Source organism: bacterium (genome assembly GCA_024742285.1).
Lineage (GTDB): Bacteria > Myxococcota_A > UBA9160 > UBA9160 > UBA4427 > UBA4427.
Genome location: JANSYR010000011.1, coordinates 1 through 115,343 on the forward strand (window position 1 = coordinate 1; position 115,343 = coordinate 115,343).

95 protein-coding genes, 2 tRNA genes and 1 pseudogene (1 of these 98 running past the window's edge) are annotated in these 115,343 nt (G+C 67.0%); 56 read left to right on the top strand and 42 right to left on the bottom strand.

Annotation, left to right across the window (positions count from 1 at the left end):
- The first annotated feature begins 331 nt into the window (after positions 1 to 331).
- Positions 332 to 1,030 (top strand): endonuclease/exonuclease/phosphatase family protein, encoded by a 699-nt coding sequence (locus NXI30_18855; protein ID MCR9096291.1) that lies wholly within the window; start codon positions 332 to 334, stop codon positions 1,028 to 1,030.
- Positions 1,031 to 1,515: 485 nt separating this feature from the next.
- On the opposite strand, the gene NXI30_18860 is transcribed toward NXI30_18855, so the two are convergent.
- Entirely contained in the window at positions 1,516 to 1,872 is a 357-nt protein-coding gene (locus NXI30_18860) for a hypothetical protein (GenBank protein ID MCR9096292.1), read from the bottom strand.
- A 353-nt stretch (positions 1,873 to 2,225) separates the two neighbouring features.
- On the opposite strand from NXI30_18860, the gene NXI30_18865 reads away from it, so the two are divergent.
- A complete protein-coding gene (locus NXI30_18865) occupies positions 2,226 to 3,452 on the top strand; it encodes an integrase family protein (GenBank protein ID MCR9096293.1) in 1,227 nt (408 codons plus the stop codon).
- Here the strand turns inward: NXI30_18865 and NXI30_18870 are convergent.
- Positions 3,449 to 4,039 carry a hypothetical protein gene (locus NXI30_18870; GenBank protein MCR9096294.1) on the bottom strand — a complete coding sequence of 197 codons (591 nt, stop codon included), beginning with the start codon at positions 4,037 to 4,039 and terminating at the stop codon, positions 3,449 to 3,451. The genes NXI30_18865 and NXI30_18870 overlap by 4 nt on opposite strands.
- A 166-nt stretch (positions 4,040 to 4,205) precedes the next feature.
- Here NXI30_18870 and NXI30_18875 point away from each other — a divergent pair, with 166 nt between their 5' ends.
- The 5 genes from NXI30_18875 (at position 4,206) to NXI30_18895 (ending at position 14,086) form a co-directional block, all read left to right on the top strand.
- Positions 4,206 to 4,640 (top strand): hypothetical protein, encoded by a 435-nt coding sequence (locus tag NXI30_18875; protein ID MCR9096295.1) that lies wholly within the window; start codon positions 4,206 to 4,208, stop codon positions 4,638 to 4,640.
- A gap of 36 nt (positions 4,641 to 4,676) precedes the next feature.
- On the top strand, positions 4,677 to 4,958 hold the full coding sequence (locus NXI30_18880; GenBank protein MCR9096296.1) for a helix-turn-helix domain-containing protein: 282 nt from the start codon (positions 4,677 to 4,679) through the stop codon (positions 4,956 to 4,958).
- Positions 4,959 to 5,255: 297 nt separating this feature from the next.
- On the top strand, positions 5,256 to 8,135 hold the full coding sequence (locus NXI30_18885; GenBank protein MCR9096297.1) for a hypothetical protein: 2,880 nt from the start codon (positions 5,256 to 5,258) through the stop codon (positions 8,133 to 8,135).
- Between the two features lie 666 nt (positions 8,136 to 8,801).
- Positions 8,802 to 11,342 (top strand): hypothetical protein, encoded by a 2,541-nt coding sequence (locus tag NXI30_18890; protein ID MCR9096298.1) that lies wholly within the window; start codon positions 8,802 to 8,804, stop codon positions 11,340 to 11,342.
- Between the two features lie 233 nt (positions 11,343 to 11,575).
- Positions 11,576 to 14,086 (top strand): carboxypeptidase-like regulatory domain-containing protein, encoded by a 2,511-nt coding sequence (locus tag NXI30_18895; protein MCR9096299.1) that lies wholly within the window; start codon positions 11,576 to 11,578, stop codon positions 14,084 to 14,086.
- A 559-nt stretch (positions 14,087 to 14,645) separates the two neighbouring features.
- Here NXI30_18895 and NXI30_18900 read toward each other — a convergent pair.
- Entirely contained in the window at positions 14,646 to 14,885 is a 240-nt protein-coding gene (locus NXI30_18900) for a hypothetical protein (GenBank protein ID MCR9096300.1), read from the bottom strand.
- A 5-nt stretch (positions 14,886 to 14,890) separates the two neighbouring features.
- The gene (locus NXI30_18905) at positions 14,891 to 15,280 is read right to left on the bottom strand and encodes a hypothetical protein (protein MCR9096301.1); all 390 of its coding nucleotides are present in this window, start codon (positions 15,278 to 15,280) and stop codon (positions 14,891 to 14,893) included.
- Between the two features lie 113 nt (positions 15,281 to 15,393).
- On the opposite strand from NXI30_18905, the gene NXI30_18910 reads away from it, so the two are divergent.
- From NXI30_18910 to NXI30_18930, 5 genes are all read left to right on the top strand, one after another.
- Entirely contained in the window at positions 15,394 to 15,615 is a 222-nt protein-coding gene (locus tag NXI30_18910) for a helix-turn-helix domain-containing protein (GenBank protein ID MCR9096302.1), read from the top strand.
- A 383-nt stretch (positions 15,616 to 15,998) separates the two neighbouring features.
- Positions 15,999 to 17,165 carry a DNA methyltransferase gene (locus tag NXI30_18915; protein ID MCR9096303.1) on the top strand — a complete coding sequence of 389 codons (1,167 nt, stop codon included), beginning with the start codon at positions 15,999 to 16,001 and terminating at the stop codon, positions 17,163 to 17,165.
- A 132-nt stretch (positions 17,166 to 17,297) separates the two neighbouring features.
- On the top strand, positions 17,298 to 17,927 hold the full coding sequence (locus NXI30_18920) for a hypothetical protein (GenBank protein MCR9096304.1): 630 nt from the start codon (positions 17,298 to 17,300) through the stop codon (positions 17,925 to 17,927).
- The gene (locus NXI30_18925; protein MCR9096305.1) at positions 17,927 to 20,368 is read left to right on the top strand and encodes a hypothetical protein; all 2,442 of its coding nucleotides are present in this window, start codon (positions 17,927 to 17,929) and stop codon (positions 20,366 to 20,368) included. The genes NXI30_18920 and NXI30_18925 overlap by 1 nt, the downstream gene beginning before the upstream one ends.
- A gap of 85 nt (positions 20,369 to 20,453) precedes the next feature.
- On the top strand, positions 20,454 to 21,488 hold the full coding sequence (locus NXI30_18930) for a hypothetical protein (protein ID MCR9096306.1): 1,035 nt from the start codon (positions 20,454 to 20,456) through the stop codon (positions 21,486 to 21,488).
- A gap of 28 nt (positions 21,489 to 21,516) precedes the next feature.
- Here NXI30_18930 and NXI30_18935 read toward each other — a convergent pair whose 3' ends face one another.
- Positions 21,517 to 21,702 carry a hypothetical protein gene (locus NXI30_18935; protein MCR9096307.1) on the bottom strand — a complete coding sequence of 62 codons (186 nt, stop codon included), beginning with the start codon at positions 21,700 to 21,702 and terminating at the stop codon, positions 21,517 to 21,519.
- A gap of 401 nt (positions 21,703 to 22,103) precedes the next feature.
- Positions 22,104 to 22,712, bottom strand: a complete 609-nt coding sequence (locus NXI30_18940) for a hypothetical protein (protein MCR9096308.1) — start codon at positions 22,710 to 22,712, stop codon at positions 22,104 to 22,106.
- Between the two features lie 325 nt (positions 22,713 to 23,037).
- On the opposite strand from NXI30_18940, the gene NXI30_18945 reads away from it, so the two are divergent.
- Positions 23,038 to 23,113: transfer RNA gene (locus NXI30_18945), tRNA-Lys, on the top strand.
- 339 nt (positions 23,114 to 23,452) lie between these two features.
- Positions 23,453 to 23,803: a ParD-like family protein gene (locus NXI30_18950; GenBank protein ID MCR9096309.1), complete on the top strand. Its 351-nt coding sequence runs from the start codon at positions 23,453 to 23,455 to the stop codon at positions 23,801 to 23,803.
- A gap of 19 nt (positions 23,804 to 23,822) precedes the next feature.
- Here NXI30_18950 and NXI30_18955 read toward each other — a convergent pair whose 3' ends face one another.
- From NXI30_18955 to NXI30_18970, 4 genes are all read right to left on the bottom strand, one after another.
- Positions 23,823 to 24,443 (bottom strand): zeta toxin family protein, encoded by a 621-nt coding sequence (locus NXI30_18955; GenBank protein ID MCR9096310.1) that lies wholly within the window; start codon positions 24,441 to 24,443, stop codon positions 23,823 to 23,825.
- A 121-nt stretch (positions 24,444 to 24,564) separates the two neighbouring features.
- Entirely contained in the window at positions 24,565 to 25,200 is a 636-nt protein-coding gene (locus tag NXI30_18960; protein MCR9096311.1) for a restriction endonuclease, read from the bottom strand.
- Between the two features lie 44 nt (positions 25,201 to 25,244).
- Positions 25,245 to 26,324, bottom strand: coding sequence for a dihydrodipicolinate reductase (locus tag NXI30_18965; protein MCR9096312.1), 1,080 nt, complete (start codon positions 26,322 to 26,324; stop codon positions 25,245 to 25,247).
- 42 nt (positions 26,325 to 26,366) lie between these two features.
- A complete protein-coding gene (locus tag NXI30_18970) occupies positions 26,367 to 28,292 on the bottom strand; it encodes an NAD(P)/FAD-dependent oxidoreductase (GenBank protein MCR9096313.1) in 1,926 nt (641 codons plus the stop codon).
- A gap of 136 nt (positions 28,293 to 28,428) precedes the next feature.
- Here NXI30_18970 and NXI30_18975 point away from each other — a divergent pair, with 136 nt between their 5' ends.
- The gene (locus NXI30_18975) at positions 28,429 to 28,794 is read left to right on the top strand and encodes a VOC family protein (protein ID MCR9096314.1); all 366 of its coding nucleotides are present in this window, start codon (positions 28,429 to 28,431) and stop codon (positions 28,792 to 28,794) included.
- Positions 28,795 to 28,819: 25 nt separating this feature from the next.
- On the opposite strand, the gene NXI30_18980 is transcribed toward NXI30_18975, so the two are convergent.
- The gene (locus NXI30_18980; protein MCR9096315.1) at positions 28,820 to 29,644 is read right to left on the bottom strand and encodes a phytanoyl-CoA dioxygenase family protein; all 825 of its coding nucleotides are present in this window, start codon (positions 29,642 to 29,644) and stop codon (positions 28,820 to 28,822) included.
- 79 nt (positions 29,645 to 29,723) lie between these two features.
- On the opposite strand from NXI30_18980, the gene NXI30_18985 reads away from it, so the two are divergent.
- A complete protein-coding gene (locus NXI30_18985; GenBank protein MCR9096316.1) occupies positions 29,724 to 30,566 on the top strand; it encodes an NUDIX domain-containing protein in 843 nt (280 codons plus the stop codon).
- 10 nt (positions 30,567 to 30,576) lie between these two features.
- Here NXI30_18985 and NXI30_18990 read toward each other — a convergent pair whose 3' ends face one another.
- Positions 30,577 to 31,443, bottom strand: coding sequence for an SDR family oxidoreductase (locus NXI30_18990; GenBank protein MCR9096317.1), 867 nt, complete (start codon positions 31,441 to 31,443; stop codon positions 30,577 to 30,579).
- A gap of 31 nt (positions 31,444 to 31,474) precedes the next feature.
- Positions 31,475 to 31,921, bottom strand: coding sequence for a peroxiredoxin (locus tag NXI30_18995; GenBank protein MCR9096318.1), 447 nt, complete (start codon positions 31,919 to 31,921; stop codon positions 31,475 to 31,477).
- A gap of 152 nt (positions 31,922 to 32,073) precedes the next feature.
- Here NXI30_18995 and NXI30_19000 point away from each other — a divergent pair, with 152 nt between their 5' ends.
- Positions 32,074 to 33,153: a hypothetical protein gene (locus tag NXI30_19000; protein ID MCR9096319.1), complete on the top strand. Its 1,080-nt coding sequence runs from the start codon at positions 32,074 to 32,076 to the stop codon at positions 33,151 to 33,153.
- Positions 33,150 to 33,782: a DJ-1/PfpI family protein gene (locus tag NXI30_19005; GenBank protein ID MCR9096320.1), complete on the top strand. Its 633-nt coding sequence runs from the start codon at positions 33,150 to 33,152 to the stop codon at positions 33,780 to 33,782. Before NXI30_19000 ends, NXI30_19005 begins: the two co-directional genes overlap by 4 nt.
- Before the next feature lie 92 nt (positions 33,783 to 33,874).
- Here NXI30_19005 and NXI30_19010 read toward each other — a convergent pair whose 3' ends face one another.
- The 3 genes from NXI30_19010 to NXI30_19020 all read right to left on the bottom strand — a co-directional run bounded on the left by NXI30_19010 (position 33,875) and on the right by NXI30_19020 (position 35,440).
- Positions 33,875 to 34,276 carry a phage holin family protein gene (locus NXI30_19010; GenBank protein ID MCR9096321.1) on the bottom strand — a complete coding sequence of 134 codons (402 nt, stop codon included), beginning with the start codon at positions 34,274 to 34,276 and terminating at the stop codon, positions 33,875 to 33,877.
- 109 nt (positions 34,277 to 34,385) lie between these two features.
- Positions 34,386 to 34,793, bottom strand: a complete 408-nt coding sequence (locus NXI30_19015) for a gamma-glutamylcyclotransferase (GenBank protein ID MCR9096322.1) — start codon at positions 34,791 to 34,793, stop codon at positions 34,386 to 34,388.
- 29 nt (positions 34,794 to 34,822) lie between these two features.
- Positions 34,823 to 35,440 carry an START domain-containing protein gene (locus NXI30_19020; GenBank protein ID MCR9096323.1) on the bottom strand — a complete coding sequence of 206 codons (618 nt, stop codon included), beginning with the start codon at positions 35,438 to 35,440 and terminating at the stop codon, positions 34,823 to 34,825.
- Between the two features lie 125 nt (positions 35,441 to 35,565).
- Here NXI30_19020 and NXI30_19025 point away from each other — a divergent pair, with 125 nt between their 5' ends.
- The gene (locus NXI30_19025) at positions 35,566 to 36,402 is read left to right on the top strand and encodes an SDR family oxidoreductase (GenBank protein ID MCR9096324.1); all 837 of its coding nucleotides are present in this window, start codon (positions 35,566 to 35,568) and stop codon (positions 36,400 to 36,402) included.
- A 17-nt stretch (positions 36,403 to 36,419) separates the two neighbouring features.
- Here NXI30_19025 and NXI30_19030 read toward each other — a convergent pair whose 3' ends face one another.
- The gene (locus tag NXI30_19030; GenBank protein ID MCR9096325.1) at positions 36,420 to 37,319 is read right to left on the bottom strand and encodes a 3-keto-5-aminohexanoate cleavage protein; all 900 of its coding nucleotides are present in this window, start codon (positions 37,317 to 37,319) and stop codon (positions 36,420 to 36,422) included.
- Positions 37,320 to 37,478: 159 nt separating this feature from the next.
- On the opposite strand from NXI30_19030, the gene NXI30_19035 reads away from it, so the two are divergent.
- Entirely contained in the window at positions 37,479 to 39,347 is a 1,869-nt protein-coding gene (locus tag NXI30_19035; protein ID MCR9096326.1) for a hypothetical protein, read from the top strand.
- A 78-nt stretch (positions 39,348 to 39,425) separates the two neighbouring features.
- Here NXI30_19035 and NXI30_19040 read toward each other — a convergent pair whose 3' ends face one another.
- On the bottom strand, positions 39,426 to 40,277 hold the full coding sequence (locus tag NXI30_19040; GenBank protein ID MCR9096327.1) for a hypothetical protein: 852 nt from the start codon (positions 40,275 to 40,277) through the stop codon (positions 39,426 to 39,428).
- Between the two features lie 145 nt (positions 40,278 to 40,422).
- Here NXI30_19040 and NXI30_19045 point away from each other — a divergent pair, with 145 nt between their 5' ends.
- On the top strand, positions 40,423 to 41,517 hold the full coding sequence (locus NXI30_19045) for an MBL fold metallo-hydrolase (GenBank protein ID MCR9096328.1): 1,095 nt from the start codon (positions 40,423 to 40,425) through the stop codon (positions 41,515 to 41,517).
- Positions 41,518 to 41,574: 57 nt separating this feature from the next.
- Here the strand turns inward: NXI30_19045 and NXI30_19050 are convergent, their stop codons facing one another.
- A complete protein-coding gene (locus tag NXI30_19050; protein ID MCR9096329.1) occupies positions 41,575 to 43,083 on the bottom strand; it encodes a PQQ-dependent sugar dehydrogenase in 1,509 nt (502 codons plus the stop codon).
- A 204-nt stretch (positions 43,084 to 43,287) separates the two neighbouring features.
- Here NXI30_19050 and rplX point away from each other — a divergent pair, with 204 nt between their 5' ends.
- The 3 genes from rplX (at position 43,288) to NXI30_19065 (ending at position 44,381) form a co-directional block, all read left to right on the top strand.
- A complete protein-coding gene (gene rplX / locus NXI30_19055) occupies positions 43,288 to 43,620 on the top strand; it encodes a 50S ribosomal protein L24 (GenBank protein MCR9096330.1) in 333 nt (110 codons plus the stop codon).
- Between the two features lie 44 nt (positions 43,621 to 43,664).
- Complete coding sequence (gene rpmG / locus NXI30_19060; GenBank protein MCR9096331.1) at positions 43,665 to 43,835, top strand: 50S ribosomal protein L33; 171 nt, start codon at positions 43,665 to 43,667, stop codon at positions 43,833 to 43,835.
- A 210-nt stretch (positions 43,836 to 44,045) separates the two neighbouring features.
- The gene (locus NXI30_19065) at positions 44,046 to 44,381 is read left to right on the top strand and encodes a 4Fe-4S binding protein (GenBank protein MCR9096332.1); all 336 of its coding nucleotides are present in this window, start codon (positions 44,046 to 44,048) and stop codon (positions 44,379 to 44,381) included.
- Between the two features lie 207 nt (positions 44,382 to 44,588).
- Here the strand turns inward: NXI30_19065 and NXI30_19070 are convergent, their stop codons facing one another.
- The 6 genes and pseudogenes from NXI30_19070 to NXI30_19095 all read right to left on the bottom strand — a co-directional run bounded on the left by NXI30_19070 (position 44,589) and on the right by NXI30_19095 (position 51,679).
- Entirely contained in the window at positions 44,589 to 45,137 is a 549-nt protein-coding gene (locus NXI30_19070; protein MCR9096333.1) for a hypothetical protein, read from the bottom strand.
- Positions 45,134 to 45,970, bottom strand: a complete 837-nt coding sequence (gene aroE / locus NXI30_19075; protein ID MCR9096334.1) for a shikimate dehydrogenase — start codon at positions 45,968 to 45,970, stop codon at positions 45,134 to 45,136. The genes NXI30_19070 and aroE overlap by 4 nt, the downstream gene beginning before the upstream one ends.
- A gap of 16 nt (positions 45,971 to 45,986) precedes the next feature.
- Positions 45,987 to 46,823, bottom strand: a complete 837-nt coding sequence (locus NXI30_19080) for a uracil-DNA glycosylase (protein ID MCR9096335.1) — start codon at positions 46,821 to 46,823, stop codon at positions 45,987 to 45,989.
- Between the two features lie 3 nt (positions 46,824 to 46,826).
- Positions 46,827 to 49,085 (bottom strand): redoxin domain-containing protein, encoded by a 2,259-nt coding sequence (locus NXI30_19085; GenBank protein ID MCR9096336.1) that lies wholly within the window; start codon positions 49,083 to 49,085, stop codon positions 46,827 to 46,829.
- Between the two features lie 67 nt (positions 49,086 to 49,152).
- Complete coding sequence (locus tag NXI30_19090) at positions 49,153 to 49,686, bottom strand: DnaJ domain-containing protein (protein ID MCR9096337.1); 534 nt, start codon at positions 49,684 to 49,686, stop codon at positions 49,153 to 49,155.
- A gap of 445 nt (positions 49,687 to 50,131) precedes the next feature.
- Positions 50,132 to 51,679, bottom strand: a pseudogene (locus tag NXI30_19095) (Hsp70 family protein).
- A 334-nt stretch (positions 51,680 to 52,013) separates the two neighbouring features.
- Between NXI30_19095 and NXI30_19100 the strand changes: the two are divergent.
- From NXI30_19100 to ruvB, 4 genes are all read left to right on the top strand, one after another.
- A complete protein-coding gene (locus tag NXI30_19100) occupies positions 52,014 to 52,763 on the top strand; it encodes a YebC/PmpR family DNA-binding transcriptional regulator (protein MCR9096338.1) in 750 nt (249 codons plus the stop codon).
- An 80-nt stretch (positions 52,764 to 52,843) separates the two neighbouring features.
- Entirely contained in the window at positions 52,844 to 53,386 is a 543-nt protein-coding gene (ruvC, locus tag NXI30_19105) for a crossover junction endodeoxyribonuclease RuvC (protein MCR9096339.1), read from the top strand.
- Positions 53,383 to 53,997 (top strand): Holliday junction branch migration protein RuvA, encoded by a 615-nt coding sequence (gene ruvA / locus NXI30_19110; GenBank protein ID MCR9096340.1) that lies wholly within the window; start codon positions 53,383 to 53,385, stop codon positions 53,995 to 53,997. Before ruvC ends, ruvA begins: the two co-directional genes overlap by 4 nt.
- A 28-nt stretch (positions 53,998 to 54,025) precedes the next feature.
- On the top strand, positions 54,026 to 55,033 hold the full coding sequence (ruvB, locus tag NXI30_19115; protein MCR9096341.1) for a Holliday junction branch migration DNA helicase RuvB: 1,008 nt from the start codon (positions 54,026 to 54,028) through the stop codon (positions 55,031 to 55,033).
- Here ruvB and NXI30_19120 read toward each other — a convergent pair.
- On the bottom strand, positions 55,030 to 56,661 hold the full coding sequence (locus tag NXI30_19120; GenBank protein MCR9096342.1) for a VCBS repeat-containing protein: 1,632 nt from the start codon (positions 56,659 to 56,661) through the stop codon (positions 55,030 to 55,032). The two genes, ruvB and NXI30_19120, sit on opposite strands and share 4 nt — an antisense overlap.
- 178 nt (positions 56,662 to 56,839) lie before the next feature.
- Between NXI30_19120 and NXI30_19125 the strand changes: the two genes are divergently transcribed.
- Together NXI30_19125 and lpxC are read left to right on the top strand one after the other, a co-directional pair.
- Positions 56,840 to 59,476, top strand: a complete 2,637-nt coding sequence (locus NXI30_19125) for a protein kinase (protein ID MCR9096343.1) — start codon at positions 56,840 to 56,842, stop codon at positions 59,474 to 59,476.
- Positions 59,477 to 59,541: 65 nt separating this feature from the next.
- Entirely contained in the window at positions 59,542 to 60,378 is an 837-nt protein-coding gene (lpxC, locus tag NXI30_19130) for a UDP-3-O-acyl-N-acetylglucosamine deacetylase (protein ID MCR9096344.1), read from the top strand.
- A gap of 84 nt (positions 60,379 to 60,462) precedes the next feature.
- Here the strand turns inward: lpxC and NXI30_19135 are convergent, their stop codons facing one another.
- Complete coding sequence (locus NXI30_19135) at positions 60,463 to 60,813, bottom strand: PilZ domain-containing protein (protein MCR9096345.1); 351 nt, start codon at positions 60,811 to 60,813, stop codon at positions 60,463 to 60,465.
- A gap of 18 nt (positions 60,814 to 60,831) precedes the next feature.
- On the bottom strand, positions 60,832 to 68,715 hold the full coding sequence (locus tag NXI30_19140; GenBank protein ID MCR9096346.1) for a tetratricopeptide repeat protein: 7,884 nt from the start codon (positions 68,713 to 68,715) through the stop codon (positions 60,832 to 60,834).
- A 130-nt stretch (positions 68,716 to 68,845) separates the two neighbouring features.
- Between NXI30_19140 and NXI30_19145 the strand changes: the two genes are divergently transcribed.
- From NXI30_19145 to NXI30_19210, 14 genes are all read left to right on the top strand, one after another.
- On the top strand, positions 68,846 to 69,349 hold the full coding sequence (locus NXI30_19145) for a GNAT family N-acetyltransferase (GenBank protein ID MCR9096347.1): 504 nt from the start codon (positions 68,846 to 68,848) through the stop codon (positions 69,347 to 69,349).
- Positions 69,346 to 70,212 carry a dihydroorotate dehydrogenase electron transfer subunit gene (locus tag NXI30_19150; protein ID MCR9096348.1) on the top strand — a complete coding sequence of 289 codons (867 nt, stop codon included), beginning with the start codon at positions 69,346 to 69,348 and terminating at the stop codon, positions 70,210 to 70,212. The genes NXI30_19145 and NXI30_19150 overlap by 4 nt, the downstream gene beginning before the upstream one ends.
- A 2-nt stretch (positions 70,213 to 70,214) precedes the next feature.
- The gene (locus NXI30_19155) at positions 70,215 to 71,132 is read left to right on the top strand and encodes a dihydroorotate dehydrogenase (GenBank protein MCR9096349.1); all 918 of its coding nucleotides are present in this window, start codon (positions 70,215 to 70,217) and stop codon (positions 71,130 to 71,132) included.
- 355 nt (positions 71,133 to 71,487) lie between these two features.
- On the top strand, positions 71,488 to 72,081 hold the full coding sequence (locus NXI30_19160) for a ribosome maturation factor RimP (GenBank protein MCR9096350.1): 594 nt from the start codon (positions 71,488 to 71,490) through the stop codon (positions 72,079 to 72,081).
- Entirely contained in the window at positions 72,078 to 73,469 is a 1,392-nt protein-coding gene (nusA, locus tag NXI30_19165; GenBank protein MCR9096351.1) for a transcription termination factor NusA, read from the top strand. Before NXI30_19160 ends, nusA begins: the two co-directional genes overlap by 4 nt.
- Positions 73,470 to 73,631: 162 nt before the next feature.
- A complete protein-coding gene (infB, locus tag NXI30_19170) occupies positions 73,632 to 76,127 on the top strand; it encodes a translation initiation factor IF-2 (GenBank protein MCR9096352.1) in 2,496 nt (831 codons plus the stop codon).
- Positions 76,128 to 76,330: 203 nt separating this feature from the next.
- On the top strand, positions 76,331 to 76,711 hold the full coding sequence (locus tag NXI30_19175) for a DUF503 domain-containing protein (protein MCR9096353.1): 381 nt from the start codon (positions 76,331 to 76,333) through the stop codon (positions 76,709 to 76,711).
- Positions 76,712 to 76,716: 5 nt separating this feature from the next.
- Positions 76,717 to 77,094 carry a 30S ribosome-binding factor RbfA gene (gene rbfA, locus NXI30_19180; GenBank protein MCR9096354.1) on the top strand — a complete coding sequence of 126 codons (378 nt, stop codon included), beginning with the start codon at positions 76,717 to 76,719 and terminating at the stop codon, positions 77,092 to 77,094.
- A 9-nt stretch (positions 77,095 to 77,103) separates the two neighbouring features.
- Positions 77,104 to 78,039 carry a tRNA pseudouridine(55) synthase TruB gene (truB, locus tag NXI30_19185; protein MCR9096355.1) on the top strand — a complete coding sequence of 312 codons (936 nt, stop codon included), beginning with the start codon at positions 77,104 to 77,106 and terminating at the stop codon, positions 78,037 to 78,039.
- A gap of 126 nt (positions 78,040 to 78,165) precedes the next feature.
- Entirely contained in the window at positions 78,166 to 79,125 is a 960-nt protein-coding gene (locus NXI30_19190; GenBank protein ID MCR9096356.1) for a hypothetical protein, read from the top strand.
- A gap of 183 nt (positions 79,126 to 79,308) precedes the next feature.
- On the top strand, positions 79,309 to 79,629 hold the full coding sequence (gene rpsO, locus NXI30_19195) for a 30S ribosomal protein S15 (protein ID MCR9096357.1): 321 nt from the start codon (positions 79,309 to 79,311) through the stop codon (positions 79,627 to 79,629).
- A 322-nt stretch (positions 79,630 to 79,951) separates the two neighbouring features.
- Positions 79,952 to 82,147 carry a polyribonucleotide nucleotidyltransferase gene (pnp, locus tag NXI30_19200; protein MCR9096358.1) on the top strand — a complete coding sequence of 732 codons (2,196 nt, stop codon included), beginning with the start codon at positions 79,952 to 79,954 and terminating at the stop codon, positions 82,145 to 82,147.
- Between the two features lie 161 nt (positions 82,148 to 82,308).
- The gene (gene dut / locus NXI30_19205) at positions 82,309 to 82,797 is read left to right on the top strand and encodes a dUTP diphosphatase (GenBank protein MCR9096359.1); all 489 of its coding nucleotides are present in this window, start codon (positions 82,309 to 82,311) and stop codon (positions 82,795 to 82,797) included.
- A 35-nt stretch (positions 82,798 to 82,832) separates the two neighbouring features.
- Positions 82,833 to 83,843: a phosphatidate cytidylyltransferase gene (locus tag NXI30_19210; protein ID MCR9096360.1), complete on the top strand. Its 1,011-nt coding sequence runs from the start codon at positions 82,833 to 82,835 to the stop codon at positions 83,841 to 83,843.
- Positions 83,844 to 83,878: 35 nt separating this feature from the next.
- Here the strand turns inward: NXI30_19210 and NXI30_19215 are convergent, their stop codons facing one another.
- Positions 83,879 to 84,322 (bottom strand): darcynin, encoded by a 444-nt coding sequence (locus NXI30_19215; protein MCR9096361.1) that lies wholly within the window; start codon positions 84,320 to 84,322, stop codon positions 83,879 to 83,881.
- 204 nt (positions 84,323 to 84,526) lie between these two features.
- On the opposite strand from NXI30_19215, the gene NXI30_19220 reads away from it, so the two are divergent.
- The 3 genes from NXI30_19220 (at position 84,527) to NXI30_19230 (ending at position 87,249) form a co-directional block, all read left to right on the top strand.
- Entirely contained in the window at positions 84,527 to 85,141 is a 615-nt protein-coding gene (locus tag NXI30_19220) for a TetR/AcrR family transcriptional regulator (protein ID MCR9096362.1), read from the top strand.
- Positions 85,142 to 85,277: 136 nt separating this feature from the next.
- The gene (locus NXI30_19225; protein ID MCR9096363.1) at positions 85,278 to 86,780 is read left to right on the top strand and encodes a DUF3336 domain-containing protein; all 1,503 of its coding nucleotides are present in this window, start codon (positions 85,278 to 85,280) and stop codon (positions 86,778 to 86,780) included.
- A gap of 163 nt (positions 86,781 to 86,943) precedes the next feature.
- Complete coding sequence (locus NXI30_19230; GenBank protein MCR9096364.1) at positions 86,944 to 87,249, top strand: hypothetical protein; 306 nt, start codon at positions 86,944 to 86,946, stop codon at positions 87,247 to 87,249.
- Between the two features lie 36 nt (positions 87,250 to 87,285).
- Here the strand turns inward: NXI30_19230 and NXI30_19235 are convergent, their stop codons facing one another.
- Positions 87,286 to 88,263: a phosphoribosylaminoimidazolesuccinocarboxamide synthase gene (locus tag NXI30_19235; GenBank protein ID MCR9096365.1), complete on the bottom strand. Its 978-nt coding sequence runs from the start codon at positions 88,261 to 88,263 to the stop codon at positions 87,286 to 87,288.
- A 259-nt stretch (positions 88,264 to 88,522) separates the two neighbouring features.
- On the opposite strand from NXI30_19235, the gene purF reads away from it, so the two are divergent.
- Positions 88,523 to 90,064: an amidophosphoribosyltransferase gene (gene purF, locus NXI30_19240; protein ID MCR9096366.1), complete on the top strand. Its 1,542-nt coding sequence runs from the start codon at positions 88,523 to 88,525 to the stop codon at positions 90,062 to 90,064.
- Between the two features lie 267 nt (positions 90,065 to 90,331).
- Positions 90,332 to 91,639, top strand: coding sequence for a PilZ domain-containing protein (locus tag NXI30_19245; protein ID MCR9096367.1), 1,308 nt, complete (start codon positions 90,332 to 90,334; stop codon positions 91,637 to 91,639).
- Between the two features lie 86 nt (positions 91,640 to 91,725).
- On the opposite strand, the gene NXI30_19250 is transcribed toward NXI30_19245, so the two are convergent.
- Together NXI30_19250 and nadB are read right to left on the bottom strand one after the other, a co-directional pair.
- Complete coding sequence (locus tag NXI30_19250; GenBank protein ID MCR9096368.1) at positions 91,726 to 92,745, bottom strand: serine protease; 1,020 nt, start codon at positions 92,743 to 92,745, stop codon at positions 91,726 to 91,728.
- Positions 92,746 to 92,813: 68 nt separating this feature from the next.
- The gene (gene nadB, locus NXI30_19255; GenBank protein ID MCR9096369.1) at positions 92,814 to 94,499 is read right to left on the bottom strand and encodes an L-aspartate oxidase; all 1,686 of its coding nucleotides are present in this window, start codon (positions 94,497 to 94,499) and stop codon (positions 92,814 to 92,816) included.
- Positions 94,500 to 94,715: 216 nt separating this feature from the next.
- On the opposite strand from nadB, the gene NXI30_19260 reads away from it, so the two are divergent.
- The 4 genes from NXI30_19260 (at position 94,716) to NXI30_19275 (ending at position 98,033) form a co-directional block, all read left to right on the top strand.
- Positions 94,716 to 95,447, top strand: a complete 732-nt coding sequence (locus NXI30_19260; protein MCR9096370.1) for a lytic transglycosylase domain-containing protein — start codon at positions 94,716 to 94,718, stop codon at positions 95,445 to 95,447.
- Between the two features lie 103 nt (positions 95,448 to 95,550).
- Entirely contained in the window at positions 95,551 to 96,249 is a 699-nt protein-coding gene (gene pgsA, locus NXI30_19265; protein MCR9096371.1) for a CDP-diacylglycerol--glycerol-3-phosphate 3-phosphatidyltransferase, read from the top strand.
- A 206-nt stretch (positions 96,250 to 96,455) separates the two neighbouring features.
- On the top strand, positions 96,456 to 97,769 hold the full coding sequence (locus NXI30_19270; protein MCR9096372.1) for a nucleotide sugar dehydrogenase: 1,314 nt from the start codon (positions 96,456 to 96,458) through the stop codon (positions 97,767 to 97,769).
- A 188-nt stretch (positions 97,770 to 97,957) separates the two neighbouring features.
- Positions 97,958 to 98,033 (top strand) — tRNA-Gly (locus tag NXI30_19275).
- A 1,520-nt stretch (positions 98,034 to 99,553) separates the two neighbouring features.
- Here the strand turns inward: NXI30_19275 and NXI30_19280 are convergent.
- From NXI30_19280 to NXI30_19310, 7 genes are all read right to left on the bottom strand, one after another.
- On the bottom strand, positions 99,554 to 101,716 hold the full coding sequence (locus NXI30_19280) for a hypothetical protein (GenBank protein ID MCR9096373.1): 2,163 nt from the start codon (positions 101,714 to 101,716) through the stop codon (positions 99,554 to 99,556).
- Positions 101,717 to 102,150: 434 nt separating this feature from the next.
- Complete coding sequence (locus NXI30_19285; GenBank protein MCR9096374.1) at positions 102,151 to 102,327, bottom strand: hypothetical protein; 177 nt, start codon at positions 102,325 to 102,327, stop codon at positions 102,151 to 102,153.
- A gap of 65 nt (positions 102,328 to 102,392) precedes the next feature.
- Positions 102,393 to 103,358, bottom strand: a complete 966-nt coding sequence (locus NXI30_19290) for a hypothetical protein (protein MCR9096375.1) — start codon at positions 103,356 to 103,358, stop codon at positions 102,393 to 102,395.
- A 22-nt stretch (positions 103,359 to 103,380) separates the two neighbouring features.
- Positions 103,381 to 103,956, bottom strand: coding sequence for a hypothetical protein (locus NXI30_19295; GenBank protein ID MCR9096376.1), 576 nt, complete (start codon positions 103,954 to 103,956; stop codon positions 103,381 to 103,383).
- Between the two features lie 137 nt (positions 103,957 to 104,093).
- Positions 104,094 to 105,167, bottom strand: coding sequence for a hypothetical protein (locus NXI30_19300; protein ID MCR9096377.1), 1,074 nt, complete (start codon positions 105,165 to 105,167; stop codon positions 104,094 to 104,096).
- Between the two features lie 631 nt (positions 105,168 to 105,798).
- Positions 105,799 to 106,677, bottom strand: coding sequence for a hypothetical protein (locus NXI30_19305; GenBank protein ID MCR9096378.1), 879 nt, complete (start codon positions 106,675 to 106,677; stop codon positions 105,799 to 105,801).
- Positions 106,678 to 106,948: 271 nt separating this feature from the next.
- The gene (locus NXI30_19310; protein ID MCR9096379.1) at positions 106,949 to 107,512 is read right to left on the bottom strand and encodes a hypothetical protein; all 564 of its coding nucleotides are present in this window, start codon (positions 107,510 to 107,512) and stop codon (positions 106,949 to 106,951) included.
- Positions 107,513 to 107,579: 67 nt separating this feature from the next.
- On the opposite strand from NXI30_19310, the gene NXI30_19315 reads away from it, so the two are divergent.
- Both NXI30_19315 and NXI30_19320 read left to right on the top strand, forming a co-directional pair.
- Entirely contained in the window at positions 107,580 to 108,443 is an 864-nt protein-coding gene (locus NXI30_19315) for a hypothetical protein (GenBank protein MCR9096380.1), read from the top strand.
- Positions 108,444 to 108,580: 137 nt separating this feature from the next.
- On the top strand, positions 108,581 to 109,015 hold the full coding sequence (locus NXI30_19320; GenBank protein MCR9096381.1) for a hypothetical protein: 435 nt from the start codon (positions 108,581 to 108,583) through the stop codon (positions 109,013 to 109,015).
- A 63-nt stretch (positions 109,016 to 109,078) separates the two neighbouring features.
- Here the strand turns inward: NXI30_19320 and NXI30_19325 are convergent, their stop codons facing one another.
- The 3 genes from NXI30_19325 to NXI30_19335 form a co-directional block, all read right to left on the bottom strand.
- Positions 109,079 to 110,824 (bottom strand): hypothetical protein, encoded by a 1,746-nt coding sequence (locus NXI30_19325; protein ID MCR9096382.1) that lies wholly within the window; start codon positions 110,822 to 110,824, stop codon positions 109,079 to 109,081.
- Positions 110,825 to 112,198: 1,374 nt separating this feature from the next.
- Positions 112,199 to 112,678, bottom strand: coding sequence for a hypothetical protein (locus NXI30_19330; protein ID MCR9096383.1), 480 nt, complete (start codon positions 112,676 to 112,678; stop codon positions 112,199 to 112,201).
- 107 nt (positions 112,679 to 112,785) lie between these two features.
- A complete protein-coding gene (locus NXI30_19335; GenBank protein ID MCR9096384.1) occupies positions 112,786 to 113,430 on the bottom strand; it encodes a hypothetical protein in 645 nt (214 codons plus the stop codon).
- A gap of 658 nt (positions 113,431 to 114,088) precedes the next feature.
- On the opposite strand from NXI30_19335, the gene NXI30_19340 reads away from it, so the two are divergent.
- On the top strand, positions 114,089 to 115,343 hold the 5' portion of the coding sequence (locus NXI30_19340) for a site-specific integrase (GenBank protein MCR9096385.1). Its footprint extends 26 nt past the window's final position; 1,255 of the gene's 1,281 nt are visible here — the first part of the coding sequence; the start codon lies at positions 114,089 to 114,091; its stop codon lies off the right edge, out of view.

Consider the following 115,343-nt stretch of genomic DNA (forward strand, 5'->3'; position numbering starts at 1 on the left):
CCGGTCCTCAGCCATGCGTGCCGAAAGCTTGCGGCCCTGGGTCAAGCACTACAATCATGAGCGACCCCATCGCTCGCTCGGCAAGAAGACGCCTATGCAGCGGCTCAGGGAATACCGTCAACAAGCTGCTTAGGTCCCACATCTAGCCCAGGCGGAACGAGGCCGGGTCGTGCGGGTGCGTTGCCGGTTTTCTGCCCCCGATCGGGTCTCGTCGGGAACTTCCAGTCGTGGCGGTTGATCCAAGCTCCGAGCCCGCCGATAGGCGGGAGGCTGCTGCTCGAGCGTCCCGCGTCGCGGGGAGGCCGGCCAGGGCGGCGCGGAGGGAATGGGCTTGAGCAAGGCGATCCGGATCTTCTCGGGGAATCTCTGGTGGGGGCGCGCGGACAGCGACGCCCTCGTCGGGATGATTCGCCGCTACGAGATCGACGTCTTCTGTGCGCAGGAGCTCGGCTGGGAGAACGCCGAGGCCATCGCCGACGAGCTCCCCTTCGGCGGGCTCGAGCCCACCGACGGCTTCCAGGGCATGGGCATCGCCCTGCGCCAGGAAGCCGAGTACGAGCGGATCCCCCTCGACTTTCGTCCGGCCCGCCATGTCGTGCTCGATCCGGGCGTCTGGAACGGGCTCGCGCGTCCAATCTCGCTGATCAACGTCCACTTCCAGGCCCCGCACTCGGCGCGACCCTTCCCGCCGTCGCGGGTGCGCGCACGGCAGGCGGCCGGCCTCGAGACCTTCCTCGACGCGAACCCGAGCGACGCACGCCTCATGGTCGGCGACTACAACGCCACCCCGGTCTGGCCGCTCTATCGCCGCCTCGCCCGGCGCTTCACGGATGGCGCGATCCAGTGCGCCCAGCGAGAAGGCCGCGACGTCCAAAGCACCTGGGGCCCGAAGCCCGAGAGCCCGCGCTATCTGCGGATCGACCACGCGATGGTCCGCGGCCTCCGCGTCGACAACTTCCGCGTCGTCGACATCGCGGGCAGCGACCACTCGGGGCTGCTCTTCGATATCTCGCCGGATCAGCTCGGCTAAGCCTTCGCCTGCGGGCGCTCGGCGAGTCCTTCTCCTTCGCCTGCGGGCGCTCGGCGAGTGATCGTTCGCCTGCGGGCGCTCGGCAAGTGATCGTTCGCCTGGGTGCGATTGGCGAGTCGTTCGCCGGCGAGCGCTCGGCGAGTCCTTCTCTTTCGCCTGCACCTGCGAGCGGGCGGCGAGCGGGCTCCGTCAGAGGCGTCGTCGACCTGCACCGACCCGATCGGTTTCGCCCTCCGATCGGGCCGGTGAGATCGAGCGTCCCGCGGAATCCGCCGCGCCCCGAGTCTCGCCAGGGGGACCGGCGAAGCTCAGAACGGATGTCCGCAATCCGCGTCCGAAAGCGCGTTCGGGCTGGAACGGACTGAGCACGTGCGTTCCTTCGTGCTCAGTTCGCTCCACGTTGCCCGTGATGCGCCACGCACCTACGCGCTGGGCGTCGCCCAACGAGCAGAATGGGTGGCCTTCAAGCGCACACGCTCAAGGCCTCAAAAAGGAAGGGACCAGTCCGACGAAGGCGTGCCCGCCGCTCCACGCTTCGCGCGGCCGCGACCCTGGCTCTGGACCTTGCGCACCGTCCGGCGAGAGCGGCCCCAGTTCGCGGGGGCCGGCGCCGACCAGGCATCGACCTGGACGCTTCGGGCGCGACGGATCGGGCGCGCCGCGCCCGAAGGCGTGCAGCCCGGAGAGTTCGTCAGCGTCGGAACCGAGAAGGAAGCGACCGGGATCTCGCTCACGTCGGCGGGGGCGTAGAGCTCGTCCTCCGAGAGGTCGCCGGCGAAGCGGTCCAGGTTGCGGTCGAAGTCATTCAGGTCGAGGTCGAGGGGCTTGATCGGTTCGCTCACGGGTCGTTCTCCTGGGGTTCTCGGGGTCCCGGGACCGTAGGCGAAAGTCGGGCGAAAAGCAATCAAAAGGCGAAAGTCGAGGCGAAACTATTGATCGGGTGTGCCTTCGTCGAGACGCTGAGGGCGGTCTGGTCGACGGCAGAGGGGTGGGGTGGTATCCAACGCCCGGGCCCGTAGCTCAGTTGGTAGAGCAGGAGACTTTTAACTTCTCCACGGCCGGTAGCCCGGGGTGGCTCCCGGGAAAATCCTAAATCAAATCAGCAGCTTGGCCGACGACGAGGTATGACTCGGTATGCCCAGGGAGCGTCAGGAACCTGTTCCTGAACCTCCTCTCGGGCAGAGGAGACCACCTCGTGCCGCGCGTCCGCCTGACACAGCAGAAGGTCAAGGCCACCGAGCCGACCGACCGGCCTCAGTTCATCGCGGACGCTGGCCAGCCTGGTCTCTACCTCCGAGTCGGCAAGCGGCGCGCTGACGGCTCTTGTGTGCGCAGCTGGGTCTTCCAGCGAGACGAGCGGCGCACGGGCAAGACCCGCCGAACGACGATCGGCAGGTGGCCTGCGTGGGATCTGGCCTCCGCCCGAGAGCGCGCCCGCGAGCTGACGCGAAAGATGGATCTGGGCGAGTCGATCAGGCCAAAACCGCCCAAGGAGCAGCCGACGCTCGAACAGGCGGTTCGGCTGCACCAGGAATCCATGCGCCACCGGGGCTGCGCCGAAGGCTCGATCAGGATGCTGGAGGTCGAGCTGCGGCGACACGTGAAGCCATGGCTCGGTCGGCCGCTCGACGAGCTCGCGCCCGGCGAGGTTCGCGCCCGCCACATGCAGCTCAGCCGGGCCTCCGGTCCCTACCTCGCCAACCGCATCATGAAGCATCTCCGGGCTTGCTACCGCACCGCTCGGAAATCGCACCGGGACCTGCCCGCGGACCTCCCCACGGATGCCGTCGAGTGGAATCGGGAGGAGCGGCGCGACAACCCGGTCCCGTGGGACGAGCTCCCGGATTTCGCCCGGGCGCTTGACCGCTACGAGAACCCGATCCGCCGCGACTACATGCTCTTCCTGCTCCACACGGCGTTGCGCAAGTCGGACGCAGCGCGCGTGAGGTGGGAGGAGGTCGACTGGGAGGCGGGCACGCTGTTCCGGCCGGAGCCCAAAGGGGGGCGCAAGAAGGCGTTTACGTTGCCGCTCTCTCGCACGGCGCTCGAGATCCTTGAAAGGCGTCGGCAGGATCGGCTCTCGGAAGAGTGGGCTTTCCCGGCCGTGCGGCGAGGCAACGGCGCGGCCAACGCTTGCGGTCCCCTGCGCGAGTATCGAGAGTCGGAGATCGAGGTTCCGAGTCCTCACCGATTGCGCCGCACCTGGGCGACGGCTGCGGCAGAGCTGAACGTGAACTTCGTGACGATCCAGCTGATCCTGAATCACGCCCGCCCGAAGGACAACGTGACGTTCGGCTACGTCAGCCCGTCGCTCGAGAGCATGCGGGCCGAGTGCAACCGAGTCTCGCAGTTCCTTTCGGAGCGGATGAAGGGGGAGGGGGATCGGGACGAGGACGAAGGGGCCGAGGGAGACGACGGCTAGTCCGCCATCTCGGCCTCCGCCTCCGTGCGCGTCTCCGCAATCCATTGGCGGATCCGTCGTTCCATGATCGTCTTCACGCGCTCCGGAGAAAGTCCGATCTCTGGCAGCGTGAGAATGCTGAGCGCGAATCGGCTGAACTCGTTCTCACCCGAAATCGGCCCCTTGAACTTGTCGAAGTGGACGGTCAGCTGATCGTCGCTCCGGTGTCTCGCCCAGAACTGCGTAACCGACTTGCCGGCGAGAATCTCCTGCCACTTGATCGTGGCGTTCTGCTTCGGCTCCGCCATCACCGCGAAGAGGTAGTCGATCGCCTCGTCTGCCTCCTTCAGCGACTCCAGCAGCCGCACCTCGGCGCAGATCCAGTCTCCATAGATTACGTGGATTCCCCTTCCGAACGCCGCCGTGCGTTCCGCGAGCTCCCGGTATTTCTTTTGGAGCGCTCTTGCCTGCCTCCTGCGTGGGTTCGACAAGCGTTTCTCACCTGTGTGGTAGCGGAATAGGTCGCGGAGCATCAACACCTCGCGCCGTACATCACTAACCGGCAAGTCGAAGATTTCCGAAATTTTTTCGACGCTGTTCTCCGCCATTCCCCGGCAAGCATCGGCCTGTCGTGGTCCCAGACTTAGCGCCCGCGAGGGGGAATGATTGCGTTCACTCTGAGCGGATTGCTTCCCGACCGATTGCCCTTGTCCCGTCCACTTCACCAGCAGAGCCGGCCACGTTGGTCGGCACGAGAGGTAAGAGGAGGCCAAGATGGCCAATCGCGAGAGCACGAATACGACGATCGAAGACAAGACTTCAGACACCACTGGCGTACCCGCCGCCGCGATGCGTAGTGCGGTCTGGGAAGACGACGAGGCCTGGAACGTTTCGGCGGGGCTGATGGAGGATGGGCACTACCAGGCGGCCTGGGATGTTGCGCACGGACTTGTTCGCCGGAATCCGGGATTTCTTCCGGCGTACTTGATCATCGTTCGGTACTTCGTCGAGGCGGACAACTGTGACTTCGCCGATCACGCAAGAATCGCCCACAACATTCACGCCACCTTGCGGTCAGCGATGACCCATATCGACGACGGAGTCGAAACGGTGGTCCTGATGGAAAACGGAGTACCAGGCCGAACCCTCAACGTTCGAGACGAGCTGATCGCGCTGGCCAAGCAGTACGGCGTCCTCTCGCCGACGTAGTGCGGATGTCGATCACCTTACTGGATTGCCCAAGTCATGTTCGACGAAGCCCTCGAACACCTTGCTAAGCGCGTGGCCGAGCTGGTTGTGGAGCGCCTGCCCAGGGAGACCTCTGGGCGGGTGCCTCCCGACCCGCTGGAGATGCTCACGACCGGCGAGGTCGCGACTCTGCTGAAGGTGCATCAAGTGTCCCTGAAGCAGTGGCGGGGTCGGCGCGGGACCGGGCCGCCTTACGTCCGCATCGGTCGATCCATTCGGTACCGCCGTAGAGATGTTGAAGCTTGGATGGAAGAGATCAAGGACGAACGCCGAGAATAGTGCGTGGTCGGCGAATGCCGACAGCTTGGTCAGAGTCATACGGAACGCTGGACGTCTCGTATTGCCGATCCCTAACGGTGAGTAACGATTGCACTCACTGGCTCGCGTCGACGCAATGTCGACAGAAATCAACATCAAAGAGAATCAGGTGGGCGTGCAATGCGCGCACCGACGGGTCGCAGTAGCCACGCCCAGGGTGGGTGATCGACGATGGCGGTCCGGGCTTCGGAATATCGAGCGGAGCAGAAAGGCAATCCGAGATGCTGAAGCATCGACCAGTCCGGAGAGAACGCTGTTATGGCTTCCGAAATGACGAACGGCCGCGGGGGAGCGCCCGCGACCGCTCAAGATGGCGTCCGAAATGACGCTGCGAACGATACCCCTTCGTCTCCCACTAACAACCTTCCTGAAGAGATTGAGAAGGACCACCTCCGTGTCGAGCTGACTGACCTGTTGCAGGCGCAGGTAGACGACGAAGCGCCCGACCCGGCCCTGGTGCTGGTGGTCAAATATCGCGAGGCACCTGCCGGTTCGAAACGCACCCTTGGGTGCCGTAGATTTACGACTGCGGACGACGCGGTCGATTGGGTGCGCGAGCGTCACGCCGCGGCGGACTCATCGAATCCGCCGAGCTTTTATGCCGTCGCCAATGGTACCGGCTCCGAACCCAGAGTCTGGAACGCCGACAAGAGTAAGCGCGTGGTGTCGAAGGGCAGTGTCGGCAATCCGCCGGTGCAGGATCCGCGTCACGGCGAGATTCTCCGCCTGACGTGGATACTCATCGACATTGACCCTCTCGGAAATGAGGCCATGTCGCCCGCGTTGCGCAAGCTGGCCCGTCAGGCGATTCGTGACCTTCATTTGCCCCTGTGGCACGTGCTCGACTCTGGCCGCGGCGTCCAGGCGATGCTCCGACTCACAGAGCCGGCGCCGAATACGGTTTCGAACTTCCAGATGTACACGCGGGTAGGCAAGGCCATCCAGGCCCGCTTGAAGTCACTGCTCGAAGGCGCGCCCGTCGAGGTCGACTCGGTCCACAACGCCAACCGGCAGAGCCGGCTTGCGGGCACTATGAACTGGAAGACAAAGCGCTGGGCGACCTTCCTCGAGCGCCCTTGCAAGACCGCGGGCCTGCTGACCGAGTTGGCTGAGAAGTTCAGCATTCAGTCGTCGGAGCACGGCAGCAAGACGGTCGGGACTCGAGAAACGGGAAAAATCCTCTTCGACGAGAGGATTCAGGAGCTTCAGCTTGCGGGCGATTGGGAACCTAACGACTGGCAGCTTGAGCTAATCGAGCGGGTCAGAGATTCGGGCCCACCCGATCTGGACAGGCTCACCGAGAATGGCCGCAATTGGGTCGAACTCCACGAGTGGACCCAGGAGAAGGGAGCGATCGACAGGTCGCGGGAGGCCGAGTGGGTGGCCCAGCAATTGCTGGAGATGTGTGAGCCCATCGAGGGGATCATGGCTGCGCTCGAGGACAGCCCGCACTGCAACGAGCAGTCGGACCCCGAGCGGGCGCGCTGGCGCTGCCTCGGTGCCGCCGTACGGGCGTGCAGATGGGGGATCGGCGACGAGGAGCCAGGTGGGGAGGAACCTGCAGGGACGCCAGAGCGGAACCCGGCCGTCGATTCGGCTCCCGGCTCCATCCAGCTAAACGACTACGCCACCCATCTCGTAGTCGAGGCGCTGGAGAAGGTGCTCGCAGCGCGCGGGAACATCTATCGCCGGGGTGCCGAGCTCGCTCGCGTTCGCGAGTTGGAGGAGGCCGAGGCCGAATCCGACCGCTCGGGTGCGCAGCGCATCTACAGACACGCTGGCGTCTCCGAGATCGCGGTTGCAAACCCCGACTATCTCATGATCGAGCTTTCGCGTACCGGGACGAAGTTCTGGATGGCGACCAAGGAAGGTCCGAAGAAAGTCCCGGCAGCCAGGACTCGGCCGTATTGCGGCACTCTTGCCGCACTGGCGGACGAGACGAGGTTCCCGATTCTCCGGGGCGTCTCTACGACTCCGTCGCTGGATCGCGACGAGCCGGGATACGATCCTGAGACGGGGCTATTCCTTGCATACCCGGCGGACATGTATCCGTCGGTGGGGATGGAGCCGGGGAAGGACGCTGCCGCGGCGGCGCTCGAGCGCCTCGCGCATCCGCTCCGGGAGTTTCCCTTCGTCACGGAGGCCGACCGGTCGGTGGCGCTCGCGGCGACGCTCCTGGCGGTCGTGCGTGGCGAGCTGGGACCCTGTCCGCTCCATGGCTTCTCGGCGCCATCGCCGGGAAGCGGCAAGACACTCCTCACATCAATGGTCGGGGTGATCGGAGCAGGCGTGGAGCCCTCGGCGATCACCTTCACGCCCGACGCCGACGAGATGGAAAAGCGCCTGTCTTCGCTCTTGCGCACCGGTGATCAGGTGATTCTCATCGACAACGTGACGCACGCCATGCACGGGGCCTTCCTCTGCATGATGTTCACGATGGATCAGGTCCAGGCGCGAATCCTCGGCAAGTCAGAGCGGATGCTGCTACCGAGCCGCGTGACCGTGCTCGCGACGGGGAACAACTTGAGGTTCCAAGGCGACATGGTGCGTCGCCAGGTGACCTGCACGATCGACCCGCGTATTGAGAACCCGGAGAATCGATCTTTCTCCTTCAATCCTCTGATCGAGGTCAAGGAGCGGCGGGCTGAGGCCGTCGCGGACGTTCTGACCGTCCTGCGGGCCTACCGCGCGGCCGGGGGACCAGCGTCCGTCCGACCGCTAGGGTCCTTCGAGGACTACGACTTGATCCGGGGGGCGCTGGTCTGGCTCGACCGGACGGATCCCGTGGAGACGATGCCGAACGCGAAGGCCGACGACCCCGAGCTCGAGGAGCGCGGGCTGCTCTTTCGGGTACTGCTGGCTTTCGCTGAGGGGCGAGTCGGGGGTGCGCCGGACCGGCGTTTTCTGCTGCGTGACCTCGACGACAGCGCTCGTGCTGCGATCGACAACTGGTTCGGGAAGGGAGGAATCTCGCTCCGGAGGCTGGGCAATATCTTGAAGCATCACCGCGACCGACCTTTCGGCGGGGTCGTGCTGCGCTCCGAGACGAATCGGTCCAAGGAGACCCGCTGGTGGTTCGAGGTGGACGACATCGCGCGGCGGGCGCGGTGGTGGCGCGGCGAGGTTCCGAACTTCTAGAGCGGGGGGGGAGGCGATGCCCGGGGGGGGGGGAGGCAAGTTCCGGGTTTCCGGGTCTACCGGGTCCGTCCGCCTTCGCTCGTTCCCACGAGCCCCAAAAAAGTCGAGGGGGCAAGAAGAACTTGAATTTGAGAGCCTCGAACTTGCTCGGGGTGCACTAAGACCCGGTAGACCCGGAGACCCGGGAAATCCCCCCACGGGGCTACGCGCGGCTTCCCGCTGTGCGCCCCGACGAATCTGCACCCACACGGCTAGGCCCTATGCGCGGTGCGCCCGCGCGAGCCGCGCCGCTCGAGGCGTCCTCGCAGGCTACACCGACCCTGCCGCGCTCGGCGCACCGCCTGCCTGCCGGCCGGCCGCCCCGACCCCGATGGCATCCTCTGCGGCCTCGGAGGCCCCTGCGTGCCGCGCTCGCCTCCCTCCGGAACTCCATCGCCCATCGCGCGGCCACGGAATCTGCTGGTCCCACCTCGGCTTACTTGCGCCCCCGGCCAGCCAGCGGGGCCCAGGCGCCAAGGCTTGCTGCTGAGCGTTTCTCAGCGGGGCCGTAACAATATTCGACCCGCACCCGTCTACCCGATTCGCACGAAACCAGACGGCGCGCGCGATTCTCCATCTAAGCGTGCGGCGACTCCGAAGAGACCGCGACGGGAGGGCTGCTCGGTCATGAGTTCGAAACACCTCGCGCGCGTCGCCGCGTTCTTGCTCGGGTCAGCCTGTATCTCGTTGGTCGCCTCGTCGTGTTCAAGCGATGGCGTCGCGTCGATCGAGTCCCGCGACCCGGGGATGATCGACCCGCAGCCTGATCTGGTAGGCCCACCTCGCTGGGCATCCCCGGGCGAACGCCGACGTGAAGCTGAGTCAGATACCGATACGCTCAACCCCCGACTAAGCGCGTTTCGGAAAGAATCGCCGCTGAAGTACGGGTATCCGGGAAGCCCTCGGCTCGCGCGCTTTCTCTTCTACTTCACCGAGACGCCCGGGACGAGCGTCGAAGAGAGCGTCGCGGAGACCTTCAATCTTCCGGCGGAAGCGGCCCGCCTCGCGGTTCGGGCCACATTCGCGCAGACGGCCGCCTGGAAAGATTCCGTGCTCGAAGGATCTGTCAGCACACACTACGCCGAAGCGGAGCGGCACTACTGGGAGGCGATCGAGCTCGCTCCCCGCGAGTGGGTTCTCTATGAGTCGCTCGGAAAGCTCTACTCCGCGAGCCCCCAGCGCTGCGACATGGACGGCATCGAGCGCCTTGGCGAACGGTGGGGCGACCGCCGTGAAGCGCTGCTGCGACTCGCGCCGATCGTGATTGGCAGCGATGAGTGCGAAGACCTCTACCATGCTCTGCTGCCCGACTACCCCGAGGATATTCAGGTACTCGGACTCCTCGCGCGCCGATTCGACAGCAATTGGCACGCGGCAGCCTTCGGAATTGCCGTCCGTCAGGTCGCGCTCGAGCTGGCCTCGGAGCACGCCACCTCAGCTGCGCTACGGCTCACGATCGATCGAGGGCTGATTCACGCATTGCTCAGCTCGGGGCAAGGCAGCGAGGCGCTCGCGTTGTGGGAGAGCCGCTCTGAGGACGATCGGAACCGGATGCTCGGGTCGCCGAATGCGTTCGAGCGAGTGTTTCCTAGCGGCTTTCGTGGGATAGACGGGCGGATCGACGAGGCATTGGCTCTCGAGCTTGCCGCGGCCTATTTGGTCGCGGGACGGACTGATCGCGCACTTTCACTGATGCCGTCGCCGCCGAAGCTTCCGTCTCCGTCCGCCGACAAGAGCCTCTTGTACCGTCACAGCACCCCACACGCCTGCTACCGCCTCCTTGCGGTTGCCCTCGGCGAGCAGGTTGACGATTCGTTCGAATTCCTACTCGAGCTGGCTGGCGGCGGAGAGATGTTCAGCGACACCGTCGAGACCTGCCATCACAACGACACCTGGATTCAGCTCAGCCGACAGATCGCGAGAGAGGCCGGCTACCCACGCTTCGAAGCCGCGTTCAAGGAAGACGAGGTCAACCCGTTTGAGACGTCCTCATTCGAGTACTTCGAGCAGCACGACAAGAAATTCCTAAGCGGGGCGTCAACGCGGCTTCGCGAGCACTACAACGGAATACGAAGCAGGTTCGAGATCGCGGATGCGCCAGACCGATCTGCGGATCTCCCGGCTCAGACACAGCGAGCAGTCGACGCACGCTTCGAATCGCCGTTCACTGAGAGTTCCGCTTCCGACGCTGCGTCGACGAATCGACCATCGACACCGCTATTGCAATGGATTGCGAACGCGGCGCGTTCCGATACGAATTCGTCTGGCGACGTTGTCCGCACTGATCGCCGCGGCGATCTCGTAGCTCGCGTGCATCTCAATCAAGACGTCGACCCGATGGGCGAAGTCGGAGGCGGGGGGTATTGGCTCAGCTTCTCACCAGACGGAGGCAAGCGCTGGACCCGGAGATTCTACACGGGGCTCCGCGCTCACTTTCCGTATGTCGTGGAATCCGAGAGTGAGATACCGATTCTCGCAGGAGAGATGGTGCAGCTCGCCGTCGAGATCGAGGAGATCGATACATCGACGATCAGCTTCCCGCCGATCGGCCTTGGCTCAAAGCGACGGGAGGCGGGGCGCCTACTCACCGTTTCGCTGGAGGCTCTTGCCAAAGACAGCGACACTGATGGCCTCACGGACCTTCTCGAGAGAGCCCTTCTTCTTGATCCGGCCAGCTCGGACTCCGACGGGGACGGTCTTCCCGACGCTTTCGACGCGCTGCCCCGGACGCCGTATCGATTGGAGGCCGACTCTGCGCGAGCTGATGCGCTCAAGGCGGCAATCCCCCATCTCTTCGGGTCCGGGCTTCACGCGCGTGTGGTCGCTCCGGTTAGCGCTGCTGACTTCGACGACGCTCACATCGAGCGAGCCCTAGGCTCTCCCGTTGGGGAGGGATCCGAGAGGACTCTCTTCGTCGTAGGCGACAACGTCGACTTCTCGGCGATTTCAGTCGCCGCGCGCGTAGTCGTACTGTCTCCAGAGGAGTCAGCTGCAATCGACGAGCACACAGGCGTCTTCTATCCGATATCGATCGGGCTGTTCATTCTCGATCACGACGAACGCCGCGGTTACCTCGGATGGGGCGGAGGGTGGACAGGTGGCGCGCTCGGCTTCAAGCGGATATTCGGGCGCTGGACCGTGGAGGTTCTCTCACATTGGATGACCTGACCTCTGGGCCTAGGTACGGCAACTTGTACCCGGTTGGCTGGGCGCCGCTCGGCGTTTTCGCTGCGCCGAATAGCGCTCCGTAGTCGGGAGGCGAAGACTCGATGGTTCACGGGCTGAGATTGAGAGCAACCGCCTTCTCTCCCGCGATGCTCGTCTCGTTGTCCTTGAGTCTCCTACTGGCCGTGCTGGGCGCGTGCTCTCGCTCGACCCCGGGTGATTCCACCAATCGCTGGGTGGTCGCGCCCGAAGGTTTGCCCCACGTCGAGAGGGTCGTCCTGCGAGGCCGGCTTCTGGACTCTGAAGGCGAGGCGATTGCCGGCGCCGCGATCCGGTACGTACCAGATGCCGCCACGCTCAAGGCCGTCGTGGGCGCGCTACCCGAACGAGACGGCGAGTTTGCGGTTGCCTTCCCCGGCTTCTCGATCGACGAAGCTCCAGCGGTCGTGACGGGACCCGACGGACGATTCGAGCTCCAGACGTGGCGATCGATGGACCGCAGTGAGGAGAACTGGAATTCGAACCTCGTGTGGCCGGCCGGCGGTCTCGTGGTGACCGCGCCGGGGTACGCGGTGCGGCTTCTCACGCACCATTGGACAGATCCGCCCGAGAGGGACTTTGGCGAGGTTCTACTCATGGCCGAGTTGGCGGTTGACGGCGTCGTCGTGGACGAGAGCGGCCGGCCCATTGCTGGCGCACGTATCCGAGTAGAGCATTCCGGCACTTGGGACGAGGTGTGGCGCACCTTTGATATTGCGGACGTGTACCGGCTCGGGCTCACGGACAAGACCCAGACTGACCCCGATGGACGTTTCCGGCTCGGCGGTTTGAGCACCGGAGGTCATCACTTCTCGATCAAGCGCGACGGATTCGGGACGGCGGTGTCCTGGATCGCGGGAGCGAGCGGGATGACTGTCGGCGTGGGCGAGGTCCCATTGACTAGGGTCGAGGGGATCTGCGGCGTCGTACGCGATGAGGGCGGAGCCGCGGTGCCGGGAGCCAGCATCTGGCTTGCGGACGCCTATTTCGACCGTGGGATCACGCCGGGTTTTCTGGCTGGTCCTCCGCTTCGAGAGGGCGAATCGGGTTGGACTGATCCGCTCGTCCGGGCTCTGCGCGATCGAAAGGTACCGGGGGCCACTTCGGACCGAAACGGGGAGTTCTGCGCCTTCGGACCCGGCGGCCCGTCGTATGACCTCTACGCGGTCGCCGATGGGTTTGAGCTCTCACGGGTCGAGGACGTTGGCGACGGCCGGCGTGACGTGGGCGTCGCGCTCGCAACGAGGACGACGCCCGTCGCGCCGGATCCCCTGGCATGGCCTAGGCAGGATGAAGGAGTCGCCGAGCTTCAAGTTGCGGTCAGAGACGCGCACGGACACCCCGTGCCAGGGGCGGCGGTCTTTGGCGCTCGGTGGTCTTTCGAAGAGGGCGAGCCGATTGGGGAGACGAACGGCGACGGCATGCTGCTCACTAAAGTGTCACCAGCGAAGACGACGGTCGTTTACGCGCGACGCGGTACGCGGTGGAGTACCCGGGCGATGATCGACTGGCGATCCCAGTCACGCCTGGAAGCGGCGCTGACTGTGGTCGAGACCGGTGGAATCGAGGGCCTCGCGCTCGACGAGAACGGCCATGCGGATCCGTACGCGTGGCTTTCGCTCACTCCGCTGGACATCCCGAATGATCTGCATCCCGATCGGCCGGACGAGCGGGCGGACGCTGAGGGGCGGTTCAAGTTCTCTGAGCTTCTCCCAGGACGGTACGAGGTCACCTCTCATTTCCGCTTCGAGGGATGGCAGGGCACCGAGGTCGTAGTAGCGGCCGGCCGGTCGGCCGAAGCCGTCGTCACGACCGAACGCTCATCACCAAGACTACGTGGCCTTGTCACGTCGGGAGGTCGCCCCGTTGTTTGGGCGAAGATCGAGGGCCGCATCAACGATCCCGAGCGGTTCGGGTACTACATGTCGTACTCGCTTCGCGACGGAAAGTACGACGCCTGGGTGGACCGAGTCGGAGACTATGACCTGGCGGTCGAGACAACGGGCGGCGGTCGTTCGAAGCCCATCCGCGTATCGATCGGCGAGGGCGAGGTTGCAACGGCCGATTTTCGTCTGCCGACCGGCGGGATCGGTGGCACAGTCGTCACGCGCGTGGATGGTTCGCCGGTCGGTGGGATCATCGTCGCGCTATTCGACAAGGGAAACGACTTCGTCGCGCGCGCGAGCGACTTCACTGATGCTGAAGGGCGATTCACATTCTCCGAACTCGACGACGGCGAGTACGTCGTGCGGACAACGAGGGTGGTTTCGTATTGGCCGGACTACGCGGGACAGAGCTTCTCGCTGTCATCGATGTCTGTTGCCGTTCACGATGGTGCGATAGCGGAGATCACGTTCCGAGAGGAAGCTTCGGCGTCTATCGTTGGATCCGTCCGCACGTCCAGCGGCATGCCCGCGCGGGACGGGACCGAGATCTGCGCCGTTCGCATCGACGTCGATCCGCCGGAGCCTCCGGTTCCGGACGACTGTGTTGCACGGTCCTACAGCCGCTCTGGCAGATTCGTCATTGAGGCGCTGAATCGCGCCACACACCGGGTGGCCGCGGAGGCCGCAAGTCCGAGCGTTGTTCGGGAGCGCGGAGTCGTCGTCGATCTTTCGGCACACGGTCGTGCTGACGCTGATGTGGTCGTCCGGGGTGCAAGGCGGCCAAGAGATCCCGCCACTGAGACGGCTCCGGGCGCCCAGTGACGGTCGGGAGGCGCGGAGGGTAGGGCTTGACCTATCCCCGACGGCGATCGTTCCGCCGCTTGAGGACTCTGAGGTGAGCGATCCTCGCCTTCGCGTGCGGAGTCTCGCCCATTGGGACGGACTTCGGCGGATCTTGACACTCTGATGCAGGTCCCTGCCCACCGGCCTCCACTCGCCATCGCGCTGTCTCGGTCTTTCGTGCGTCCCTGGGCACTTGCGTCCGTGGAACACCAGCTCCTGACGCTGCTCGGCACTGTCAACAGATAGAGAACTAGCATGTACCTGCCCCGCGAGGGGCAACGAAGCCACAGCAGCAGCCGAGGGTGGTCAGGCTCGTCGAGCCCCCGCGACCATCGGGGATATAGGCCATGATGTCCGCAGCCTTCGCCCGCACATGCCCGCGCCAAGGCCACATCGCGGCGACGCGAGGGCTCTGCGCTCATGCGTCAGTGGCGGCGCCGATGCGAGAGCAGCGCCCAGAGACGCGCTCGGTACCGAGCCGAGCCCCTCGAACCGGGACACGTATACCCCATGAATTTTCGGGCGCGAAGCGACTGGGCTAGCCGGAGGCGCCGGCTTTTCGGGCCTTCCATGGCACGCGCGTCGACGCCTTGCTTCCGCAGGTCGGACACCGCCAGCCGCCGGCCTTGATGGCACTGCCTGCCCAGATCACGAGCCACAGGCCTGCGGTCAGGACTGTCAGGATCAGGTGCAGGATGTGATTCGTGCCCGCGCGGCGCACCATGACGCGCTTCTCGCAGTAGCCGCAGTAGCCGCCGGTCTCGTCGTAGCTGGCCACCCCACCTACCTCCGATGAGCCTGGCTGCGCGAAGGGCGGGCCACGCGCCCGGCGACCTCCCAGCAGAGGGTGCGCGCGACGACGTACGGGTACTGCGTCATGGTCAACTTGGCCTGGACCAACGCGGCCCATCGGCCCTGTGCGCTTTCTATGGCGGCTCTGACTGCGTCGCGCTCGCTCGCTCGTGGCGTCACCGGGATCAGGCCGAAGACTGCGGTCTCGCACTTCTCCCCGGAGACCTCAGGACCCATTTCCCAGCCGACCAGCGATCTCTCCGACTGAATCGCTTCCGCGATCGATTGGCCTGGCGCAATCTTGGCAATCTCCATGGGACCGGTAACGCAGCCCAGAGTCACGAATCCAACAGCTGCGGCGACTGTTGCGCGGATCTTCACGACTAAACCCTCCCAATGAGCGCGAATCGCGCCCTGTCAGCGTCGAGGGAATGATCGGATTTGCAGACAACTGTCTGTAGTACAATTGTCGGCGGCCCGGAACGCTTTGAGCAATGTCCTCAGGGCGGCTACAGAAGCGATTTGGCGTGGTGATTAGGCGGCGACGAGAGGTCGCTGGACTCAGCCAAGAGGGGCTCGCAGACGCGGCGGGGCTCCACCGCACGTACATCAGCCTGCTGGAGCGCGGGCAGCGGAATCCCTCGCTGGAGGTGATCGCGGCGCTGGCGGAGGGGCTCGAAACCACGATGGCGTCGCTGGTGAGCGAGGTGGAGTAGGGCGCATCAGTTGTACCGGCTGAGGCGGTGGAGGACGTGATTCCTCGGAAGGCGCCAGCTCTCGTGGACCATGAGAGGCAAAGCTACCTCGGCAGGAGCCGGTTCTCGGCTGCCTTGTCGGGGCGCCCATCTGGGGCCGCTGTGACCGACGTCGTCATACCCCGCTGGTAGATGTTGGAACCAGATGGGGACGGGGCACTCTCCGTGTCAGCGGACCGGCTGTGCGCCCTTGGATCGAAGCAGCTCTCCCGGGGAGCCGGCTCACGAGATACGGCGTTCTATTTGTCGCAACTCTCACGCTAAGTGCTTGCCATTGCGTAGAAAATCTATCGCGGGTAGGATACGCAAACCCCCCGTAGAGCAATCGTGAGCAAGGCCCAGTCATGCAGCTTGAGGCGGGAACGGTCGCCAGCCTTCGACGTGCGCTCGGCACTACTGCCTACACCTCCGGCAGCACGCACAACTTCTACCACTACCCGGCCCGCTTCCACCCCGAAGTAGCGCGAGAGGTCATCTCGACGTTTTCGCGCCGTGGAAGCTGGATCCTGGATCCGTTCATGGGTGGCGGCACAAGTGTCGTCGAAGGACTGGCTCTCGGCCGTCGCGTCGTCGGCGTCGACATCAACTCTCTGGCCCACTTCGTGGCCGACGTACGCACTCGTCCTCTGTCAGAAGCTGACGCAGAGGCGATCCGTGATTGGGCGCACGAAGCTGCGGAGACGCTGACCGATTCTGATTTGTCTTGGGTAGAACGGCTCGATGCTCGCAACCTTCCGCGCGCGACAGAGCTCTTCATCTCCGGCGCGCTCGCGCTTGCCGAGGACATGCTCCCGCGTCGAACAGAATTCGCTCGAGCCGTACTCCTCCGTCTGGGGCAGTGGGCCCTCGACTGCCGCGATTTTCAGGCTCCGAGGCGGTCTCAGCTCGCCGAACGCCTTCCGATGTATGCCGAAGAAATGCTCCAGGGCATGCAGAACCTCGTCGAGTCTTGCCGGGATTCCGGTGTTGCGAAGAACCAGATCACTTCCCGAAGAGTGTTGCTGAACCGAAGCGCCGTCGACCTTCACCGCGACGATCGCGTCGCGGAAATTCGAGGCAAACCGCGGCTTGTCTTCACCTCTCCTCCGTATCCTGCTGTCCACGTGCTCTACCATCGATGGCAATACCGCGGGCGGAAGGAAACGGATGCGCCCTATCGAATCGCGAACGTCACCGACGGATCGGGAACCTCGTACTACTGCGGTGGCAGCCGAACCCCAACTGGACTCCGCAACTACTTCTCCATGATCGCGGACGCCTTCTCCTCGGTCGCGCGCGTGATGCATCGCGACGGGCTAGTCGTTCAGATCGTCGGCTTCTCTGATATCCAGATGCAGCTGCCCCGCTACATCTCGGCTATGGACGATGCCGGCTTCGAAGAGGTCCGCCCGAACGGACCGGGATCCCACCGCCTGCGCCGCCGCGTCGCGAATCGCAAGTGGTACGCGAAGCTCCAGGGCAACGTCGACGCCTCGACGGAACTGCTGCTTCTGCACCGACTTCGCCGCTAGGCCCATCTCGCGCGATGTGGATGAGGGTGTGCGAGGCGTGGCCGCGCGCGTCGATTCCCCTAGGGGATTTCGCGCCCCCATAAAATACAGGGGAGCTCTTGACTCCCTGTATCGTGCCTCTACTCTACGAGCATGACGACAGTACAGACAGCTCGGGGGATCGTGGCCGATGCCGAGAAGGCGTTGCGCGATCTCATTCAGCAACAGATCGACGAGCACCGGTACACGGAACTCCCGGAGCTGGCACGCCTCGCAGACGGGGTGGCCCGGCTCCTCCGCGGCGATGCCCCGGCAGTCCAGTCCGAGCCGCGCGTCGCAGTGGAGCGGGCACCCGGCGCCGCGCAGCCAGCGAAGCGAACCGCCACGAAGCGGCATTCGGCCAAGGCAGCGAAGAAGGCGGACTACCCGAAGTTCACTCGCGATGGCGACAGGCTGATCAAGATCGGCTGGTCGAAGAAGGCCCGCGAGGAGTACGAACACCGGACGCCGCGCGACGCTGCACGGGCGTTCTGGCGGCACCTCGCAACAAGCACCACGAGCGGAAAGCTGTTCACTATTGAAGAGCTGCTGCCGGTGCCGGACGCCTCGGGCGGCGACGTGCCCGGTTACCAGGTCTACATGACTCTCGCCTGGCTTCGGAAGGCGGGGCTCATCGAGAAGCGTGGTCGAGAGGGCTACCTCGTGACTGCTCCCGACCTGAGCGACCAGAAGTTCGACGCGCTGTGGGATGAAATCCCTGCGCGAGTTGAGGGGAAGCAGTAATGGCTATTCGAACCGCAGACGAGCTCTTCAGCAGACTCTCCAAGGCGCGCGAGGTCAGCGAGGTCGAGGTGATCCTCAAGGAGATCGGCGATTCGGGGACCGTCGGTCTCAACGAGACGTTCGGACCTCTCGGGTGCAAGTGGGTGCCGTACGGGGCAACCGACTCGAACGCATCCACGATCGGTCTCGGGTCGAAGCCCGGACGCAGCCTCACCGAGCGGATTACGAACGCGATGGACGCGGTTCTGGAATTGAAGCATCACGAATCGGGCAGTTCGAGCCCGTCGCGACCGTTCGAGGCGGCTGCCGATTGGTTTGGCCGGCCGGCCTCGGGCGCTCGGGAGGGCTTGTTCCAGGTCGAATCGAAGGAAGGCGATCTCAGCCGGCACATCGGGGTGATCCTCTCGGACAGCGGCGTCGCCGGCTCGCCTACGATCGACGTCGTGGATGACGGGATCGGGCTCACTGCCGACGAGATGCCGTCGACCATCCTCAGTCTCCAGAAGGGCAACAAGATCAAGAAGCCGTACCTGATTGGCGCCTTCGGCCAGGGGGGCGCCTCCACCCTCGCTTTCTGCAAGTACGCTGTCTTCTTCTCGCGAGACCACGAATCACCCGATCGCGTCGCCTTTACGATCGCCAGGCTGATGGACCCGGGGGAGGAATACGATCTCGACGTTTACGTGTACCTCACCATTCACGGGAAGGTCCCCAGTATTGATGCGCCGAGCGGCGACCTCAGCCTTTATGACGACGCCGGGCTCAAGCGTCCGCCGCGTCTACAGCACGGGACGATCGTGCGTCATATCGCTTACGAGCTCCCCAGTCTCGACAAGACGCTTCAAGCGTCCCCTGGCAATCTGTATCACTACCTACACCTGTCCCTCTTCGATTCGCTGCTTCCCTTCCGTGTGATGGACATCCGGGAAGGCCGAACCAAGGACGAGCGGGTGGGTGGTAGCCGCAACCGGCTCATGAAGTACGTGGACAAGTCGGACGGATCCGAAGAGGAAGACGACAGCCGCATCTCCGTGATTCATCACAACGAGATGGAGTACATCGTCCCCCTGGCCAGCAAGGAGCCCTCCATCGGCGTCGAGTACTGGGTCCTCGAGGCGAAGCGGAAGAATAAGGGCGAGCTGAAGCTGCGGTCCAGCTCGAGCGATCTGTTCGTCAATCGGGCAAAGCCCATCGTGGCAACGGTGAACGGCCAAAATCAAGGCGAGCTGCCGGCGAAGTTCATCAAGGATCTCGGTCTGGGCATGGTGTCGAAGCACATTGTCATCCATCTCGATGCCAGTCGTACCTGCCGAGCCACGCGACGCGAACTCTTCTCGACGACCCGCGAGGATTTCAAGGAGAGAGGCGAGCTGAAGAACCTCGAGGACACGCTCGCCAAGATCCTGAGCGACGACCCTCGCCTGGCAGAGATCGAAGAACAGCTCACGAATCGGTTCGTTGATCGCGAGTCGAAGGAGACCAACAAGAAGGTCAAGCGCCAGATCACCAGTCTGCTTCGTGACGCGGGCTTCACTCGGACCGTGGAGGGTGAAGGCAGCGAAGGATCCACGGTCGTCACGGATGGTAGCGGTGGCGGAGGATCGGGCTCCGACGAGCCCACGAGGCCCAGGCCCCGAACGCCGCGCCGGCCCATTACGCCGCTCCCGACGTTGCCGTTTCCCGACGTCACGAAGTGGGATATCGCCGCACCGAAGGACAAGGTCCGTTTGCCGCTCAATGGCCGGGCCCTTCTCCGCATCGAGACCGACGCTGATTGGAAATTCGACCAGAAGAAGTTGATCAGCCTCGAGTTCGATCCCGCGCGGGTCGAGGTCGCGTCAGTCTCCCAGCTCAAAGGCGGCCGAAAGCAGTGGCGCCTGCGTCCAGTTGCGGACTCGAAGGTGGGCGATGTTGGCACCGTTACTGCCGTACTCCGCACGCCGAACGGCGGCGAGCTACGAACGGCGATCCAGTACGAGATCCTACCGCCGCGCACCGCCGGCGATAAGGCGAGTCGCGGCCTCATTCCCGACTTCGATGTCCTCGCGATAAGCCCTGACAGCGACGACGACATCGAGACGTGGAACGAATTGTGGCCTCAGCACGAAGACGCCTCCCGTGAGAAGAAATCGGAGGTCGCATACAAGGTCCTGAAAGCGAAGGACAAGACCATCGTCTACTACTCGACGGCCTACGAACCATACCAGCATGCCGTCGAGCGGATTAAGTCGAAGTCGAAGGCCGCTGCCGAGCTGTTCGAGGAGAACTACCAGGTCTGGATCGGATATCACGCGATCCTGCAGCTGAAAGACGACCAAGCGGCGGACGACGCGGAAGCTGAGAAACTCGAAGCCGAACGGTGTCGTGTCGCCCAGGTGCAGGTGCGGGTGGCTAGTCAGCTGGCGGAGCTTCAGCGAAAGGTTGCGCGCGCGGACGACTGATCGGAAACGCGAAGGGCCGCGTTCTGCCGACGATCTAGAAGGCCATCCGGCCTTGTCGAGCACCGTCACAAATGAGGAATTCTGAATGGCTACGCCCGATCCCGATCCCGATGCTGAGATGCGAGAAGAGGCGAGAGCTTCTCTGATCCGAATTCAGCAATTCGATCCCGAATCGCTGCCCCGGGAGAATGTGCTCGGCAGCAGTTTTCATTTCCGAGACGCGGTTGCGCCAGCAAGACGCCTCATCGAACTATACGAGCGCCTTGCGCCGTCCGCGTTGGACGATCTTCCTCTGCAACAGCTTCAGCAGATTCGAGATCAAGCGAATCAGGACTACCAAAGGATCGACGAAATCCTCGAGTTTGATCCCAAGGAAGCGAATGCCACCGCGCTCCACCAACAGTGCGTCAACAATCTGATAGGCGCGTATCAGCCGACGTTCGCGCTGCTTCATCCATTCATCTCATACTCACTTCACAAGACGGCTGACTTTAATCGACTGGAAGGCGAGGCCCGCGCGACCCTTCAGGCCATCAGAGACCAAGCAGATGAGATCACGCAGGCCCTTGAGAAGGACAAGGTAGCGGCAGAGCAAGTACTTCAAGATGTGCGCAAGGTCGCGGCGGAGCGCGGCGTGACGCAGCAAGCCATCTATTTTCAAGAGTCGGCAGACAAGCACGACGAAAGATCCGACGAATGGCAAACGCGGACCGTTAGGGTCGCGATGGGTCTCGGTCTGTACGCATTCGCGACCCTCTTCTTCCATAAATGGGAGTGGCTCGCGCCGACGGATACCTATCAGGCAATCCAGATGGCCGTAAGCAAGATCCTCGTCTTCGCAACGATTTCCTACATGCTTTACCTGTGCGCGAAGAACATGCTGTCCCACAAGCACAACGCCATCGTCGACCGCCACAGGCAGAACGCGCTCATGACCTACAAGGCAATCGTGGAGGCGGCCGGCGAGACTCCCAATCGCGAAGTCATTCTTGTTCAAGCCGCCGCCTGCATTTTTGGACCGCAAGGAACCGGGTACGCTCAAGACTCCGCGCCCCCACCTCCAGGAGCGCATTCGGTGGTTGAATTCTTGTCGCAACCGCTGAGGGGAGGGGGCGACTAGAAGGAGCAGCCCTTTGGCTATCCAGTTTTCAGTCGAGTCGATTTACCAGGCGCTTGGTGAGTACATGGTCTGCTTCCAGTGGCTCGAGAACCAAATTTCTCAGTTGGCCATCCAGGTTCTCGATCCGGAGCACACCGGGAGGGCAGATGCTTTCGTAATCGGCCGATCCTTCCGCGATCTTGTCCGCTCGACTGATCTCGCGTTCGCGCGGCATGTAGACCTAGTCGACGTAGACAATGCATCAGAGCACAAGGCCAAGTTTCATGCCCTTATGAAGCGGTGTGAGGCCGTGAGTCAATCACGAAACCGACTCGTCCACTCGACATATCTTCACGTTGAAGCGGGAGGAGAGCTCCAAACGATCCTGCGGTCAAAGCCGGGAGTCAGGACCGGCGGAGCCCAGGGTCCTCGCGTCGAGTTCGACAGGGCAGAGCTGTCCGAAAGCTCATTTCAAGAGCACATTCGCGGAGCAGCGGACTGTGGCTTTGAGGTAGGTCAAGCACGCGTCCAGATCGTGCATTGGCTCGGCCGCGCCTAGCGACTGCAGGCGGCGTGCCGCTCGGTGTGGCTGTAGAGGGACGAAACTACCTGTTGATAATTAGAGCCTGATAGTGACTACGCGGCGGAGAACAGGAACGGGAACTCAGAGGCGCAGTTCGCGCGAATGCGGGAATAGAGAGCGGCTGCGTCTTGTCCTTCGTCGTGGGTTGCAAGTGTGAGGTAGTAGTTCTCTCCCTCATGCTTGCCGAAGATGATCCACTCGCCCGTCGCACCCTTTCTTACGCGGTCTTCCCAGCCCCCAATAACCATCCTCTGCGTCAGCGCCCCGATCCAGTGATCAGGGTCGTCACCGTGCTCGCTCGCAACGTCTGCCAACAGATTGTCTAAGGCTTGATTGCCGCCTTGGCCGAGACCCCATCGGTCCCCGAGATTGCGGAGCATGTGCCGAGCTGCGGCATAGTGCTTGTGGTAGAGCGAGTCCATCGGACTTCTGAGGAAACGGCTGGCCGGCTTCGTAAGCGTAGGCCGAGAGGGGTTCTCGAGGTGTTCGATCTCGTCGAGAACGGGGAAGTAGTCGAGCTGATTCTCGCGGTTGAAGACTAGATGGATTGCGAGGTAGGTGCTGATGCGCGGCGCCACAGGGCGCCCCCGCATGGCGTCCATCTTCAGGGCCGCAACCTGCTCTGGCGAGAGTTCGAGGGTCTTGTTCTGAGGTTCAGTCACGCCTCTGCCGGATTGCCAGTTGGCAACCTGACCCTCCGCTTCCTGTCTCTCGGGGTCGGCGCCAGGTCGCCCAATCGCGCAGCGTAGCCCGTGCCTTCCGGCGGGCGGTGTCGGAGCATGTCTGACGACGAACTGCCCGGGCTAGCCTAGGCCCGGTCCCCGCCGGTAGGTCACCTGCAAAAGGCCTGGACGTGGGCGGAGCTCGGGCAGGCGAGGCAGCAGTCCGGCATCCATCCTCATTCCCTTCCTCGGCCACTCTGGGCCTCGCCGCCACACCTGGGCCGCTTGCCATTTCCTTTTGGATCCCGAATGGTTACGATTCGGCGGGCCCGTAGCTCAGTTGGTAGAGCAGGAGACTTTTAATCTCACGGTCCAGGGTTCGAGTCCCTGCGGGCTCACCACTCAGATTCAACCGATTGTCCGCAATCCTCTTGATCTGAGCGGTCGTTTCGTTCCTCGACGGACGATCGTCCAGTCGGAGAGGCGCCGCCGAGCCGTGCGGCCTGGCGAGGAAGCGCGCTGGGACGTACGAGCGACATCGCGTTCGCAGAACGCTGCGGCTCCCCACCGGGGGCGTGGCAGCAACTCGTCCAACGTGCTGAAACGGTTGGTTTTTCGCCACATGGATCCGCGACGCTGAGATTCAGGTTGTTTGCGTCTTCGCGAGCCCGCTAAAGTCCGGGTGCGGGTAACCGATGGTTACTTCTGGTTACTTCCAGCCGACGCGGAGATCCAAAGCCATGGCTTCGAAGCCCGTCAAGATCTCAGAGGAGTTCGTCGCCGTCGCGCAGACGGAGAGCGTGGTGATGAACCGCTCGATCGGCGGACAGGTGGAGTACTGGGCAAAGCTCGGTCGACAGGTCGAGCGGTCCGGAGTGATCCGGACCGACGTGATTCGCGCGCTGATGACCGGAGAGGGGAGTGTCCAGACGCTGACCGCCGCCGAGGACGAGGCGTATCTCGATGCGCTCTCGACGCGTCTCGAGGCGCTCGATGGATCCGACACGAGGATCCTGGACGACCTGCGGTCCCGAGGCCGGTCGATCGTCTCGACGGACGACGACGGCACGCTCGAAGTCGAGAAGTCCTGATCGGCGTCCGACTTCAGGCTCACGGGCTGTCTCGCCACTCCGCGAGCGACGCCGCGTAGGCTTCGCGCACCCAGCCGGGCACGCGCTCCCGCGGCGGGCGGACGATTCGTCCATGCCGTAGCCGCATCACGAACCTGTGGGTCGACCGACCGCCGTCGCCCGAGTTGTCGAAGACGTAGGTCGTCTCCGCGAGGTCTGCGGCTTGCGGGATCAAGCGCTGACAGCGGTCGAAGCGAGCCGCGACCCTGTCCGCCGGCACGTCGTGTCCACCGTCCTCGACGCGTGTCGCGACACGTGCGTTGGCGAGTTCGGCATTGTCCAGTCCGACGTGGTACAGGAGGACGCGATACCCGCGCGCTTGCGCCTCTCGAACCAGGTCCAGCTTCGACGCGTGAGAGAATACGGTCTCCGTCACGAACGAGAGCCGCTGGTCCATGAGCGCCGCGCGGCGTTCGACGGCCAGGCGCGCGGCTTCCTCGTTGTGTTCCGCTTCGGCGCCCGGCCAGCGATCTCGCGCGATCTCGTCGGCATTGACGAACTCGGCACCGGGGGTGATCTCGCGCAGATGATAGGCGTAGAAGGACGTCTTGCCGGCTCCGTTGACGCCCGCGATGAGGTGAAGTGTGGGCCTTTCAGGCATCGTGATTGATCGAGCTTTCTTGGGCCCCGAACGTCTTCAGGACCCGGTCAGCGTGGCGTCGAAGCAGTCGGGACGGGTCTCCTGTGCTTTTCGCCATATCCGCGCATTCAGGCTTGCCGCCCTATGTCGTCTGTCGGAGAAGAGGCACGACGCGTTCCGTCAGCTCTTCCAGAGAGCCGAGGCGGGACAACTCCAGCCGGGTCGGCTCACCGGCTTCGATCGGGGAGCGCCTGAACGACCGGACGAGGTCTCGTCCGCGGATGAGTTCAACCTCGTGTTCGACAGCGCTCTTCTTGAGCAGACGCGACGCGCGGCCGTTCGTCGCCACGACCAGCGAGTACGAGCGACTGTGACCATCCGGGATGTAGGTCGAGAGGTAGTGACTCGCGCCGTTCCTGACTTGATCGACCGCGTCATCCGGGATTCTCCGATCGGGTTCTCCCACGTGCTTGGCCTGAATGAACGAGATCCGTCCGTTCTTTACCGCAAGGACATCGATACCTCCGTCACCGGAGTAGGGCGTCAGGACGACTTCGTGTCCCTGCGCGCGATACCACGCCGCGACGAAGGCTTCGAATCGATCTGGCGACATGTCCGATCGCTGACTCGACGAATCGATCGGAAGTGACTCGACCGCAGGTCCCCCGAAGTCCTCGTCGAGCACTCGGCCGATCAGTCCGGCCGCTGCATCCGATTCGTCGAGGGAGGGCACGAGCGGCGTGTCCCACAACGCCGGCGCAGCCTCGAACTCGGTCACGAAGTGGTACTCCCGGAGACTGATTCCACCCCGAGCCCCGCTCGCTACGCCGTCCCCAGATTCCGCGACGGCGTCCACGGCAGATCCAGCGTACTCACCATCCCCGCATTCATCCCCACGATCTGCGGGATCGCGTTGATCACCCGGTTGGCCGTCGCCTGGACGCCGCCCGTGTTGTGGTCGCCGTCCTCGCCCTTCGTGAAGCACTCGAGCTGGACGTCCGGGTTGCCCTTCACGATCGCGCGATGGACGCCGCTTCGGCCTTCCGGCGCCTTGGGCCACTGCGGGGCCTGGTCGAGGCCGAGGCGGTTCACGTGCTCGGCCACGATCAGGGGCCGGCCGTCGACGATCCCCTGGAGCTCGAAGCGGACGGCGCCGCACTGGCCGGCTTCGACCGCCATCATCGGGCACTCGAAGTCTTCCTTCGCGAAGTCGCGTTCGTAGACTTCGCGGATTTCTTCGAGCTCGACGCCGAGGGCGTCCGCCATCAGGCGGATCATCGCGCCCCAGCCCGAGGTCAGCATGCCGGGCATGCCCATGATCGGGCTCGCCGACTCGTCCTTGCCGAAGCCGAAGGCCACACCCGTGAAGTCCGGGTCCTCGTAGGTCGAGTAGTCGCAGAGCTCCTGGACGCGGATCTCTTCGACCTCGCCGGCGATCTGGAGCGCGGCGAGGGGGAGGACGTCGCCGGAGAAGCCCGGGTCGATCCCATTGATGAAGAGGGTGCTCCCGCCGGCGCGGCAGGCCTCTTCGAGAACGGCGCGAAGGTCCGGGTCGCCGTGGGCCGGGTAGATGAACTGGATGAGGGCCACGCCGACCACGTCGATCCCGGCTCGCAGGAGGCGCGCCATGTCGTCGGTCGCGTCCTTCGCGCGGAGCTCGCCGTTCGCCATGTAGACGCAGCAATCCGGCTCGAGGGCGAGGAGCGCGTCCACGTCGTTCGTGGCCCGGACGCCGGTCACGACGTCGAGGCCGGCGAGCTCGCCGGTGTCCTTGCCCTGCTTGGCCTCGGCGTTCGCGTGCAGGCCGACGAGCTCGAGGTTCGAGTGGCGGACGAGGGCGCGGAGACTCTGGAGACCGACGTTGCCGGTGCCCCACTGGATGACGCGATAGGACCTGGACATGAGTGTTTCCTCGAGAAGGGGAGGGAGAAGGGCGCTGCGGATCTAGAGCAGCTCGTAGTCCGCGGACTCTACCTTCCGTGTCTGCTTCCAGTAGTCGAGCAGGCCGTAGGGCCAGTTCTGCGACACGCGGCCGTGCTGGTTCTTGTACCAGGTGTTGACCGTCGCGGCGCCCCAGGCGCGCCTCATGTTGTCGGCATCGATCCGCTCGTTGTAGGCGTCGTGGACCGCCGGCTTGCAATCCATGGCGTGCTTGCCGTCCCGGAGCAGCATCTCGATCGACGCGAGCAGATAGTCGACCTCGCACTCCGTGAAGAAGATGATGCTGCCGTTGACGACGATGTTCGTGTTCGGGCCATAGAGCAGGAAGAGGTTCGGGAAGTAGGGGAGGGTGATCCCCAGATAGGCCCGCGCGTCCCCCGCCCAGTGGTCGTGGAGCTCGCGCCCGTCCCGGCCGACGACTTCGAGCGGCATGAGGAAATCGCTGGCGGTGAAGCCGGTTCCGTAGACGATCACGTCGGCTTCGACCTCGCTTCCGTCGACGAGGCGGATGCCCTTCTCGGTGATCCGGTCGATTCCGGTGGTCTCGAGGGTCACGTCGTCGCGGGCGAAGGTGGCCGGCAGGATCCCGTTGTCGCGGACGAAGCGCTTCGAGAAGGGCGGGTAGGCGGGCGTCATCTTCTCGAGGAGCTCGGCGTCGCCTCCGGTCGCCTCCTTCAGGTACTCGACCAGCATGACGCGGATGTCTTCGTTGAGCGGACCGACGGAGCCCGGCGCGCCCGACCAGCCGTCCTGGACCTCGACGGTCTCGAGGAGCCCCTCGGCCGTGCTCCAGAAGAGCCAGAACCGGTACCACTCGGCGTAGTGGGGCACGTGCTGGTAGAGCCACTGCAGGCCGCTCGGGACCTCTTCGTGGTAGTCGAGGGTCGGGAGCAGCCACGGCGGCGTTCGCTGGAGGACCGTCAGGTGGCTCGTCTGCTCGGCCAGGATCGGAATGAACTGACACGCCGAGGCGCCGGTTCCGATCACGGCGACCTTCTTGTCGGTCAGGTCGATGCTCCGGTCCCAGCGCGCGGAGTGGAACGAAGGGCCGGCGAAATCGTCCATGCCGTCGATCTCGGGCATGCGCGGGCGGTTCAACTGGCCCATGCCGCTGACGAGGACCTGAGCGGAGACGTCTTCGCGCGCGCCGCTCGACTCGAGCTCGAGATTCCACGCGCCGCTCGCTTCGTCGAAGACCGCGCGCTTCACCTCGGTTCCGAAGCGGATGTGCTCGCGGAGTCCGAACGCGTCCGCCACGTGCTTGAAGTACTCGAGCAGGATCGGCTGGGTCGAGAAGAGCTGGGGCCACTCGAAGCCCTGGGCGAACGAGTAGCTGTAGAAGTGGTTGGAGACATCGACCCGGCAACCCGGATAGACGTTGTCGTGCCAGGTCCCGCCGACGTCGTCGCTCTTCTCGAAGATCGTGAAGGGGATCTCCGCCTGCTGGAGGCGGATCGCGGCGCAGAGGCCGGACATGCCGGCGCCGATGATCGCGACGTGGAAGTCGCGGTCGGGGGCGAGCTCCGACTTCTTCCACTTGGGGGCGCGCGTGTCGGCGCCGTCGAGACTCAGCTCGTCGAGGAGGAAGGGCAGGGTCTCGTCGAGGCGCGACGGGTCGATCACGAAGCCGAGCAGGCGACGCAGCTCTGCCTCGGTCGGTCGCGGCGGCTCCGGACAGCCGGCGTCCCGCCAGCGCTTGAGCGCTTCGAAGCAGCGCGCCCGCGCGTCGGCGATCTGCGCCTCGTCGTAGCCGCCCTGCTCGCCGGCGAGCAGTCCCTGCTGGGGCTCCGGCGCGCCGTCGAGGATGGCCGGGTCTCCGGTCAGATGGCTCGTGGCGAGCAGGAGCGCGGGGAGCTGGGCGTCTTCGAGATGGCGGGCGAGCTCGTCGTCGGTCGCTTCGAGCTTCTCGATCCGGCGTTCGGAGGACATGGGGACTCCAGTCGTGGCGGGGAGCGCGGGGGGCGAGCAGTCCCCGCGACCGGAACGCATACTACCACTCGACGGCGCGCGACGAGGCGCGTCGGATCCCCCGAATGGGCGAGGGGAAGCGACGGGCCGAGGCGGGATGTCGGGGATCGAATCGATCAGTGCGGTGACGGTCCTCGTCGGCGACATGGGGCGATCGGTCCGCTTCTACGAGGCGCTCGGCTTCGAACGGCTCTACGGCGGCGCGTCCGCCGACTTCACGAGCTACCGGGTCGGCGACGGCTATCTGAATCTCGCGGCGCGCGAGGCGCTCGGCGACGTCCCGTCGTGGGGGCGCACGATCCTCTACGTCGACGACGTCGACCGGATGCATGACCGGGTGGTCGAGGCGGGGTACGCGCCGGAGTTCGCGCCGCGGGATGCGCCCTGGGGTGAGCGCTACTTCCACGTGCGCGACCCGGATGGCCACGAGCTCAGCTTCGCGCGCCCCCTCGGCCAGCCGTAGGAGGTTGGGGAATACGCGCGGCGCGTCAGTCGGTGTTCGCGCGCACGCCCGAGTAGGCGGTTTCCGCCACGTGCTCGGCGCCCAGGAACCCACCCGGCGAGTCTCCGTTCACGTGGCCCATGATCCCGCGGTACAGCGTGAAGCCGCAGAGCTGCTGGAGTCGCGCGGGCATCTCGCGCACGTCCTCGGGCTTGAGCGCGTAGTACTGGTTCTGCTGCTGGCGCATCCAGCCCTGGCAGTACTGGATGTTGAGGCCCAGGCGCCAGTCGTCTTCGCTCGTGTTCGCGCCGCCGCAATGCCACGTGCCTCCGTTCACGACGAGAATCGAGCCGGCGGGCATCTCCGCCGGGATGTGCTCGTACTCCTTCGTGTAGTCGGGCTCGTGGTCGAAGCGGTGGGAGCCGGGGACGACGCGGGTGGCGCCGTTGGCGTCGGTGAAGTCGGTGATCGCCCAGATCGTCGTGACCATGAAGGGGATGCGCGGGCGCGGGACGGTCACGAGGCTGTCGTCGCTGTGCAGGCCCTGGAGACGCTCGCCGGGGCCGATGTTCATCGACGTGGTTCCCGAGAGCAGGCACTCGCGGTCGAGCAGCTGCTCGGCGAAGGGCAGGGCGTTCTCGTGAACCGGGAGCTCCCAGAAGACGCGGTCCTTGTCGAGCAGGTTGTACATCCGCTTCGTCGAGAAGCCCTCCGCCGGGTTGTTGCGGGGCCCGACGTCGAGCTCGTCCTCGAGGCGTGCGACGGCGTCGCGGATCCGCTGGAGGAGGCCGGGCTCGATCGCGTTCTCGACGATGCAGTAGCCCTGGTCTTCGATCGTTCCGAGGTGCTTCTCGAGGGTCGTGGGGTCCATGGACGGAGGATGGCGCTCGCCGCCGCCGGGCGCACATCGGGTTCTGCGCGGCCGTCCTCGGCTGGGTTAGGGTCCGCGCATGCGTGAGAAGCCCGGTCCCGACTTCGCCCCTGCGGTGCCGATTCCGGCGGCGACGGTCATCCTCGTCCGGGATGCGATCGAAGGCGTCGAGGTCTTCCTGATGGAGCGCAGCGGCTTCGGCGTCTTCGGCGGGCTCCACGTCTTCCCGGGTGGGAAGATCGATCCGACCGATGGCGACGCGCTCTGGTCCGGCCTGGCCGAGGGCGTGGACCCGTCCACCGCGAACGCGACGCTCGGTGTAGATGCAGGTGGGCTCGACTACTGGGTGGCCTGTATCCGCGAGTGCTTCGAAGAGGCGGGGGTCCTGCTCGCGACGCGGGAGGACGGGACGCTGCTCCCGCTGACCGATCCCGTTCGCCGCGCGCGGTTCGCCACGTGGCGCGAGCGCTTGAACGGCGGCGAGAAGGGGGCCTTCGAGGCGATGTGCCAGGCCGAGGGGCTGCGCCTGGCGGCGGATCGGCTCGCGTACGTGTCCCACTGGATCACGCCGATCGAGCAGCCGAAGCGCTTCAACACGCGCTTCTTCGTGGCGCGGGCGCCCGCAGAGCAGGAAGCGCTGCACGACGGGTTCGAGACGGTCGAGAGCCATTGGATCCGTCCCGAGGTCGCGCTCGATCGCTGGCAGCAAGGCGAGCTCAACCTGATCTCGCCGACCTTCACGAATCTGGAGGCGCTCACGGGATTCGACTCGACCCAGGCGGTCCTCGAGGCGAAGCGCGCCGTCGATCCCGCGACGATCCCGGTCATCCTCCCGAAGGTGACACCGCGCGAGGGCGGGGACTTCGACGAGGAGATCGCGGTCGTCGGGCGGGGCGGGCGCGCCTTCGACGACGCCGACTGAGTAGGGGCTGCTAGAGCCCGGTGGGCCGGTTCGTGAAGCGTCCGGCCTGAGGCGAAAGGAACCAACCGCCACCGGCGAGGGTGCCGCCGTCCACCGGCAGGTTGTGCCCGGTCACGAAGCTCGAAAGGTCCGAGGCGAGGAAGAGGGCGGCGCGCGCCTGCTCTTCCGGCCAGCCGAGACGGCCGACCGGATCCCAGGAGGGCCAGAGGTGTTCGTGCTCCTCCCACCCGGTCCGGTAGTCGACCTGTGGCGTCTGGCAGAGGTCGGTGCCGATCCCGTTCACGCGGATGCCGTTGCGCCCCTGGCCGACTGCGAGACTGGTCGTGAAGTGCGCGACCGCGGCCTTCATCGCCGCGTAGATCGGTTCGCCCGGATAGCCGCGCATGCCCTCGACGCTGTGGAAGTTCACGATCGATCCGCCGCCCCCTTCGATCATGGCGTCTATGAAGGCGTGGGTGACGCGCACGACGTGCAGGAAGTTGATCTGGTACATCGCGTCCCAGGTCTCCGGCCCCGACTCCCGGAACGGAGCGAGCGGGCGGTAGTCACCGACGTTGTTCACGAGGACGTCGATCGTCGCGTGCTCGGCGAGCACCGCCTCCTTCAACCGCTCGACGTCCGCGGGCTCGCGAACGTCGACGTCGTGGGTCCTCGCCGCGCCGCCGGCCGCCTCGATCTCGGCGACCGCACGGGCGCCGCGTTCGGGGTCGATCTCCGCGATCTCGACCTTGGCCCCGTGCTGGGCGAAGAGCCTCGAGATCGCGCCGCCGATCCCGTCGCCGCCTCCGGTCACGACGGCGACCCGGCCGTCGAGGAGGCGGTTCCAGTCGGAGATCTTCGGGACGTCGCTGGGCTGCTGGCTGCTTTCAGGGGGCATCGGTTCTCCGTGCTCGTGAGAGGGGCTTCGCCTAGCGATCGCGGAGGATCGTCAGGGCGCGGTCGGCGTGGCCGGTCATGTCGATCTCGCTGTTGACCACGCCGAGCAGGGTCCGGTCGGTGTCGATCACGAAGGTCGATCGCTTGCTCGGGAGGGGGCCGAAGCGTTTCACGCCGAAGAGCTTCGCTACCGCTCGATCCGGATCCGAGAGGAGGGGGAAGCCGAGGTCGTTCTTGTCGTCGAAGGCCTTCTGCCGATCCACCGGATCGGCGCTGATTCCCGCGCGCTGGGCGCCGAGCTCGCTGAACTCGCTCGCCAGGTCGCGGAAATGGCAGCTCTCGATCGTTCAACCCGGCGTCATGGCCTTCGGATAGAAGAAGAGGACGAGCGGCCCGTCCACGAGCAGCTCCGAGAGCCGTACTTCGCGACCCGACTGGTCGGTCGCGCTGAAATCATCGATCACGTCACCGGATTCCATGTCGATTCCTCCGCACCGATCGACGGACGGGGCCCGCGGGTGCGCAACTCAGGGTACCGGAGCCTGCGGGGAACGGCGCGGCGACCCCGGATGTCCCGATCGCGACGGAATCGCGCCGGGAGGCGGGCGCGGAGCTGGAGTAGACTGGGGGCATGCGGGATCGTTGGAGCAGGGCGCGCCGTTCGGGGCGGACGCGGGCGGGCGGACCGGCCCCGTTCGTTCTGGTCCTGCTCGGGCTCGTCCTCTGGTCCGGTCCCGCGCTCGCCTTCCGCGTGATCGGCTCACCGGCGGGCTGGGCGCGCTGGGACGCTGCCCCGCGCTTCGTCGGTGGTGAGGAACGCTCGCTCGCCGGGGGCCTTCGGTATTCGATCGAGCACGGGGACTACGGGCTCCTCCTGAGCGAGGTCGAGTGGGTGCCCGGTACCGAACCCACGGAGCCCGAGTTCGCTGAGCTGATCGCCAGCGCCTTCGAACACTGGGAGGTCGTCGATCCTTCGACCGCGCTCCCGGCGGCCTTCCACTTCGTCGAGGACCTGTCGACGCCCGCGGTCGACGACGCGCCGACGAATCCGAGCAACCCGAACGCTTTTCTCGGACTCAACGCCGGGGCCGAGATCGACATCTTCGTAGCGACGCCCCACGCGGGTTCGGGATATGGCGCCAGCGTCATCTTCTTCGTGGACACGGTCGAGGACGACTTGACGCTGACGTCGGGCACGACGGGATACCCGGGGCTGGCGATCACGGGCGCCGACATCCGGATGAGCGATACGATCGCGTTCACGCCCTCGGCCTTCGAGACCTTGCTGACCCACGAGATCGGTCACGCCCTCGGGCTCGCGGACCTCGAAGCCTCTCCCTTCAGCGCCAGCGTCTCGGGTTTCATCGACGACGACTACGACCCCACGACCGACACGTCGGTCCACGCGACGACCAGCAACTCGTTCGCTCTGCTGATCGATCCTCTCGACCCCGACCTCTCGCCGCTCTTCGCCTTCAACGGCAACATGAAGACGAGCCCCGGTCTCGACAGTCCCCAGGTGCGCCTGCTGATGGAGAGCGACGACTGGCTCTCGCTGCGCTTCGTGGATCCGAAACTCCAGAACGACGAGTTTGCGGGCCGCCAGTTCCTCTATCCGGTCCCGGAGCCCGGCATGGGCTCGATGCTCGTCTTCGGAGCGGCGACCCTCGGGCTGCTCGCCCGCACGCGATCCGTGGAGAAGGCCCGATGAAGATCCAGCTCCTCACCTATCCCGACATGACGCTCCTCGACATGGTCGGGCCCCTTCAGGTCTGGTCGCTCTGGCCCGAGGTCGAGGTCGAGCTCGTCTGGAAGTCGACGGATCCGATCCCGACGGACTGCGGTCTCCCGGTCGTCCCGACCCGGTCCTTCGCCGACGCCTCCGAGACGACAGACATCCTCTTCACGGGCGGTGGGCTCGAAGGCACGACGCGAGCGATGGCGGATCCCGAGGTGATCGAGTTCATGCAGTCGCGCGGCGAGCACGCCGGCTGGGTCACGAGTGTCTGCACCGGGGCGCTGATCCTCGGCGCGGCGGGTCTCCTCCAGGGCTACCGGGCGACGACCCACTGGATGGCCCTCGACGCACTCTCGAATTTCGGTGCCGAGCCGGTCAAGGAGCGCTGGGTGATCGATCGCAACCGCGCGACCGGGGGCGGCGTGACCGCGGGGATCGACTTCGGCCTCGCGCTGATGGCGGAGATCGCCGGAGAGGACGTCGCGAAGGCGGTCCAGCTCGGCCTCGAGTACGCCCCGCAGCCGCCCTTCGATTGCGGGACGCCGGACAAGGCGACGCCGGAGATGGTCGCGGCGGTCGGTCAGCTCTTTCGCGGGAGCTGAAGGCTCTTTCGGGGGAGCTGAGGGCTCCTTCCCGGGAGCTGAAGGCTCTTTCGGAGGAGCTGAAGGCTCTTTCGGAGCAGCTGAAGGCTCCTTCAGGGGAGCTCGCGCCGATCGGTCTCGCGCCGTCGGATCATCACGACCTCGTAGCGGCCGCCGTCGCCGATGTAGGCGTTGCCGATCCATCCGGTCACGCTCACCAGGGCGGCGCCGACGAGCGCCGCGCCGAAGCTCGCGACGTCGAAGCCGTCGAGCAGTCGGCCGACGAGCCAGAGCATCCCCGCGTTGATCGGCCAGAGGAAGAGGCCGAGGGTGAGCACGGTGAGCGGGATCGTGAGCAGGATCGCGACGGGACGGACGACGGCGTTCACCAGGCCGAGCACCATCGCGGCGAGGACGAGGGTGAACGTGTCGTCGGCGCGGATCCCGTCGACGAGTGAGGTCGCGATCCAGAGGCCCACGGCGGTGATCGCGAGCCGGACGAGGATTCCGTTCATGGTCGGGGCTCCTTCGAGCGTGCCGTAGTGGAGGGGCCTGGCGCGGCCGCCTCCCGGGCGCGCTCGGAAGGATCGGCACCTCTGGCCGGGGCGCAACCCCGGCTGGAGATCATTGGTGCTCGGTGCGCCAGCGGCGCCAATCCCCGCTCGGAATGCGCGCACTCGCATCGGGGATCCGGTTGTAGACGTAGGTCCAGGCGGTCGCGCCCACGGGCTCGACCAGCGGGACGCGCTCACGCAGGTAGAGCGAGCCGCGGGGGGCCGCCGGATCGAAATCCTCGAACGCGTCGAGAAGGGGAAGGACGTCCGGGTCGAGGAGCGCGTGGATCTCGGCGACGACGCGGCCGTTCCCGGGGCGCATGCCCGGCCAGTCGCCGAGGTCGAAGAGCTCTCCTTCGAGGACGCAGGGACCGACGAAGCGGAGGCGCTCCGTGATCCCGAGGTGCTCGACGGCGCCGAGGCCGCGCATGAGCGACCCGTAGACGGCGACCCAGTGCGGTTCTTCCGCGTCCTGCATCGGCGGGGGCCCGGGCGCCGGCGCGCGCGCTATCGCGCGACCATCTCGCGCAGGTTCCCGAGCGCCTCGAAGGGCGTCGCGACGACCCGGGCGTTGATCATCCACTGGGGGATGCCGCCGCCGGGCTCGAGATGCATCTGGAACGTGACGCGGGTGCGGGACTCGCTCAGGGGCTCGAAGCGCCACAGGCCATTCGCCCGTCGCACGCGCACGCGATCCGGCTGTTCGGGGTAGTGGTCCGGATCGGCGGTCACGGTGATCTCCACGACGCCGGTCTCGGTGTCGCGGGAGAGCACGCTCCGGAGCACATTGTCACGATCGGAGACCGGCCAGGGCGTCGCCATGACCGAGTATTGGTGGGACACGGCACCGTTGCGATCGAGCAGCCGCGATTCGGGGGTGTTCGGAAACCAGTCCTTGAAGCGATTCGAATCCCGGAGCAGGGCGACGATGGCCTCGGCCGGAGCGTCGACTTCGGCCACGCCGCGAAACTCGTCGATTCCGGAACCCTCGACGGGGCGCGTGTGGACGGTGATCCCGTCCTCCTGACGACCGAGGGTCCAGTCGGCGGCGTGGCTGCCGGTCGCACCCAACACGATTGCGGCGACGGTCCACGTCGCCAGGAAACGCTTCGATCCAGAGTGCATGAGGATCCCCTTCGATGCGCGCCCGAGGAGTCTAGCGGGTCGCGATTCGTGCTCGCGCCCCGGGCAGTCGCGCAGTACCGTCGCGGCCCCACGTTCCAGTGCCCGACACCCCACCAGGAGTTCCCATGCCCGTACCCCGAGGGCCCCGTCTCGAAGGCAAGATCGCGATCATCACCGGCGGCGCTCGCGGTACGGGCGAGCAGACCGCTCGTCTCTTCGCGGACGAAGGGGCCAAGGTCGTGATCGGGGACGTGCTCGAGGAGGAGGGCCGCGCGACCGCGGCGGACATCGGCGAGGCCGCCCATTTCGTGCGCCTCGACGTGACGGACCCGGAGAGCTGGAAGTCCTGCGTCGACGAGACCACCTCGACCTTCGGCCTGCCGAACGTCCTCGTGAACAATGCGGGCCTCCTCCACATGGAAGCCTTCGTGGACATCGATCCCGCGCGCTACGAGGCGCTCTGGCGCGTGAACCTCTTCGGCCCCTTCCTGGGCTCGCAGGCGGTCGCGAAGTCGATGCAACGGGCCGGCGGCGGCTCGATCGTGAACGTCGCCTCGGTCGACGGCCTGTCCGCGAAGAACGGCCTCGGCGCGTACGTCCCGACCAAGTGGGGCCTGCGCGGACTCACCCGGGTCTCGGCGCTCGAGCTCGGCCAGATGGGTATCCGGGTGAACGCGGTCTGTCCCGAAGCGGGCGGGCCCGGGATGCGCAAGGACATCATGCCGGACGGGATCGACATCGACCCGATGGACACGATCGCCTTCACGCACGGCACGATCCCGCACAACCGGGAGCGCCCGGGGATCGAGATCATCCGGGACATCGCCCGCATGATCGTCTTCCTCGCCTCCGACGAGAGCCTCTCGTGCACGGGGGCGGACTACCCGGTCGACGCCGGCTGGACCGCGGGCCACCGGCTGAAGTTCAACCCGGGCTACAAGGCCGAGCCGCTCGACGACTGAGCGCGTCCCCACCCCGCCTACGGCAGGGCGAGCATGTCCGCCGCCTGGGCGAGCGTCGCGACGGGACGACCGACCTTCGCGCAGAGCTCGACCGCTTCCGCCATCAGCTCTTCGTTCGACGGGCTGCGATCGGGCGAGTAGAACTCTTCGACGCCGATGTGGAGATGGCCCCCGCGCTCGAGGGCGAGCCGAGCGATCGGCGTCTCCATCAGGTCGCCGCCCCAGACCGAGACGGACCAGGGAAGGTCGGTGCCTTCCAGCATGTCGAGGTAGGCGAGCAGCCCGTACTCGGTCGGCATCAGGCCGAAGCTCACGCCGGGCTCGGTCGCCATCAGTCCGTACTCGCCGCCGAAATAGAACTTGACCATCGCGCCCGCCGGAAGCCGACCCGCCTTGTGATAGGCGAGGGTCGTGCGGAGCGAGTTCGGCTCGTAGATCCCGAGCGCAGGACCCATCTTCAGCCGTTCGCAGAACGCGAAGGCCGTTCGGCAGTCGTCGTAGGAGACGGGGTAGACGCCTCCGACCGGGAGACCGTCGGGACCGGGTTGGCCGATGTTGGTCGAGCCCGGGTCGAAGGCGCACATGCGAACCGGGATCTCCTGCGCGATCAGCTCGATGTGCTCGAGCCGACCGGCCATCGTCGCGGAGGACGTGAGCGTCGGGTACCAGAGCGCCTCGGGGCAGGCGTCGAGGATGCGTCGCCACGGCACGAGGTAGTCGTCGGCGGCTTCGCGGCCGTCGAGGGCGATGTCGCTGTTGTGGGCGTGGACGATGGTCGCGCCCATCTCGAAGCAGCGCAGAGCGTCGCGCTCGATCTCTTCGTGGCTGCGCGGCGCGTTGGGATTCTTCTCCTTGGAGGTCATGCCGTTGATGGCGGCCTCCAGGATCACGGGCGTCTCGGACACGGACTGGGTCATGGCGCTTCTCCCGGGCAGCGGGCCCAGGCGCCATCCTACCCCCTCGCGGGCCCTGAGCGACCCTGGCCGTTCCCCGCGGGCGCCGCCTCAAGTCCCTTCTCGGCGCGGCCGATCAGACCGGTTGGCTGCTTCTTCCCTGAGCGGCCCGGAGATGCCGCGATGAAGACCCGTTCCGCTTCCCGTTTCGCCCCCGCCCTGCGTCGTACGCTGGGCCTCGTCCTCGCGCTCGCGATGGTCGCCAGCCTCGGTGGCTGCGTGGGCAGGGCCTGGCAGCAGGCGCTCGAGGAAGACACGCCGTCCGCCTACTACCGGTTCATGCGCGAGCACGGCGATTCGGAGTACGCGGACCAGGCGCGGGAACACCTCGACTTCCACAAGCTCTACCGCGAGCCGACGCTCACAGGCTACGAGTCCTTCCGTCGTCGCTATCCGAACAGCGATCTCCTCGCGCGACTCCATCCCGCCCTCGAGAAACCGGCCTTCGAGGCGGCACGCGCCGCCGGGACCGCACGGGCCTACCACGACTTCGTCGACCGCTTCCCGGGCGGCGAGTTCGAGGCCCGCGCCCGCGGCAACGCCGTGTTCGTCGAGAGCGAAGGGTTCGGCGGCGATGCCGACCGACTCGCGAGTTTCGCGCAGGCGCATCCCCAGAGTGACTTCGCCGCCGAAGCGAAGCGGACGGTCGACGCCGTCGCTGCGAAGCGCGCGGCGGGCTTCGATTCGATCGGCCTCGTCCTCGACGTCGCGGCCGATACGCCGGAGCGCAAGCGCGTCCGGACGGCGCTGATCGACCGTATGGCCAAGCTGACCGAGCGCGTGGGCGTGAAGCTCATGGTGGCGCCCGACGGCGTCGCCCCCGAGCGACTCCGCAACTTCCCGCGCGCGCGCCTCGAGGTCCGTCACACCGAAGCCGCCGTCGGTCGGGAGGTCGAGGGCGGGCAGCTCGCGCGGCCCGCGATGCTCGGTACGACGGAGGTCGTCCTCCGGGCGAAGGCCGGCGAGGCGCCGATCGCGACCCGCCGTTTCGAGCTCCGGGTCGAAGACAAGTCCTACGTGCCCGGCACGTCCGTGCTCTTCGGGCAGACGGCGTCCAAGTACTGGAGCGAGTTCTTCGTCCCGGTGGCGAGCTGGCGGAACGACACGACCGTCCGCCCGCCGATCGCGCTCCAGCGGCCGGTCGTCGACCTCGACGGATTCGGCGATCGCACGGTCGTCCTCTACGAGGACGGGGACTTCGAGCTGCTCGGGCTCGCCGACCCGACCGAGCCGATCACCCTGGCGCGCTACGCGCGGGGCGAGGACTACAAGAAGTGGTCGGGCATCCGGTCGATGGGCGGTCGGATCGCCATCTACGGCGAGGAAGGCCTCGAGTTCGTGCGCTTCACGGCGAAGGGGCCGATCGCCGAACGGACCTGGAATCGCGGCGAGATCGGCCGCGTGCTCTCGATCGCGCCGGTTGGAGAGCAGATGGTGATCGCCAGCGCGAAGGGGCTCCAGGTCCTCGACCCGGCCACCGGCGAGATGCGCCGCGTGATGCGCCGGATCGTCAAGAGCGTCGACGCCCTCGGCGAGACCCTCGTCTTCGTCGACGGCGAATCGGTCTACCTCTCGACGCTCGCGCTGCTCGCGGAGAACCGCGTGATCGCGCAGCTCAAGCTCGGCAAGACCTTCGGCCCCAACAACGTCCGCGTGCTCGATCGGGCGGCGGTCGTGACCGGGCCGGGTGGGGCGCTGGTCGTCGATCTCGCGAATCCGAAGAAGCCGAAGGCCATCGCGAAGCTCTCGAGCCGCGAGGTCGGCGAAGTGGTCGACGCGTCGCGCGTCCGCGGCCGGACCTTCCTGGTCGGCGAGCGGGGCCTGCAGCTCCTCACGCGTCGACTCGACCGCGTCGAGGAGACGATCGACGTCGGCGCCCGCGACCGCGTCAGCGTGATGGGCCGCCACCTCGTGGCGTCGAGCGCCGCCGGCATCCAGGTCGTCGACTCGACGCCCTGGGCCAATGCGCCGAGCCCTGCCGCCGCCCGCTAGCGCGATCCGCGCGACGGGAACGCCGGGCTCGAGCGCCGAACGGGGCAATCCCGTCGCCGGTCGCCCGCAGGCGACGAATCAGTGCTGGATCCCGATCTCGGGGAGGGTGAGCCCCTGGCGCACGAGCGTGATCTCGGGACCCTTCCGGTGAAGCGGCATGCGGTGCCCCAGGTAGGCGCCGGTGTCGGCATCGAACCAGAACGAGAAGCTCGGCAGAAGTCGGCTCGCGAGCCAGGCGACGGTCTTCCCGAAGTCGGGGCCGTACTCGATCTCGACCACCTTCCGGCCGAGCTGGTTTCGCGTCTTGCCTCGGACGGCGATCATGTCGTGGAGCACGGGGCCGTCGTTACAGGCCGCGATCTGGAAGTGGACCGCGTCGATGTCGCCGCGCACGAGCGGATCGAAGAGCAGCTGCATCGGCACGTTGACGACCCGATCGTCGCCCTCGATGTCGACGTGTCGACCGCCGGACTCGGATTCGCCCTCGTCGTAGCAGCTGACGCGGCCGGCGCGGTGGTCGATCACCAGCAGCGGGAGGATCCGACCCTCGGCGGTGGTCGACTGCGAACGCTCCTCGACGACGCGCAGCGTGAGCCCGTCGGTCGGTGGAGCGCCGGCCAGGCCTCCGGCGACCGGCGCGAGCACCGCCTGCGACACGTTGCGTCCGCCGGCGTCGGTGCCCATCGTCACCTTCATCCGGTGGGACCCGTCGTCCTCCTTCCAGGCCTCGAAGCTCGAGTGGCCGATCGCGCGGCCGCGCTCGTCGAAGGTCGTCGCCCCGATGGCCTCGAGGGAGTGACCGGCCCGCAGCGCCAGGCTCGACTCGCCGAGGGCCGACGTCGGGGCGAGCGCGATCGCGACCCACGTCGCGAGGCTCGCGAAGAGGCGGGCGCAGCGGATTCGGCGCACGGTGACGGGCGACACGGGCATCGCGAGAGAATACCCGAAGCACACGATCTCGGGTCTTCTCGCGATCGAAACGTCCTCCTCGCGCGCAAGAGCGGGATCGTTCACGGGACGCGCCGTCCGACCTTTCCCTGGCGACGATTCGGGGCCCGACTGCTACCCTGACGCCATGTCGCAGGTCTGGACTCGCTCCCGAGCCGGAACCGCCTCGCCCCCACAGGTTCGTCAGCCGGTTCCCGAATGCCCCTTCGTCCACGCGATCGAGCTCCCGCTCGATTGGGCACCCGGCTCGACGCAGGTCTATCTGATCGAGGGTCAGCCCCTCACGCTGATCGACGCCGGCGTGGCGACGCCCGCCTCACAGGCGGCCCTCCGGGCAGCCCTCGATTCTCTCGGCCACGGGCTCGATGAGATCGAGCGGGTCGTCGTCACCCACGCCCATCGTGACCACTTCGGCTTCGTCGAAGGGCTGCGCGAGGCCGGAGCCGAGCTCGAGTGCTGGGCGCACGAGGCCGATGCCGAGCGGATCGAGAACTACGATCGGGTCCTCCGCGAGCGGATCGTGGGCATGACGCCGCTCTTCATGGACTTCGGGGTGCCCGAAGAGATCGCCGTTCGCCTCGAACGCGACCGGCGTGAAGCGTCGCGCGTCGACATCGCGGAGGCGGTGCCCACGCAGGTCGATCACCGCCTGTCCGAAGGGGACCGGATCGCCTGGAAGGACTGGAGCCTGTCCGTCCTGCACGCACCCGGTCACACGCCCGGACACATCGTGCTCGAAGAAGAGTCGAGGGGGCTGCTCTTCACGGGCGACCAGGTGATGGCGCAAGCGATTCCCTACGCCGAGAACTTTCTGCAGGGCGCGTTGCCGGATCCGGCGGATCCGCTCCGGCGACGACCGCGCTTCCGCGGGCTGGTCGAGATGCGAAAGACGCTCCGCCGACTGCGGCGACGCCCGGTCCGACTCGTCCTGCCCGGGTACGGCATGGCCCTCCGGCGGGCCGAGCGCGCGATCCGGGACACGCTGCTCCACTACGACGTCCGCCTCCAGCGGATCGATCGCGGGCTGCGGAGCCTGGCCGCGATGGGCCAGGACGTCACCGCCTTCGAGCTCTGGAAGGCGCTCTTCCCGAACGACGAGCCGTCGTCGGACATGTGGACTCATCTACTGCTGCTGATCGGCGCGCTCGACTGTCTCGAGGACGACGGACTGCTCGTGACCGAGCGGCGTGAGGACGGCGTCTTCACGCACCATCACCGGTAGGCGAGGGCGCGACCGATCGGCGAGGGCGCGACCCATCGGCGAGGGCGCGTCGCTCCGCTACTCGAAGCGCGAGAGCAGGTGGACCGCGAGCGCGCGACGCTCCTCCTCCGGCAGCTCGAACGCGGGCATCGGCGGCGTCGGCGACAGGAAGAATCCCGTCAGCGCGTCGACGGAGTACTTCGCGCCCAGGCCCTCGAGGGGCTTCGCGACGACGCCGGAGGCGGCTTCTTCGGCCAGGTGACAGGTACCGCAGGCGTTCCGCCGGAAGAGGGCGGCGCCGGCGAGATCGAGCGCCTGTCGCGTCTCGGGATCCAGGTCCATGAGTGGGGCCCGCTCGGTGGGCGAGCCGCCGGACGCATCGGCCGTGAGCGCGGCGGCGGCGGTCGCCGGACCCCGGTGGATCCGGAAGATCGAGCCCGCGTAGTCGTCGCTCACGTAGATCGAGCCGTCCGGTCCCTCGATCACGTCCACCGGGCGACCGGTCACGTCCTCGTCGACCTCGAAGCCGGTCAGGAAGTCCCGCTCGTCGACCTCGCCGTTCGGCTTCCAATGGAGCGAGACGACCTTGTAGCCGTCGAGGCGGGAGCGGTTCCAGGAGCCGTGGAGCGCGACGAGCGCGGCGCCCTGGAGCGCTTCCGGCGTGTCCGGGTGGCGAAGGAACGTGATCCCGAGCGGCGCGTTGTGCGCGCGGAAGCCGTGGACCGGCGGGATCGTCGCGGCGACCTTGTCCGGGTTGTCCTCGCCGAAGTCGGGATCGACGTCCCCGAAGCCGTTCGCGTAGGGCCATCCGTAGAAGCCGCCGCGCTCGACCCGGTTGAGCTCGCAGGGCGGGTAGTCGTCGCCGAGCAGGTCGCGCCCGTTGTCGGTCGCGTAGAGGTCGTTCGTTCCCGGCTGCCAGTCGAAACCCACGGAGTTGCGGAGTCCCGACGCGTAGATCTCCTCGCCGCTGCCGTCGGGCTCGTAGCGAAGGATCGCGGCCCGACGCGGATCCTCTTCCTCGCAGACGTTGCAGCTCGAGCCGACGTGGACGTAGAGACCCCCGTCCGGTCCGAAGCGGAGCGTCCGGGTCCAGTGGCCCCCGCCCGGCGGGATGTCTTCGACGACGGTTTCGACCGGGCCGGCGACCCGGATCGTCTCCGGGCCATCGTCCGCGATCGGCACACGCACGACCGCGCCGGTCTCGCCCAGGTAGAGGTGGCCGTCGTGGAAGTCGAGGCCGTGGGCGCGGTCGAGCCCCTCGAGCAGGACCCGCGTGCCGTCCGAGCGGCCGTCTCCGTCTCCGTCCGGGAGCACGTGGAGGATCCGACCCTGGCGCGGTTGGCTGACGAGGAGGGCCCCACCGGGGCTGAAGCGCAGGAATCGCGCGGTCAGGATGTCCTCGGCGAAGAGCTCCAGGGTGTAGCCCGGAGCCACCCGGTACCGGCTCTGGAGGAGGTCCTCGGACGGCGCGTCGATCCCCCGGCCCGTCATGAAGGAGACGATCGGCCCCCGGACGACCGGCAGCGCGAAGCAGGCCCCGATGCCGAGCAGGCTGAGAATTCCGACCCCGACCAGCAACTTGCGCATGAATCCCTCCAGCCGCCTCTCCGTTGCGGCGCGAGAGTACCCTACGGTCTCACGCCCGCTCGTCCGATCCGGGGCGACGCGCGTCTCGCCCGTCGACCGGGATTCGGTGGATTTCACCCCTTGGGGCCTTGACGAAAGCCCAATTTTCCCGGATACATAGGCGCTCTTTCCCGGCCCCTCCTGGCCGGAAGCAGGTAATCAGGCATGCAGAAGATCCGAAGAGGCGACCTCGTCCAGGTCGTGAGCGGCGCCGGCGCGTCCGCGAACCCGCCCGTGCAGGGACGGGTGATCGCCGTCGATCCGCAGAAGGGCCGCGTCCGCGTCGAGGGCGTGCGTCTCCAGAAGCGTCATCTCCGCCCCGGTCGCAGCGGCGCCCGCGAGGGTGGAATCGTCGAGACCGAAGGCTTCATCGATGCGTCCAACGTGATGCTCGTGAACCCGTCGGACAACAAGCCCTCCCGCGTTCGCTTCGAAGAGCGGGACGGCAAGAAGGTCCGCGTCTTCGCGCGCGGCGGTGACGTCGTTCCCGAGCCCTAGGCCGGAACGTCGATTCACCTTTCCACACGCAAGGAAGCAAGACCATGGCCAAGAAGGGCAAGCGCGAGCAGATCAAGCTCGAGAGCACCGCCGGCACGGGGCACTTCTACACGACCTCGAAGAACCGGACGAACACGCCGAACAAGCTCGAGTTCAAGAAGTACGACCCGGTCGTCCGCAAGCACGTTCTCTACAAAGAGACGAAGCTCAAGTAGACGACGTCCGCCGCCGATTGCTGGCGGGTCGCGCCCTCACTCCGAGAGGTTTGGGGCCCTCGACCGGCCGGGTCGGCTCGCTAACTTTGCGAGGCCGCATCCGACGGGGGTCGGACGGGTACGCGCCAGCTACACGCCTTCCGAACGCGACGCGAAGGCGAATCAGACAGAGATAGAGAGGGGTTCCGAATGGCCTGGGTGATCACCCGAATGTGTCGAGACTGTGTGGACATGGCATGCGTCGAGGTCTGCCCCGTCGACTGCATCGTTCAGCACAAGGACAAGGGCGACGCCCCCGGCTACGAGAACCAGCTCTACATCGATCCCGAGGAGTGCATCAACTGCGGCGTCTGCGAGCCGGAGTGCCCCTGGGAAGCGATCTTCGAGGACGAGCAGGTCCCGAGCGTGTTCGAAGAGGACGTGGCGCTCAACGCCAAGATCGTCGACGAGCGCGACGACTTCGAGGTGCCGGAGCGCGACGACGTCGACGTCCCGTCCCCCGACCAGATCTCCGCGAACAAGGAGAAGTGGGGCTACGCCGGCTAGACAGCGAATCAGCGCCAGCGGCGCTGATCGACCACGGCCGAAGACAGAAGGGGCCAGCGCGAACGCGCTGGCCCCTTCTGCTTTCTGCGTCGGACGGGACGCGCCTCCGCCCCGAGGTACGTCGAGACGCGCGGCGAAACGGCTCGCTGCGAGGGGCCGTCGTGGCGAGGATTGCGGCGACACGCCGCGGGTCGTGTCGCCGTCGATTCAGACGGGCTCGAAGAGCAGCACGGACCAGAGCGCGAAGCTGGTCACGATCAACGCGGCGAGAACCTGGTGGACGCGACGGTTCGTCGTCGAGATGCCGACCACCGAGACCACGATCTCGAGGGTGACGCCGCCGATCAGCACGCGGGCCGTCTCGGTATCGCCGAGCACCGCGACCAGGGCGGGTCCGCTCCCCGCGAGCGCGATGTTCGCGGAGAAGAAGCGTCGGCGGCAGCGCATGAAGTGCGCCCCCCAGTCTTCGACTTCGTCGGGCTCGCGGGTAGTCAACGTGGTGACCTGGAAGAAGAGGAAGATCGGACCCGCCAGGCAAAGCAGGAATGCGGCGTAGTTCCAAGCGGTCTGGTCGTGCAGCCCCCAGATCGACCACCACATCAGCGCGGGTTGGGACGCCTTCAGGGCGAACCAGGTGACGTGGATCGGGTCGCGTCGCTGCGGGTCGACGACGTCCCCGAAGCTCTCGAGGCTGCGAACGATCGACATCGAGAGGACGATGGAGACCGCGACGGTCAAGTACTCGAAGAGATTCATCGACCCGCCTCGTCGAACGCCTCGGCCATGACGTCGGTGGCGTGCACGAAGTCGGCTTCGTGCGGGGGCTCGGGGAGGAGCGTCGTCCAGCGGCGGAGCTGTTCGACGGCTTGATGGACGAGCATCCACTTGCCGCCGACCGGGGTCGCGCCGACGGCCTCCGCGTCTTCGAGGAGGCGGGTGCGCTCCGGCGCGTAGACCGCGTCGAGCACCGTCATGCCTTCCGTGAGCCACGAGGCCTCGATCGGGGAGCGATCCTCGTTCATGCCGACGCTGGTCGTGTTCACGACGAGCGCCGCGTCGAGGTCGGGAAGCTGATCGAGTGGGCCGGCCGCTGTCGCGCCCAGCTCGGTCACCAGCGCCTCGGCTCGTTCGACCGTTCGGTTCAGGACGAAGACCTCGCAGCCGCGCTCACGCAGGCCGTAGGTCGCGGCGCGCGCGGTGCCGCCGGCCCCGAGCACGACGGCGCGGCGTCCGTCGACCGGCCCCGCCCGTTCGAGCGCGCGCAGGACGCCGATCCAGTCCGTGTTGGTGCCGACCCAGGAATTCCCGTCGAGGGTGACCGTGTTGATCGCGCCGATCGCGCGACCGACGGGCTCGAGCTCGTCGACGAACGCCATCATCGACTCCTTGTGTGGAATCGAGACCGCGAGCTGACGCAGGCCCGCTTCGCGGAAGCGAGCGACCGCCTCCGCGAGCCCCGCCGGCGGCACGTCGAACGCCCGGTAGTCGGCGTCGAGTCCGAGCGCCGCGTAGGCCGCGGTGTGCATGGCCGGCGAGCGCGTGTGGCCGGCCGGATGCAGCACGATCCCGCACCGCATCGACGCGGTCATGCCTGTCTCCAGGCGCTCAAGGCTGCACTCGGTCCCACGCGGCCTTGAGGTCTTCCCAGACGGCGCGGCGATTCTCCGGCGTGTACTGCCGCAGGACGTAGGCCGGGTGGAGCGTCGGCATCATCGGAATGCCGCGGTAGTCCTGCCAGGTGCCGCGCAGGCGTGTGATCGCGATCTCGCGGTCGAGCAGCAGGCTCGCCGCGGGCTTGCCGAGGGTCACGATCACCTTCGGCCGGATCGCCTCGATCTGGCCGTCGAGGAAGGGGCGGCAGGCGGCGACCTCGGGCGGGAGGGGCGTGCGGTTCCGCGGCGGGCGGCACTTCACGATGTTGCAGATGTAGACCTCGCTCCGCGCGATTCCGATCCCCTTCTCGATCATCTGCGTGAGGAGCTCGCCGGCGCGGCCGACGAAGGGGAGTCCGCGCTTGTCCTCCTCGGCGCCGGGCCCCTCGCCGATGAAGAGGAGGTCGGCATTCGGGTTGCCGTCGCCGAAGACGATCCTCGATCGCCCCTCGCAGAGTCCGCAGCGCTGGCAATCGCCGAGGTGGGTCTCGACCTCCGTGAGCGTCGGCTGTCGCCCGGCCCAGGGCACCGGCGCGCCGATCTCGACGGGCGGCGCGACGTCGGGACGCGGGGACTTCGGCGCAGCCGGCGCGGCGGACGCCGCCGCTGGGGCCGGGGGCGCAGCGGTCGGCTCGGTGGCGTCCGCTCCCGGCAGATCCGGCAGGCGCTCGAAGCCGACGAGGTCCTCCTCGACCAGCTCGCGGACGAGGGCGGCCGCGGAGGCCGTGAGGGCGCGCGCCTCCGCGAGCGGATCGCTGATCTCGTCCGGTTCGGGCGCGGCGCCGTCCATGGTCTAGCCGCGCTCGTCCGGCCTGGTCCCCGCGTCCGCGTCCACGGGCTCGAAGGCGTGTTCGAAGGCGTGACGGAGGAGGGCGCGGTCATGGGCCGCGAGATCGCGGGGCTCGGTCGGGTGGCCGTCCGGGACGTGGAACGCCGACTGCCCCGCGCGCGTCGCGGCGGACTCGATCGTGCCGTGTCGCTGGTCATCGATCCGCTTCTCGACCTCGAACTTGAAGCGCGGGTCGTTCGCGTCGTCGTGGCAGGTTCCGCAGACCTTGAGGATCACGCAGGAATCGCACTTGTCGCCGAGGGAGAGAATCGTGCCCACGCGCCGGGCGTCGTCGCCGATGTGGTCGCCGCCCGGTCCGTGGCAGGACTCGCAGCCGACGCGGGCGAGGTCCGGGTGATCGACGACGGGAGCGCCTTCCGGGAAGCCGCCAGGCTTGCCGTACGCCGTCGTGTGGCACTGGAGGCACTCGGCCTCGCCGGCCTTGCCCTTCTTCTCGAGCGTCTCGACGGCGTGGCCGTGAGGACTCGCCGCCCAGGTCTCGAACTCCTTCGTGTGGCAGCTCTGGCAGGCCTGACTGCCGACGTAGTCCGCGGTCGTCGGGAGCAGCTCGCGGCTGGGGCCGCCGCCCTCGACGAGCTCGGCGCGCTCGGCGTTCGAGAGCGAGGCGATCCGGGTGTGGGACACCCGCGGATGGAAGGTCTCGAACTCGAAGCCGAGCGAGTGGGTCTCGTTGTGGCAGGTCCCGCAGACGGCCGAATAGTCGCGCGCGCCGTCCTTCATGGGGACGAAGGTGGGCGAGAGGTGGGGTCCACCGCGTCCGTGGCAGGACTCGCAGCCGACACTCTCGAGGTGAGACGGCCGCCGGTAGAAGTCGTAGCCGCCGGGCTCTTCGTAGCCGACCACGTGGCAGCCGACGCAATCCTTGCGGCGATCGGCCTCGTGGGTCACGAGCGTGTCGAAGGCCGTCGCGTGCGAGGTGTACGCCCAGGTCGCGGCTTCCTGTTCGTGGCAGACGCCGCAGACATCGTTCCCGCTGTAGCCCTTCGGATCGAGGATCATCGGGACCCGCGTCCCACTCGCGCGCGCGACCTGCATGCGCAGCATCGCGCCGTCCCGCCGCTCGTTCCAACCCTCGCTGCGGTGGCGGATACGGCCCTCGGCATCCACGACGTTCAGGACGGGTACGCCCCCCGTGACGCCCCAGGCGTCGGCGGCGTCTCCGTTCGGGTCGAGATAGGGCGTGAAGAAGTCGAGTCCCAGATCCGCCATCGACTTGCGGATGGCGGTCGGGGCGTTCTGGACCGAGACCGCGACGAGGATGGGGCGCTCGTCCTCGGGCATGCCATCGAAGATGCCCTTGATCGCTTCGAGCGCCTTGTGGCAGTGGGGACAGGTGTGGAGGAAGAAGATCACCACCGCCGAGCGTCCGCGCAGACTGGCGGTCTCGAGCTTCTGGCCGTCCTCCATCGAGACGACGCCGAGGGCGGGCGCTTCGGGCCAGGCGTAGAGGGAGCCGTCCCCCGCCTCGTCGAAGGAGACGCGCATCGCCGCAGCCAGCTGGTCCTTCGTCGCGGCTTCCGCATCCTGGGGCGCCGCGAAGTACGACAGGCCGAAGGTGACGTAGCCGTCCGCGTCCACACCGAGGATCGCCAGGGGCACCTGCAGGCGCAGCTTGCGGCCGATCGTGCCGCTGCTGTCGTCGATCACCGGGAAGCCGAAGCCGTTGGTTTGCGCGAAGGTCGAGATCGCGGATCGGCTGGTGCCGCGACCGATACCGACGACACGGAAGTTGTTGTCCGCGCCCTTCTCGTGGAGCGCCTGCACGGCGCGCCCGACGGAGGCGCTCTTCGGGTCGCTCGGATCGAAGAAGAAGAGCACGATGCGATCGCCGAGCATCGACTGCATGGAGAGGTTCGTGCCGGCAAGGGTCGGCCCGTCGAAGTTCGGGATCGGTCGCTCGTTCGAATGACGCGGTGCTTTCTCGGCCTTCTTCGGCTTCGTGACGACGCCGCTGGCCGCCACGTCCGTCACACCGGCGGCGGGCGTTCCCAGGGCAGGCGGAGTCTTCGAGGTCGCCGGAGTCGCCGAAGCCGGGTCGGGCGGCGCCGTCGCGTCGGAGCCGTCGCCCGAGCAGGCGAGCAGAAGGGAGCCGACGAGCAGGGTGCAGAAGACGACCGCCCACGGAGCGGGGCGGTGGGCGGCCCGACGGGCGCCGGGTCGGGCGGCCGGAGTGCGGCGCCCGCGAACCAGTGACTTTCGCATGCGCCGCAGGGTAGCAGCCCGGTCGCGCGAAGTGTCGGTCCGGAGCGGCGAAGTGTCCGCGGAACGGTCAGTTTCCGGCCTTCTGCTTCTCTTTCAAGTCGTCGACGAGCGCCTTGAATCCCGCGTTCGCCGGCTCGAAGGTGAGGGCCATCTGCAGGTTCTGGATCGCGCCCGCGAAGTTGCCGCTCTTGATGTCGGCCTCCGCCTTGGCGTGGAACTGTCGGCCCTGGGCGGTCGCGCCGCGGCACTCGGACTTGCGTGCCTCGACGTGCGCGTTCTTCGCCTCGGCGATCTGGATCCGGAGCGTCGAGGCACTGTCGTTCTCGTCGCGCTTCGAGTCGTAGGCCTTGCGTCGTCGCGCATCGCGGAGCACGCAATAGGCTTCGGTGATCCGCTTCGAGATCTGCCCGCAGGTGGCGCGGAGATCGTCCGGGAGCGTCCGGTTCGCATCCGGATGGAAGCTGCGCGAGCTCGCGTGGTACGCCTTCCGGATCTCGGCGGACGTCGCCTGCGGGGCGACGCCGAGGAGCTGGTAGTAGTCCAGCTCGTCCATGATCCGGGCGAGGGCTTCGATCTCGAGGGGGTCGATCGCGGTGCTCATCGGGCGGGGCGTCTCTCTCGTGCGGGTGGGTCGGAGGCAGGCAAGGCGGACCTTCCTACTTCTCCTCCTCCGTCAGCTCGATCTCCGGACCGGCGAGGTCCCCACCCGAGGTATCGAAGAAGCCGTCGTCTTCGTCGGCGTCCGCGGGCGCGTCGAGGGGGATGCCCGTGGCCGGGACGCCGTCGTCGGCCTCCTGGGTGAGCTGCAACAGCTCGTCGTCGTCGACGAGGTCGAGCTCTTCCTCGTCGACGTCGAGCGCCTCGAGATCGAGCGCGTCGTCGCGTCCCATCGAGAGGTCCTCGCTGCCGTCGCCGAAGGGCGAATCGGCGTCCGCCGCCACGACCGGCGTCGGGCTGCCCGGCTCGTCGCCGGCGACCGTGATCGGCTGGATCTGCTCGCCGGCGGCCTTCTCGGCGGCGACCGCCGTGGCGACGCGTCCGGCGACGTCCTGCTCGATGATCTTCTCGATCTCCTGCTCGGCGAGGCCGGAGGAGAGGGTGATCTGGGTCGAGGCGGCTTCGCCGGTCCGCTGGTCGGCGGCCGTCACGTTCACGATGCCGTCGGCGTCGATCTCGAAGGTCACGTCGATCTTCACGTCGGCGCGCAGTCCCTTCTCGAAGCCCGAGAACTCGAACTGCCCGAGCAGCGTGTTGTCCTCGGCCTGCCGGTGGTCCCCCTGGTAGACGCGGATCTGAACCGCTTCCTGGTGGTCCTGGAACGTCGTGAAGGTGCGCGTCTGCTCGATCGGGACCGGCGTGTTGCGCTCGATCACCGGCTCGGCGAGCCCCCCCGCGACACCGATGCGGAGGTCGAGGGGCGTCACGTCGAGGAGCATCGAGTCCTGCGCTTCGCCCACGAGCGAAGCCGCGTGGATCGCCGCGCCCATCGACACGACCTCGTCCGGGTCGACGTCGACGCGGGGCTCCTGCTGGAAGTAGTGGGCGACCGCCTCGCGGATGATCGGGAGGCGCGTCGGGCCGCCGACCAGGATCACGCCGTCGAGGTCGCGCACCGTGAGGTCGGACTGTTGGAGCGCTTCGTCGCAGACCTTGAACGTCCGCATGACCAGGTCCTGGGTCAGCTGCGTGAACTCTTCGCGGGTGATCGTGCGCTCGAGGCCGAGGACCTCGCCCGCGTCGTTGGTCATGACGTCGTCGAGGGCGACGTGGGTCTCCTCGTCGACCGAGAGCGCCTTCTTCGCGTTCTCCGCGGCGAGCTTCAACTTCTCGTAGGCGTAGGGATCGTTGCGCGGATTGATGCCGTACTTGCCGACGAAGTCGTCCGCGAGCAGGTCCATGATCCGGTCGTCGAAGTCGTCGCCGCCGAGGAAGGTGTCGCCACAGGTCGCCAGGACCTCGAAGATGTCCTTCCCGATCTCGAGGACCGAGATGTCGAAAGTGCCGCCGCCGAGGTCGTAGACGGCGACGCGCTGGTTCAGGCCCATGCCGAAGCCGTAGGCGAGGGCGGCGGCGGTCGGCTCGTTGAGGATGCGGAGCACGTCGAGGCCGGCGATGCGGCCGGCGTCCTTGGTGGCCTGGCGCTGGTTGTCGTTGAAGTAGGCGGGGACGGTGATCACGGCCTTGGTCACGGGCTCGCCCGCGTGGCGCTCCGCGATCTGCTTCATCTCGCGCAGGACCATCGCCGAGATCTCGGGAAGGGAGAACTCCTCCTCGCGGATCTCGATGCGCACGCCGTGATTCGGTGCCTCGACGATCTCGTAGGCGTAGATGGCCTGGGCCTTCTTGACCTCTTCGGAGAAGTAGTACCGGCCGATCAGGCGCTTCGCCGAGCTGACGGTCTGCGCCGGCGCGTGGATCACCTTCGCCTTCGCCGAGTTTCCCACCTCGACGCTGCCGTCGTCATGGAAATGGACGACGGAAGCGGAAGTCCGCTCGCCGTATGCGTTGTCGAGGACCTTGACCTGCCCATCCTGCATCATCGAAACGCAGGTGTTGCTCGTCCCCAGATCGATTCCAACGGCGATCTCCGCCATCTCGGCTCCTCTCGCATCGGAAGTGGGGGCGCCCGGTCGGGCCGGATGCGTCCCCCTCGCGACGCACGGATCGCCGGCCTGCGTACCCTTCGGGGGCGGCGCAGTGCCCGGCGCTACCCTGGGCGTATCGGTCGGCGGGAACCCCGACTGAACGGGGCATCGTCCCCTCGGCAGGCCCCGGGGCCAGGCGTGCGGGCGGTTTCAGGATGGTTCCGGACCTGCCTTGTGCTATCCGGGGGTCTGTCCACGCGGGGAACGCGCTGGCGCCCGTCTGGGCCCCGCGAACCCGTTCCGGCGGCCCACGCGGCCGCGATCCGAGCAGGAGCCCAGCCCGATGTCCGGTCATTCCAAGTGGTCCACGATCAAGCGCAAGAAGGGCGCCCTCGACGCGAAGCGAGGGAAGATCTTCACCAAGCTGATCCGTGAGCTGCAGACCGCGGCCCGGATCGGCGGCGGGGAGATCGACTCGAACCCGCGCCTGCGCCTGATCGTCGACAAGGCCAAGCAGGCCAACATGCCCAAGGACAACATCGAGCGGGCGATCGCCAAGGGCGTCGGCGGGACCGACGGCGAGTCCTTCGAGGAGATGGTCTACGAGGGGTACGGCCCGGGCGGGACCGCGATCCTGATCGAGGCGCTGTCCGACAACAAGAACCGCACCGTCGGCGACGTGCGTCACGTCCTCTCGAAGAACGGCGGCAACCTCGGCGAGAGCGGCTGCGTCGCCTATCTGTTCGAGAAGAAGGGCTTGATCGCCTTCGATACCGAAGGGCTCGATGGCGACGCCGTGTTGGAGGCGGCGCTGGAGGCGGGCGCGGACGACGTCGTGGAGGGCGAATCGAACCTCGACGTCGTGACGTCGCCGACGGATTTCCACGCGGTCAAGGAAGCGCTCGAGGCCGCCGGATTCACGCCCGCGACGGCTGAGCTGACGATGGAGCCTTCGACGACGGTCCAGCTCGCGGGCAAGGAGGCGGAGCAGATGCTGCGCCTGGCCGATGCCCTCGAGGATCTCGACGACGTCCAGAATTTCTACGCGAACTTCGACATCTCCGAGGAGGAGCTGGAGAGCTTCGCGAGCTAGCGCCCGCTGGCGTGAGCCAGCGAGAGCGTGCGTGAACGCGGCCCGGGCCGCGACCGAGGTGTGACATGCGGATCCTGGGGGTGGATCCTGGTTCGAACGCGACGGGCGTCGGCCTGATCGAGCGTTCCGGCTCGCGGGTCGTCCACGTACACCACGCGGTCCTGCGTCCGCCGGCAGGGGCGGACCTCGCGATCCGTCTCGACCACCTTCACCGCGAGCTCGGGCGCGTCGTCGCCGAGTTCGCGCCGGAGGTGGCGGTCGTCGAGCGCGTCTTCCTGGCGGCGAATCCACGCTCGGCGCTCGTCCTCGGACAAGCGAGAGGAGCCCTGCTGGCCTGTCTCGGCGCCTCGGGCGTCCGCGTCGCCGAGATCGCCGCGCGCGAGGCCAAGAAGGCGATCACCGGTGCCGGTGGCGCCGACAAGGCGCAGATGCAGCAGATGGTCACGCGGCTGCTGGGCCTGTCGAAGCCGCCGCCGACCGACGCCGCGGATGCGCTGGCGCTCGCGCTCTCGCACGCCCAGGCCGGCCAGCTCGCCGATCTGCCGATCCGCGGTCGCCGCCGCAACCATCGTCGCGCGCTGACCGAAGCGCTGTCGGGCCGCGGTGTGGGGACGCCGTCATGATCGCGTGGCTCGAAGGCCAGCTCCGGGAGAAGGCCCCGACCCGGATCGTCCTCGACGTGCGCGGTGTGGGCTACGAGCTTCTCGTTCCGCTCTCGACCTTCGAGACGCTGCCGGATCTCGGCAAGACGGTCTCGCTCCTCGTCCATACCGCCGTCCGCGAGGACGCGATCACGCTCTACGGATTCTCGTCGTCCCTCGAGAAGGAGCTCTTCCATCTCCTGCTGAAGGCGAACCGCGTGGGGCCGAAGCTCGCGCAGTCGATCCTCTCGGGCATGGAGCCCCATCGCCTGCTGCGGCTCCTCCGCGACGCCGACGCGAAGGGCCTGAAGAAGGCGCCGGGGGTCGGTCCGAAGCTCGCCGAGCGGATCGCGGTCGAGCTGCGGGACGAGGCGGAGAAGCTCGCGGGGCGACTCGGCGGTGACGCGCCCACCGGCCAGCCGACGGTCGTAGGCGAGGTGGCGCCGGACGAGGAGCTCTTGTCCGCCCTGGTGAACCTCGGCTATCCCCGCAATCAGGCCGAGCGCGTCGTCGCGGCGGCGCTCGCCGAGGCGGCGCCGGGCGCTTCGCTCGAGGAGCTGATCCGGGTGGCGCTGCGGCGGCTCGCGCCTTGAGCGGCCGGCCGGCGGAGGAGGGGAACGCGTGGACCGAGGAGAACTGAGCCTTTCGCAGCAGCCCGAGGAGGGCGGTGCGGAGGAGTCGCTCCGGCCCCAGAACCTCCAGGAGATGGTCGGCCAGCCGCGGCTGCGCGAGAACCTCTCGGTCTTCGTGCAGGCGGCGCGGGAGCGGGGCGAGCCCCTCGATCACGTCCTCTTCCACGGCCCGCCCGGGCTCGGCAAGACGTCCCTCGCCCGGATCGTGGCGGCGGAGCTCGGCGCCCAGTTTCGCGCGACGAGCGGCCCCGCGATCGAACGTCCCGGCGACCTCGCCGCGCTCCTCTCGAACGTCGAGAGCGGCGACGTGCTCTTCATCGACGAGATCCATCGCCTCTCGCCCTCGGTCGAGGAGATCCTCTATCCTGCGATGGAGGACTTCCAGCTCGACCTCCTGATCGGGGAAGGGCCGACGGCACGATCCATTCGCCTCGACCTGCCGCGCTTCACGCTGGTCGGCGCGACGACCCGGGCGGGGCTGCTGACCTCGCCGCTGCGCGATCGCTTCGGCTGGTCCGCACGCCTCGAGTACTACCCGGTCGAGGATCTCGAGCAGATCGTCCGCCGCTCCGGCGGCCTCCTCGGAGTCGACGTCGAAGGCAAGGCCGCCCACGAGGTCGCCCGTCGCTCCCGCGGTACGCCGCGGATCGCGAACCGGCTGCTGCGTCGGGTGCGGGACTTCGCGGCGGTCCGGGACGGCGACGCGGGTCGCGTCCTCCTCGACACCGCGCGCTTCGCCCTCGATCGCCTCGACGTCGACGAGGCCGGCTTCGACGGTCTCGATCGCAGCTTCCTCTCGACCCTCGTCGAGAAGTTCGCGGGCGGCCCCGTCGGTCTCGACACCCTCGCGGCCGCCGTCGGCGAGGACAAGGGCACTCTCGAGGACGTGGTCGAGCCCTACCTGATCCACTGCGGCCATCTCGCCAGGACGCCGCGCGGACGGGTCGCCACCGAGCGCGCCTTCGCCCACCTCGGCGTGCCCTATACCGCCAGCTAGCGCGTCTTCGGCGCGGGCGACATGCTCGCCCGCGTGCCGGGCAGGCGGCCGAGATTCTCGAGGATCATCAGCGGTGCGTCCGGATCCTGCGTGGTGAACGTGATGATCTCGTCGAGACCGTCGCCGTCCAGGTCCGCCGCGCGACTCTGTCCGCTCGCGAGGGGGATCGGCTGGCGGTCGACGGTCGACCCGAACACCAGCGTTCCCTCGACGACGCGGCCCATCCGGAACGTGATCGCCTCGTCGCCGTCGGCCAGGTAGAAGTCCTTGATCCCGTCGCCGTTCCAGTCGCCCAGATTGGGGATCACGCCGGCGATCGCGCCCTCGGCGAAGTCGATCTTGAACGCGAAGTCGTCCTCGAAGAGCACGCGCAGGCCGCCCGGGGCTTCCGGGTCGAGGCGGAGGACGCGGATCTTCGTCGTCGCGCTTCGCGTGAGGAGGAAGCGGACGATCTGGAGCACGCCGAACTCGATGCTCGCCTCGAGGATCTCGTCCACGCCGTCTCCGTCGGCGTCCACGAAGGTGAAGGTCGAGTAGCCGTCTTCGATGAGGCGCTCTGCGGAGGGCGGGTCGGAGATCGCGACCCCTTCGCCGGGGTTCAGGAAGATGCGCGTGAGGGACTGGCCGTCGGAGAGGCCACCGGAGATCGTGCTGAGCATCAGGTCGGCGCGGGTGTCGCCGTCGATGTCCCGGGCGAAGTAGTTCGTCGCCGTGGCCCCGGGCTCGCGCTCGGTCTCCTCGTCGAAGGGTTGGAAGGGGATGCGTCGACTCGGCTCGGCCGGCAAGCCCTCCGGTCCCGCGTGGTAGACGAAGATCTCGAAGCGCCCGAGGGCGAAGAGATCGAGCCGTCCGTCGCCGTCGTCGTCGGCGCGTGAAATCGACGGCCAGCTCACGCGCTGGGTCATCCACTGCCATTCGATCTCGGGCAGGTCGGGCATGTAGGTCCGGTAGGTGGCCTGCATCGGCATGGGCAGGGCGCGTGTCGCGCCGGTCGTGAGGTCCACGAGCCAGCCGCCGCGCAGAGCCGGCACCAACGCGACCGGCGGACCCAGGTCGTGCCAGTCGTCCACCAGGGGAATACGCGACACGTCCCAGGGACGTTCGGGGAGGGCCAGGCCGCCCGGCACGGGGAAGACCCGGGGCGGGTCGTCGCTCGCGAGGGCCTCGACCCGGAGCCCCTCGCCGGAGGCGAGCACGAGCTGCGGTCCGGAGCGTCCGGGAAGCAGGGCGACGTCGACCACCCCGGTCTCCGGCGGCAGCGCCCGCTCGACGATCCGCGGGTCCCCGGGGACCAGGGCCGCGCCGCAGGGCATCCAGGTCAGGCGCTTCTCGAGCGCCGGCGGCGTCCCGACGCTCGACAGGATCAGCAGATCCTGTGCAGCGTGGGCGCAAGCGCCACGCCGCAGGGGCCAGACCTGGTGGATCCGTCCCTGGATCTCGTGGGTCTGGATCGTGAACGGCGTTCGATCCTGGGCCTCGACCGGGCCCGCGGCGGCCAGGAAGCCCGTCAGGAGCACCAGAAGCGCCAGGGGCAACCGGAGCGCTCGGATGCGCGCGCCAGGCGCCGCGTCGGCGTGTCGTCCGGAGCACGGAGGCTCGGACGGGCGGATCGACGGGGGCGGGGACACGCCGGGCAGGGTAGGCAAGGCGGAGGTGGATGCCGCCCCCGACGCGCTTCCGGGCTCAAATCGACCCGACGAACGGCCGATGGACTGGACGGGAGTCCTACGTCCGCGGGCCGAGTGGTCCGCATGCGGAGGCTTCCGCAGGGCGGGGCCCGGATCGGGCCTCGCGTGGAAACGTCTCGTGCGAACCGTCGCCAGAATTCTGTCGCTGCCCATCGCCCTCGTGCTCGTCGCCTGCGGCGGCTTCGCCCTGCTCGCGAGCTACGGGACCGGCACCGAGCTCGCGGATCAGACCCGTCGCCAGCTCCAGGCCTTCAACGGGTGGGTGATCGACCAGGGCGTCGGCGTTCCGCGGGACGCGGCGGTCGGCTTCGAGGAAGCCGTCGCCGAGACCTTCCTGCGCTTCGTGCTCCTGCCCGCCGGGCTCGTCCTGCTGGGCTTTGCCCTGGGCGCGATCGGCCGCGGCGACGTCGTCGACGTGGCGCCTCGGGAGCCGAACGGCGAGGACGCCTCGGACGAGGACGCCGCTTCGCGCACCGACAAGCGCACCGCGAAGAAGATCGTCAAGCAGGCCGCGGCGCTCAAGAAGCAGGGGGATCTGCTCGAGGCGGGCGATCTGCTGTGGAACCACGAGCTGCTCGACGAGGCCGCCGAGATGTTCATCGAGGCCGGCGAGTTCGCGCGCGCCGCCGAGATCCGACACGACCAGAACCGCTTCGTCGAGAGCGCCCAGCTCCATCTCGAAGGCGAGAACTACGAGGCCGCCGGCTCGATCTTCGGTCAGCAGGAAGAGTGGGCGCAGGCCGCCGAGTGCTACCTCAAGTGCGGCCACAAGAGCGTCGCCGCGGAGATGTTCGAGAAGGCGGGCAACCACCGCGAAGCGGCCCACTGCTACCGGGAGACCGATTTCCAGCGCCACGCCGCGGCCATGTACGTGAAGTGCAAGGACTGGCAGCTGGCGGCGCAGTGCCTCGAGACCGTCTTCGTCGAAGAGGGCAGCGGGGCGGGCCTCGATCCGAAGAAGGCCGCGGACATGGCGAAGCTCGTGCGGCAGGCGGGCAAGCTCTGGCTGAAGGCCGAGCAGCCGGACAAGGCGCTCGAGATCTTCGTGCGCGGAGGGTGCTCGGCGGAGGCCGGCGAGGTCTCGACGATGCTCGGGGACCACGAGGCGGCCGCGAGTCACTACCGCCAGGCCGGCGAGGTCGAGAAGGCGGCGGAGTCCCTCCGACAGGCCGGCAACGACCAGGACGCCGCGCGTCTGCTCGGTCACCACCTGCGCGACGCCGGCGAGAACGAGCGCGCGGCGGCGCTGCTCGAGGAAGCCGGCGATTTCATGGAAGCCGGCGATCTCTATCGCAGCCTCGAGCAGTACGAGCAGGCCGCCGTCAACTACGAGAAGCACAGCGGCTTCGCGGCGGCCGCCGAGATGTACCAGCTGGCCGGGGACCGTGAGAAGGCGGGTGTCGCCTTCGAGAAGGCGGGCCGATTCACGGAAGCCGCCGAGTGCTTCGCCCTCGCGGGCGTGGCAGCCCGGGAAGCCGAGCTGCTCGAGAAGGCCGGGGACTTCCTCCGGGCCGGCGACATCTACCATCGCGAAGGCATGGACGAGGAGGCGATCGCCGTCCTCCAGAAGGTTTCGCAGGAAGACGAGGACTTCGCTCGCTCCGCCGCGATCCTCGGAGACATCTTCGCCGCCCGGGGCCAGAACGCCATCGCGATCACGAAGCTCCAGCAGGCGATCGGGGACACCGAGCTCACCCGCGAGAGCGTCGACGGGTTCTACAAGCTCGCGGTGATCTACCAGGAAGATGGCAAGGCCCGGGAGGCCCTCGAGATCTTCGAGAAGGTCATGGCCTTCGACTACCACTACCGCGACGTCGAGAACCGCCTCGCGGAGACGCGCGCCGTGGTGCAGGAGAACGAGCCGATCGCCCCCCTGAACGACGCCGGAGGCGAGGGCGCCGGAGCCGATCGGACGCCGAACCAGCGCGCCGACGACGGGCGCTACCAGATCGTCGGCGAGCTCGGCCGCGGCGGGATGGGCATCGTCTACAAGGTCCAGGACACGGTCCTCGACCGCCTGGTCGCCTTCAAGGTCCTGCCCCAGGCCCTCACCGAGAATCCCCAGGCGATCAACAACTTCATGCGCGAGGCCCAGGCCGCCGCGAAGCTCAACCACCCGAACATCGTCACCGTCTACGACACCGGCGAGCAGGCGGGTCGCTACTACATCGCGATGGAGTACGTCGAAGGCACGACGCTCAAGGAGATCCTCCGCCGCCGTGGCGCGATCTCGCCCTCGGGCATCCTCCACGTCCTGATGCAGATCAGCGAAGCGCTCGCCTACGCACACGAGAAGAAGGTGGTCCATCGCGACATCAAGCCGGCGAACGCGATGTGGACCCGCGACAAGAAGGCCAAGCTGATGGACTTCGGTCTCGCCAAGGTGGTCGAGGAGGCGCGCAACCACACGACCGTGGTGGCCGGTACGCCCTACTACATGAGCCCCGAGCAGACCCTCGGCAAGAACATCGACCACCGGACCGACGTCTACTCGCTGGGCATCTCGATCTTCGAAATGGCGACCGGGACGGTGCCCTTCAAGGAAGGGAACATCCCCTACCACCACGTGCACACCGCGCCGCCGCGCATGCAGGACCTGAAGCCGGACGTTCCGGACGTGCTGTCGCGGATCGTCGAGCGCTGCCTCGAGAAGGATCCGGCCAACCGCTACCAGTCGGCGCGCGAGATCCTGAACGAGGTCCGGGCCTCGCTCCAGAACGCGGCGGCCGTCGGTCTCGACAAGACGAACGAGTAGCTCGCCCGCGCTACCCTCCGAAGGGTCCGGTCCGGAGAAGGGCGCGGATCCGAGGGAGGGGGCCGATGTCCCAGGCGACGATCGCCCGCCACGTCGAGGTCGAAGGCGTCGGGCTGCATTCCGGTCAGCCCGCGTGCGTCCGACTCGAGCCGGTGATCGGAAGCGGCCGGACGATGGGGCGCACCGACGGCGTCGTCTTCCCGGTGCACGTGCACGCGGTTCGCGACGGTGCCCGCGCGACCCGGCTCGGCGTGGACGACTGGGACGGCGCCGACGTCTCGACGGTCGAGCACCTCCTCGCGGCCTTGTCCGCCCTCGAGATCGATCACGTCTTCATCGGGGTCGAGGGTGGGGAAGTGCCCGCCCTCGACGGGAGTGCCGCTCCCTTCGTCGAGCTGATCCGGAGCGCCGGTCGGGAGGGCGCGCCCTCGGAGCGGCTCAGCCACCAGCCCGTCGTCCTCGACGAGCCGATCGAAGTCCGCGACGGAGACCGCTTCGTGCGCGCCGAGCCCGCGGACCACTTCGGCTTCCGCTACGCGATCGACTTCGACCATCCAGCGATCGGCCGGCAGGAGATCGTGATCGACCGCCTCACCCCCGAGCGCTTCGCCGAGGAGATCGCGCCGGCGCGCACCTTCGGATTCCTGAAGGATCTCGACGCGCTCCGGAGCGAGGGGCTGGCCGGTGGGGCGAGTCTCGAGAACACCCTCGTCTTCGACGATTCGGGCGTCGTCAACGAGGGCCCGCTCCGCTTTCCCGACGAATGTGTCCGCCACAAGGCGATCGACCTGATCGGGGACCTCGCGCTCCTCGACGCGCCGCTCCAGGCGTTCGTGACCGCGAACAAGGCGGGGCATCGCCTCCACCACAGGCTGGTGCGCGAGATCGAGGCGCGGCGCTAGGCGACGTCGATCGGGCTTGGCCGGATCGCGGTGCCCGGCGAGGGGCGTCGGTGCTCGCCGTCCTCGCGCCCCGCGCGAGCGGCTTCATTCCCCGTAGTCTTCGAGCTCCCGCGCGAGCGGCGCGGTCAGGGTCGGATCGGTGAACTGGAGGCCGACGCCGGGCGTTCGCACGCTGCCGTCCTGCTCCTCGCGCGCCGCGTGATACCAGGTGACGCGGGCTTCGAGCTCGTGGAGCGCTTCGCCGCCGGGGATCCGGAAGCGCACCTTCACGATCTCGCCGCGGGTCATGGCCAGGTCCGTCTGAAGGAACATCCCGCCGGCGCCGAGGGTCGTCGCGTAGTCGCAGTGGATCCCGCCCTGCGCCTGGTAGTCGACCAGGATGCGGACGGTCATGCGTCGGTGCTTTCGCGTGTTCTTCGGGGTTCGGCGGGCCATCCGGTTGCCTTTCTCGGGCTATCGATCGCGCTCGAGGCGATCGCAGAGCTGGGTGAGGATGCGAACGAGCAGCGCCCGCGCGGTGGGGCTCGACGAGGTGAGCGTCGCGATCTCCGCGCCTTCGAAGGCGGGCGACTCGGCCGTCTCGGGCTCCATCACGAGCAGGGCGCGCAAGACCGGCGCGAGGTCGCCACCGGTCCGGTCGACGACCTGGGCCGCCGCGATCGCGCGGAGGGACTCGCCCCAGCGGGCGTGATCGTGGGCTTCGATTGCGTCCAGCGAAGTCTCCTCGACGATCCGGCGCACCTTGCGGCGGGTCCACCTTCCGAGGGCCTCGTCGAGTCCGGCGCGGAAGCGGCTGTCGGCGCCGTTGCCCCCCGGATCCAGGAAGAGGGCGCCGAGGGTCGAGAAGAGCGCCGCGCGGTCGTCGGCCTCGAGGCGGGCGAGTCCCGGCGCGCTGAGTTCGTCCTCGATGTCGGAGATCTGTCGGAGGGCCTGGTCGATCGCGGCATCGTCCGACGTGGCGCGTTCGGGGACGGCGCCGGTCAGGACGCCGCCGAGCTCGTCGCGGACGAGGTGGGCGATCCGGCGCAGGCGCTCGGCGTCGTCGTCGACCATCGGCGGCCCCGGATGGATCGGGACGCGCAGCCCACTCGGACCGGTCGACGCCTCCTCGGGCGAGGCGAGCCCGAGGGCACGCAGCACGACGAGGGCCCCTTCCGCGACATCGGAGTTGCCGCGGCTCTCGGCGATGCGGACGACCGCGCGAAGGGAGGCCCCGGCCGTCGGGTTGGTCTCGAGGAGCTCTCGATGGATCGCGAGCGCTTCCCGCCAGCGCTCCTTCGAGTGGAGGAGGAGGCTGCCGAGGGAGGTTCGCGCGACGCCCAGGTCGGGCTGGAGCGCGAGCGCGTTCTCGTACGCCTCGATCGCCGCGTCGACGTCTTCGAGCGGACCCGAGAGGAGTCTGCCGCGTTCGAGGTGGACATGCGCGAGCGTCGGGCTCTCCGGATCCGGGTGTCGATCGAGGAACTGCGAGAGCACCCCGTCGGCATCGACCCAGTCACCGGCCCGTCGAGCGAGTCGCGACTCGCAGAGGGCCGCCTCCGTCGTTCGACGATCCCAGCGCGACGATTCGCCGTAGCGCTCTCGCGCCTCGTCGAGGTCGCCTGCGACCTCGGCCAGCCGGGCGGCGCGGAGCGAGATCTGTGCGGACAGCGGGCTCGGCTCGATCGCTTCGAGGGCCTGGCGGCAGAGTGCGCGCAGGTCCTCGTCGGGCGCGCGCTCGCTCGCGAGCTCGCAGAGCAGCAGCCACGCGGGCGCCAGCTGCGGGTCCGTCTCCGTCGCGTATTCCAGATGGGTCGTGGCCGTGTCCTTGCGGTCGAGGGCCAGGGCGTGCTCCGCCGCGCGGAAGGCGGCCGCCGCGCGCGTCTCGCGATCCGACGACGCCTCGCTCCATCGCTCCAGGGCACGCATCGCCTCTTCCGGCCGCGCCGCGCGCTCGTGAACACGGACGAGGCCTTCGTGGGCCGACTCGATCGTCCGATCGGCGTCGATCGCGTCCTCGTAGCGGGACCAGGCCGCGTCGAGCAGCTCTTCCGCCTCGAGTCCTCGCGCGATCATCGCGAGGTGCTCGGCGCGGTTCGGATCGTCGCCGCCGAGGTCGAGCCGATGCTCGAGGAGCGGGCGCGCGGCGGTGTAGGCGCCGTCCTCGAAGTGGGCGCAGGCCACGCCTTCGAGGGCTTCGATCTGGTCTCCGTCGAGCTCGAGGGCCTCCTCGAAGAGGCGCCGGCTCGCGTCCTTGTGACCCAGTCGGAGGGCGGCGCGGCCACCGAGCACGGCGACCTCGAGACGCGTCGCGTCGTCGAGGGCTCCCGCGCGGGCGAGCTCGAGGGCGGTCGTCGCTTCGACCTCGGTCTCGTCGTCGAGCTCCAGCGCGCCGGCGACGCGCGCGCGTGCGGCATGCCCTGCGAGGCTCGACGGATCGAGGTCGGTCGCGCGAACGAGCAGGCGATGGGCCGTATCGAGATCGCTTTCCTGGAGACAGGCCGCCGCGGAGATGCAATCCTGCGCCGCGACGTCGTCGGGGGCGTGCTCGGCGGCGCGTTCGAACGCCTCCGCCGCGTCGGTCCACCGCTCGGCCGTGCGGTCGAGCTCCGCGCGCAATCGCCACGCTGCGGAACTCTCCGGATCGACGGCGGTCGCGCGTTCGGAACGGGCATGGGCCTCGGTCGCGTCGCCCCGGGCGACGAGGGCGCGGGCCAGCTCGAGGTGGTCTTCGAGCGCCGCGCCACTGTCCTCGCGGTCGCACCACCGGCCGAAGGTCTCGCAGAACGCGCTGTCGTCGCCTGTGGCTTCGAAGAGCCGAGCCAGCCGGAGCTCGTCGGGGGCGGCGAGCCGATCGAGGTCCGCGGCCTGCCGATAGGCCTCGATCGCGTCGTCCGGGGCGTCGAGGGCGTCCGCCGACAGACTCGCGAGCCGCAGCCAGATCTCTCGCCGTCGCGGGCTCGTCGTCTCGTCGTTGGCCAGGATTTCGAGTTCGCGCCGGTAGAGGTCCGCGGCGGCGACGTGCGCCTGACAGGCTTCGCGGACGTCGATCAGGCGGTGGAGCGTCTCGAGGTCGTTCGCGTCGAGGTCGAGGGCGAGCTGATAGCCGGCGGCGGCGCGCTCGCCTGCGCCGAGGCGCTGCCAGCAGAGGTCGCCGAGGCGGCGGGCGAGGACGATTCGTTCGTTGCGTTCGAGCCGGTCGGCCTCGTGGTACTCGGCTTCGAGCGCCCCGGCGACGGCTTCCCAGTCGCGCAGACGCTCGCTCGTCCGTCGCTGGCCGCGAATCGCGGCGCGCCGCAGCTCGCGGTCGCCTTCGGCTTCGCGATAGGCCTCGCGGGCGCCGGCCAGGTCGAGGAGCGCTTCTTCCCGGAGGCGTGCGAGCTCGAGCCAGTCGGCCGGCCCGCCCTGGCCGCGATCGAGATGTGCGGCCAACTCGACCGCGAGCTCGGGGCGTCGGCCCGTCCGGCGGAGCAGCGCGCGAAGGCGGGCGTGGTGTTCGGGCGTCGCGCGGTCTTCGTCGCGACACAGGACGCGCAGGTGGGCGAGGGCGCGATCGGCGTCGCCCATCAGCTCGTCCCAGGTCCGCGCCAGCTCTTCGCGCAGATAGCGCTCGAACTCCGGCGGCGTGTTCTCGGCGACGCTCGGCTCGCCTTCGATCAGCGAGAGCTCCGCCTCCGCAGTCTGGATCCAGGCGTCGTGCCGGCCGGCGGCTCGCAGGGCGGCCTCGAGGGCGCCCAGCGCCGCCATCCGGTCGAGGGGCTCGTCTTCGGCTTCGACGTTCGCCTCGAGGTGCGGGACCGCACGCTCGGGCTTGGCGAGGTCGACGCAGTAGAGCGAAGCGAGGGCGCGGCGGAGTTCGGTGCGCTCGCCGGCGGGAAGGCGTTCGACGCGTGCCTCGAGGATCTCCGCGCGCTCGCCAGGGCGACCCATGAGGTCGAGCAGGCGATCGAGCTCGCCGAGAATCTCGTCGGGGTCGTGCGTGAGAGCGAGCGCATCCCGATAGGCGCCGATCGCGCGGCCCGGTGCGTGGAGCTCGCGTTCGAGCAGGCGGGCGCGCTGGAGGTGCAGCTCGCAGCGTTCCCCGTCCGTCGCGCGAAGCGAGAGCTCCTCGTCGAGGGCGCGCAGGGCGGCTTCGAAGCGGCCGGCCCGGCGATGGACTTCGGCGAGGCGCGCGAAGATCTCCGGATCCTCGGGTCGCTCTTCGCGCAGGCGGTTCAGCCAGGGCAGCGAAGCGTCGGGGCTGACCTGCGACCAGGCGATCTCCGCCGCCTCCTCGTAGAGGCGTACGCGCTCTGCGGCGGGCGATTCCATCGCCTCGACGAAGAGACAGTCGAGGACCGCGGGCCAACGCTCGAGGCGCTCGAGCTGCGCGCGCAGGGCGCTGCGCAGGCTCGCCCGTTGTCGATCGAAGGAGAGCGCCTCGCGGTAGCTGAGCACCGCCTGCTCCGGACTGGCGAGCTCCTCGGCGAGGAGTCGGGCGCGGCGTTCGAGGATCGAGGCGCGTTCCTCGTCCGGCAGCGTCGTGCCGAGGGCGCGATCGAGGAGCGAGAGCAGGCGCCGAGGATCATCGACGCGCTCGGCGAGCTCGAGGGCGTGCTGGAAGGCATCGCGGTGCTGCGGATGCGAGTCGAGGATCGACTCGAGATGGTGGAGGGCCTCGTCGGGCTCGCCGCGTTCGTCTGCGTGGAGTCGCGCGAGCTGAAGGCGAATCCCGATCGCCTCGTCTTCGCGCGCGAAGGGCAGACGCTTCTCGAGGAGCTCGGCGAGGGGTTCGGACTCGCCCTCGTGCTCGTAGATCTCGATCAGCGCGTCTTCGATCTCACGATCGTCCGGCGAGTCGACGGCCGCCGCGCGATACGCCCTCGCTGCGGCGTCGTAGTGGCCGAGCGCGTGCTCGGCGCGACCCAGGCGTACGCGCCAGGCGAGGGGGTCGGCGCGGACGTCGTCCCGCTCGAGCACCTGTCGCGAGAGCGCCGCCAGAGCGGACGGGTCCTCGGCTCGCTCGTAGAGCTCGGCGAGCGGGTCGGCGATCGTCGCCCGTGCTCCGAGCCCTTCCAGGGCGGCTTCGAAATGCGGTCGCGCGCGCGCGTCGTCCGCGAGGCGATCCGCATAGAGGGTCGCGAGGCGCAGGCGCAGATCGTGGGCATCGGCCGTCGAGTGGTCGCTCAGGTTCGACAGTCGCGCTTCGAGGATCCGCGAGGTCTCGTCGTGACGGTCCGATCGCGAATAGTGGAGCGCGAGGACCTCCGCCGCTTCGGCGTGGGTCGGATCGATCTCCAGCACGCGTTCGTAGTGGGCATAGGCCGCCTCCACGTCGCGGTCGTCGGGGCGCTCGTCGTCGTCCAGGTAGAGGCGGGCGGCGTTGACGCGAAGGGTGAACTCGCGCGGCTCGTCCGGTTCCGCGGCGAGCTCGGCCTCGACGACGCGCAACCAGTCTCCCGGTCGGTTCAGCTCGTTGCCGTAGAGGTCCGCGAGCTGTTGCCACACGTGGACCCGGTCCGTCGAGCGCTCGGCGATCCGTTCCAGCTGCTCGGCGCAGCCGGACAGGTCCTGGAGCCGGTCGCGGCACAGCGTCGCGATCTGCTCGCGGAGTGCGATCTCGTCCTCGCCGCTCGTCTGCGGGATGCGGTCGAGGAGGTGGTCGCGCAGCGCTTCCCACTCGCCGAGTGCCTCGAAGAGACGCTCGAGCCGACGGTCGGCGGCGTCCGCTGCCGGCGCCTCCGGGTAGTCCCGAAGGATCCGTTCGTAGAGCTCGCAGGCGCGCTGTCGCTCGCCGAGGGCCTCTTCCGTGATCGTCGCGCGTTCGAGCTCGAGGGCCGCACGCGTTTCGTCGTTGTCGGCCCAGCCCGCGCGTCGCTCGAGCAGGTCGCAGAGCCCCGCGGCGTCGTCCCCGCCGCGCAGGGCGCGTTCGAGCAGGTCGAGGATTTCGTCGCTGTCGGGGTGACGTTCGTGGAGGGCCGCGAAGATCTCGGCGGCCTCGTCGCAATGGCCGAGCGAATCGAGGAGTAGCGTCGCCCGACGCAGGTCCAGCTCGAAGGCCTCGTCCGACTCGTCGCCGAGCTGCAGACGACGCGTGTCGAGAAGGTGCGACAGCTCGGCATAGCGTCCCGCCAGCTCGAGCAGCGCTTCGAGCTTGCCAGGTGCTTCCGCCGGGCAGTCGGGCAGCTCGACCAGGCGCCAACGAACGACGATCGCCGTGTCGAGGTCGCCGAGCGGATCCTGAAGCGTGGCGGCGAGTTCCTCGAGCGGCTCGGCCCGGGATTCCTCCGGCAGGCGATCCGCCAGCAGTCGGAGCACGCGCACGAGATCCTGAGGACGGTCCAACGCGCGATAGACGTCGCAGAGCGAGGTCAGAATCTTGTCGTCGTCGGGCTGGGCTTCGAGCGCCTGCTCGAGCGCGGCGGCCGCTTCGGTGCCCTCGCCGAGCTCGCGATGGATCGCCGCTTGCCGCAGCAGCGCTTCGATGCGCTCGGCACCCGAGCGCAGCCTCGCCAGGGTGCGTCGGGAATCGACCTCCGCACGGGGGCGTTCGAGTCGCTGCTCGAGGTCGGCGCGTGCCGCCCAGGCGGCGTCGCTCCCGGAGGCGAGGTCGGTCCATCGCGTGATCCAGCCGAGGGCGCCTTCGAGATCGCCGCGGTCTTCGAGGAGGGGGGCTGCGCAGCGGGCCAGCGCGCCCATCTCGTCGCCGTCGCGGAGATCGACGGCCTCGCGGGCACAGACTTCGAGCAGCAGGTCCGGGTCGTCGCTGGCGTCCGCGATCGCGCGCAGGCCGCGCAGGGCCGGGGCGTTGCGATCGTCCTTCGCGAGCGCCCGGTCGAAGAGCGCGCGGGCCGCCGTCGCGTCGTCGAAGTGATCGACGAGGAGCTGACCCTGTCGCGCGAGGAGGTCCGCCTCGGCGTCCTCGCCCTCGGCGCCGATGGCGACGTCGAGGACCTCCCGAAGCGCGTTCCAATCGTCGAGCTTGCGGTGGAGGCGCTCGAGGGCATCGAGGGCGGGGCCTGCACCGGGCTCGAGGTCGAAGGCACGTCGCCAGGTCTGCCCGGCGGTCGCATCCTCGCCGAGATCCTCTTCCTGGATCGCCGCGAGCTCCCGCAGCATTCCGGCACGGGTCGCCGGGTCCTGACTTCCGTCGAGGGCCGTCAGGGTCTCGAGGACCTCGGCGAGCTCGAGCTTGGCGCCGTCGTCCCGCAGGAGCCGGGCCTGGAGGAGCAGCACGCGCTCGTCGTCCGGTCCTTCCCGATCCGCGGCGCGTCGGATCGCGGCGAGGGCTTCCTCGGTGTGGCCGAAGTCTGCGTGGAGCTCGGCCGCTTCGATCAGGGCCGACTGGGGCGTGTGGCGACCCGCGACCTCGAGCAGCTGGTCGAGATGGGCCAGGAGTGCGTCGCGATCTCCGTCCGCACGCTCGACGTCGCACGCGGCGAGCAGGACGGAGGCGTCCTCGGCGTTGAGCTCCGTCGCGCGGTCGACCCACGCGCGGGCCCGTGCGGGGGAGCCGAGATGGTTCAGCTGGATCTGACTCGCCTCGACGGCGATGGCCGCGCGGCTGCGAGCGCCGCTCGCGAGATCGAATCGACTCTCGAGCAGCTCGGAGACCGTGGACCAGTCCTCGGCTTCGGTCGCGAGGAGCAGCGACCACTCGACGGCGGCCGCCTGGAACGGATCGTCCTCGAGCGCGGACTTGAAGCAGCGGCGGGCGCGGGCGCGTTCGTCGAGGGGGCCGGCGAGCAGGGTTCCGAGCGTGATCCAGACCGGGGCCCGTTCGGGGCCGCGCAGGCGGTCGGTGAGCCGCTCGAGGATCGTGGCGGCATCGCGCAGCCGACCCGCCTCCTGATGGATCGCCGCCAGGCCTTCCAGCGCGGCGGGGAAATCCGGGTCCGATTCGAGGGCGCGTTCGAACGCGTTCCGGGCCTCTTCGGGATCCCCGAGATGTTCCTTCCACGTGCGGCCGAGCTCGGACTCGAAGGCGGCCCGCTCGTAGGGCGGCATCGAGGTCTGGCTCTCGAGCTCCGCGATCTGCAGGACCATGTCCCACTGGGCGCGGCGTTCGTGCATTCCGCGAAGCTGGCGAAGCGCGGGACGATTGGTCGGGTCGAGCCGCGCGAGCTCCCAGTAGATCTCGGTCGCGGCGTCGACGTCGAGGACGCGCTCCTCGAGGATCTGTCCGAGCCGGAAGAGCAGCGGGCTCTTCTGGGAGAGGTCGTCGGCGATCGAGGGCGCGGCGATGCGTGCGCGATACAGTTGCTCGAGCGCGTCCCAGTCGCCTTCGAGGAAGTAGTGCTCCTCGAGCGCCTCGAACGCCCGGCGATCGTCGGGGTGGGCCTGGAAGATCTTCTGTTGCGCGTCGAGACCGGTGGCCAACGTTGCCTCTCGTAGGTCGGGTCAGGGGTTCTCCGGACGTATCTATCGGCCTGTCCGGGGCAGCGCTTGACGACGGATTTCACGTGGTGATCCGGGGGGATCCGGTCCCGAGGCGCGAGTGGGAGAGCGGTTGGACGAGCTCGCGGGAGAGCGGAAGGGCCGAGGGGAAGAAGCCTCGATCGCGGAGGCCATCGCGACCCTGGCCGGGCGGGCGATGGACGCCCCCTGGAGTGCCGGGCAGATCCGGGAGGCCCTGGCTTCGCCCCGCGCCAGTCTGATGTGTCAGGAGGATGAAGACGGCGCGATGGTCGGCTTCGTCCTCGGTCGCCGGGTCGACCGGGACCTGGTCGAGATCGACCTGGTGGCGGTCGACCCGGACCGGCGCCGACGAGGGATCGGGTGCGCGCTGCTCGAAGAGCTGATCGCCGCGGAAGGCGAGGGCGGGGTGACCACGTTCCGGCTCGAGCTCGCCGCGCGCAATGCGGCGGCCGCCGCGCTCTATGCAGCCGTCGGATTCGTGGTCGTCGGTCGGCGGGCACGCTATTACCCCGACGGCGACGACGCCCTGTTGCTGACCTGGACCGCGGAGGACGCGGCGGCGGAGACGGGGCGCGACGGACGGAGGGGGGAGTGAGCGCGAACGGGCCGATCGTCTCGAGCGTTCCCGCGGCGCATGCCCCCATTCGTGGACACGGCGAGGTCGTTTCGAACGTCGTCGATGGAAACGGGCGCAAGCTCCGACTGCGCGTCGAGGGCTGGCCCGGCGCGTCCCCCGGCCAGTTCGTGATGGTCGGCGCCGGGCCGGAGTCGAGCGTGCCGCGGCGGGATCCGTTGCTGCCTCGACCGATGGCGGTCTTTCGTGATCTCGGTCCCGACGGCGAGGCGACCCGCGAGGTGGAGCTCCTCTATCGCGTCGTGGGCCGTGGAACGACGCTGCTCGCGGAAGCGGAGGAGGGCGACACCGTGTCGATCGTCGGTCCCCTCGGCGAGAGCTTTCCCGTCGATGGGGGAACCGGGCCGGCCCTCCTCGCCGGCGGCGGCACCGGAATCGCCTCTCTCTACGAGCTCGCGCGCGCCCTCGCTGCGCAGGGTCGGGAGACCGTCGTCATGCTCGGTGCGCGAGGCGAGCAGGACCTGATCGGACGGGGCGACTTCGCGGCCCTCGCGACCGAGGGCATCGAGCTGGTCTGCGCGACCGAGGACGGGAGCGTGGGCGTGGCGGGCTTCGTCACGGTGCCCCTCGGCGAGCGTCTCGCCGCGGCGGGCGCCGAGGCGACGGTCTTCGCCGTCGGCCCGACGCCGATGATGCGTGCCTGCGCGGATCTCGCGGCAGCGGCGGGAGCGCCTTGCCTCGTCTCCCTCGAGAATCCGATGGCCTGCGGCTTCGGCGTCTGTCTCGGCTGCGCGGCGCCCCGCGCAGAAGGCGGCTTCTCGCTCGTCTGCAAGGCGGGCCCGGTCTTCGATGCCCGGGAGATCGCCTGGGAGGGACTGCCGTGAACGTGGCCGACGTCGATCCTCGCGTCGAGCTCGCCGGCATCCCCCTGCGCAACGCCGTCCTGACGGCGAGCGGGACCTTCGGCTACGGAACCGAGTTCGCGCCCTTTCTCGATCTCGAGAAGATCGGCGGCTTCGTGGCGAAGAGCCTGACCCTGGAGCCGCGCTTCGGAAATCCGCCGCCCCGGATCGGCGAGACGCCGAGCGGAATGCTGAACGCCATCAGCATCGAGAACGTCGGGGTGAAGGCCTTCCTCGAGGAGAAGCTCCCCGCACTTCCGGCGGGCGTGGTCGTGATCGCGAGCGCCTTCGGCACCGCACCCGAGCAGTACGCCGAGCTCGCCGCCCGGGTGTCGCCCCATCCGCGGATCGCCGGGATCGAGATCAACGCGTCGTGCCCCCACGTGAAGGCGGGCGGGATCGAGTTCGGCCAGGACCCGCAGCTGCTCGGCGAGCTCGTGCGCACGGTCCGCGCGGCGACCGAGGGACCGCTCCTGGTGAAGCTCTCGCCGAACGTCACGCGGATCGCCGACATGGCGAAGGTCTGCGAGGACGAGGGCGCCGACGGCATCTCCCTGATCAATGCGGTCCAGGCGATGGAGATCGACGTGCGGACGCGCAAGCCGATCCTGTCGAACGTGCTCGGCGGCCTGAGCGGTCCGGCCATCCGACCGATCGCTCTACGCATGGTCTACCAGGCGGCCCAGGTCGTGAACATCCCGATCTGCGGCATCGGCGGCATCAGCCACGCCGAGGACGCCGTCAAGTTCCTTCTCTGCGGGGCCTCCGCGATCCAGGTCGGGACCCTCAACTACCTGGAGCCCGGCGCCGCCGAACGGATCGCGCAGGGGATCGCGCAGTACGCCGCCGACCACGGCTTCGCGCGCGTGGCCGACCTGACCGGCGCCCTCGAGCTCGGCTGAGCCCCCTCGCTGCGCCGGCTTTCCCCGGGGTATAGGATTCGAGAAGTGGCCGAAGTTGCCATTCCTCGCACCTTCCTATAATTTGCGCGGGCTTTCGAGGCGCCCTGCGCCTGGAAGGTGAAAGCTTTTCGGGTCGATCGATCGACGGAATCCCTCTCGGGGGGCGCCCGAGGTCGATGGGAACCAACCGGGAAAGTGGGCGTTTCGTCCGCTTTTTTTCGTTTTGGCGCCTGGGTTTACGCGATCTCGCCGAGAAGCGCGAAAGAAGTGCTGATGCCGGGTCAGGTGGTGGGGTCCGGACCGACGAGGGAGGAAGGAAGCGATCTATCGAGACATCCCGGAGGAGCTGCGCGCGATGATCGAGCCGGTCGTGGACGAGCACGGCTGTGAGCTCGTCGACGTCGAGGTGGCCCGCAACCGAGGGCAGGGACTGCTGCGGATCACCGTGGACTCCCCGAGTGCCGACGGGCGGGTGCCGATCGACCGATGCGTGGCGATTTCGCGGGAAGTCGAGACGTTGCTCGATGCGGCCGACGCCATGACCGGCGCGTACCAGCTCGAGGTCTCGTCCCCCGGACTCGATCGATTGCTCGGAAGAGAAAAGGACTTCGTTTCGGCGGTGGGGCAGGAGCTCAAGCTCCGGACGAGGCGTCCCTTCGAGGGGCGAAAGCGATTTCGAGGACGGTTGCTCGCCGTGGACACGCAGCGCGAGCCGGCCGTTCTCCAGATGGACGTCGATGGCGAGTCGTTCGCGATTCCCTTCGACGAGGTCGAGAAGGCCAACACGATCTACGAGTTCACGAGCGCGGATTTCGGGAAGCAGGGAGGCGAGAAGCCGGGCCCGCGGACGTCGCACCGCAAACGCCAGAACCGCCAGAACGGCCGGAACGGAAAGAAGCGCTCGGGGAAGGCCAAGCCTCAGAGCCGAGGCCAGGTGGAGAAATCATGATTGGGATGAACCTCAAGCGGGAAATCGATCAGATCGCCAAGGACAAGGGGATCGACCCGAACGAGATCACGGAAGCGCTCGAAGAGGCGATGCTCCAGGCCGCGCGCAAGCGCTTCGGCCAGGAGAAGGAGATCGAGTCTCGCTACAACGACGAGATCGGCGAGGTCGAGCTCTTCGAGTTCCGCGAGGTCGTCACCGAGATCACGGATCCGGACAGCCAGATCCTGATCGCCGAGGCCCAGCGCGACTACGATCCGGACGTCGAAGAGGGCGACGAGATCGGCGTGAAGCTCGACACGACGGACTTCGGCCGGATTCTCGCCCAGGCCGCGAAGCAGGTCATCATCCAGAAGATCCGGGACGCCGAGCGCGACAACACCTTCGATGAATACCAGGACCGCCAGGGCGAGGTCGTGAACGGCATCGTCCGCCGCTTCGAGAAGGGCGCCATCATCGTCGACCTCGGCCGCGCCGAGGCGGTGATTCCGCCGAAGGAGCAGGTTCCGCGCGAGAGTTACCGGCCCGGCGACCGCGTCCGCGCGTACGTCGTCGAGGTGAACAAGGTCGCGAAGGGCCCGCAGATCGTGCTCTCTCGCGCGAACATGGAATTCCTCGTGAAGCTCTTCGAGCAGGAAGTGCCGGAGATGTACGAGAAGATCGTGTCGATCGAGTCCGCCGCGCGAGAGCCCGGCGGGCGGTCGAAGATCGCGGTCGTGTCCCGGGACGGCGACGTCGACCCGGTCGGCGCGTGCGTCGGTATGAAGGGAAGCCGCGTCCAGGCGGTCGTCCAGGAGCTGCGCGGCGAGCGGATCGACATCGTGCCGTGGAGCGACGATCCGGCCCGCTACGTGTGCAGCGCGCTCTCTCCGGCGGCGGTTTCGAAGGTGATCATCGACGAGGCCCAGCAGGCGATGGACGTGATCGTCCCCGACGACCAGCTCTCGCTGGCGATCGGGCGGCGTGGCCAGAACGTGCGCCTCGCGGTCCAGCTCACGGGCTGGAAGATCGACATCAAGAGCGAGACGAAGATGCGCGAGATCGCCGAGTGGCTCGCGCGAGCGGTGGCCGCGGTCGAGGGCTGCGGCGAGCCGGAGGCGGAGCTGCTCCTCCAGCAGGGCATCACGTCTCTCGAGGACCTCTCGGAGTGCGCGGTCGAGGTGCTGACTCAGCTCCCCGGCATCGACGAGGACGGGGCCGCGTCGATCAAGGCGAAGGCTGCCGAGCTGGTCTCGGTCAAGGCCGCCGAAGACGAGGAGCGCGCCCAGCGCGAGGCCGAAGAGATCGAGCGGCAGCGGGCGGAGGCGGAGGCCGTCGCCGCCGCGGGTCCGCCGGACGGCGAGCCGCGGACGCCTCCCAGCGGTCCGGCTGCGACGCGGGGTGAAGAATGATGGCGACGATCCGATGACACGAGATCGTGCGCAGAAGACCACGGGAACGGTCCGATGACCGGATAGACAATCGACGACCGACTCTTTTCCAGCGGACAGGACGGCGGACGGAGTCGAAGGGGGATGCGCCAGCAGGCGGCCCCGGGGAATCAGCAGGAACAGATGGCAAAGATCAGGGCATACAAGCTCGCCGAAGAACTCGGCATCGAGCGCAACGAGTTCGTCGAACAGGCCGGCACTCACGGCGTCGAACTCAAGAACGCGATGGCCTCCCTCGACGAGGAGCAGGTCGAGCTTCTCACGCAGCAGCTCGGCGGCGGCGCGAAGTCGAAGAAGAACGTCGACGAGCGCCGACTCGAGGGGAAGGCGGGGACCACCGTCGTCCGTCGCCGCCGCAAGAAGGCGCCGGAACCGGAACCGGAGCCCGAAGTCGTCGAGCCGGAGCCGGTTCCCGAGCCCGTCCTCGAGGAGTCCGTCGAGGCGGTTCCCGAGCCGATCGCCGCCGAGGCCGAAGAACCCACCGAAGCAATCGAGCCGACCGAGGTCCAGGAGCCCGCGGCGACGCCGGAGCCCGTGGCGGCGGAGGCCGATGCGGCCGCAGCCCCGCCGGCTGGACCGACGGCACCTTCGGGCCCCGCCCGCGAGGCGAAGCCCGGTCCGGCCCCGAGCGACAGCGGCGGTCCGGCCGACAAGAAGGGCAAGCAGCGCAAGCGCGTGCGCGAGGTGGTGAACCTGCAGGAGCAGGAGCAGTTCGCGCGCCAGATCACGAGCCGCGGGCCCCAGCAGCGTCGCGCGCCCGCGCCGGCGCAGCGCCCGATGATCAACCCTCGGGCCCGACGTCGCGACAAGCTTTCGCCGAAGCCGTCTCCCGCGGCGGCGGCAAGCCAGGCCCGCCTGGTGAAGGTGGCGGGCGACATCAGCGTCGGCGAGCTGGCCAAGCAGGCCGGGCTCAAGGCGCCGGCCATCCAGGGCAAGCTCATGGCCCTCGGCATCATGGTCTCGGTCAATCAGCGGATCGACTTCGAGACCGTCGAGAAGATCGCCGTCGAGATGGGCTTCGAAGCCCAGGACGTGGGCTTCAAGGAAGAGGAATTCCTCGATACGCCCCAGGTGCCCGAAGGCGAAGCCGTCGAGGAGACGGGCAACGAGGTCACGCGCCCGCCGGTCATCACCGTCATGGGCCACGTCGACCACGGCAAGACGTCGCTGCTCGACGCCATCCGACAGACCAAGGTCACCGAGGACGAGGCCGGCGGCATCACCCAGCACGTGGGGGCCTATCAGGTCGAGACCGGCGGCCAGCGCCTCACCTTCATCGACACCCCCGGCCACGCCGCGTTCACCGCGATGCGCGCCCGGGGTGCGGCGGTGACGGATCTCGTGGTCCTCGTGATCGCAGCGACGGAAGGGCCGATGCCCCAGACCGTCGAGGCGATCGAGCACGCCCAGGCGGCGGGTTGCCCGATCGTGGTCGCGGTCAACAAATGCGATCTGCCGGACGCCGATCCCGAGAAGGCGCGTCAGCGACTCACGGAGCACAACCTCGTGCCCGAGGAGTTCGGTGGTGACGTGGCCTGCGTGAACGTTTCCGCGAAGACCGGCGACGGTCTGCCCGAGCTGCTCGAGATGCTCGCCCTCCAGGCAGAGGTGCTCGAGCTGAAGGCGGATCCGGAGCGACGCGCGAGCGGTTCGGTTCTCGAGGCGCGCCTCGACAAGGGCCGAGGCGCGGTCGCGACCCTGATCGTCCAGGACGGCACCCTGAAGAAGGGAGACACGATCGTCGTCGGGACGGAGTGGGGCCGCGTTCGACAGATGCAGAACGACGAGGGGAAGAACGTCAAGACGGCGGACCCGTCGACGCCGGTCCAGATCACGGGGCTCGGGGGCGTGCCGGCGGCCGGCGCGGCCTTCCACGTGGTCGAGAACGACCGCGTCGCCAAGCAGATCGTCGACCATCGCGAGGATCAGGCCCGTGGCCAGGTCGCGGCGCCGAAGCCGAGGATGACCCTCGACGAGTTCTACGCTCAGTCCGAAGGAGAGGGCGCCAAGGAACTCACCGTCGTCCTGAAGGCGGACGTGCAGGGCACCTGTGAAGCGGCGAAGGATTCCCTCGAGAAGCTCTCGACCGACGAGGTCACGCTTCGGGTCCTCTCCTCGAGCGTGGGCGCGATCACCGAGAACGACGTCAACCTCGCCTCGGCGAGTGAGACGATCATCCTCGGCTACAACGTGCGCCCCGATCCGGCGGCTCGGCGCCTCGCCGACTCCGAGGGGATCGAGATCCGCACGTACTCGATCATCATGGAGATGCTCGACGACGTGAAGGCGGCGATGGCCGGACTCCTGCCGAACGTCGTGACCGAGAAGATGCTCGGTCGCGCGGAGATCCTCGAGACCTTCACGATTCCGAAGGTCGGGACGATCGCGGGCTCCCGTATCGTCGAGGGCAAGGCCGTTCGGCACGCCCACTGCCGGGTCGTGCGCGATGGCATCCAGGTCTACCAGGGGACGGTCGGGTCGCTCCGCCGCTTCAAGGACGACGTCAAGGAAGTCATCAACGGCATGGAGTGCGGTATCGGGGTTTCTCAGTACAACGACGTCAAGGTCGGCGATGTGATTGAGATCTTCGAACTCGAGGAGACGCCCGCGACGCTCTAGCGTCCCGGAGACGTCGTTGAACTGAGAAACGTCGGGCGCGGAGCGCCCGACGGGGTTTCCTTTCTACCTTGCCGCGCGCTTTGCGCGCGGGGCTCGGCTCCGCCGATTCAGCTGACAGATTCGGTTCCGCAAATGCCTCGCCGGACGAGGCGGTCGTCTCCGCTGAGACGGTCGCTGCTCGATCCGGGAGGCTGAGTGCTGCCATGATCGTAGGGGTTGCCGTCATCGAGATTCATGTGGAGGAGGCGCAGTCGCTGAAGGCGAAGCGGGGCGTCGTCCGGTCGATCTCGCAGCGGTTGCGGAACGAGTTCAACGTGTCGGTGGGCGAGGTCGGCGGGCAGGGGACCTGGCAGCGGGCGACGCTCGGGGTCTCGATGACCGGGAGCGACGAAGTGGGAATCCGGCGGGCGCTCGAGCGGGCGGTCGGGTTCGTCGAGGACCTGCATCTCGCGCAGGTGATCGCCTGCGAGGTCGACACGCTGCGGAGGCCGCTCGACGAAGAGGGGCCGCTGCCTTTCGGCAGCGAGGAAGCGCAGGCCTGGGACGAGAACCTGGGCGGCGGAACCGAAGAGGGAGAGGACTGAGCGCGGTGGCGGAGAAGGTCCGGGTACAGCGCGTGGCGGAGCAGATCCGCGGAGAGCTCTCGCAGATTCTGCGCGACGAGGTCCGTGATCCGCGGCTGCCCCTGCTCACGATCACGCGGGTGAAGCTCGCCGTCGACCTCGGTGCGGCGACGATCTTCTACAGCCCCCTCGGCGAGGATCCCGACGAAGCTCGCGCGGCGGAGCTGCAGGACGCGATGGGCAGCGTGACCGGCTTCGTTCGTCGCTCGCTCTCGAAGCGGGTGAAGCTCCGCCATACGCCGGAGCTGCGATGGGTCCTCGACGATTCCATCGCGGAAGGCAGCAACACCCTCGAGCTGATCCGTGAGCTCGACGTCACGCCCGGCGTCGACGAAGAAGACTGATCCGAATCGATGGCAAGACGAAACAATCGCAAGCGCCGTCCCGAGCCGCCGGGGCCCTCGGGCTTCCTGGTCGTCGACAAGCCGTCGGGAATGACGTCCCACGACGTCGTGGACGCGGCACGGAAATGGCTCGGCACGCGTCGTGTCGGTCATCTCGGGACCCTCGATCCGCAGGCGACCGGAGTCCTTCCCCTCGCGATCCGCGCCGCGACGAAGCTGATTCCCTTCATCGAGGGCGGCGCGAAGGGCTACGACGGCACGATCGTCCTCGGCTCGGAGACCGACACCCTCGATCACGAAGGCGAGGTCACCGCGCGCTTCGACGGGGAGCTTCCCGACCGTGAGACCGTCGAGAAGGCGCTCGCCGCGTTCAAGGGCGACGTGCAGCAGGTGCCGCCGATGTACAGCGCGGTCAAGAAGGACGGCGTCCCGCTCCACAAGCTCGCCCGGGAGGGCAAGGAGGTGGAGCGCGATCCCAAGTGGATCACGATCGACGCCCTCGAGATGACGCGCTTCGAGTCGCCGGAGCTCGACGTGCGGGTGCTGTGCTCGGCCGGGACCTACGTACGCGTCCTCGCGGCGGATCTCGGGAAGGCGCTCGGCTGCGGAGCCCACCTCGGCGGTCTCCGCCGGACCCGCTCCGGCCCCTTCGTCCTCGAAGAGGCGAAGACGTTCGAGCGGATCGAGGCGGCCGTCGAAGCGGGCACGGTCGACGAGCTGCTCGTCTCGCCCGAGGAAGCGCTGGGATTCCCGGTCCTCGAGCTGAACCGGGACCAGCGGATCCGTCTCGTGAACGGCGGCGACATCCCGGCGGGCGAGCTCCACAACCGCAAGCCCGGGACCCGGGTCTCGGTCCTCGGGGAGGGCGGCGATTTTCTCGCGGTCGGGGAGATCCGGGCGGACCACCGTCTCTGGCCCCTGCGCGTGCTCCCCCTCGAAGGCTGAGGGCGCGGCGGCCGGGCGCCTCGCTCCCTTCGCCCGGTCAAAGGTCGCGCGCCCGGACGGCCGATCCGTCGGGGGCCGGCGCGAAAGGCGTGCTCCGCGTTCTGGTCGTCGCCGGCGGAGTGTCGATTGGCGAAGGTCGCGAACAGCGTCTTGTCTCGCGTGCTCTGGCTGGCGATCGCCTGGCCGGCGCCGGCCGCGATCGCCGGGCTCGCGGGCTGGACCGGGATCTGGGGGAGCGGGAGCGCGTTCTTCGACTACCTGGTCCCGATCCCGGTGGCCGGCGGGGTCCTGCACGTCCCGACCTTCGCCGCGGCGACGGCGATCGTCTTCGCGTTCGGGCGACGAGCCGACGTGGCCGAGGGCGACGCCCGCTGGCTCGGGCCGTTGCTGCTCGGACTGACGCTCTTCGGGTTCGCCATGCTGCTCGATCTCGAGCGGCTCGGCCGGTTCCTGTTCTTGGATGCGCCGTTCCCTCGACGGTTCGAGAAGAACGCGCTCGCGCTCTTCGTCACGACGGATTTCGGACTCGCTCTCCTCTGGACGCGCGGACCGCGCGTGTCGCGTCGCGCCGCGGCGAGCGGCGCCCTGGCGGTCGCGATCGTGCTCCTCGGATGGCAGGGCTACCGCGTAGTCACCGCGCTCGAGCTCTGGCACGGCGCGACGACCCCGGGCAGGGCGCCGGGCGATCGGATCCGGTGGATCTACTCGAGCAGCACGTCCCTGGTCGAGATCGATGATCCCCTCCTCGACCTCGCCCTCCAGTACCCGCCCGAGGAGGACGACACGACGGAGGACGTCGCATTCTTCGTGACCTCGAGCGCCTCCGCCGCGCGCGAGGGGATCGCCGAAGAGGTCTTCGCCACGATCTGTCTCTACGAAGACGGGCCCCGCGCGATCATGGAGGAGGGGCGGGTCGACTGCTTTCGGCATGCGTCGTTCAGCGATCGCCTCGCTGCCGGGGAGATCGATCTCGCCCGATTCTGCCCGCGCCTCGAGGGGCTTCAGGCCCGATTCCAGCCCAGACGCGCTGATTCGGCCGCCCGCCAGGCCTGGCGGGATCGGCGGGGCACGCTCGAAACGCCCTGATTCTTCCCGAAAATCGGGATTGGCGGCCGTTCCCGCTTGCCAACCCGGCGGGGATCGGCAAAACTCCCGCCGTCCGAAAAACGACGAGAAAACAATGGCTTCCCGGCAGACCGACAGGCGGTCTGCGAAACCACGGAAAGCGCAACCCGTCGATCTCCGTGCGCGCGTCGAAGCGCGCACCGCATGATCGACCACTCGAAGCGACTACGCACGCTCGAGTGCCAAGGAGTCATCGACTTGATCTCTGCAGCGAAGAAGGCCGAAATCATCGCCAAGCATGCGCGCGGCGAAGGCGACACGGGTTCTCCCGAGGTTCAGATCTCCCTCCTCACGGAGCGGATCACGGGTCTCCAGGAGCACTTCAAGACCAACGCGAAGGATCATCACTCCCGACGTGGTCTGCTCAAGATCGTGAGCCAGCGCCGCCGCCTGCTCGACTACCTCCGGAACAAGGACGTGGATCGCTACCGCGCCCTGATCCAGGAGCTCGGTCTCCGTCGCTGACTAATTTTGTCGCCTGCGGGCGCTCGGCGACGTTGTAGCTCGCCCGGCGGTTGCAGCTTGACCCACCCCGTGATGCGGGAGTCGGTCATACGCGAACGGTGCTGCTTTGCGGCACGCCCCCCAAGCCATTCGCGCATGGGTGATCCCGTATTCGGGGCCCTTCCGGGAATCCGGAAGCGCTTTCGAATACGTCGTGCCTCGTGTTGCGTCCAGGGAGGACGCAATCGATTCGGGGCCATCAACCGCATGGGCATGCGATCTCCAACTCGAGAAGGAAGAGGGGAGACGAGGCCGGTGCACACACGAGTGAGTAAGTAAGAACATGCCTTATTGGTTCGAACCTACGTCCGTGTCCGTCGATGTCGGCGGCCGCGAGATGAAGATCGAGACCGGCAAGATCGCCAAGCAGGCGGCCGGCTCGGTCACCGTCACCTTCGGTGACACCGTCGTCCTCGTGACGGCCGTCCATTCCTCCCCGCGACCGGGAATCGATTTCTTCCCGCTGACCGTCGACTTCGTCGAGAAGTTCGCCGCGTCGGGCAAGATCCCCGGTGGCTTCTTCAAGCGTGAAGGTCGACTTGCAGACAGAGAAGTACTCGTCTCGCGCTTTATCGATCGTTCGATCCGCCCGCTCTTCGCGGACGGCTACAACGACGACACGCAGGTCACGGCGACGGTCCTCTCCTACGACCCGGAGTACCCGGCCGACATGTGCGCCTTCGTCGGCGCCTCCGCCGCGCTGTCGATCTCGGAGATTCCCTTTCTCGGTCCGATCGGCGCCCTGCGCATCGGTCGGATCGACGGCGACTGGGCGATCAACCCCGTTCCCGAGGACCTCGAAGAGAGCGATCTCGAGCTGATCGTCGCGGGCAACGAGAAGTCGATCGTGATGGTCGAGGGCGGCGCCCAGCAGCTCCCCGAGGACGAGGTCCTCGCGGCGCTCAAGCACGCCCACGCCGAGATCCAGCCGATCATCGCCGCGATCTCCGAGCTCCAGGCCAAGGTCGGCAAGGAGAAGCTCGTGATGCCGGAGCCGGAGGACAAGTCCGCGCTCGAGAAGCGGATCGAGGACATGGCCGGCGACAAGCTCGCCGAGGCCTTCCAGATCAAGGAAAAGAAGAAGCGGAACGACGCGGTCAAGGCCGCCGAGAAGGAGGTCAAGGACCAGATTCTCGAGGAGTTCCGCAACGAGCCCTTCGAGGCCAAGACGCTGGCGGATTTCGAGGCGCGGCAGGGCGAGCTGAAGAAGCTCCAGGGCAACGTCGGGAACATCCTCCACGACTTCGGTGGCGAGCTCATGCGCGAGCGCGTGATGGCCACCGGCGAGCGGATCGACGGTCGCGCGAGCGACGAGATCCGGCCGATCGCGGTCGAGGTCCGGCCCTACCCGCGGCCGCACGGTGTCGCGCTCTTCACGCGCGGTGAGACCCAGGCGGTCGTGACGGCGACGCTGGGCTCGGGCTTCGACGAGCAGACGATCGACGGGATGGGGGGACGCTGGAAGAAGCAGTTCATGCTCCACTACAACTTCCCGCCTTTCTCTGTCGGAGAGGCGAGGCCTCTCCGAGGACCTGGTAGACGAGAGGTCGGGCATGGAACGCTCGCTGAGCGTGCTCTCTCGCAGGTCCTGCCCGATCACGAGGAGTTCCCCTACACGATTCGCGTCGTGTCGGAGACCCTCGAGTCGAACGGCTCGTCGTCGATGGCGGCGGTCTGCGGCTCGACGCTCTCGCTGCTCGATGCCGGTGTGCCGCTCAAGGCGCCGGTCGCGGGCATCGCGATGGGTCTCATCACGGACGGCAAGCGCACGGTGATCCTCTCGGACATCCTCGGCGACGAGGACCATCTCGGAGACATGGACTTCAAGGTCGCCGGCTCCCGCGAGGGCATCACGGCGCTCCAGATGGACATCAAGGTCACCGAGATCGACTGGGACATCATGGAGAAGGCGCTCGGTCAGGCGAAGCAGGGCCGGCTCCACATCCTGGACTGTATGGACAAGGACACGTCGGATTCGCTCAACGGGCTGAACAGCCGGGAAGAGCTCCACGAGTTCGCGCCGCGGATGGAGACGCTGCAGGTCAAGCCCGATCGCATCCGCGACATCATCGGCCCTGGCGGCAAGGTCATCCGCGCCATCCAGGAGACCACCGGTGCGAAGATCGACGTCGACGACTCGGGCAGCGTCTCGGTCTTCGGACCGGACGGAGCCAGCGTCGCGCAGGCGATGTCGATGGTCGAAGAGCTGACGCAGGAGGCCGAGATCGGTCGGATCTACCTCGCGAAGGTCAAGCGGATCGCCGACTTCGGTGCCTTCGCGGAGATCTTCCCCGGCACGGACGGCCTGATCCACATCAGCCATCTCGCCGAGGGCCGCGTGGACAAGGTCACCGACGTCCTGGAAGAGGGCGACGAGGTGCTCGCGAAGTGCATCGACATCGATCCCTCCGGCCGCATCCGGCTCTCCCGCAAGGAAGCGCTGGCGGACCAGGCGGCGAAGGAGGAAGACGGCGAGTAGCCGACTTCCAGGCCGGACGGCGAGGAGCTCTCCTCACCTCCGGATCCTTCTGATTCCGTACGCGGGGTCGGGCTCCCTGCCCGGCCCCGCGTCTCGTTTCGGGGCCACGTGTGCGACTTCGAGGTCTAGACCCATCGGCGGGTAGAGGCTACGAACGGGGCATGGGTGAGCCCGACACCGACGATGTCCTCTGCGCGGGCCAGCGCGTGCGGGTCGAGATCCTGCGCGAGGCCCACGCCGCCGATCTTCCGCTGCCCCAGGCCGAGTCCGAGGCCGCGGCGGGCGTCGATCTGCGCGCCGCGGTGACCGAGCCGGTGACCCTGGCTCCAGGAGAACGGCGGTTGATTCCGACGGGGCTGCGCATCGCGCTGCCCGTCGGCTTCGAGGCCCAGGTGCGTCCCCGGAGCGGATTGGCGCTCCGGCATGGCATACTCATCCCGAACTCGCCGGGGACGGTCGATGCCGACTATCGGGGCGAGCTCCAGGTGCTCCTGATGAACGGGGGCGCCGAGGATTTCGAGATCAGCCGCGGAGACCGGATCGCTCAGCTCGTCGTCGCCGCCGTGGCGCGGCCGCTCTGGGTCGAGGTGGAGGCGCTCCCGGAAACGGAGCGCGGCGAGGGTGGCTGGGGCCACACCGGCCGCCGCTGACGTCGATTCGGCGGGTCGAGGGGGGAGCAGGGGACGTGAGCGAAGGCGCATCACAGCAGGACGTGGAGCCGCGGCCCACGCTCGCGGACGCGAGCGCGACCGCGGACCCGGCGCGCGCCGCCGCCGAGGCCGCCGCGAAGAAGGCGTCCCGCCGCAAAGACCTGCTCACCCGTCTCGCGACCGCCGCGGTGCTCATCCCCTTCGTGATCTGGGCGATCGTGCAGGGCGGTCTCATCTATCTCGCGATCGTGATCGGGATCGGACTCCTCGCCCAGCACGAGTTCTACGGCCTGATCGTCGACAAGGGCGCGAAGCCGATCGGGAGCGTGGGGCTGGCCTTCGGTCTCGCCGTGATGGTGCTCGCGTATTTCGGAACCGAGTACCAGGCGATGCTCGCGATGACCGCGACGCTCCTGTCGCTGATGGTCGCACAGCTCGGCAAGAACGAGATCCATGAGGCGATGGCCAGCATCTCGGGCACTTTCTTCGGCGTCTTCTACGTCGCCTGGCTGCTCTCCCACGCGGTCCTGCTCCGCAAGTTCGATGCCGCGGCGGCGGCGCACCAGGATCCGGCGCTCCTCGTGACGCTGGGGCTGACCCCGCAGAGCGGGATCTTCCTCATGTTCTTCGCCCTCGTGCCGGTCGTCCTCTGCGATGCCGGCGCCTATTTCGCCGGGCGCGCCTGGGGGCGGCGGAAGCTCGCGCCGGAAGTCTCCCCCAACAAGAGCGTCGAGGGCGCCCTCGGCGGGGTCATCGCCGGCGTGCTCGGCGGACTCGCGACGAAGTGGTTCTTCGACACCTTCTTCCCCGACCTGTCGGCGGCGCTTCCGTGGAGCATCGCGATCTTCTTCGGCTTCGCGCTCTGCGTGGTCGGCATCGTCGGCGACCTCGTCGAGTCGCTCCTGAAGCGCGACGCCGAGGTCAAGGACACCGGTGCGCTCCTGCCGGGCATGGGCGGCGTGCTCGACCGGATCGACGCGCACCTGCTCGGCATCCCGACCATGTACTACATGATGCTCGGGTACATCTATCTGCAGGCGCGCTGAAGGCTCTCTACGGGTACGCGCTGAAGGCTCCCCGTCTAGGGGCGCCGGTCCGCGCCGAAGGGCGCGACCTCGTAGTGCTCCGCGTAGCCGTTCTCGATCCCGGGCAGGATCTCGAGCACGTCGAAGTAGTGATCCCAGAAGAGCGTCTCCCGGATGCCCTCGATGAGGGACCGGTACTGCGACAGGTCCTGCGTCTCGAAGAGCAACACGTCGCTCACCCGGGCGCTCAGGTGCTCGACGTCCCAGAAGCGTAGGGCGACGCCGGGATGGTCCTCGAGGCGACCCTGGACCTCGTCCTCGAGGAACGCGAAGCGCTCCTTCGGTGAGAGTGCGAGCCACGCCGGGGTCGCGCGCACGAGCATGAAGATCGAGTAGGCGGATTCGTCGCTCTGCAACGGCTTCGGCGCGTCGGCTGCGCCCGCGTACGGGGCAGCGAGGCTGGTGGCGACGGTGGCGAGGAGGGCAGTGAGACGGAGCATGGCGGGTCCTTTCCGGAGTCGGGGCGTGTCATCAGGATACGAGCAATCACTCGTTTCCCTACTCGCTTTCGCGCCGGAGCGTCTCGGGCAGTAGAGCCCTCGAGACGGCCCGATGCGCCACCTCCCTGGAATCCCTCGTTCGTGCTGCTCACATCGCGCTCGCCGGGATCAGGAATGCGAGCAAAAGCTCGCTATGCTGACGAGATGTCCCGACGACCGGACGTGAAGCCCCGCAAGCGCCCGCGCCAGCGACGCGCACGCGAGACCGAACGCGCGATCCTGATCGCCGCCGAGCGTGTCCTCGTGGAAGAGGGCCCGGCCGCGTTCAACACCAATCGCGTGGCGGAGGTCGCGGGCGTCAGCATCGGCTCCCTCTATCAATACTTCCCGAACAAGGCCGCGATCCTCTTCCGCCTGCACGTCGTCGAGAATGCGACCACCTTCGCCGCGGTCTCCGCGGCGCTCGACCGCGAAGGGCCGTCGGCGGCTCGGCGCCTGCGCGGGGCGATTCGCGTGTTCTTCGAGACCGAGCGGGCGGAGGCGCCCCTCCGAACGGCGCTCGAGCTGGCCTCGGCCTTCGATCGCGACGCCGCCCACTACCGGGAGGTCGAGCAGCGAGGCGTCGACCTGGTCCGGCGATTCCTCGACGAGGTGCGGCCCGCGAAGCGCCGGGAGCCCGGGCACGAGGCCCGTTTCGTCTACTTGACGGTCACGAGCCTGGCCGAGGCGGCGAGCGTACGCGCGAGCGGGCCGCGTGCGCTGCGTCGCTACGCCGACGACTGTGCAGGCATGATCGCGCGTCATCTGGCGCTCGAGTGAATCGATCGATCCGCCGATCGAAGAGGTGTGCCATGGACGACGCGTTCGCGTGCAGGCGGCACGGTCGAGCTATCGTGGGGAAAGAGAGCCTTGCTACGCGATCCCGCTCGGGATGGCTTGCGTACGGGAGTGATCAGTGAGTCGGATTCAGACGCGCGCCCTCGACCGCCAGATGGCGGCGGCCGAGACCTTCGAGGAATGGTCGGACCTGGCCCGTGAGCACGACGAGGCGACCGGCATGGATCGCTGGCGATCGCGTGACCACACCCGCCTCTACGACTACGAGGCGATTCGCGAGCGGCTCGACCGACTGCGCGAGCTGCGGATCCAGGGCGACGACCACGGCCTCCTCTTCGCCCTCAACGAGGGCATTCACGGCAACATGGGCGGCATGGGGAGCCCGAAGCTCCACGGCCGTGCGAAGTCCGGGACGAAGAAGCTCGTCGAGGCCTACGTCGACGAGATCGTCGATGCCCTCCGGTACCTGGCGGAGCTCGAGTCCGACGAGGTCGACGAGGCGGAGAAGATCGACTTCTTCTATCGCGCGAACCACTGCTTCGGTCGCACTGCGCTGATGCTCTCCGGCGGCGGCACCATGGGATTCGTCCACGTGGGCGTCGTCAAGGCGCTCTTCGAGCAGGGCATGCTGCCGCGCGTGATCTCCGGCGCGAGCGCGGGCTCGCTCATCGCGGGCATCATCGGCACGAAGACCGACGCCGAGCTCAGCGAGTTCTTCGACCCGGCCCGGCTCGCCGAGGAGGCCCACGAAGACACGGACATCATGGAGCAGACCGCGGAGGGGCGCGTCGGGACGATCGGCGTCGACAGCATCCGCGCCATGATCGAGCGCATGATCCCGGACGAGACCTTTCAGGAGGCCTACGAGCGGACCGGGCGACAGATCAGCATCTCGGTCGCGCCGTCGGAGCTCCATCAGACCTCGCGCCTGCTGAACGCGATCACGTCGCCGAACGTCTACGTCCGCTCCGCGGTGCAGGCGTCCTGCGCCGTGCCCGGCGTCTACCCGCCGGTCACGCTGCACGCGAAGAACGTCCACGGCGAGTCGCAGCCCTATCTGCCGTCGCGGCGTTGGGTCGACGGTTCGATGAGCGACGACCTTCCGGCCAAGCGGCTCGCCCGGCTCTACGGGACGAACCACACGATCGTGAGCCTGGTGAACCCGGTCGTGTTGCCCTTCGTGCGGCGGGTGAGCGAGATGAACCAGTTCGCGTCGGGGCTCGCGCGCCTCGGGCTCGAGATCTCGCGAGAGTTCCTGAACTACCAGCGCCATCAGCTGGCGCGCTTCCCGCGCGCGACGACCCTCAACGCGATGGTCGCGGGCCTCAACGGTCTCGTCGGTCAGACCTACTCGGGCGACATCAACATCATCGCCCGCGCGCCGTTCGTCGACCCCCGCCGCTATCTGGGCGCGCTGACGGAGGACGAGATGATCTCGCTGATCAAGTCGGGTGAGCGATCGACCTGGCCCCACATGAACGCGATCGGCGTCGCGACCAGGATCAGCCGGACGCTCGACCACATCCTCGAACGCTACGAGCTCGCCGGCCCGATTCCGAGAGCCGCCCGAAGGCGGTCGAAGCGCGGACCGCGACCGGCCACGGGGTCGCAGGCAGCGTGACGCCACGCCCAGGGGCGTGACGGAATGCCGCAAGTCGTGGGCGCAGGCGCGCAGGAGGCGTTCGCAGGGGCGCGCTGACGCAGGCTCAGTTGGGCCCGCATCTTGCTCTTTCCCCGAAGCAGGGGGAAAGCGAGATGCCGATGAAGCGTCCGGCGAGGCGCGCATGCTGAGCGCGTTCCAGGAAGTCCAACACCTGCTCGAGGTCGGCGGCAGCGTCCTCGTCGCGATCTTCTGCGCGGCCGTCGCCCTCTGGACCCTGCTGATCGAGCGCTTCTTCTACGCGCTGTGGGTCCACCCGGGGCGGGCGGAGGCGGTCGGGAGGAAATGGGACGCGATGCCGGACAAGGACTCCTGGGATGCCCAGGTGATTCGCCGGCTCTGGATCAGTGAGCTGACCCTCGACTCCGGCCTCGCGGTGATTCGTTCCCTCGTCTCGGTCTGCTTCGCTCGGCCGCGCGGGTCTTCCTAGATCGGCGCTGAGATCCGGCGCTGTGCCGGACCGACGTCAGTCGAGTCCGAGGTTGCGGCGGATCCGCGGCTCGGGCGCCTCGAGGTCCGCCGCGAAGGGCTGCCCGGACACCTGCTCGAAGGCCGCGATGTAGCGCTCGGCGGCGGTGACCCGGACTTCGACCGGGAGCTCGGGCGGGGTCCCTTCGCCCTTGTAGCCCTGCTCGCCGAGCCAGAGCCGCACGTACTCCTTGTCGATGGCCGAAGGCGACTCGCCGCGGGACAGGGCGTCCTCGTAGCCGTCGATCCGCCAGTATCGGGACGAGTCCGGAGTGTGGATCTCGTCGATCACGACGAGGTTTCCGTCCTCGTCGAGGCCCATCTCGTACTTGGTGTCGACCAGGATCAGGCCCTGCTTCTCGGCGAAGCGGGTGCCCTCGGCGAAGAGGCGCTGGGCGATCGCGTGGGCCTCGTCGTAGAGGGCCTCGGAGATCGCGCCGCTCTCGATCAGTGTCGCCCGCGAGGTCAGCTCGTCGTGGTCACCGAACTCGGCCTTGGTCGTGGGCGTGAGGAGCGGCTCTGCCAGCTTTTCGTGGCGTCGCATTCCGTCGGGCAGGGCGTGCCCGCAGTACTCGCGCTCGCCGCGCTCGTAGGCGGTCCAGATCGAGGTGCTGGTCGAGCCGGTCAGGTAGCCGCGCATGACGAACTCGACGGGCAGCGTCCGGCACTCCTTCACGATCGAGACGCTCGGGTCCGGCACTTCGATCAGGTGGTGGCGCAGCCAGCTGCCGGTCTCGCGGAACCAGAAGGCGGCCATCTGGTTGAGGACCTGGCCCTTGAGCGGGATCGTGCCGACCACGCGATCGAAGCAGGAGACGCGATCCGAGACGACGATCGTGCGTTTGCCGGGCATGCGCTCGGGGTCGAGGTAGCTGTCGCGGACCTTGCCCTGGATCCGTTCCCCGAGGCCGTCGAAGGTCGTCTCGTCGAGGGTGGAGTCGCAGAGGGCTTCGAGCTGCTTGCGGTCGATCGCCACCGATGGGGGCCTCCGTGCGATGCCCCGCGGCGGCTGCGGCGGGGGCGGGCAGCGCCATGGAACCCCACCGATCCCGGGGCGGCAACCGAGGCGCGATCGAGTGCCCGGCTGCGGGCCCAGGGAGGTCCGGTTGTTTGACCCGACCGGGGGCCGCCTCTACAGTTGGCCGCGTCGTGGGGGCTGGGTGTCGGTCGCTGCGCCCGGATCCTCCCGGGATCCGTTCGTCGTCTCGCCATCTTGCCGGAGCCCCCAGCTCGAGATGCATGCCAAGCACCCCTCGTCGTCCCCGCACTCTGGTCTGACGCCGCCGAGCGATCGGCCCTTCGACCGGCTGACCCGGGACGAGCTGCGCGCCCTCGAGCAGGCCCATCGGGCGGATCACTTCCACGACGAGTGCGGCGTCTTCGGCGTCCACGGGAGCGACGAGGCGTCGCACCTGACCTATCTCGGCCTCTACGCGCTCCAGCACCGGGGCCAGGAGAGCTGCGGCATCGTCGCCTCGAACGGCCGCGAGCACACGGCCCACCGCGCCATGGGGCTGGTCGCCGACACGTTCGGCGCGCCGATCCTCGATCGGCTGAAGGGCCGCCACGCGATCGGGCACGTCCGCTACTCCACCGCGGGCGGCTCGATGCTCCGGAACGCGCAGCCCATCTGCGCGAACACCGACGGCGGCCCGGTTTCGATCGCGCACAACGGCAACCTCGTGAACGCCGGCGTGATCCGTCGGGAGCTCGAGGGGCGGGGGGCGATCTTCGGCTCGACCTCGGACAGCGAGGTGATCCTCCATCTGCTGGCCCGCTCCCGTGAAGGCCACATGGAAGACCGCTTCATCGACGCGATCTCCCGCGTAAAGGGCGCGTTCTCGATCCTGCTCCTGACCGACGACGCCCTGATCGCCGCTCGGGACCCGCACGGGTTCCGGCCCCTCTCGATCGGCCGCAAGGACGGGGCCTGGATCATCTCGAGCGAGACCTGCGCCCTCGACCTGATCGGGGCCACCCACGAGCGCGACGTCGAGCCCGGCGAGGTGGTCGTCATCCGGCGCGGGCGCTTGCGCTCGATCCGGCCGCTGCAGCGCGATGCCGCCGAGCACTTCTGCATCTTCGAGCAGATCTACGTGGCGCGGCCCGACTCGAACCTGGTCGGCAACAACGTCTACGCCTACCGGAAGGAGCTCGGGCGCATGCTCGCCCGCGAGCACGACGTTCCGGCGGACATGGTCGCACCGGTCCTCGACTCGGGGAACGCGGCGGCGCTCGGCTACGCGGAGGAGGCGGGGATCCCGTACGAGACCGCGCTGATCCGGAACCACTACGTGAGCCGGAGCTTCATCGAGCCGACCCAGACGATCCGCGACTTCAAGGTCCGCGTGAAGCACAACCCGATCAAGGGCTTCCTCGACGGCAAGCGGATCGTCCTCGTGGACGATTCGATCGTGCGTGGAACCACGCTCCTCAAGATCGTCGGCATGCTCCGTTCGGCGGGGGCGCGGGAGATCCACGTCCGGATCTCGTCGCCGCCGACGATCGGCCCGTGCCACTACGGGATCGACACGCCGAGCCGGGAAGAGCTGATCGCCTGCCAGTTCTCGATCGAAGAGATCCGCCAGAAGATCGGCGCGGACACCCTCGGCTACCTCTCGGTCGAGGGCCTGCGTCAGACCGCCGCCAATGAGCTCAAGCGCGGCATCTGCGATGCCTGCTTCTCCGACGAGTATCCGGTTCCGGTCGATGCCTCGGCGGTCGCCCCGCAGCTCACGCTCTTCCGCGCGGTCAAGGAAGAGGACGGCAGCTTCTAGCGGCAGCCCCCTTCGCTCCCAAGCGCTCGAATCGGACACGTCGTGGGGCGTCGTCGCACGCCGCAATCGCGGCTGCCGCTTCGCCAGGGTCGGAATGCGCATCCCTTGCGGGGGCATTTCCGTGTTCTCGGTACCGATCGCGAAATCCGGTTCCGAATCACTTTGGCGATGAAACGGGTTCGCCGAATAGGAGCCGATGGAACCGGGAATCGACGTCGGCGCGCGTCCGGCGTTCGCGGCGCGTATTCCGGGTTCAGGCGAGGCCCCGTGACCGAAGAACCGCTCATAGTCCGATTCGCGTCTCCCGAGGCGCTGCGCGACGAGTTCGAGAAGAACATCGCGAATCGAGGCGTCTTCGTGGAGACCGACGTCGCGTTCGACGTGCGCCAGGCGGTCATGGTGGAGATCGTCCTCGACTACCTGCCCGGCGCGGACGCGCGCTCGGAGTCGGCGCCGGCGCTCACCCTCGAAGGGGAGGTGGTGCACGTCGTGCCCGTCGAGATGGCGGCGAGCGGCGCGAAGCCCGGCGTGGCCGTCCAGTTCGACGCGAGCGCGACCGACCTGCGCGAGCGCTTCGAGCCGCTGCTCGGCCAGGAGGCGGCGAAGGCGGCGTCCCCCGACATCGACAACGAAGGCGCGGGGCGACGCGGCGCGAAGCGTGGCGCGGTCCGCGTTCCGGTCCGGGTCATGCCGATGAGTCGGCCGCCCTTCGAGGCGACGTCACGGGACCTCTCGGCGACGGGCATCCTGCTCTCGATGAAGGGCGACGCGCTTCCGGTCGGCGAGATCGTCCGCGTCTGTCTCTGGCATCCGAGCGGAACGCCTTCGATCGAGATCGACGGCAAGGTCGTGCGCCAGGTGCCGAACAAGAAGGGTCGGATCGCCGCCGTCGCGGTGGCCTTCGACCGGAATCAGGTCGCCGATCCGATGATCAACGGCGTCCTCGAGGCGCTCCGGGAAGCGGGCCATCGCAGTCGTCTCGGTGGCATCAGCGGCTCGCTCCGGGACCTCGGTCTCGCGAACATGCTCCAGATGTTCGGCTCGTCCGCACCGAAGGGCACCCTCGTCGTCGAGTACGAAGGGGAGCAGGGCTGGATCGCCTTCGCCGAGAATCAGCTGCTCACGGCCGAGCTCGGCGCGCTTTCGGGCAAGGACGCGCTCGTCGCGATGCTCGCCTGGGGCGAGGGCGATTTTCAGTTCGAGGCGACGGTCGACGAGGGGCTCGAGGCGCGGGCCGAGGCGACGCCGCTCCACGCGGCGGTCCTCGATGCCGTGTGTACGCTCGACGAGGCAGACCAGGAGACGTCGGAGGCCGATCTCGATGCGGCCTTCGGGCTCGGCGGCGAAGGGCCGATCGCGACGATCCCGGTCGAGGACGCTACGAAGTTCGAGATCGATTTCGAGCAGGAAGAGCTCTCGCGTGCCGCTCTCGACAAGACCGAGGACGCGATCCTCGAGCTCGCGCGCGCCGGAATGAGCGTCTCCCAGTTCTGCGACGTGATCCCCGAGGCACCGGAGGCGATCCGGGCGTCGGTGATGGGGCTCGTCGAGATGGGCGTGCTCGTCCCGCGCTAGCGGCCGACGTTCACGCCGAGACGGGACCACCGCTTCGGCGCATCCAGCTCACCGCGAATTGGGACCACCGCTTCGGCGCATCCGGCTCACCGCGAATTGGGACCACCGCTTCGGCGCATGCGGGTCACCGCGAAGAGGACGACGCCCAGGATGCCCAGCGAGGCACCGCCCGCGATCCACATGGACCGATCTCCGAAGCGCGTGCCGTCCCGCTCGTTCCGGTCGTCGGGTCCATCGCAGCCCGGGTCATCGGGGAAGTCGATCCGGTCGTCGCCGTCGTCGTCCACCTCGTTCGAGCAGGAGGCGCGCGTCCAGCGCATGATCTCCGGGCGGTAGTGGGAAAGGTCGACCACGTAGGTTCGATCGCCGTAGACGGCGCCGCTCTTGGGTGCGTTCCGCACGCCCGAGACCGAGACCATCAGTCCGAGCAGCTGCCACTCGCCGTCGCGCAGGACGAAGACGCCCCCGCCCGAGTCGCCGATCGCCGCCTGGGCCTCGTAGCGCGTCGAGTATTGCGAGTAGGGCTCGTCGAAGCGCATCGAGAACGCGCGGCTCGTCAGGTTGCCCTGGGCGAGGACCTCGAAGGTGCTGGTGATCCGGTTCGTCGCCCAGCGCTTCTCGCCCTTGGCGGTCCATCGGAAGCTGAACCGGGAGCCGTGTTCGTCGTCGAACTCGTCGACGCGGGCTCGGCCGCGCCCGAAGCCGATCAGCAGCACGTCCTCGCCGTCCCGCGGTGGCTCCGTGGCGATCGGGACCAGCGGCCAGTCGGGCAGCGGTGAACCGTCCTCGAGCTCGAAGACCATCGCGTCCGCGGCGGTCCCGTTCGTGTTGAGGATCGTCCGATTCGTCCCGCGCTCCGGCTCGAAGATCTCGCCATCGAGGAAGATCTCGCCCATGCCGACGTGGCGAGCCGTCAGCGCGTGCCCCTCGCCGAGATAGATCACCGTCGGCCCGTCGTAGCGGCGCTGGGTGACGTGTTCCCAGTAGGGGAAGTCCGGGGGCGTTTCGGTCGCCGGCTCCGTGTCCGGACTCGCGAAGACGAGCGCCGACGCCGGCGCCGCCGACAGGACGAGGAGCGAGAGCAGGCCGGCCGCGACGGCGCGCACGCGTCGGACTCGGCGCGCGAGGCGGGGCAGGTCGACGCCGGGGCGCGGAGGCTTCCTGCCGGACGCCGTCAGGTCGGGCTGATCCAGGGGGTATCTCCACGCTGGATCAGCGTATCCCGCCCGAAGCGCTCGTCGTCGCGGTCCGGGTGGTCGAGGTTGTAGTGGAGGCCACGGCTCTCCTTGCGGAAGGCGGCGCTCTGGATGACCAGCTCGGCGACGGTGGCGAGGTTGCGGAGCTCGATCAGCTCCGGGGTCACGCGGAAGTTCCAGTAGTACTCGTTGATCTCTTCGCGGAGCATGTCGATCCGGTGCTGGGCACGGGAGAGGCGGCGGTCGCTGCGGACGATGCCGACGTAGTTCCACATGAAGCGGCGAATCTCGTCCCAGTTCTGGGTGATGACGACCGCCTCGTGGATCGGCGTCGCTTCGCCGTGGGTCCAGGCCGGGACCTCGCCGACGGGCGGGGTGTCCGGCCGGCGGCGGATCGACTCTTCCGCGGCGGCGTCGGCGTAGACGATCGCTTCGAGCAGCGAGTTGGACGCCAGCCGGTTCGCGCCGTGGAGGCCCGTCGAAGAGACCTCGCCGGCGGCGAAGAGGTTGGGGAGGTCGCTCTCGGCCTGGTCGTTCGTGCGGACGCCGCCACAGCAGTAGTGCGCGGCGGGGACGACCGGGATCGGCTCGCGGGTGATGTCGATGCCGTACTTGAGGCAGCGCTCGAAGATCATCGGGAATCGCCCGCGGACGAAGCTCGGATCCTTGCCGGAGGTGTCGGGCGTGATGTCGAGGACGACGTAGTCGTCGCCGCTTCGCTTGAGCTCGGTATCGATCGCGCGGGCCACCACGTCGCGCGGCGCCAGGTCCCGCATCTCGTGGTAGTCCTTCATGAAGGGCTCGCCGTCGCGGCGGCACAGGATCCCGCCTTCGCCGCGCACGGCCTCCGTGATCAGGAAGGACTTGGCCTGCGGGTTGTAGAGGCAGGTCGGGTGGAACTGCATGAACTCCATGTTCGCGAGGGTCGCGCCCGCGCGATACGCCATGGCCATGCCGTCGCCGCTCGCGACGTCGGGGTTGCTCGTGTAGAGGTAGACCTTGCCCGCGCCGCCGGTGGCGAGCAGCGTGATCGGCGCGGTGTAGGCGTGGACCTCGCCGGTGGAGGCCTCGAGGACGTAGGCGCCGAGGGCGCGGTTCGCGCCGTTGTGGCCCGCCTTGGTGGCGGTGATCAGGTCGATCGCGCAGTGGTCCTCGAAGAGCGCGATCCGCGGGTGGGCGCGGACGCGAGCGAGGAGCGAACGCTCGATCTCGCGGCCGGTCGCGTCCTTGTTGTGGAGGATGCGGCGCTGGGTGTGTCCGCCTTCGCGGGTCAGGTCGAACTCCGGTCCGCCGGGGCCGGCGGGCTCCCGGGGCGGATCGAACTCGACGCCGTTCTTGCGGAGCGAGGCGATCGCGTCGGGGCCGCGCTCGACGACGAAGCGGACCGTGTCCTCGTGGCAGAGGCCCGCCCCGGCGTTCATCGTGTCCTCGACGTGGGCGTCGAAAGAATCCTCGGGCGCCTGGACGGCGGCGATCCCGCCCTGGGCCCAGTCCGTCGCCGAGTCCGTGGCCTGGCGCTTCGTGATGATGGCGACGTCGCCCACCTCGGCGACCCGGAGCGCGTAGTGCATCCCGGCGAGCCCCGATCCGATCACCAGGAAGTCGAAGGTGCGCGGGGCGTCGTCGCTCTCGGCCTTCCGGCCCTCTCGGGAAGCGGGGGTCATGGAGTCGTCCGGGCTCTCAGGTCGGGCGGGGCCCGGCGGGGTCGGTCGAAGACGGGCGATCGGGGGCGGGCTCAGGTCCCGCCCCGAAGGTTCCGATAGCGGAAAATACGGAATTCTATCGGGCCCTTGCGGCGCGATCCATCGCGGAGCGCGCAAGGGTTCGGGCCACCCCTTGGGGGCTGTCGGGCCGGCGCGTCCGGCCGAAGGAGTCTCCGCATGATCCGGGATCCCCGACATCGCCGCCGCAGGACACGAAGCGCGTGTGCGCTCTTCGTGGGCGTCGTGATGGCGGCGTTCGCCGGGCCGGCGGTCGCGGGCGGCATCTACAGATACATCGACGCCGGCGGCGCGGTCCACTTCAGCGACTCGCCCCGGGACGCCCGCTACGAGCGGATGCGACCGGTCCACCAGGACGGGATCGTGATCACCCCCCGTCCTCGCGCCATCGTCCCGACCGAGCGCGACTACGACCAGCTGATCGAGCAGAAGGGGCGGCGCTACGGCGTCCATCCGGCGCTGGTCAAGGCCGTGATCGCGGCGGAGTCGAATTTCCAGCCCGGCGCGGAGTCCCATGCGGGGGCGCAGGGAATGATGCAGCTGATGCCGGCGACCGCGGCGGAGCTCGGCGTCGAGCGCCCCTTCGGCGTGGTCGAGAACATCGACGGCGGCGTCCGCTACCTGCGCGCCATGCTCGACAAGTACGGCGACGTGAAACGGGCGCTGGCGGCCTACAACGCCGGCCCCGGGACCGTCGATCGCTACGGCGGCATTCCGCCCTACCGGGAAACCCAGGCTTACGTGAAGCGGGTCCTGGAGTACTATCGCGGCTACTGGTCCGAGTTCGAGCGATCCACGCGCCTGGCGGCAACGCCGCGCGCCGGAGCCGCGCTGGCGGCGCCGCGCTCGACCGCCGGACGAACGGGTCGCGTGCCGCTGGGGGGGCGCTAGCGCGATGTACGATTCCACCGGACACGAGACGGATTCGGGCGCGCCCTCCGGGCCGGTCGTGATCCAGTTTCCCGATCGGGGTGTGCGGGCGAGGGGGGACGGCATGAGCACGCAGGAAAGCGGCCTCGACTCCTCGGCGTCGTCCGGGTCCCCTGAACACGAGCAGGGCGAGGGCGCGGCCGATTCCGGGAACGGGGCCGCGGACGCGCCGCAGCTCGACGCGTCGGGAATGCCCGTCGAGCGCTTCTGGAACCTGCCGAACACGGTGACGATGCTGCGGATCGGCGTGGTCCCGGTTCTGCTCTTCCTGCCGATGGCCCTGTCCGAGCCCGCCTCGACCTTCATGGCCTGGGCCTTCATCATGGCCGCGCTGACCGACTGGCTCGACGGCTACCTGGCTCGCCGCAACGGCGGCAAGGACGTGACGCGGATCGGCAAGCTGCTCGACCCGCTCGCGGACAAGCTGATCGTCTCGACCGCGCTGATCATGCTGCTCGCCGTCGGACGGATTCCCCTCTGGGGAGCCGCGATGGTCGTCGTGATCGTCGGTCGCGAGCTGGCCGTGACGGGTCTGCGAGGGATGGCGGGCAGCGCGGGGCACGTCGTGGCGGCCGCCTGGCCCGGCAAGCTCAAGACCGTCGTCCAGAGCAGCGCCATCGGCGCGCTGCTCTTCCACTACGAGACGATCGGTCTGCCCGCTCACACGGTCGGAATGACACTTCTGGCCGCCGCGACGGCACTCACGTTGTGGTCGGGTTGGCTGTACTTCTCCGACTATTTCGGGTGGAACCGAGACGCCTGAGCGACGTTGCGTCGTTTTGGACGCTCGTTCACGCGGGTGCATCCCTCGGGAGGGTGGCCCGCAGATCGCAGGCAACCGATCCTCCCGGGCGGTGACGTACCCGGCGTAGACCTCCGGCCGAGGGGGCGTCGGGTCGTTCTGCATCCGACATCCTCCGACATTCGCAGATCCCCTCCGAGGCCCCGCCTCGAAAAGGACTCCCCCAGATGAGCAAGCTCCAGGATCTCCGCGCGAAGATCGAGGCCCGCGAGGCGCGGATCGGCGTGATCGGTCTCGGTTACGTCGGCCTCCCGCTCGCCGTCGAACTCGGCGAAGCCGGCTTCCGCGTGATCGGCTTCGACGTCGATGCGTCCAAGGTGCGCACCCTCGGCGAGGGGCGCTCCTATATCGGAGACGTCCCGTCCGAGGACCTCCAGGCCCAGATCGACGGCGGCCGCTTCGAAGCGACCGCCGACTTCACGAAGCTCGCCGACGTCGACGTGATCAACATCTGCGTCCCGACGCCCCTCAACAAGACCCGCGACCCCGACGTCTCCTACATTGCCTCCGCGGTGGAGGAGATCCGCAAGCACCTCCACGAGGGCCAGCTGATCATCCTCGGCTCGACGACCTATCCCGGCACGACCCACGAGTTCGTGATCCCGATGCTCCTCGATTCGGGCCTCGAGATCGGCAAGGACTTCTCGATCGCCTTCGCCCCCGAGCGGATCGACCCGGCGAACACGAAGTTCAAGGTGAAGAACGTGCCGAAGGTCGTCGGCGGCGAGACCGCGTTGTGCACCGATCTCGCCTGCGCGGTCTTCGACACCGTCTTCGACACGACCGTCCCCGTGTCCTCGACGCAATCCGCCGAGATGGTGAAGCTCCTCGAGAACACCTTCCGCGCGATCAACATCGGCCTCGCCAACGAGGTCGCGCTGATGTGCGAGAAGCTGGGCCTCGACGTCTGGGAAGTGATCGACGCCGCGGCGACCAAGCCCTACGGCTTCATGAAGTTCACCCCGGGCCCCGGCCTCGGAGGCCACTGCATCCCGGTCGATCCGGCCTACCTCTCGTGGAAGATGAAGAGCCTGAACTTCCCCGCCCGCTTCATCGAGCTCGCCACGGAAGTGAACTCCGGCATGCCCGACCACGTCGTCGACCGCGTCGCCGAGATGCTCAACGAAGACCGCCTCGCCGTGAACGGCGCGCGAATCCTGATCCTGGGCGTCGCCTACAAGTCGAGCGTCGACGACATGCGCGAGTCCCCGGCCCTCGACGTGATCGCGGGCCTCCGCGCCCGCGGCGGCGACATCCGCTACCACGACCCCTTCGTCCCGGAATGCACGATCGACGGCGAGTCCTTCAAATCGGTCGACCTTACCGACGAGGAGATCAAGACGAGCGACCTGGTCGTCGTCCTCACCGACCACCCGAACGTCGACTACGACCGGGTGGTGAAGGTCGGCCCCCGCGTCTTCGACACCCGGAACGCGACCAAGGACGTCGCCCGGGATCGGGAGAAGATCAAGAAGCTCTAGACGCTGCCCCACGAATCGGTCGGAAAGGCCCGCAAGTACCTGAAATTGCAGGCTTCGTGCGGCTTTCCGGGGGTTGACTCCCGAACCCGATTCGTTTATAAAATGCGGCCCGTCGCGGTGATCCAGCCACCGCCTCCCACGCTCCACGCCGGGCGAGGGCCACGACGGCCGACAGATTCAGTGATTACGCACGAGTAGCTCAGCTGGTAGAGCATCACGTTGCCAACGTGAGGGTCGCCAGTTCGAATCTGGTCTCGTGCTCCATCAAATCGCAAGCGCTTCCGACCATTTACGGCGGGAGCGCTTGCTGCTTTTGGGGGTCTCTGGTCCGGTTTGGTCCGGCTTTGGTCCGGCGTGGCGTCCGCAAGAAAATCGAGCTCATCCTCCGGCGCGGTCATCAGGTGCGAATAGGTCCGCAGCGTGATCTCCGCGGAGGCGTGTCCGAGGACCGTCTGAACCCACTTGATCGAGCGGCCCGCGTCGAGTGCCCAGCTCGCGAAGGTGTGCCGGGCGCAATGGAAGTGGAGCTTTCGCACGCCGTGCTGCTCGTTCGCGGACTTGCGCAGCCGATCGAACCCGCGTGCGAAATTGCGCTCGTCCCATCGCAGGCCCCGCGGTGAGAGGAAGACGTAGTCGTCTCCCGAGGGATCGCTCGCGCCGTCGCGGAGGTCGCCGAGAACGCGTCGTAGCGGGGCGGAGATCGGTACCTCGCGGGAGCGCCCGCTCTTGGGTGTCGTGACATGACCACGGACCAGCGCGCGGCGCACCCGAATTTTGTCTGCCCCCACGTCCTCCCAGCGGAGGCCGAGGATCTCGCCGCGCCGCATGCCCGTGTGGATCGCGCAGGTCAGGGGAGCCAGCAGCAGTGGCTCCTCTTCCCGAGCGACGTTCAGGAGCTCCTTCACCTCGGATCGCGTCCAGGCGTCGATATCCCGAGGTTCATGCTCGAACCGTCGTGCGACTCGGGCGACGATTCTCCCGGATCCGAGGGCTGGATTTCGATTCAGCAGCCCTTCCTCCACATGAAGTGCACAGACTCGCCGGACGACCGAAAGCGCCGTCTCGACGGTGCGCGGAGCGAGGCCCGATTCGAGCTTGGCATGGGCGAACTCGATCAGATCCTCACGCGATAGATTTCTGAGGTCTACAGAACCAAAATGTGGGCTGAGATGGTTTCGGATCAAGCTGCGCGCGTTCGCCTCGGTACTGCGCGCGAGTTCGGGGCCGTGGCTCGCGAGCCAGCCGTCGAGACATCGATCGAGGGGTAGCGCGCCCTGTCGGAGCCAGGCGCTACGTCCGCTCGAGCGCCGGTTGATCTCCTCGGCCATGGCGATGGCTTCGGACTCGCTGGCGCATTTCTCGTCGAACTGCTTTCCGTCCGCGTAGACCCGGACGAACCAGCCGCGTCCCGGTCGATGTCTCACTTTCGCGCTCATTATCACGAAACTACCCCACCTTTCGGATCAGTCGATCCACGCGTGTCTGGACATCCGGACGTTGGTCTGGCTCAGCGTGAGGGTCATCATCGGGACCGATCTCTCCGATCCAGACGCGGAAGGCTCGCGTGGGAACCACCCGTACACGTCCAAGCCGCCGGCTCTCAAGACGGCCCGATCGGATCGCCTCTGAAACAGTCCTTCGGGAAAGGCCGGAGAGCTCGACGCATTCGTCGATTCGAAGATGGGGGAGCTCCCGCCAGGGGACGTCGTCTCTCTTGATACCCATGAATTCGATCTCGGTCTTCGGTTCTGATTATGATTCGGGGCTCATCCGAGCCTCAGAAATCAGAACGATTTGCCAGACGAGCGACTGCCGGTCCCGAGGAGGCGCTCCAACACCTCTCGAAAGTCGACGAGGCGAGCCACTTCGATGGTGATTCCTTGTCGGAGTTCAGCTTCATGCTCCGACTCGACCTTCGCCCTGATCAGCTGCATGCGAGAAGGGGACTCGACGAGACTCACGATCGTTTCGAATCCGGCGGTTATATCCTTTCGAATGTTCGCCATCTCGTGTCCCGGGCTGGTCTCGACCTCGCATGCAACTGGTGCGACCGATTCGAGGCGAATCGTTACGTCGACCCGCGCGCCACTCGATTCGTCTTCGATGTCGGACTTGGCCCCCAGTCCGACCGCGAAATCTCTCAGTGCCGCTACCCACCACATGTGGACCGGGCCTCCCCTCCCAAGTCCGTGTTGTTCGATTCTGACGCCGAGAGAATCAAGAAGCGCGTGGCCAGCCGGGGTGATCTCGAGCAGAACCCGCGAGCTTCCTCGCGTGCCAGGATTGACGCGGCGTTGTTTGATAAGTCCCTCCGCTTGGAGGCGCGCCCTCATGTTGTTCCCCTTCCATGCACTGATGTGTAGACGCTTGTCTCGCGCCGTCGTCGAGTCCACTGGACTCCCTGCTATGGCTTCGAGGTAATCGAGGTCTTCCTTCTTCAGCGTACGCGGCAGCTGAGGGGGTTGACTCTCCTGGTCGCTAGGATCGGATGCTTCGCTCTGAGTTTTCCTCGGACCGGCCGCGGATTCGCGCCCGCCCTCGGTCTTCACCTCGACTGGCCTTCCGGGCCAATCCGAGAACTCGGGCGCCGGAACGGTCGGGATGTGATCGAGCGCTGACACGCTTTGGGCGACGTCCTCGTCCGTGACGGTCGGTGGTACCTTGACTTCTGGAATCGAAAGAAGCATCGGATGTCGCCATCGACCGTCGGCAGTCTGAACGATGTATCGTCCCGCTTCCAAGTTGTGCTTCGCCCACTGGATCTGCTCGCGCGAGAGCCCCATGTCGCCGCCGAAACGCACATAGTCGTCGGCGGTCCCAAGCGGCCCGACGTATCGCGTCCCCATGTTCGCGCTGAGGCTCTTCGGCAGCCCTATGCCCGTCTGAACGTTTCCGAGCAGTGCCAGGCCGCTCCCGCGGATCAGACCCGCCTGCTCGATCACCGTCGGGTTCACGATGTCGCCTCCCGACGGTTCGCTGAAGAATCGCTGGCTGTCTTCGAGTGCGATCACGAGCGAAAGCGGGCCGTTTACGATTCCCTCATCGATCTTGTCGTTGAAGATCGAAGACAGTGTGGTCTCGAGCATGATTTGCTTCGCGCTCTCCGAGGCATCCTTCATCTCCAAGACGATCGAGTGCTCCGCGAAAACCGATGCTGGCCATCCACGCTTCCACGCATTGCGGTGAAACGGGTGAGACTCGACGAGTGAACCGACTCGGTCGAGAACCGCGTCTCTCGCAGCGGGGTTCTGGCCGCGCTTAGACTCTATTCGAACGAGGGCTTGCTGCAGGCAGGGCCATTCCGTGCGCGGCCCGTCGAAGATGCCGTACTCGGCGTAGAGCTCATGGATCGTCGTTCTGAAGAGAGCGCGTGCCCTAGACGGGAGTCCAACGCGTGAGGCAAGGATGTCCGAAAACCGCGCGGCGTGGGCAATGGGATCGCGATCGTCCGACTGAAGCGGATTGAAAGGCCAGGCGCGCGGTGTGAGGACGATGAGCTCTTTCCCGCATCGCGCAAAATACGGGAGCAGATGACGGGCCTGCGTCTTGTACATGTCGAGTAACATAAGGGCGACGTTCCGCATCGCCGCCCATTGGAGCGCGTGAAACGCAAGCAGATTGGATTTCCCTGCTCCCGTATGTCCGGCGATCAGTGTTCCGCGCGTCAAGGAGTCTCGAGGAACACGGATCGGCCGGCCGTCATCCAGGAAGCCGAGAATGAAGTCGCCCTCAAGAGGAGGGGGAACGCGGAACGGGACTTCCTCCCCGAATTTGGCTTTCATGCGGAGGGGGTGAGTGAGTTCGTAGATCATCTCGATGTCGGATGCGTCGGCCTCACCGGCGCGCCATACGTCCAATAGGCTCTGCCCGAGATCCGATTCGAACGCTCCGCGTTTCGACCCCCACACGATCTCATCGATCAGATCCTGTCGATCGCGCCTCGCCATCACCCACCCCGAAGAAGAGCCAGCGTTCGGGCAAGACCTCGGACGGGGGCCGTCCACAGCGCGCATTCAGGACACAGGTGTGCCCCGGACCCGTCGGTGCCGGCCTGTGCGTGCCGGCTGCAAATGCCCCGGCCACAGCGAGCGCACAGGTACCAGTGCAGGGCGCAGGCGACTCCCCGACAAACCTGGCATCGCCCGCCGGCGGCGAGATCGGTCGCACTACAGCCACAGGTCTCGAAGTAGCGGTGCTCGACGACGACCGTTCGATCGATCGAGCCTTCCTCGGAGCGTGAAATGTTCACGGACCGAATCGGGACCATCGGGACCTCGCCCTGTTGGATGTCGTACTCGACGATCCGCTTCACCGGTCGTGATCGGTTTCTGAAGAGACGGCGAAATCCTGCCATTCAACATTCTCCTTCGGGGAGCTCGGTCTAGAAGAACCAGGGCGTGTTGAAGAACTCCGTGTCGAGGTATTCGAGGGCGAACCAGCACAGGCGAACGACCAGGTAGGTGGCGAGCAGCGCGATGGCGCCGAGCGCCGTACCGAACAGCATCCAGAGGAGGATCTGGAGGAGCCGCAGAAGCCAGAACAGATTGAATGGGTTCACCGTATGGGCCTCCTCTATGCTGGGGATGCAGGCGCACTCCTCGCGGGGATCTCCGAGGCGATTCGCTAGTCGGTGACAAGAATCCGTGCGGTGTTCTTGACCTCGGAGAGGAGGGAGCGACGACGCGAAGATCGCGCCCTGGCCTCCCTCTGCAGCACCCCACCCCGTACATCGGCGGGAGAGAATATGGGCATCGTCGGGGTCGAGAACTGTCGAGGAGGCAGTTCGAACATCCGCTCGAGAACCCAGCGGTCACGACGCCTCACGGCCAGCACGAAGAACATGACCGGATCGACCCGGTCGATGAAGGCTACGCCCCGGCGCTCCCGATCGTCGGTGTCCTCAACAAGGATGTCGTGAACGACGGCACGTCGGAGATCGGTCCGGCGGGCATCCGGTTGGACTTCCTCGACGCGGATGTCGTAGTTGTTCCCCGAAGCACCGTCGATGAGCTCGATGCAGTCTTGGACCGGCACGCCCTCGAGAAAGGCCGCGGTGCGCGACGCAGTGGATGCGTGGGTAACGGCGCGTGCGCGTTCGGTTGGGTCGGCGTTCGCGGCCCAGTCGGTCATCTCCCGCGACGTCGTACGCTCACCTGCACCATCCGCGACGCGGTCGAGAAGCTTTTGGGTGCCGCTTCGCGCCGCTGTCATTCCCGGTCCGGAGGCGGCGACGATCGCGTTGGAGAATCCGAGACCCCGCCCGGCGTGGCCGTCTGACAAGAGAAGGGCTGTTTGGTGGAGGTTGGGAAGCGTAGTCCCTTCCCAAATCGCTGCCGTGGCTGGTGCGTCGTCGATGAAGGTCGCGCAGTACGTCGCGTTCGATTCACGCGGCGCGCGGTCCTCCACGTGCGAGGTGGTGATCCCCTGCGACCGCAGGTCCGTCGCCCGCTCGAGAGCCCGGCCCGGCTCCGGGTCCACGATCTGGACTTCGCTCTCGCGCACGCCGTCCGGCGCAAGTCGGAGCAGCTCCTGCAGGTGTGCGTTTCCGCCGCGGTTCATACCGTTGAGCTGGATGGTCTTCTTGGTCATGGTGATGTTCTCCTTGTGGGGGTCAGTCGATCCGGAAAAAAATGCGGCGCGCCCTCGGCGCCCACTCGGCGAAGAACGCCTCGAAATCGCTCCGATCGCGCGTGTATTGCGCGACGTTGACCTTGCTGCCAATGAGGCCCGGCCAGGAGTAGACGCGGATCTCATCGGGGGGCTGGCCGACGCGAGGGCAGAGCTCGAGCATCCATCTCGGGGTCGGACTCTCGGCGGTCCCGGAGCTTCGTCTGAGCGCTCTCGACCGCGGACTCTCCTCGTGGAGGTCGCTGTAGAGGACGAGGCTGTAGGGCTCGGTCTGCGTCGCGGAAATCAGGTGCACCGCTTCGAGAAGGGGGGTCTCGCCGACACCGGACGGCAGGTCGCCGAGGGCCTTCTTCAGTTGGCTGACGAGATCCACGACCGCCGCTTTACGGGCTTGGAAGGCTGGCATGGCGAGCGTTGGAAACGTGAACGATCGACTCTCGGCCGGATACGGGGCGGAGGCCGGTGCGAGCCACCAGAGCGTATAGACGTCACCAGTTTCGCTGTGCAGAGCCCACGTCTTCATCGATTCGAGGGCCGCGTCGTGAATTCGCTTCGACACGGAGGGGCCGATGGATCCGCTGGTATCGACGAGAAGATTAAAATTCGAGGTGTCTTCGCGACCACAACCGGCGAGGGCAGCGATGCAGAACAAGATGAGTGCACGGCGGTATTGCGTGGAGGGCTTCGTTCGTGCGCTCATCGCTGCCTCCGCTCGTCGATTGCCCAGCGCGCGATTTGCCGCGCAGTCGAGTCGATTTCCCCCGAGAGTTCACGAAAGGCGCGCCGAACCTCTCGGTCGACCAATCGTCTCGTCGCGGCCTGTTCGCCCAGGATCCGATTTTCGAGTCGGGCGATCTCGCGCGGAAGGGTCGTCTGGAAGAGGGACCGGGTCCGCGTCCGGACCTCGCGACGGACAGCCGACCAGCGTCGGCGAAGCCGAGTGACGAGGGCTTGTGTTCTCGCGTCGACGACGCGATCCGCGTTCTGTGCGAGGAAGGCGGTCCGCTCGTCCAGTGCCTCGGTAGCGACCTCGACGGACTGCGTCGCCACCAACGGCATCACGAGCGGAGGGACGACGAAGAGGATGCCGATCCCGACGATGAAGCCGATGATGCGGGTTGACTCCCATGTCGGACTGACCTCAACCAACGACATCCGGAGGAAGGCGAGTACGACGGAGATGACGACGAGGCCCACGCCCGCCATCCAGCGGACAGCGGGCTTGGATTTCGAGTTTGTGGTCCAGTGCGCCAGTAAGAAGAGCACGAGGCTGGTGATGGGGCTCAGTACCGGGAGGAGTCGGCCCGCTGAGCCAGCCGTAGACCCGAGAATCGGGTCGAGGGTCATGAAGACCAACCCGGTCTCGAGGCACACGAGGCCGACGGCGGCTATTAGCCCAAGGGCGATCCGCCAGTGGAATCGATTCAGCTGTCCGAGTACGAGGCGCGCACGCTGGCTGGCGCGGACGGATTCCTCGTTCGGCGGCTCGTCAGGGAGCGGCGACTCGATCGCGAGGCGAACTGAGTCCTCGTAGTCCTGACGGAGGTCGGAGAGCTGGACCCCGAGCGACTCGATTCGTGCCCGCCGGATCGCTATCGCGTCTCGGGCCCTTTCCGCGGCGGCCTCGCCGGCTTGGCGAACCCGATTTTCAAAGAGCATCCCGCGGACGCGGACTCGATTGCGATTCGCCTGCGTGCGGAACTCGAGCGCTATGGCGGCGAAGGCCTCGTCCTCGACGACGGGCTGGCCCGTGAGCTGCCCATACGTCACTCGGCTCAGGTATTGGCGGGTGGAACTCCGGAGAAAGGATCGAATCTCGCGGTAGCGAGTCCACCCGTTCCAAGCGTCGACGAGCGTCCATCGGCGGGTGGGTACAGGCGGTCGCGGATCGCGGACTTCTCGCGACGTGCGAGGGGGCGGGACCGGGAGGCCAGCGTCGTCGCCGTGATCGTCACGCATCGGTGCTCTCCGAGGGGAGGGCGACAGCGACCTCGGCGAGACCGGGAATGGAGCGGCGGGGGCGACGCGGGGTAGCTCGGAACTCGCCGATCAGTTGGCGAACGAGCCGACCGGCGCGGCTCCGGAGCAAGGGGCGTCGTCGGTATGGGCAGCAGCGAGCGTCTTGCATCGAGACCCGACCTCCGATCGTGTCTTGGTTGACACGACCCTAGCGGAGGATGGGTCCAAATCAATAAGTGTATTTTGGTTCTTTTAATTCTTGTCGAGAAAGTCGGGTCATAAAGTTTCAGGTCGCGTCAAGATGAGCCGAGGGGCTTCTCGTCTGAGTGACTGTCCGGATGTGTCCCCATGGGACCGTTCCGCTCGCTCGAGCGGATGTCATTCCTAATCCCCTCATACGTGGATTCTTGTCGTCCGGGAGCCCGCCGTTTCGCAGTCGTCATCAGGCGGCCGACGAACGGGCCTCGAGGAGGTGCTCACAGAACGACCAGAAGGAATGCGTGAAGTCCGCGCCCATGGGCGCATGGAACTCGAGCTCCTTCTCGTCGTCGCCCATCGGAAAGAACCCGAAACATCGCGTGCCCGTCGTGGAGCGCCGGGGATTCCGGTACCGGAAGATTGCGTAGCGATGCCCGGGGACGAAGAACGGACTCGAGTCGCACGCAATGAGCCGGATTCTGTCGTCTAGCGGTAGGTCATTGGCGAGCGACTTCCGGACCTCCCTCTTGAGGCGCTCGACTGCCACCGTGAGGCTGTCTACGCCGGGAATCGGGTAGAGGCCTTCGGAGGCTGCGCGTTTGAGCGCGGTCGGGCTCGGCACGAGGTAAATGAGGGTGGCGCCTCGAGTGACTGCGCGGCCCAACTGGGCCCCGAGTTCTTCGAGGTGCGCCGCTCTCGACTCCTCGGGCTGGCGATCGAAGCTGCAGTGGACGTAGATGTCGTCCTGGGTGAGCGCTTCGAACTGGGGCTGAATCTCCTTCGCCAAGTTCTCCTTGATCATTCGTCGGAGCTTGGGCAGTCGACCATCGATCTCCGAGTTGGCGAGTTCGATGCTGAGACCGTCGCGGGCGTCCCGTTGATCTCGCGTTCGCGTTCGGGCGGTCGAGCGCCCGCGGGTCCAATCGACGGCAAATTCGCGCTCGAGAATGTCGATCTCACTCGGAAGCCCCGCGACCCGTGCGATCGACGCGATGTCGGCTTTGGCGAAGCGGCCGTCTCGAAGCCACCCCTTCAGGGAGTCGTAGGGGACGTCGGCCTCGCGAGCCGCCGCCGCGATCGACAGGCCGCGCTCGCGGAAGGCTTCCTTGAGGACATCGCTCAATGCGGGTCTTTCCAAAACTGTCTCCTAGAACGGGTCTGCGGCCCAGGCGGGCTGGGCCTGGGCCTCGGCCTGGCTGACCACCACAAAATCATCCTAGCAGGTGAATATTAATTTGCACCGATTATAAACCGGTGTAGAGTCTCATGAGGCTGGGCAGGCTCAGAGATCCTGCCCAAAAGATTTCCCAGGGGGCGTGCAGGCCCAGGCTGTGTCGCGCCGCCGCTACCGGATCGGAGCGCCTATGGCCGAGGAGCCCATCTCCACGCAGTGGCTACGACTTTTCCGGGGAACCCAGGCCCCGGAACTCTTCGTCCGCGACCTCGAGTCGCTCCTGGCGCTGCCAGCCGACGCGCAGAATGAAGTGGTGGCCCTTCTTCGCACTCGGGACACGATTCTGGCCGAGATTCAGCCGGAAGAATTGAGGGACCTGGAGCAGCGCACCGGCTCGAGCAGAGATGCTCTGACGAATGGATTCGACGTCGTGCGCTTCCTGCTCCGCGAGATCGCGACGTCCCGCGTCAGCGTTGAACAAGCGATCGAGGATCTCCGCACTCTTGGCCGTTCGGACGAGGACGTGGCTACCGTCGGCGGTCTCGTGCGGTCCTTGCTCGATACGCGGACCGATCTGGTGGCTGAGGTTCGAAAAACCCGCCACGCGCTCGGTACGCTCGATACCGTCGATAGCCTGGCATTCGCAATCGACTTCCGCGCCGTCGAGGAGGACGATGAGGTAGTTGACCTGGCTCCAGTTCTCATCGTTCGCATGGGGATCGACGGTCGCAAGGAGGATGTCGTGTTTCAGCTCAACCAGCGCCTGTTGGGCCAGTTCGTCCAACGATTCTCGGAACAGCAGGCGAAACTCGAGGCGGCCGCCGATCGCGTTTCTATCAATCCCACCGGACGTGGGACAGAGTAGCGAGATGCAATCAAGTAGTTATTTCGGGTCGAATCTCGGCGACCGCCTCGGGCTACTAGGCTCCGATGAAATCGATCTCGATCTGGGCATAGGGTTCGTCGACTCAGGCTCGTCGTCTTCAGAAGCAGATCCGACTTGTTTCGACCTCTCAGCGAGGGCCTCCGGCGAAGGCCTGCTCTTGGGAGAACGGAGGCGCAGCCGTCTCCGGGCGCAGGCGCGAAAGATCGAGTCAGCTCACCAGAAGCCCTACTTGGGCGACGACGCTCCTGAACTGCTCCGCCACCGGAAGCTCGATGAGCGTGGTTCGCCTCGTCAGCCCGTGGAAGGCGATGTGGTTCGAGAGGTTGAGACGTCGTATCACGATTGGTCGGCTCTCGAGAATGAGATTGAGTCCGATGCTGTGCTCAGGGATCGAGTGACCGCGTTCAATACGACGAGCGATCTTGCGGGGGCGGCTCGCGACTCGCGATTTGTCCGATCAGTCCTCGAGTTCGATGATTGGTCGCTGCGGAAGAACCTTCTTGAGATGTGCGAGTTCCGCGGGATCGATCCGGGGCCTCGCATGGCGGCTGCCTGTGTGGCCTTTCTCGTGTTCGCTGAGACCCGATTCGACCAAGCCGTGCCCTACCTGCTCTCCTATGTCGGATCCGCTTGCGAACGAGGACTACCGGATCCGCCAAGCGACTTGGCGGTCTACGCATTGTCGTGCATTTGCGAATCCGATGTTCCCGAACCGATCGGGTACCGATACCAGGATGACGATAGGGAACGTGTACTTCAGCAGGCGTGGGAGTACGCCCGATGCCGCTACGTCGTGTCGCGGAGCAAATACAGGTCGGGTGCAGGCTGAGGACAAGTCGAGATCATCGGCGCATTCCCCACCTTCATTACGGTCCCGATTGGCGAGTGGTCGGCCCTCACGGCAGCCGAGCGATAGGGCGTCTACACAACATTGTCAGACTTTACGATGAGGAATGGCGCACAATCTTGATTGAGCGAGACCGTGAGCGCGTGCGCGAGTTTCAACGCGAAGATCCGCAATTTCGCCGACTCCCTTCTCTATCTCTGGATGAGTGCCTTCGGTGCAATTGTGTGGGGCAGGCGTTCGGGCTTCCCTACACAACCATCGATGTTCACGATCTCCATATCATTCTCGATGAAGTTGCTTTCGAGCAAAGACAGCCCGGCGAGTCGCAGCCCGGGGATCTCGTGATCTATCAAGCTTCGTCGGGCTTAGATGAACACGTTGGCGTGGTCGTCTCGGTCGAATCAGGCGATGTGCGGGTGAGGTCGAAATGGGGGAGCAGCTTCGAGTACGAACACAGGATCCTCGCGGTTCAGCCGCAGTGGAGGCATCGTGTTCAAATTCTTCATTCCGTGGAGGGCTGGCATAGGGCCGTAGTTCACGAGCCGATCGTGTGACTGATGAGCCGGACGGGACGGTTCCCCGCCAGACGTACCTTTCGGTTGCTGGCTTTGCGCATTCTACGCGGTGTGACCACCCGTAAGCTCCCTATCTCTCAAGAGAAGATGAACGCGTCGTGCCGACTGGCTTGACAGGCCATCGACTACCTTTTGAATTCGGTCGGATGCGGCTTCGTTGGTCGCAACGATCCAGATCTGGGAGAAGTCGGAGTTGAGGCAGTTCTGGATGTTGTCTGCGACTGAGGATTTTCCGGTTTCGACCTCGATCGCGATGCGCTCTGAATCCCTGGTCGCCACTACGTCGACCCGTCCGCCGAGCCGCGCTGCCTCCTTCGTAACGTCATAGCCGACCGCACGGAATTTCTCGACGTAGAACTCCTTCCAAAACGCATGCTCAATTGATTCGGAGCGGGAGCTCTCGGAGCCGCGTGTCAGTCGGTACGCGGCATGCGTGGGCCGCAGGACAAGCTTCTTTGTTTGGCCGACAGGAATAGATGCGGACGCGAGCAGGCCGCGAGCGATGAGTGAGTCCTTGAGCCGGGTCCCCCGGTCTGCGCTCAAACCGAGTCGTCGGTAGCGAGTACGAACCGCGTCGAGTGGATGCTGATCGCAGTCCAGAAGAAAACGGATATCGAGCGACTCTGGAGCGCCGCCAATCGCGGCGCTGGAACCTATCGGGTCGGGTCCTGCGGGTAGTCTCCACCGGTAACTTGCTCGCACCCTTCCGCTGCGCAGATGGTGAGCAAGCACAGCATCCGTGACGCACCCCTTCGCAACTTCCTGTTTTGGGAAATGCACCATGAAGGGCTTCTGCCAGCGTCCCTGAAGCTTGACGATTCCGTCGCCCAGCGGGAGGCGGTTCAGGTACCGCTTCTGATTCTCTTGGAGCAGCATCATCGCGGCCGCTCGGTTGATGTCGGTCGGCTCCTTGAGATTTAGGCAGATGCTCGTGTAGGTGTTGCCGAGCGCGGCGCTGCTGATGAGGTGCGGGTGCTGGTCGACAACGACAACGCCGATCCCCACCTCGCGGCATTGCCGGAGCAGTCGGTTCATCGCCGACTCCTTTGCTCGGTTTTCCTGGCGGTAGAGGAAGTGATGCGCCTCCTCGACGATGATCATCAGGCGGACCACCTCGCGATCGGGAGCCTGGAGTCGATGGTGGAATAGCCACGTCATGAGCGTCGACACGAGAAACTGCTGCGCCTTCTCGTCCAAGCCATCGAGCTCAATGATCGTGTTCTGCCCAAGAAGCTGATCAACCAGGCGGGATGGGTCGCTGGAAGCGGCCTCGAAGCCGCCTGCGAAGGTGAGGCTCTCTAGGGCTCGGACCATGGATGCCTTCCAGCCGACGGCTCGCCCTTGAACGTCGAGTTCACGCGCTGCCTGAAGAATCGAGTCGATCGTTGGCCAAGGCTGGCTTGGCCCGTACGCGCCTATAACGAGCTTCTGAAGCTGGCTTCTGGCTCCGTCCCCGAGAGTGAAGGCCGCCGCGAGGGCGTCTATGAGCTGCGCGACGTGGGCGCGGAGGTCCAGACCTGGGGGTGGTATCAGCGGATTGAACGAGAGCGGGGAAAGCGATCGCCCCGGCGTGAACAAGTTCGTGGCGCGTTTCAGCACTGGAAGCAAATGTCGCACGGTCCGTTTCGTGTCAAGAAATAGGAACGGGATGCCTTGCTGACCAAGCTGGCGGAGGAGCCCGAATACGATGTTCGTCTTGCCGCTTCCCGAGCGCCCGTAGAGGCCAATCCCCTGCAGCAGGTCCGCTCGGCTGAGCCCGAATGGATGGGAAAGCTGGAGATACTTCACGCTGCCAAGATGAATCGGGCCGGCCGCGAGTGCTGCCGGGGGCGGGGGCAGCAGAATCGAATCCGCCCAATCGCCTAGGATCCTTCGGGCTGTGGCCCCTATATGTCGCTCCAGAAGCTGTCTGGATTCGGCATCCAAAAGGGGGAGGGCGCTTCTCCATCGCCGAACGCTGGAACCGATGATCGGTTCCAGCTTCGCGAGGAGATCTGAGGTGGATTCTATTCTGTCCCTCCCAGACCAGCATGCTGCCGCAGGCGTTTGAAGAGCTCGTCCTGCAAGGCAGAGATGTCGCTCTCGTGGTCCCGCAATCGCCGCAAGCGATCCCGCTCCAGAGTGAGCAGCTGATTCTTGAGATTGTCGCGTGACTTAGCCCGATATCGCGGAATACGGGGCAAGTACGAATCCAGAGCCATGAGATCCGTTCCGATCCGGCACTGCGCGCGGAGAATTTCACGCAGATGGCCGCGGTGGAGGTCTCGGACGCGATCCAGCCTTTCCGAGAGTATTGCGATCTCGAGGCCGAGCTGAGCCCGCGGCGTACTGGGAGAGAACGCGGTCTGCGTTCGTCGAAACGATCGCGCGATCGATTCGAGCCTCTCCGCTACTTTGGCCATGGGCAACGATTGGCTCGTAGCTGGAGCCATTGAATTTTCTTGCCTGGTTGCGTGAGCTCGTAGAAGGGGTGAGATCTCCTTCTCCGTGGAATCCGGCGGACCACGCACTGCGCATGAAGAAAGCGAATAGCGTCCCGCGCATTGTTTCCGCTCATGCGAATCGTTGCGTCGCGCATCTTTGCGAGCAGACGGATACGGGCCGGCTGCATCGGCTCGCGGAGCGCTCGGATGACGAGGCTTCGATGGGTCGAGCAGGTTCGTCCATAGAGCTCCCAGTCGAGGTCAGGATAGGTGAGTGTTGGTGGCTCGAGCTCTTGATCCCGATAGAGGCTGGCCTGCATCTTGGCCCCGCGTGTGGTGAGCCAGTAGACGCGATGGTTGACGGCTCCGGGATTGAGGCAGACTACGAGTCGATCCGCGTGAAGGCGGCGGAGAACGGCGCAGCATTCGCTACGCGGGACTCTCGCTCTCGCGGAGCACTGCGTCGCGGTCAGAGGCTGATCCACGACAACAAGGATTCGTTGGCGTCGATCCAAAGCAGGTAATCGAAGCAACCTGGGTGATATCTGTGGAATACGCTTGTCCATGCGACGGGTTGTACGGCGCGCTCGCACTCGAATGCCACGAACGCGCGTGCGTCTAGACAGCGACTTCTCGGTTTTTAAAGCTTTCTCCGGATAGTTCGACGCTTCAGAGTTGACGCTTCTCGCCCCATCAGGGGTCTCGGCTGGATCGTGTGGATCTAGTACGGGAGCTCGCCTCATGGTTCCTCCACGCGGCGCTGAACCTCATCCCAGACGTCTGCGATCGACTGTGATCGAAACCAGAGCATGGAATGATCAGCGCAGTGCTTCGAGCAGAAGAGGCTCGAGTCGCTGGGGTCGATCGGACGCGTCGAATCGAGCTCGTCGATCGTTGAGTCGTGCACGCGAATCGCTCGCATGCCGTAGCCGAGGGGAGCTCCGCATCGATCGCATGCTGGCTGATTCGGTGCACTCGTGTTGGCAACGATCGGTGGCATGGATGTGCCGCGATAGCTGTGGATGTCGTCCAGTATCTTGTAGTCGAGAAAATGTTCATCCGAGCAGAACACCAGCAGGTCATCTCTGTCGCTCTTCGGGACAAACTCGTTGATGCCGATCACGCTGTCTTCCGCGACGATGACTCGGGATCCCTGGTCCAGGGCCTCGCCGCAGGTGTGGCACTTCCACGCTGAAACTGAGAATTCATCGGGCGTCATGTTCTGGATAAGGAGCCCGAGTTTATTAACAGTTCAACTGGATCGGTCGTCCCGTGTAGGCAGCATGATGTGCTCAGGCATTGAGATCGTGCGGTCGTGCCTCCCAGTTACTTCGCATCCTTAGAAATCGATCTGTATCCACCGCCTCCGACGACCACGTGGTCGAGGAGCGGGACTCCGAGAATCTCGCCCGCTTCCGACAGTCGCTTCGTGACCGTGAGATCTTCCTTCGAGGGATCCAGGTTCCCTGAGGGGTGGTTGTGGGCGACGATGATTCTGGAGGCATTGGCCAGCAGAGCCCCCTTGTAGACCTCCCTTGGATGGACGAGGGAAGCGTTGAGGGTGCCGACCGAGATCTGCTCGAGTCCGCAGAGCCGGTTTCGGGCGTCCATGTGAACCGCGTAGAAGGCCTCTCGGTCCAGGGCCTGGAGCGGTGACAAGAATCGCGCGACATCAGCAGGCCCGTGGATGGGCGGCCGCTCGGTCGTCTGTGGCCGGCTGAGCGATAGCTCCACGCGATAGTCAGAAATGTCGAAGTAGGCGCTGCTCGGTCGATCTTCGTCCCCGGCGCTGTAGCGCGGGCGTGAGGGAGCATCGGAGCGCGGATGTATGAGTAGGACGTCATCCTCCGCCGTCACCTCGAACTCCGTTCCTGGGTAGTAGCCGTGCTCCTTGAGCCAGTTCCCCGAGAGTCGAATCTGTGGGTACTCCTTGCCGTTCGATGAGTAGCTTGAAACTCGTCTCCTTCTCATGTCTCAGCGGAGTCGATCTCGCTTGATAAACCTTCATCTGGATAGGTGGATTGGTTCGCGACTGATCGAATAGCGCAGCGTTCTTCGGCTCTATCGAACGCATCGAGACGAGCTCAGTTCACAGTTTCTAGCGAAGCGCTGCCGATGTCAGGTCGGCTGTCGTTCGCTAATGGAGATAGCGTCGCCGCGCCGTGGTACTGGACAACATTGCTAAGAGCGATGTGGGTATTCCGGGAACAACAGTGGACTGTCTGAGAGCTGAGCGCGTCGAGCGCGTCCGGCCGCCGCGTGAAGGGCAGGTTTTCCGCCCGAACGCGTCGTGTGCCGGCGTTCACAACGGGCAAGCGGCGACGCGAACGATCAGCTGCGGATAGCGTCCGAGAAATTCGACTCTCGAGTGGCGATTGTCGTCGGAGGGCGTGTGGTTGCCAGATTCGCAATCCGGAACGAAACCGAAAAGCTTAAGTACTTGAGGAACGTATTTCGCTCAACGGAAAGTGCATCACGCGTTCGAAACGAGCGTTTGGGGGTCGAACTTTCGGCATCATGCCCGGTTGGGGCGTGCTACCGAAAGTTCAATCTCCCGCGTTCGGTACGTGTTCGGAACCCTATCCAGGTGAACGAATATTAGAGCGCGATGCCTCGTATAGCTGGAGCAATGGCAGAGGAGGATATTTACGGCAACAAGAGAAGATACGAACGGATGGTTGCGAACATCGACGCGCTCGCACTTCCGGTGACTTCGCATGGAGTTCGTGGCCGTCGAAAATACCACTGCAAGAACCCTGACAATCTTCAGTACTTCCATCGACTACACAGAATCTTCGAGAGCCGCGATACCAGCTTCACGCGGAGGGGCAGGTTGCTGGGAATACTCCTGTTTCTGACTGCGGCAACAGACAAGAATCTGGCTGATTGCGATCGGGAGGACGTCAATGAGATGGTTGCGAAGGCACATACAGTGAACCACTCGAGCGAATCAAAGGAGACCTTCTTCAAGGCGATGAAGTACATCTGGGGGCAGCTCTTCCCGGAGCTTGACTCAAGGGGGCGAGTTCAAGATGGAGTTGTTCCATACCCAGTCAGGCACGTCTCCACGCGGGTAGACAGGAGTAGACAGCGCCGGCGAAATGACCGCCTGGCTGAGAGTGAGATCGATCGGCTGATCGCGTACTTCGGTACCGATCCGCAGATGCAGGCCTACATAGCCCTCGCGCTGGAGTCGCTCGGGCGGCCCCAGGAGATCTGCTACACGCGGGTAGGGGACGTCGAGATCAGAGATGGGGCCGCGAAGATCTGGGTTAGCTCGCACGGGAAGGAAGGGACGAAGTTTCTTCATTGCATTGAATCATATCCGTACGTGGCTCGTTGGCTTGCCCGGCATCCATACCGCGATGATCGAGAGGCGTTTCTCTTCATTGCATCCGGCGAGAAGGATCGCCAACTCACACCGGCGAACATCAACAAGAAGCTACGCCTCGCGTGTGCTCGACTCGGAATCGAGCGACGGATTACCGCGTATTCGCTGAAGCGGAACGGCGTGACTATACGCCGGCTGCGCGGGGAGTCCGACGTGGAGATCCAGCACGTTGCGGGCTGGACATCAACGAAGCAGCTCAAGACCTACGATCTCTCTAGCGCCGAAGACGTCTTCTCGAATCAGATGAGTCGAAAGCTCGGGCCCTCGCAGGTCGCCGCAGGAGAGTCCGAGAAATCTGTTCGGAGGACGTGTGCCTGTGGCGCACTTGCGGCCCCGATTGACAGGCTCTGTGGGACCTGTGGGCGAGTACTTGATCCGCAGCAGATCGAGCGGGAGCAGCAAGCAGATCGTGAGATCAGGGAGGTGTTTGCGAGAGCGCTTCAGAATCCGGAAGCGAGCCTTGCAGAGATAATCGCGGCGTATAGAAAGGAGA

What these genes read in the sequence shown, in the direction of transcription:
- NXI30_18870 (MCR9096294.1), bottom strand. Translation starts at nt 4,039, where the DNA reads ATGGCGGAGAACAGCGTCGAAAAAATTTCGGAAATCTTCGACTTGCCG.
- NXI30_18875 (MCR9096295.1), top strand. Translation starts at nt 4,206, where the DNA reads ATGGCCAATCGCGAGAGCACGAATACGACGATCGAAGACAAGACTTCA.
- NXI30_18880 (MCR9096296.1), top strand. Translation starts at nt 4,677, where the DNA reads ATGTTCGACGAAGCCCTCGAACACCTTGCTAAGCGCGTGGCCGAGCTG.
- NXI30_18885 (MCR9096297.1), top strand. Translation starts at nt 5,256, where the DNA reads ATGGCTTCCGAAATGACGAACGGCCGCGGGGGAGCGCCCGCGACCGCT.
- NXI30_18890 (MCR9096298.1), top strand. Translation starts at nt 8,802, where the DNA reads ATGAGTTCGAAACACCTCGCGCGCGTCGCCGCGTTCTTGCTCGGGTCA.
- NXI30_18910 (MCR9096302.1), top strand. Translation starts at nt 15,394, where the DNA reads ATGTCCTCAGGGCGGCTACAGAAGCGATTTGGCGTGGTGATTAGGCGG.
- NXI30_18915 (MCR9096303.1), top strand. Translation starts at nt 15,999, where the DNA reads ATGCAGCTTGAGGCGGGAACGGTCGCCAGCCTTCGACGTGCGCTCGGC.
- NXI30_18920 (MCR9096304.1), top strand. Translation starts at nt 17,298, where the DNA reads ATGACGACAGTACAGACAGCTCGGGGGATCGTGGCCGATGCCGAGAAG.
- NXI30_18925 (MCR9096305.1), top strand. Translation starts at nt 17,927, where the DNA reads ATGGCTATTCGAACCGCAGACGAGCTCTTCAGCAGACTCTCCAAGGCG.
- NXI30_18930 (MCR9096306.1), top strand. Translation starts at nt 20,454, where the DNA reads ATGGCTACGCCCGATCCCGATCCCGATGCTGAGATGCGAGAAGAGGCG.
- NXI30_18935 (MCR9096307.1), bottom strand. Translation starts at nt 21,702, where the DNA reads ATGCCGCGCGAACGCGAGATCAGTCGAGCGGACAAGATCGCGGAAGGA.
- NXI30_18950 (MCR9096309.1), top strand. Translation starts at nt 23,453, where the DNA reads ATGGCTTCGAAGCCCGTCAAGATCTCAGAGGAGTTCGTCGCCGTCGCG.
- NXI30_18955 (MCR9096310.1), bottom strand. Translation starts at nt 24,443, where the DNA reads ATGCCTGAAAGGCCCACACTTCACCTCATCGCGGGCGTCAACGGAGCC.
- NXI30_18965 (MCR9096312.1), bottom strand. Translation starts at nt 26,324, where the DNA reads ATGTCCAGGTCCTATCGCGTCATCCAGTGGGGCACCGGCAACGTCGGT.
- NXI30_18970 (MCR9096313.1), bottom strand. Translation starts at nt 28,292, where the DNA reads ATGTCCTCCGAACGCCGGATCGAGAAGCTCGAAGCGACCGACGACGAG.
- NXI30_18975 (MCR9096314.1), top strand. Translation starts at nt 28,429, where the DNA reads ATGTCGGGGATCGAATCGATCAGTGCGGTGACGGTCCTCGTCGGCGAC.
- NXI30_18980 (MCR9096315.1), bottom strand. Translation starts at nt 29,644, where the DNA reads ATGGACCCCACGACCCTCGAGAAGCACCTCGGAACGATCGAAGACCAG.
- NXI30_18985 (MCR9096316.1), top strand. Translation starts at nt 29,724, where the DNA reads ATGCGTGAGAAGCCCGGTCCCGACTTCGCCCCTGCGGTGCCGATTCCG.
- NXI30_18990 (MCR9096317.1), bottom strand. Translation starts at nt 31,443, where the DNA reads ATGCCCCCTGAAAGCAGCCAGCAGCCCAGCGACGTCCCGAAGATCTCC.
- NXI30_19000 (MCR9096319.1), top strand. Translation starts at nt 32,074, where the DNA reads ATGCGGGATCGTTGGAGCAGGGCGCGCCGTTCGGGGCGGACGCGGGCG.
- NXI30_19005 (MCR9096320.1), top strand. Translation starts at nt 33,150, where the DNA reads ATGAAGATCCAGCTCCTCACCTATCCCGACATGACGCTCCTCGACATG.
- NXI30_19010 (MCR9096321.1), bottom strand. Translation starts at nt 34,276, where the DNA reads ATGAACGGAATCCTCGTCCGGCTCGCGATCACCGCCGTGGGCCTCTGG.
- NXI30_19015 (MCR9096322.1), bottom strand. Translation starts at nt 34,793, where the DNA reads ATGCAGGACGCGGAAGAACCGCACTGGGTCGCCGTCTACGGGTCGCTC.
- NXI30_19020 (MCR9096323.1), bottom strand. Translation starts at nt 35,440, where the DNA reads ATGCACTCTGGATCGAAGCGTTTCCTGGCGACGTGGACCGTCGCCGCA.
- NXI30_19025 (MCR9096324.1), top strand. Translation starts at nt 35,566, where the DNA reads ATGCCCGTACCCCGAGGGCCCCGTCTCGAAGGCAAGATCGCGATCATC.
- NXI30_19030 (MCR9096325.1), bottom strand. Translation starts at nt 37,319, where the DNA reads ATGACCCAGTCCGTGTCCGAGACGCCCGTGATCCTGGAGGCCGCCATC.
- NXI30_19035 (MCR9096326.1), top strand. Translation starts at nt 37,479, where the DNA reads ATGAAGACCCGTTCCGCTTCCCGTTTCGCCCCCGCCCTGCGTCGTACG.
- NXI30_19040 (MCR9096327.1), bottom strand. Translation starts at nt 40,277, where the DNA reads ATGCCCGTGTCGCCCGTCACCGTGCGCCGAATCCGCTGCGCCCGCCTC.
- NXI30_19045 (MCR9096328.1), top strand. Translation starts at nt 40,423, where the DNA reads ATGTCGCAGGTCTGGACTCGCTCCCGAGCCGGAACCGCCTCGCCCCCA.
- NXI30_19050 (MCR9096329.1), bottom strand. Translation starts at nt 43,083, where the DNA reads ATGCGCAAGTTGCTGGTCGGGGTCGGAATTCTCAGCCTGCTCGGCATC.
- rplX (MCR9096330.1), top strand. Translation starts at nt 43,288, where the DNA reads ATGCAGAAGATCCGAAGAGGCGACCTCGTCCAGGTCGTGAGCGGCGCC.
- rpmG (MCR9096331.1), top strand. Translation starts at nt 43,665, where the DNA reads ATGGCCAAGAAGGGCAAGCGCGAGCAGATCAAGCTCGAGAGCACCGCC.
- NXI30_19065 (MCR9096332.1), top strand. Translation starts at nt 44,046, where the DNA reads ATGTGTCGAGACTGTGTGGACATGGCATGCGTCGAGGTCTGCCCCGTC.
- NXI30_19070 (MCR9096333.1), bottom strand. Translation starts at nt 45,137, where the DNA reads ATGAATCTCTTCGAGTACTTGACCGTCGCGGTCTCCATCGTCCTCTCG.
- aroE (MCR9096334.1), bottom strand. Translation starts at nt 45,970, where the DNA reads ATGACCGCGTCGATGCGGTGCGGGATCGTGCTGCATCCGGCCGGCCAC.
- NXI30_19080 (MCR9096335.1), bottom strand. Translation starts at nt 46,823, where the DNA reads ATGGACGGCGCCGCGCCCGAACCGGACGAGATCAGCGATCCGCTCGCG.
- NXI30_19085 (MCR9096336.1), bottom strand. Translation starts at nt 49,085, where the DNA reads ATGCGAAAGTCACTGGTTCGCGGGCGCCGCACTCCGGCCGCCCGACCC.
- NXI30_19090 (MCR9096337.1), bottom strand. Translation starts at nt 49,686, where the DNA reads ATGAGCACCGCGATCGACCCCCTCGAGATCGAAGCCCTCGCCCGGATC.
- NXI30_19100 (MCR9096338.1), top strand. Translation starts at nt 52,014, where the DNA reads ATGTCCGGTCATTCCAAGTGGTCCACGATCAAGCGCAAGAAGGGCGCC.
- ruvA (MCR9096340.1), top strand. Translation starts at nt 53,383, where the DNA reads ATGATCGCGTGGCTCGAAGGCCAGCTCCGGGAGAAGGCCCCGACCCGG.
- lpxC (MCR9096344.1), top strand. Translation starts at nt 59,542, where the DNA reads ATGTCCCAGGCGACGATCGCCCGCCACGTCGAGGTCGAAGGCGTCGGG.
- NXI30_19135 (MCR9096345.1), bottom strand. Translation starts at nt 60,813, where the DNA reads ATGGCCCGCCGAACCCCGAAGAACACGCGAAAGCACCGACGCATGACC.
- NXI30_19160 (MCR9096350.1), top strand. Translation starts at nt 71,488, where the DNA reads ATGATCGAGCCGGTCGTGGACGAGCACGGCTGTGAGCTCGTCGACGTC.
- nusA (MCR9096351.1), top strand. Translation starts at nt 72,078, where the DNA reads ATGATTGGGATGAACCTCAAGCGGGAAATCGATCAGATCGCCAAGGAC.
- infB (MCR9096352.1), top strand. Translation starts at nt 73,632, where the DNA reads ATGGCAAAGATCAGGGCATACAAGCTCGCCGAAGAACTCGGCATCGAG.
- NXI30_19175 (MCR9096353.1), top strand. Translation starts at nt 76,331, where the DNA reads ATGATCGTAGGGGTTGCCGTCATCGAGATTCATGTGGAGGAGGCGCAG.
- truB (MCR9096355.1), top strand. Translation starts at nt 77,104, where the DNA reads ATGGCAAGACGAAACAATCGCAAGCGCCGTCCCGAGCCGCCGGGGCCC.
- rpsO (MCR9096357.1), top strand. Translation starts at nt 79,309, where the DNA reads ATGATCGACCACTCGAAGCGACTACGCACGCTCGAGTGCCAAGGAGTC.
- pnp (MCR9096358.1), top strand. Translation starts at nt 79,952, where the DNA reads ATGCCTTATTGGTTCGAACCTACGTCCGTGTCCGTCGATGTCGGCGGC.
- dut (MCR9096359.1), top strand. Translation starts at nt 82,309, where the DNA reads ATGGGTGAGCCCGACACCGACGATGTCCTCTGCGCGGGCCAGCGCGTG.
- NXI30_19215 (MCR9096361.1), bottom strand. Translation starts at nt 84,322, where the DNA reads ATGCTCCGTCTCACTGCCCTCCTCGCCACCGTCGCCACCAGCCTCGCT.
- NXI30_19220 (MCR9096362.1), top strand. Translation starts at nt 84,527, where the DNA reads ATGTCCCGACGACCGGACGTGAAGCCCCGCAAGCGCCCGCGCCAGCGA.
- NXI30_19230 (MCR9096364.1), top strand. Translation starts at nt 86,944, where the DNA reads ATGCTGAGCGCGTTCCAGGAAGTCCAACACCTGCTCGAGGTCGGCGGC.
- purF (MCR9096366.1), top strand. Translation starts at nt 88,523, where the DNA reads ATGCATGCCAAGCACCCCTCGTCGTCCCCGCACTCTGGTCTGACGCCG.
- nadB (MCR9096369.1), bottom strand. Translation starts at nt 94,499, where the DNA reads ATGACCCCCGCTTCCCGAGAGGGCCGGAAGGCCGAGAGCGACGACGCC.
- NXI30_19260 (MCR9096370.1), top strand. Translation starts at nt 94,716, where the DNA reads ATGATCCGGGATCCCCGACATCGCCGCCGCAGGACACGAAGCGCGTGT.
- pgsA (MCR9096371.1), top strand. Translation starts at nt 95,551, where the DNA reads ATGAGCACGCAGGAAAGCGGCCTCGACTCCTCGGCGTCGTCCGGGTCC.
- NXI30_19270 (MCR9096372.1), top strand. Translation starts at nt 96,456, where the DNA reads ATGAGCAAGCTCCAGGATCTCCGCGCGAAGATCGAGGCCCGCGAGGCG.
- NXI30_19280 (MCR9096373.1), bottom strand. Translation starts at nt 101,716, where the DNA reads ATGGCGAGGCGCGATCGACAGGATCTGATCGATGAGATCGTGTGGGGG.
- NXI30_19290 (MCR9096375.1), bottom strand. Translation starts at nt 103,358, where the DNA reads ATGACCAAGAAGACCATCCAGCTCAACGGTATGAACCGCGGCGGAAAC.
- NXI30_19330 (MCR9096383.1), bottom strand. Translation starts at nt 112,678, where the DNA reads ATGACGCCCGATGAATTCTCAGTTTCAGCGTGGAAGTGCCACACCTGC.
- NXI30_19335 (MCR9096384.1), bottom strand. Translation starts at nt 113,430, where the DNA reads ATGAGAAGGAGACGAGTTTCAAGCTACTCATCGAACGGCAAGGAGTAC.